Source organism: Ewingella sp. AOP8-B2-18 (genome assembly GCF_052376015.1).
In the GTDB taxonomy this organism is placed as follows: Bacteria; Pseudomonadota; Gammaproteobacteria; order Enterobacterales; family Enterobacteriaceae; genus Ewingella; species Ewingella allii.
In genome coordinates, this window is the sequence record NZ_JBQSVB010000005.1 from 1 (window position 1) to 112,909 (window position 112,909).

At 53.2% G+C, this 112,909-nt stretch carries 108 protein-coding genes (1 of these 108 cut by a window edge); 62 read left to right on the forward strand and 46 right to left on the reverse strand.

Translation table 11 applies throughout. The features are described from left to right. The first annotated feature begins 148 nt into the window (after positions 1 to 148). Positions 149 to 838 carry a FadR/GntR family transcriptional regulator gene (locus ACT3RR_RS11620; RefSeq protein ID WP_496200370.1) on the forward strand — a complete coding sequence of 230 codons (690 nt, stop codon included), beginning with the start codon at positions 149 to 151 and terminating at the stop codon, positions 836 to 838. Here ACT3RR_RS11620 and rbsR read toward each other — a convergent pair. The 7 genes from rbsR to kup all read right to left on the reverse strand — a co-directional run bounded on the left by rbsR (position 824) and on the right by kup (position 8,721). Then, positions 824 to 1,831, reverse strand: a complete 1,008-nt coding sequence (gene rbsR, locus ACT3RR_RS11625) for a ribose operon transcriptional repressor RbsR (protein WP_496200371.1) — start codon at positions 1,829 to 1,831, stop codon at positions 824 to 826. The genes ACT3RR_RS11620 and rbsR overlap by 15 nt on opposite strands. Beyond that, positions 1,832 to 2,761 carry a ribokinase gene (rbsK, locus tag ACT3RR_RS11630; RefSeq protein ID WP_353503789.1) on the reverse strand — a complete coding sequence of 310 codons (930 nt, stop codon included), beginning with the start codon at positions 2,759 to 2,761 and terminating at the stop codon, positions 1,832 to 1,834. Between the two features lie 56 nt (positions 2,762 to 2,817). Then, positions 2,818 to 3,708: a ribose ABC transporter substrate-binding protein RbsB gene (gene rbsB, locus ACT3RR_RS11635; protein WP_034794404.1), complete on the reverse strand. Its 891-nt coding sequence runs from the start codon at positions 3,706 to 3,708 to the stop codon at positions 2,818 to 2,820. Between the two features lie 23 nt (positions 3,709 to 3,731). After that, positions 3,732 to 4,703: a ribose ABC transporter permease gene (gene rbsC / locus ACT3RR_RS11640; protein WP_034794402.1), complete on the reverse strand. Its 972-nt coding sequence runs from the start codon at positions 4,701 to 4,703 to the stop codon at positions 3,732 to 3,734. A gap of 6 nt (positions 4,704 to 4,709) precedes the next feature. Next, positions 4,710 to 6,215, reverse strand: coding sequence for a ribose ABC transporter ATP-binding protein RbsA (gene rbsA / locus ACT3RR_RS11645; protein ID WP_353503788.1), 1,506 nt, complete (start codon positions 6,213 to 6,215; stop codon positions 4,710 to 4,712). Positions 6,216 to 6,222: 7 nt separating this feature from the next. Further along, the gene (rbsD, locus tag ACT3RR_RS11650) at positions 6,223 to 6,642 is read right to left on the reverse strand and encodes a D-ribose pyranase (protein WP_496200372.1); all 420 of its coding nucleotides are present in this window, start codon (positions 6,640 to 6,642) and stop codon (positions 6,223 to 6,225) included. A gap of 210 nt (positions 6,643 to 6,852) precedes the next feature. Next, positions 6,853 to 8,721, reverse strand: a complete 1,869-nt coding sequence (gene kup / locus ACT3RR_RS11655) for a low affinity potassium transporter Kup (RefSeq protein WP_353503786.1) — start codon at positions 8,719 to 8,721, stop codon at positions 6,853 to 6,855. 301 nt (positions 8,722 to 9,022) lie between these two features. Here kup and ravA point away from each other — a divergent pair, with 301 nt between their 5' ends. Both ravA and viaA read left to right on the forward strand, forming a co-directional pair. After that, the gene (gene ravA / locus ACT3RR_RS11660) at positions 9,023 to 10,531 is read left to right on the forward strand and encodes an ATPase RavA (RefSeq protein ID WP_496200373.1); all 1,509 of its coding nucleotides are present in this window, start codon (positions 9,023 to 9,025) and stop codon (positions 10,529 to 10,531) included. A 3-nt stretch (positions 10,532 to 10,534) separates the two neighbouring features. Beyond that, positions 10,535 to 12,004, forward strand: coding sequence for an ATPase RavA stimulator ViaA (gene viaA, locus ACT3RR_RS11665; protein ID WP_485902907.1), 1,470 nt, complete (start codon positions 10,535 to 10,537; stop codon positions 12,002 to 12,004). Positions 12,005 to 12,013: 9 nt separating this feature from the next. On the opposite strand, the gene asnA is transcribed toward viaA, so the two are convergent. After that, on the reverse strand, positions 12,014 to 13,006 hold the full coding sequence (gene asnA / locus ACT3RR_RS11670; protein WP_486031852.1) for an aspartate--ammonia ligase: 993 nt from the start codon (positions 13,004 to 13,006) through the stop codon (positions 12,014 to 12,016). 154 nt (positions 13,007 to 13,160) lie between these two features. Here asnA and asnC point away from each other — a divergent pair, with 154 nt between their 5' ends. The 20 genes from asnC to phoU all read left to right on the forward strand — a co-directional run bounded on the left by asnC (position 13,161) and on the right by phoU (position 33,376). After that, complete coding sequence (asnC, locus tag ACT3RR_RS11675) at positions 13,161 to 13,622, forward strand: transcriptional regulator AsnC (protein ID WP_100936558.1); 462 nt, start codon at positions 13,161 to 13,163, stop codon at positions 13,620 to 13,622. An 89-nt stretch (positions 13,623 to 13,711) separates the two neighbouring features. Then, positions 13,712 to 14,155 (forward strand): FMN-binding protein MioC, encoded by a 444-nt coding sequence (gene mioC / locus ACT3RR_RS11680; RefSeq protein ID WP_353503782.1) that lies wholly within the window; start codon positions 13,712 to 13,714, stop codon positions 14,153 to 14,155. A 379-nt stretch (positions 14,156 to 14,534) separates the two neighbouring features. After that, positions 14,535 to 16,424: a tRNA uridine-5-carboxymethylaminomethyl(34) synthesis enzyme MnmG gene (gene mnmG, locus ACT3RR_RS11685; RefSeq protein ID WP_396131731.1), complete on the forward strand. Its 1,890-nt coding sequence runs from the start codon at positions 14,535 to 14,537 to the stop codon at positions 16,422 to 16,424. A 127-nt stretch (positions 16,425 to 16,551) separates the two neighbouring features. Beyond that, positions 16,552 to 17,172 carry a 16S rRNA (guanine(527)-N(7))-methyltransferase RsmG gene (rsmG, locus tag ACT3RR_RS11690; RefSeq protein ID WP_353503780.1) on the forward strand — a complete coding sequence of 207 codons (621 nt, stop codon included), beginning with the start codon at positions 16,552 to 16,554 and terminating at the stop codon, positions 17,170 to 17,172. Positions 17,173 to 17,822: 650 nt separating this feature from the next. Next, entirely contained in the window at positions 17,823 to 18,221 is a 399-nt protein-coding gene (gene atpI, locus ACT3RR_RS11695; protein ID WP_034794371.1) for a F0F1 ATP synthase subunit I, read from the forward strand. A gap of 22 nt (positions 18,222 to 18,243) precedes the next feature. Further along, positions 18,244 to 19,026, forward strand: a complete 783-nt coding sequence (atpB, locus tag ACT3RR_RS11700) for a F0F1 ATP synthase subunit A (protein WP_396131734.1) — start codon at positions 18,244 to 18,246, stop codon at positions 19,024 to 19,026. A 49-nt stretch (positions 19,027 to 19,075) separates the two neighbouring features. Continuing rightward, on the forward strand, positions 19,076 to 19,315 hold the full coding sequence (gene atpE / locus ACT3RR_RS11705; RefSeq protein WP_034794367.1) for a F0F1 ATP synthase subunit C: 240 nt from the start codon (positions 19,076 to 19,078) through the stop codon (positions 19,313 to 19,315). Positions 19,316 to 19,380: 65 nt separating this feature from the next. Next, positions 19,381 to 19,851 carry a F0F1 ATP synthase subunit B gene (gene atpF / locus ACT3RR_RS11710; protein WP_034794365.1) on the forward strand — a complete coding sequence of 157 codons (471 nt, stop codon included), beginning with the start codon at positions 19,381 to 19,383 and terminating at the stop codon, positions 19,849 to 19,851. Positions 19,852 to 19,865: 14 nt separating this feature from the next. Next, positions 19,866 to 20,399: a F0F1 ATP synthase subunit delta gene (atpH, locus tag ACT3RR_RS11715; RefSeq protein WP_034794363.1), complete on the forward strand. Its 534-nt coding sequence runs from the start codon at positions 19,866 to 19,868 to the stop codon at positions 20,397 to 20,399. A 12-nt stretch (positions 20,400 to 20,411) separates the two neighbouring features. Then, complete coding sequence (gene atpA / locus ACT3RR_RS11720) at positions 20,412 to 21,953, forward strand: F0F1 ATP synthase subunit alpha (protein WP_034794361.1); 1,542 nt, start codon at positions 20,412 to 20,414, stop codon at positions 21,951 to 21,953. A 70-nt stretch (positions 21,954 to 22,023) separates the two neighbouring features. Continuing rightward, the gene (atpG, locus tag ACT3RR_RS11725) at positions 22,024 to 22,887 is read left to right on the forward strand and encodes a F0F1 ATP synthase subunit gamma (protein ID WP_034794358.1); all 864 of its coding nucleotides are present in this window, start codon (positions 22,024 to 22,026) and stop codon (positions 22,885 to 22,887) included. Between the two features lie 32 nt (positions 22,888 to 22,919). Further along, positions 22,920 to 24,302: a F0F1 ATP synthase subunit beta gene (gene atpD, locus ACT3RR_RS11730; protein ID WP_034794356.1), complete on the forward strand. Its 1,383-nt coding sequence runs from the start codon at positions 22,920 to 22,922 to the stop codon at positions 24,300 to 24,302. A 27-nt stretch (positions 24,303 to 24,329) separates the two neighbouring features. Next, a complete protein-coding gene (locus ACT3RR_RS11735; RefSeq protein ID WP_034794353.1) occupies positions 24,330 to 24,752 on the forward strand; it encodes a F0F1 ATP synthase subunit epsilon in 423 nt (140 codons plus the stop codon). Between the two features lie 288 nt (positions 24,753 to 25,040). Further along, positions 25,041 to 26,411 carry a bifunctional UDP-N-acetylglucosamine diphosphorylase/glucosamine-1-phosphate N-acetyltransferase GlmU gene (glmU, locus tag ACT3RR_RS11740; RefSeq protein WP_353503779.1) on the forward strand — a complete coding sequence of 457 codons (1,371 nt, stop codon included), beginning with the start codon at positions 25,041 to 25,043 and terminating at the stop codon, positions 26,409 to 26,411. Between the two features lie 220 nt (positions 26,412 to 26,631). Further along, a complete protein-coding gene (gene glmS, locus ACT3RR_RS11745) occupies positions 26,632 to 28,461 on the forward strand; it encodes a glutamine--fructose-6-phosphate transaminase (isomerizing) (protein ID WP_496200374.1) in 1,830 nt (609 codons plus the stop codon). 273 nt (positions 28,462 to 28,734) lie between these two features. Continuing rightward, positions 28,735 to 29,775, forward strand: a complete 1,041-nt coding sequence (pstS, locus tag ACT3RR_RS11750; protein ID WP_034794345.1) for a phosphate ABC transporter substrate-binding protein PstS — start codon at positions 28,735 to 28,737, stop codon at positions 29,773 to 29,775. Between the two features lie 134 nt (positions 29,776 to 29,909). After that, on the forward strand, positions 29,910 to 30,866 hold the full coding sequence (gene pstC / locus ACT3RR_RS11755; RefSeq protein WP_353503777.1) for a phosphate ABC transporter permease PstC: 957 nt from the start codon (positions 29,910 to 29,912) through the stop codon (positions 30,864 to 30,866). Then, entirely contained in the window at positions 30,867 to 31,754 is an 888-nt protein-coding gene (pstA, locus tag ACT3RR_RS11760; RefSeq protein ID WP_034794340.1) for a phosphate ABC transporter permease PstA, read from the forward strand. A gap of 109 nt (positions 31,755 to 31,863) precedes the next feature. Next, complete coding sequence (gene pstB, locus ACT3RR_RS11765) at positions 31,864 to 32,631, forward strand: phosphate ABC transporter ATP-binding protein PstB (RefSeq protein WP_017490418.1); 768 nt, start codon at positions 31,864 to 31,866, stop codon at positions 32,629 to 32,631. 10 nt (positions 32,632 to 32,641) lie between these two features. Then, positions 32,642 to 33,376: a phosphate signaling complex protein PhoU gene (gene phoU, locus ACT3RR_RS11770; protein ID WP_034794334.1), complete on the forward strand. Its 735-nt coding sequence runs from the start codon at positions 32,642 to 32,644 to the stop codon at positions 33,374 to 33,376. 61 nt (positions 33,377 to 33,437) lie between these two features. Here the strand turns inward: phoU and yieH are convergent, their stop codons facing one another. Further along, positions 33,438 to 34,139, reverse strand: coding sequence for a 6-phosphogluconate phosphatase (gene yieH / locus ACT3RR_RS11775; RefSeq protein ID WP_485902922.1), 702 nt, complete (start codon positions 34,137 to 34,139; stop codon positions 33,438 to 33,440). Between the two features lie 187 nt (positions 34,140 to 34,326). Between yieH and ACT3RR_RS11780 the strand changes: the two genes are divergently transcribed. Further along, positions 34,327 to 35,664 carry an NCS2 family permease gene (locus tag ACT3RR_RS11780; RefSeq protein WP_353503775.1) on the forward strand — a complete coding sequence of 446 codons (1,338 nt, stop codon included), beginning with the start codon at positions 34,327 to 34,329 and terminating at the stop codon, positions 35,662 to 35,664. Positions 35,665 to 35,739: 75 nt separating this feature from the next. Here ACT3RR_RS11780 and ACT3RR_RS11785 read toward each other — a convergent pair whose 3' ends face one another. Further along, positions 35,740 to 36,312, reverse strand: a complete 573-nt coding sequence (locus tag ACT3RR_RS11785) for an NADPH-dependent FMN reductase (protein WP_496200375.1) — start codon at positions 36,310 to 36,312, stop codon at positions 35,740 to 35,742. Between the two features lie 105 nt (positions 36,313 to 36,417). Further along, the gene (locus tag ACT3RR_RS11790; protein WP_353503773.1) at positions 36,418 to 37,143 is read right to left on the reverse strand and encodes a 4'-phosphopantetheinyl transferase family protein; all 726 of its coding nucleotides are present in this window, start codon (positions 37,141 to 37,143) and stop codon (positions 36,418 to 36,420) included. Positions 37,144 to 37,466: 323 nt separating this feature from the next. On the opposite strand from ACT3RR_RS11790, the gene ACT3RR_RS11795 reads away from it, so the two are divergent. Beyond that, positions 37,467 to 39,362: a methyl-accepting chemotaxis protein gene (locus ACT3RR_RS11795; RefSeq protein WP_396131741.1), complete on the forward strand. Its 1,896-nt coding sequence runs from the start codon at positions 37,467 to 37,469 to the stop codon at positions 39,360 to 39,362. Positions 39,363 to 39,543: 181 nt separating this feature from the next. Further along, positions 39,544 to 40,830 (forward strand): c-type cytochrome, encoded by a 1,287-nt coding sequence (locus ACT3RR_RS11800; protein WP_496200376.1) that lies wholly within the window; start codon positions 39,544 to 39,546, stop codon positions 40,828 to 40,830. A gap of 292 nt (positions 40,831 to 41,122) precedes the next feature. Here the strand turns inward: ACT3RR_RS11800 and mnmE are convergent, their stop codons facing one another. The 5 genes from mnmE to rpmH form a co-directional block, all read right to left on the reverse strand. Further along, positions 41,123 to 42,487 (reverse strand): tRNA uridine-5-carboxymethylaminomethyl(34) synthesis GTPase MnmE, encoded by a 1,365-nt coding sequence (mnmE, locus tag ACT3RR_RS11805; RefSeq protein WP_496200377.1) that lies wholly within the window; start codon positions 42,485 to 42,487, stop codon positions 41,123 to 41,125. A 122-nt stretch (positions 42,488 to 42,609) separates the two neighbouring features. Next, on the reverse strand, positions 42,610 to 44,244 hold the full coding sequence (yidC, locus tag ACT3RR_RS11810) for a membrane protein insertase YidC (RefSeq protein WP_496200378.1): 1,635 nt from the start codon (positions 44,242 to 44,244) through the stop codon (positions 42,610 to 42,612). A 2-nt stretch (positions 44,245 to 44,246) separates the two neighbouring features. Then, entirely contained in the window at positions 44,247 to 44,504 is a 258-nt protein-coding gene (yidD, locus tag ACT3RR_RS11815) for a membrane protein insertion efficiency factor YidD (protein WP_072009927.1), read from the reverse strand. Continuing rightward, on the reverse strand, positions 44,468 to 44,827 hold the full coding sequence (gene rnpA, locus ACT3RR_RS11820; RefSeq protein WP_034794314.1) for a ribonuclease P protein component: 360 nt from the start codon (positions 44,825 to 44,827) through the stop codon (positions 44,468 to 44,470). Before rnpA ends, yidD begins: the two co-directional genes overlap by 37 nt. An 18-nt stretch (positions 44,828 to 44,845) precedes the next feature. After that, positions 44,846 to 44,986, reverse strand: a complete 141-nt coding sequence (rpmH, locus tag ACT3RR_RS11825; protein ID WP_009637487.1) for a 50S ribosomal protein L34 — start codon at positions 44,984 to 44,986, stop codon at positions 44,846 to 44,848. 675 nt (positions 44,987 to 45,661) lie between these two features. Between rpmH and dnaA the strand changes: the two genes are divergently transcribed. The 11 genes from dnaA to ACT3RR_RS11880 all read left to right on the forward strand — a co-directional run bounded on the left by dnaA (position 45,662) and on the right by ACT3RR_RS11880 (position 59,082). Then, positions 45,662 to 47,053: a chromosomal replication initiator protein DnaA gene (dnaA, locus tag ACT3RR_RS11830; RefSeq protein WP_353503769.1), complete on the forward strand. Its 1,392-nt coding sequence runs from the start codon at positions 45,662 to 45,664 to the stop codon at positions 47,051 to 47,053. A gap of 4 nt (positions 47,054 to 47,057) precedes the next feature. Further along, the gene (gene dnaN, locus ACT3RR_RS11835; RefSeq protein WP_034794306.1) at positions 47,058 to 48,158 is read left to right on the forward strand and encodes a DNA polymerase III subunit beta; all 1,101 of its coding nucleotides are present in this window, start codon (positions 47,058 to 47,060) and stop codon (positions 48,156 to 48,158) included. A 9-nt stretch (positions 48,159 to 48,167) separates the two neighbouring features. Further along, positions 48,168 to 49,256, forward strand: a complete 1,089-nt coding sequence (recF, locus tag ACT3RR_RS11840; protein WP_441655966.1) for a DNA replication/repair protein RecF — start codon at positions 48,168 to 48,170, stop codon at positions 49,254 to 49,256. A 19-nt stretch (positions 49,257 to 49,275) separates the two neighbouring features. Beyond that, complete coding sequence (gene gyrB / locus ACT3RR_RS11845; protein ID WP_353503767.1) at positions 49,276 to 51,690, forward strand: DNA topoisomerase (ATP-hydrolyzing) subunit B; 2,415 nt, start codon at positions 49,276 to 49,278, stop codon at positions 51,688 to 51,690. A gap of 185 nt (positions 51,691 to 51,875) precedes the next feature. Next, the gene (gene yidA / locus ACT3RR_RS11850; protein ID WP_353503766.1) at positions 51,876 to 52,691 is read left to right on the forward strand and encodes a sugar-phosphatase; all 816 of its coding nucleotides are present in this window, start codon (positions 51,876 to 51,878) and stop codon (positions 52,689 to 52,691) included. A 181-nt stretch (positions 52,692 to 52,872) separates the two neighbouring features. Beyond that, positions 52,873 to 53,586 carry a FadR/GntR family transcriptional regulator gene (locus ACT3RR_RS11855; RefSeq protein ID WP_353503765.1) on the forward strand — a complete coding sequence of 238 codons (714 nt, stop codon included), beginning with the start codon at positions 52,873 to 52,875 and terminating at the stop codon, positions 53,584 to 53,586. Beyond that, positions 53,583 to 54,482, forward strand: a complete 900-nt coding sequence (locus ACT3RR_RS11860) for a 2-dehydro-3-deoxygalactonokinase (protein ID WP_496200379.1) — start codon at positions 53,583 to 53,585, stop codon at positions 54,480 to 54,482. Before ACT3RR_RS11855 ends, ACT3RR_RS11860 begins: the two co-directional genes overlap by 4 nt. Continuing rightward, positions 54,466 to 55,101, forward strand: coding sequence for a 2-dehydro-3-deoxy-6-phosphogalactonate aldolase (locus tag ACT3RR_RS11865; RefSeq protein WP_496200380.1), 636 nt, complete (start codon positions 54,466 to 54,468; stop codon positions 55,099 to 55,101). The genes ACT3RR_RS11860 and ACT3RR_RS11865 overlap by 17 nt, the downstream gene beginning before the upstream one ends. Further along, positions 55,098 to 56,246, forward strand: a complete 1,149-nt coding sequence (gene dgoD, locus ACT3RR_RS11870) for a galactonate dehydratase (RefSeq protein ID WP_496200381.1) — start codon at positions 55,098 to 55,100, stop codon at positions 56,244 to 56,246. Before ACT3RR_RS11865 ends, dgoD begins: the two co-directional genes overlap by 4 nt. 168 nt (positions 56,247 to 56,414) lie before the next feature. After that, on the forward strand, positions 56,415 to 57,731 hold the full coding sequence (locus ACT3RR_RS11875; RefSeq protein ID WP_441655965.1) for an MFS transporter: 1,317 nt from the start codon (positions 56,415 to 56,417) through the stop codon (positions 57,729 to 57,731). A gap of 70 nt (positions 57,732 to 57,801) precedes the next feature. Continuing rightward, positions 57,802 to 59,082, forward strand: a complete 1,281-nt coding sequence (locus ACT3RR_RS11880; protein ID WP_496200382.1) for a DUF3748 domain-containing protein — start codon at positions 57,802 to 57,804, stop codon at positions 59,080 to 59,082. A gap of 89 nt (positions 59,083 to 59,171) precedes the next feature. On the opposite strand, the gene ACT3RR_RS11885 is transcribed toward ACT3RR_RS11880, so the two are convergent. Continuing rightward, the gene (locus ACT3RR_RS11885; RefSeq protein WP_353504049.1) at positions 59,172 to 59,540 is read right to left on the reverse strand and encodes a YceK/YidQ family lipoprotein; all 369 of its coding nucleotides are present in this window, start codon (positions 59,538 to 59,540) and stop codon (positions 59,172 to 59,174) included. Positions 59,541 to 60,021: 481 nt separating this feature from the next. On the opposite strand from ACT3RR_RS11885, the gene ibpA reads away from it, so the two are divergent. Both ibpA and ibpB read left to right on the forward strand, forming a co-directional pair. Then, the gene (ibpA, locus tag ACT3RR_RS11890; protein WP_140475544.1) at positions 60,022 to 60,432 is read left to right on the forward strand and encodes a small heat shock chaperone IbpA; all 411 of its coding nucleotides are present in this window, start codon (positions 60,022 to 60,024) and stop codon (positions 60,430 to 60,432) included. A gap of 121 nt (positions 60,433 to 60,553) precedes the next feature. Continuing rightward, the gene (gene ibpB / locus ACT3RR_RS11895; protein ID WP_496200383.1) at positions 60,554 to 60,991 is read left to right on the forward strand and encodes a small heat shock chaperone IbpB; all 438 of its coding nucleotides are present in this window, start codon (positions 60,554 to 60,556) and stop codon (positions 60,989 to 60,991) included. A gap of 77 nt (positions 60,992 to 61,068) precedes the next feature. Here the strand turns inward: ibpB and ACT3RR_RS11900 are convergent, their stop codons facing one another. The 5 genes from ACT3RR_RS11900 to ACT3RR_RS11920 form a co-directional block, all read right to left on the reverse strand. Continuing rightward, complete coding sequence (locus ACT3RR_RS11900) at positions 61,069 to 62,319, reverse strand: valine--pyruvate transaminase (RefSeq protein WP_396131753.1); 1,251 nt, start codon at positions 62,317 to 62,319, stop codon at positions 61,069 to 61,071. Between the two features lie 157 nt (positions 62,320 to 62,476). Then, on the reverse strand, positions 62,477 to 63,454 hold the full coding sequence (gene ghrB, locus ACT3RR_RS11905) for a glyoxylate/hydroxypyruvate reductase GhrB (RefSeq protein WP_100936533.1): 978 nt from the start codon (positions 63,452 to 63,454) through the stop codon (positions 62,477 to 62,479). A gap of 88 nt (positions 63,455 to 63,542) precedes the next feature. Continuing rightward, positions 63,543 to 64,811, reverse strand: coding sequence for an MFS transporter (locus ACT3RR_RS11910; RefSeq protein WP_396131754.1), 1,269 nt, complete (start codon positions 64,809 to 64,811; stop codon positions 63,543 to 63,545). A gap of 82 nt (positions 64,812 to 64,893) precedes the next feature. Continuing rightward, entirely contained in the window at positions 64,894 to 65,850 is a 957-nt protein-coding gene (locus tag ACT3RR_RS11915; protein WP_353503757.1) for a sugar kinase, read from the reverse strand. 16 nt (positions 65,851 to 65,866) lie between these two features. After that, a complete protein-coding gene (locus ACT3RR_RS11920; RefSeq protein ID WP_485902954.1) occupies positions 65,867 to 66,616 on the reverse strand; it encodes a sugar phosphate isomerase/epimerase family protein in 750 nt (249 codons plus the stop codon). Between the two features lie 263 nt (positions 66,617 to 66,879). On the opposite strand from ACT3RR_RS11920, the gene ACT3RR_RS11925 reads away from it, so the two are divergent. Further along, positions 66,880 to 67,101, forward strand: coding sequence for a type II toxin-antitoxin system RelB/DinJ family antitoxin (locus ACT3RR_RS11925; protein WP_353503755.1), 222 nt, complete (start codon positions 66,880 to 66,882; stop codon positions 67,099 to 67,101). Between the two features lie 34 nt (positions 67,102 to 67,135). On the opposite strand, the gene ACT3RR_RS11930 is transcribed toward ACT3RR_RS11925, so the two are convergent. From ACT3RR_RS11930 to ACT3RR_RS11945, 4 genes are all read right to left on the reverse strand, one after another. Then, on the reverse strand, positions 67,136 to 68,173 hold the full coding sequence (locus ACT3RR_RS11930; RefSeq protein ID WP_496200384.1) for a LacI family DNA-binding transcriptional regulator: 1,038 nt from the start codon (positions 68,171 to 68,173) through the stop codon (positions 67,136 to 67,138). Positions 68,174 to 68,258: 85 nt separating this feature from the next. Continuing rightward, a complete protein-coding gene (locus ACT3RR_RS11935; protein ID WP_353503753.1) occupies positions 68,259 to 68,921 on the reverse strand; it encodes an OmpA family lipoprotein in 663 nt (220 codons plus the stop codon). Between the two features lie 238 nt (positions 68,922 to 69,159). Next, entirely contained in the window at positions 69,160 to 69,603 is a 444-nt protein-coding gene (locus tag ACT3RR_RS11940; protein WP_496200385.1) for an N-acetyltransferase, read from the reverse strand. Next, the gene (locus ACT3RR_RS11945; protein ID WP_496200386.1) at positions 69,600 to 70,166 is read right to left on the reverse strand and encodes a DNA-3-methyladenine glycosylase I; all 567 of its coding nucleotides are present in this window, start codon (positions 70,164 to 70,166) and stop codon (positions 69,600 to 69,602) included. Before ACT3RR_RS11945 ends, ACT3RR_RS11940 begins: the two co-directional genes overlap by 4 nt. Positions 70,167 to 70,369: 203 nt before the next feature. Between ACT3RR_RS11945 and ACT3RR_RS11950 the strand changes: the two genes are divergently transcribed. From ACT3RR_RS11950 to glyS, 5 genes are all read left to right on the forward strand, one after another. Continuing rightward, entirely contained in the window at positions 70,370 to 72,379 is a 2,010-nt protein-coding gene (locus tag ACT3RR_RS11950; protein WP_496200482.1) for an autotransporter outer membrane beta-barrel domain-containing protein, read from the forward strand. A 74-nt stretch (positions 72,380 to 72,453) separates the two neighbouring features. Beyond that, positions 72,454 to 72,702 carry a type II toxin-antitoxin system Phd/YefM family antitoxin gene (locus tag ACT3RR_RS11955; protein WP_353503750.1) on the forward strand — a complete coding sequence of 83 codons (249 nt, stop codon included), beginning with the start codon at positions 72,454 to 72,456 and terminating at the stop codon, positions 72,700 to 72,702. Next, positions 72,692 to 72,976 carry a type II toxin-antitoxin system RelE family toxin gene (locus ACT3RR_RS11960; protein WP_496200387.1) on the forward strand — a complete coding sequence of 95 codons (285 nt, stop codon included), beginning with the start codon at positions 72,692 to 72,694 and terminating at the stop codon, positions 72,974 to 72,976. Before ACT3RR_RS11955 ends, ACT3RR_RS11960 begins: the two co-directional genes overlap by 11 nt. Positions 72,977 to 73,096: 120 nt before the next feature. Beyond that, the gene (glyQ, locus tag ACT3RR_RS11965; protein WP_034794259.1) at positions 73,097 to 74,011 is read left to right on the forward strand and encodes a glycine--tRNA ligase subunit alpha; all 915 of its coding nucleotides are present in this window, start codon (positions 73,097 to 73,099) and stop codon (positions 74,009 to 74,011) included. 9 nt (positions 74,012 to 74,020) lie between these two features. Then, complete coding sequence (gene glyS / locus ACT3RR_RS11970; protein ID WP_496200388.1) at positions 74,021 to 76,090, forward strand: glycine--tRNA ligase subunit beta; 2,070 nt, start codon at positions 74,021 to 74,023, stop codon at positions 76,088 to 76,090. 88 nt (positions 76,091 to 76,178) lie between these two features. Here glyS and ACT3RR_RS11975 read toward each other — a convergent pair whose 3' ends face one another. From ACT3RR_RS11975 to ACT3RR_RS11985, 3 genes are read right to left on the reverse strand one after another with little or no spacing between them, the layout of a single operon-like run. Further along, positions 76,179 to 76,517, reverse strand: a complete 339-nt coding sequence (locus ACT3RR_RS11975; RefSeq protein WP_353503747.1) for a DMT family transporter — start codon at positions 76,515 to 76,517, stop codon at positions 76,179 to 76,181. Continuing rightward, on the reverse strand, positions 76,514 to 77,500 hold the full coding sequence (locus tag ACT3RR_RS11980) for a glycosyltransferase family 2 protein (protein WP_496200389.1): 987 nt from the start codon (positions 77,498 to 77,500) through the stop codon (positions 76,514 to 76,516). Before ACT3RR_RS11980 ends, ACT3RR_RS11975 begins: the two co-directional genes overlap by 4 nt. Then, positions 77,497 to 78,867, reverse strand: coding sequence for a hypothetical protein (locus ACT3RR_RS11985; RefSeq protein WP_496200390.1), 1,371 nt, complete (start codon positions 78,865 to 78,867; stop codon positions 77,497 to 77,499). Before ACT3RR_RS11985 ends, ACT3RR_RS11980 begins: the two co-directional genes overlap by 4 nt. Positions 78,868 to 79,302: 435 nt before the next feature. Between ACT3RR_RS11985 and ACT3RR_RS11990 the strand changes: the two genes are divergently transcribed. The 6 genes from ACT3RR_RS11990 to ACT3RR_RS12015 all read left to right on the forward strand — a co-directional run bounded on the left by ACT3RR_RS11990 (position 79,303) and on the right by ACT3RR_RS12015 (position 85,976). Further along, positions 79,303 to 79,626: a hypothetical protein gene (locus tag ACT3RR_RS11990; protein WP_353503743.1), complete on the forward strand. Its 324-nt coding sequence runs from the start codon at positions 79,303 to 79,305 to the stop codon at positions 79,624 to 79,626. Positions 79,627 to 79,875: 249 nt separating this feature from the next. Then, a complete protein-coding gene (locus ACT3RR_RS11995) occupies positions 79,876 to 80,598 on the forward strand; it encodes a DUF3053 domain-containing protein (RefSeq protein ID WP_496200391.1) in 723 nt (240 codons plus the stop codon). A gap of 199 nt (positions 80,599 to 80,797) precedes the next feature. Further along, on the forward strand, positions 80,798 to 81,589 hold the full coding sequence (locus ACT3RR_RS12000) for a DsbA family protein (protein WP_353503742.1): 792 nt from the start codon (positions 80,798 to 80,800) through the stop codon (positions 81,587 to 81,589). A gap of 549 nt (positions 81,590 to 82,138) precedes the next feature. Next, positions 82,139 to 84,052, forward strand: a complete 1,914-nt coding sequence (locus tag ACT3RR_RS12005; RefSeq protein ID WP_353503741.1) for a PTS mannitol transporter subunit IICBA — start codon at positions 82,139 to 82,141, stop codon at positions 84,050 to 84,052. An 87-nt stretch (positions 84,053 to 84,139) separates the two neighbouring features. Further along, complete coding sequence (locus tag ACT3RR_RS12010) at positions 84,140 to 85,288, forward strand: mannitol-1-phosphate 5-dehydrogenase (RefSeq protein WP_396131767.1); 1,149 nt, start codon at positions 84,140 to 84,142, stop codon at positions 85,286 to 85,288. Positions 85,289 to 85,427: 139 nt separating this feature from the next. Then, the gene (locus ACT3RR_RS12015; RefSeq protein ID WP_034794420.1) at positions 85,428 to 85,976 is read left to right on the forward strand and encodes an MltR family transcriptional regulator; all 549 of its coding nucleotides are present in this window, start codon (positions 85,428 to 85,430) and stop codon (positions 85,974 to 85,976) included. 24 nt (positions 85,977 to 86,000) lie between these two features. Here ACT3RR_RS12015 and ACT3RR_RS12020 read toward each other — a convergent pair whose 3' ends face one another. Continuing rightward, positions 86,001 to 86,609, reverse strand: a complete 609-nt coding sequence (locus tag ACT3RR_RS12020; protein ID WP_353503740.1) for a LysE family translocator — start codon at positions 86,607 to 86,609, stop codon at positions 86,001 to 86,003. A 150-nt stretch (positions 86,610 to 86,759) separates the two neighbouring features. Here ACT3RR_RS12020 and ACT3RR_RS12025 point away from each other — a divergent pair, with 150 nt between their 5' ends. Both ACT3RR_RS12025 and ACT3RR_RS12030 read left to right on the forward strand, forming a co-directional pair. Next, entirely contained in the window at positions 86,760 to 88,271 is a 1,512-nt protein-coding gene (locus ACT3RR_RS12025) for an aminotransferase-like domain-containing protein (RefSeq protein WP_496200483.1), read from the forward strand. 65 nt (positions 88,272 to 88,336) lie between these two features. Beyond that, entirely contained in the window at positions 88,337 to 88,699 is a 363-nt protein-coding gene (locus ACT3RR_RS12030) for a YibL family ribosome-associated protein (protein WP_034794235.1), read from the forward strand. 69 nt (positions 88,700 to 88,768) lie between these two features. Here ACT3RR_RS12030 and ACT3RR_RS12035 read toward each other — a convergent pair whose 3' ends face one another. Continuing rightward, positions 88,769 to 90,607, reverse strand: a complete 1,839-nt coding sequence (locus tag ACT3RR_RS12035) for a fibronectin type III domain-containing protein (protein ID WP_496200392.1) — start codon at positions 90,605 to 90,607, stop codon at positions 88,769 to 88,771. 404 nt (positions 90,608 to 91,011) lie between these two features. On the opposite strand from ACT3RR_RS12035, the gene ACT3RR_RS12040 reads away from it, so the two are divergent. Beyond that, a complete protein-coding gene (locus ACT3RR_RS12040; protein WP_496200393.1) occupies positions 91,012 to 92,655 on the forward strand; it encodes a BBE domain-containing protein in 1,644 nt (547 codons plus the stop codon). A gap of 135 nt (positions 92,656 to 92,790) precedes the next feature. Here ACT3RR_RS12040 and ACT3RR_RS12045 read toward each other — a convergent pair whose 3' ends face one another. Further along, on the reverse strand, positions 92,791 to 93,384 hold the full coding sequence (locus tag ACT3RR_RS12045) for a lytic polysaccharide monooxygenase (RefSeq protein WP_353503737.1): 594 nt from the start codon (positions 93,382 to 93,384) through the stop codon (positions 92,791 to 92,793). Between the two features lie 346 nt (positions 93,385 to 93,730). Between ACT3RR_RS12045 and ACT3RR_RS12050 the strand changes: the two genes are divergently transcribed. Both ACT3RR_RS12050 and ACT3RR_RS12055 read left to right on the forward strand, forming a co-directional pair. Further along, positions 93,731 to 94,048 carry a phage holin, lambda family gene (locus tag ACT3RR_RS12050; RefSeq protein ID WP_353503736.1) on the forward strand — a complete coding sequence of 106 codons (318 nt, stop codon included), beginning with the start codon at positions 93,731 to 93,733 and terminating at the stop codon, positions 94,046 to 94,048. Positions 94,049 to 94,286: 238 nt separating this feature from the next. Further along, positions 94,287 to 95,012 carry a winged helix-turn-helix domain-containing protein gene (locus ACT3RR_RS12055; RefSeq protein WP_353503735.1) on the forward strand — a complete coding sequence of 242 codons (726 nt, stop codon included), beginning with the start codon at positions 94,287 to 94,289 and terminating at the stop codon, positions 95,010 to 95,012. Positions 95,013 to 95,134: 122 nt separating this feature from the next. Here the strand turns inward: ACT3RR_RS12055 and yiiM are convergent, their stop codons facing one another. From yiiM to fdhD, 4 genes are all read right to left on the reverse strand, one after another. Then, positions 95,135 to 95,815: a 6-hydroxyaminopurine reductase gene (gene yiiM, locus ACT3RR_RS12060; RefSeq protein ID WP_441655961.1), complete on the reverse strand. Its 681-nt coding sequence runs from the start codon at positions 95,813 to 95,815 to the stop codon at positions 95,135 to 95,137. A 116-nt stretch (positions 95,816 to 95,931) separates the two neighbouring features. Next, positions 95,932 to 97,872 (reverse strand): methyl-accepting chemotaxis protein, encoded by a 1,941-nt coding sequence (locus tag ACT3RR_RS12065; RefSeq protein WP_353503733.1) that lies wholly within the window; start codon positions 97,870 to 97,872, stop codon positions 95,932 to 95,934. 225 nt (positions 97,873 to 98,097) lie between these two features. After that, complete coding sequence (sodA, locus tag ACT3RR_RS12070; protein ID WP_034794232.1) at positions 98,098 to 98,721, reverse strand: superoxide dismutase [Mn]; 624 nt, start codon at positions 98,719 to 98,721, stop codon at positions 98,098 to 98,100. Positions 98,722 to 98,947: 226 nt separating this feature from the next. Further along, complete coding sequence (gene fdhD, locus ACT3RR_RS12075; protein WP_496200394.1) at positions 98,948 to 99,793, reverse strand: formate dehydrogenase accessory sulfurtransferase FdhD; 846 nt, start codon at positions 99,791 to 99,793, stop codon at positions 98,948 to 98,950. Between the two features lie 225 nt (positions 99,794 to 100,018). Between fdhD and ACT3RR_RS12080 the strand changes: the two genes are divergently transcribed. Together ACT3RR_RS12080 and exaC are read left to right on the forward strand one after the other, a co-directional pair. Next, positions 100,019 to 100,624, forward strand: coding sequence for a glutathione S-transferase (locus tag ACT3RR_RS12080; protein ID WP_496200484.1), 606 nt, complete (start codon positions 100,019 to 100,021; stop codon positions 100,622 to 100,624). Between the two features lie 178 nt (positions 100,625 to 100,802). Next, positions 100,803 to 102,341, forward strand: a complete 1,539-nt coding sequence (gene exaC, locus ACT3RR_RS12085; RefSeq protein WP_353503731.1) for an acetaldehyde dehydrogenase ExaC — start codon at positions 100,803 to 100,805, stop codon at positions 102,339 to 102,341. Between the two features lie 38 nt (positions 102,342 to 102,379). Here exaC and ACT3RR_RS12090 read toward each other — a convergent pair whose 3' ends face one another. Then, a complete protein-coding gene (locus ACT3RR_RS12090; RefSeq protein WP_496200395.1) occupies positions 102,380 to 103,618 on the reverse strand; it encodes an MFS transporter in 1,239 nt (412 codons plus the stop codon). A gap of 245 nt (positions 103,619 to 103,863) precedes the next feature. On the opposite strand from ACT3RR_RS12090, the gene ACT3RR_RS12095 reads away from it, so the two are divergent. Next, positions 103,864 to 104,859: an acyltransferase gene (locus ACT3RR_RS12095; protein ID WP_496200396.1), complete on the forward strand. Its 996-nt coding sequence runs from the start codon at positions 103,864 to 103,866 to the stop codon at positions 104,857 to 104,859. Here ACT3RR_RS12095 and ACT3RR_RS12100 read toward each other — a convergent pair. Together ACT3RR_RS12100 and ACT3RR_RS12105 are read right to left on the reverse strand one after the other, a co-directional pair. Beyond that, positions 104,856 to 105,776, reverse strand: a complete 921-nt coding sequence (locus ACT3RR_RS12100; RefSeq protein WP_353503728.1) for a GlxA family transcriptional regulator — start codon at positions 105,774 to 105,776, stop codon at positions 104,856 to 104,858. The genes ACT3RR_RS12095 and ACT3RR_RS12100 overlap by 4 nt on opposite strands. Before the next feature lie 42 nt (positions 105,777 to 105,818). After that, the gene (locus ACT3RR_RS12105) at positions 105,819 to 106,373 is read right to left on the reverse strand and encodes a cysteine hydrolase family protein (RefSeq protein WP_353503727.1); all 555 of its coding nucleotides are present in this window, start codon (positions 106,371 to 106,373) and stop codon (positions 105,819 to 105,821) included. A gap of 282 nt (positions 106,374 to 106,655) precedes the next feature. Between ACT3RR_RS12105 and ACT3RR_RS12110 the strand changes: the two genes are divergently transcribed. Further along, positions 106,656 to 106,880, forward strand: a complete 225-nt coding sequence (locus tag ACT3RR_RS12110; protein ID WP_185688973.1) for a hypothetical protein — start codon at positions 106,656 to 106,658, stop codon at positions 106,878 to 106,880. 70 nt (positions 106,881 to 106,950) lie between these two features. On the opposite strand, the gene idnD is transcribed toward ACT3RR_RS12110, so the two are convergent. Together idnD and ACT3RR_RS12120 are read right to left on the reverse strand one after the other, a co-directional pair. Continuing rightward, the gene (gene idnD, locus ACT3RR_RS12115) at positions 106,951 to 107,982 is read right to left on the reverse strand and encodes an L-idonate 5-dehydrogenase (RefSeq protein ID WP_486031879.1); all 1,032 of its coding nucleotides are present in this window, start codon (positions 107,980 to 107,982) and stop codon (positions 106,951 to 106,953) included. Positions 107,983 to 108,134: 152 nt separating this feature from the next. Continuing rightward, a complete protein-coding gene (locus ACT3RR_RS12120; protein ID WP_486031777.1) occupies positions 108,135 to 109,319 on the reverse strand; it encodes a benzoate/H(+) symporter BenE family transporter in 1,185 nt (394 codons plus the stop codon). Between the two features lie 71 nt (positions 109,320 to 109,390). Between ACT3RR_RS12120 and ACT3RR_RS12125 the strand changes: the two genes are divergently transcribed. Further along, positions 109,391 to 109,843: a GNAT family N-acetyltransferase gene (locus ACT3RR_RS12125; protein ID WP_496200397.1), complete on the forward strand. Its 453-nt coding sequence runs from the start codon at positions 109,391 to 109,393 to the stop codon at positions 109,841 to 109,843. A 10-nt stretch (positions 109,844 to 109,853) separates the two neighbouring features. Here ACT3RR_RS12125 and ACT3RR_RS12130 read toward each other — a convergent pair whose 3' ends face one another. Both ACT3RR_RS12130 and ACT3RR_RS12135 read right to left on the reverse strand, forming a co-directional pair. Further along, a complete protein-coding gene (locus tag ACT3RR_RS12130) occupies positions 109,854 to 110,327 on the reverse strand; it encodes a GNAT family N-acetyltransferase (RefSeq protein WP_496200398.1) in 474 nt (157 codons plus the stop codon). Between the two features lie 5 nt (positions 110,328 to 110,332). Continuing rightward, complete coding sequence (locus tag ACT3RR_RS12135) at positions 110,333 to 110,890, reverse strand: hypothetical protein (RefSeq protein ID WP_353503722.1); 558 nt, start codon at positions 110,888 to 110,890, stop codon at positions 110,333 to 110,335. Between the two features lie 196 nt (positions 110,891 to 111,086). On the opposite strand from ACT3RR_RS12135, the gene yfcF reads away from it, so the two are divergent. After that, on the forward strand, positions 111,087 to 111,719 hold the full coding sequence (gene yfcF, locus ACT3RR_RS12140; RefSeq protein WP_353503721.1) for a glutathione transferase: 633 nt from the start codon (positions 111,087 to 111,089) through the stop codon (positions 111,717 to 111,719). A 60-nt stretch (positions 111,720 to 111,779) separates the two neighbouring features. Here the strand turns inward: yfcF and ACT3RR_RS12145 are convergent, their stop codons facing one another. The 3 genes in view from ACT3RR_RS12145 to ACT3RR_RS12155 are tightly spaced (at most 14 nt apart) and all read right to left on the reverse strand, a layout consistent with a single transcriptional unit that may run on beyond the window. Continuing rightward, positions 111,780 to 112,226: a GNAT family N-acetyltransferase gene (locus ACT3RR_RS12145; RefSeq protein WP_353503720.1), complete on the reverse strand. Its 447-nt coding sequence runs from the start codon at positions 112,224 to 112,226 to the stop codon at positions 111,780 to 111,782. Between the two features lie 14 nt (positions 112,227 to 112,240). Further along, entirely contained in the window at positions 112,241 to 112,873 is a 633-nt protein-coding gene (locus ACT3RR_RS12150) for a LysE family translocator (protein WP_353503719.1), read from the reverse strand. Positions 112,874 to 112,883: 10 nt separating this feature from the next. After that, positions 112,884 to 112,909: the 3' portion of a GNAT family N-acetyltransferase gene (locus ACT3RR_RS12155; protein ID WP_353503718.1), read on the reverse strand. It continues 427 nt past the right edge of the window; 26 of the gene's 453 nt are visible here — the last part of the coding sequence; the start codon falls outside the window, past its right edge; the stop codon is at positions 112,884 to 112,886.

The following is a 112,909-nucleotide window of genomic DNA, read 5'->3' on the forward strand; positions in this document are numbered from 1 at the left end:
AAATTACTGACCGTTCTTTTTTTCAACAAACATCGCAAAAACGGACAACAATCACCCAGTTTTCTACACAAAATGGCCTTTTCGACCCGTAACACTGGGGTAAACTCTTTTCTATAATAAGACCACTGAATCTCAGGATGCCCTTTTAATGCCCCTTAACGCCCAACAACAAGCCGCCCAGCGCAATCTTTCTTATCTATTGGCGGAGAAAATCGCCCAGCGCATCTTATCTGCTGAATATGCCGAGGGCAGCATCTTGCCCGGTGAAATTGAATTGGGTGATATTTTCGGGGTAAGCCGGACGGCGGTACGCGAAGCAGTGAAAACGCTGGCCGCCAAAGGGATGCTGTTACCCCGCCCACGGATTGGGACGCGGGTGATGCCGCAATCAAACTGGAACTTCCTCGATCAGGAGCTGTTGAACTGGTGGATGACCCGCGAGAACTTCGATCAGGTGATGGCGCACTTTGTGATTTTGCGCCGCGCGCTCGAACCCCAGGCTTGCGCACTGGCCGCCACTACGGCGACGAAGGAACAGAAGGAACTTCTTTCTTTATATATGGCGGAGATGAAGGAGCTGCATTATCGCTTTGACCGCGAGCGCTGGATAAAAGTCGACACCCAATTCCACCAGCTTATCTATGAAGCCGGAAAGAACCCCTTCCTGACCTCATTCTCCAATTTGTTCAGCTCGGTTTATCAAAGCTACTTTAGAGCCATCACCGGGAATGAGGTGATTAAGCTGGAATACCATCAGGCCCTGGTTGATGCCATTCTGGCCAGTGATCCCGAGGGTGCTCTGCTGGCATGCCAAAACCTGCTGTTAGCGGTGGATTGAGCCAACCGAGCCGCGCACCACTAGCTCTGGCGTTAAGACCAGAACCTGAGGCTCAGCTTCAGGTTCTTTCAAACGATGCAAAAGCGCATCGATGGCCAGTTCCCCCAGTGAATCTTTCGGCTGATGAATGGTGGTCAGCGGCGGCGTCATATATTGCGCCAGCTGAATGTCATCATAGCCAATGACCGCGATGTCATCCGGCACGCGCAGCCCTTCTTTATATAGTGCCTGATAAACTCCAACCGCCATCGCGTCGTTGCTGGCGAAAACCGCCTCGGGGCGCTGCGGCAGGGCGAGCAACTGCTCCATGGCGGGCAGGCCGCTGGCAAACTCGAAATCCCCAATCACTTCATAACCCGGTAACACCGGCAGTCCCGCCTGCTGCATGGCCTGACGATAACCATCCAGTCGCTGTACGGCGGTGGTTTTATCCAGCGGGCCGGTGATACAGGCGATGCGCTGGTACCCTTGGCTAATCAGATACTCCGTCGCCATCACGCCGCCGAGCAGAGCGTTATCCTGAATGACATCGTTCGCCGCGCCAAAAGGTGCCCAGTCCATCATCACAATAGGTAATGACGGATAGCGGCTGATGGCGTCCTGCGACGGCCGATGATTCTCGGTACACATTAATAGCAAACCGTCGACGCGCTTTTGCAGCAGGGTTTCCATACTGCGGTTCATGCGCTCAGCGTCGCCGTCGGTGTTGCAGAGGATCAGGCTGTAGCCGCGTTCATAGCAGCTGCGCTCCACGCCGCGCACTACTTCCGCATAGAAGGGGTTGCTGCTGGCGGTGAGCAGCATGCCAATCGTCCGAGTTTGGTTCAGTTTAAGGCTACGGGCGAGGGCGGAAGGCGCATAGTTGAGGCTGTCTATCGCCGCGGTGACTTTTTCGCGGATAGCCTCGCTGACAAAGCGATTGTTGTTGATGACATGAGAGACGGTGGAGGTTGAGACGCCCGCGACGCGGGCGACATCTTTCATGGTGGCCAATCAGGACTCCTGACGCGCAAGGAAGTCGTCGATTTCATTACGCCAAGGCACAGAAGGCTGCGCCCCCGGGCGAGTCACGGCAATGGCGGCGGCGGCGTGAGCAAAACGCACGGCTTTGTCCATGGCTGCGCCTTCGAGCAGGGCGGTGACCAGTGCGCCGTTGAAGGTGTCCCCGGCCGCAATGGTGTCCACGGCTTTGACGCGGAAACCGCTGACCTGCTTGCCTTCGCCGTGCTGGCTTAGCCACACACCTTTGCTGCCCAGCGTGATAATCACGGTTTCGATGCCTTTATCATGCAGCGCTTTCGCGGCGCGTTGGGCATCTTCATTATTATTCACCTGAATGCCGGTCAGGCGCTCGGCCTCGGTTTCGTTCGGCGTGATCATGTCCACCAGCGACAAGAGTTCATCGGGCAGTTCACAGGCCGGAGCAGGATTGAGGATAACCTGAGTATCGTGCTGCTTCGCCAGCTTAGCCGCAGCGATCACGGTTTCTAGCGGAGACTCTAATTGCATCAGCAACGCCGAGGCGTCGACAATATTCTGTTGATAACGATTCAGGTAGTCAGGCGTCACGGCTTTATTCGCACCGGCATCAATACCGATAACATTCTCGCCTTCGGCATTAACGAAGATCAGCGCCACGCCGGTAGTGGTGTCGGCGATTGCCTCAACGGGAGAAGTATCGATGTTGTCACTGGCCAACTGCTGACGAACGCGCTCACCAATATCATCATCACCGACGCAGGCGATAAAGGAAATATCCGCGCCCGCGCGCCCGGCGGCGACCGCCTGGTTAGCTCCCTTACCGCCAAAAGCCACGGTATATTGTTTACCGATCACCGTTTCGCCAGGCTGAGGGAATTGATTGATATTGAGAATATGGTCGGCATTGATACTGCCGAGAACCACCAGTTTACCTGTATCCATTTGCGTTCCCTGAGTCATGTTGCGCCGCCCAACAGGAGCGGCGCAGAGTCTGTCAATTACGGCTGTGCAACCAGTTTCAGATCTACTGGAATAACAGCAGGCACTTTTTCGCCTTTCAGCACTTTATCAGCAGTCTGAACGCCAATCACACCAATCTGGTCTGGACGCTGGGCCACGGTTGCGCCCATCTTGCCACTGTTAACCGCTTTGATGCCATCTTCGGTGCCGTCAAAACCTACCACCAGAACGTCGGTTTTACCCGCGGTCTGCAAGGCACGCAGCGCGCCTAACGCCATTTCGTCATTCTGAGCAAATACCGCCTGCACGTCTGGGTGTGCAGTCAGCAGGTTCTGCATTACGTTCAGACCTTTAGTACGGTCGAAGTCTGCCGGCTGGCTAGCCAGAATAGTGAAGTGGTGCTTTTCAGCCGCCTGAGCGAAGCCTTTGCCGCGTTCGCGGGCAACGGAAGTCCCGGCAATGCCTTCCAGTTCAATAACTTTGGCGTTTTCGCCGACTTTCTTGGCGATGTAATCACCGGCCATTTTGCCGCCGAAGGCGTTATCAGAGGCCACGTGGCTTGCCACTTCGCCTTTGCTTGCCTGACGGTCAAGGGTGATCACTGGGATCTTAGCCTGGTTCGCCATGGCAACGGCGTTACCCACGGCGTCGGAGTCAGTCGGGTTGATCAGCATCAGCTTGGTGCCGCGAACCGTCAGGTCCTGCACGTTTGCCAGCTCTTTCGCCGGGTTGTTCTGGGAATCCAGCACCACCAGGTTGTAGCCCAGCTTGTCAGCTTCTTTCTGCGCGCCGTCTTTCATGGAAACGAAGAACGGGTTGTTCAGCGTAGAAACCACCAGCGCGATGGTGTCTTTAGCCAATACGTTGGCGCTGAAAGAGGCGGTAATTGCTGCTGCGGAAACCCAAACTGCCAGTTTTTTCATATTCATGGTCATAATTCCTGTAGGGGAGGTTATTTGTTGCTTTTGTTATCTACCAGAACAGCCAGCAATATCACGACTGCTTTGACTATCATTTGGTAGTAGGAGGAGACGCCTAATAAATTCAAACCGTTATTTAGGAAACCGAGGATCAGCGCGCCGATCAACGTTCCTACAATACGTCCTTTACCACCCGACAGGCTGGTTCCTCCCAACACCACAGCGGCAATTGCGTCCAGCTCATAACCGGTACCGGCAGTCGGTTGCGCAGAGGACAAACGCGCCACTTCGATAATGCCGGCTAAAGCCGCTAATAAACCACACAGGGAGTAGACGATAATTTTAACTTTATCAACGCTGATACCTGACAGACGCGTCGCGGACTCATTGCCGCCCAGCGCGTAGATATAACGTCCTAAACGGGTGTGATGCAGCATGTACCACGCCAGCGCAAACACCACCACCATCAGCCAGACCGGCGTCGGGATGCCCAGCGGGCGACCGATACCAAACCAGCCAAATGTATCAGCAACATCGGTGAATCCAGTGCTGATTGGACTACCGTTGGTGTACACCATGGTGACACCGCGCAGCAGGAGCATCATCACCAGTGTGGCAATAAACGCCTGAACCTTGCCTTTAGCGACAATCACCCCGGTGACGGCACCTACCGCCGCCCCCAAGGCCAGCGCACCGGCGACGGCCACCAGCGCATTCACTTCTAAACCGACAATCGACGCAGCCACCGCGCCCGTTAAGGCCAGCAGCGAACCGACGGATAAGTCGATCCCCGACGTCAGGATAACCAGCGTCATGCCCACGGCCATAATGGCGTTGACCGAGGTTTGTTGAAGAATGTTAAACAGGTTGTTCAGTGTGAAGAAATTCGGGCTCATGGAAGAGACCACGGCAATCAGCACCAGCAGCGCAATCAGCGATTTCTGCTCTAACAACCATTCTTTTGTGAACCAGCCCTTTTTGGCTGGCATAGTCTGAGAACTCATAGTTGATTACTCCTGCGTCACGCCGTATTGCTTGCCGACAGCGGCTGCCATCAACACTTCTTGCGTAGCCTGTTCTATCGGGAATTCACCGCTTAAATGGCCTTCGTGCATCACCATGATTCGGTCACTCATGCCGATAACTTCTGGCATTTCTGACGAAATCAAAATGATGCTCAAACCTTCGCGCTTGAACTGGTTAATAAGCTGGTAAATCTCTTTCTTGGCGCCGACGTCAACGCCGCGCGTTGGTTCGTCGAGGATCAGAACTTTTGGACGCGTCATCAGCCCGCGAGCAATCGCCACTTTCTGCTGGTTACCCCCGGAGAGCAGGCCGATAGGCTGCATCATGGATGGTGTTTTGATGTTGAACATGCGAATGAAATCGCCGACCGCCTGCTGCTCATCAGCATGTTTCAGGCTGCCACCCGCGCGGCTGAAGTAGCGCAGCGCGGTCAGCGACATGTTCTCTTTGACTGACATGCCGAGCACCAGGCCGTCGCGCTTACGATCCTCAGAGATATAAACGATGCCGTTCGCCAACCCGTCCTGTGGGGAATGGGTGACAACTTCGCGGCCATCAAGGGCGACATAACCCGCTTTACGCGGCAGCGCGCCGTAGAGAATCTTCATCAACTCGGTACGACCGGCGCCCATCAGTCCGGAGACACCGAGAATTTCGCCAGCATATAAGTTGAAGCTGACATCTTTGACGCCCGGCCCGGAGACATTGCGCACTTGCAGGCGCAGCGCGCCGCGCTCTTGCTTGAGGCGCGGGTATTGCTCTTCAAGGCGGCGGCCAACCATCATTTCGATCAGCGTGTCTTCCTGCAATTCGCTTACTGGGCGCTCGGCGATAAACTGGCCATCGCGGAACACGGTGACGTCATCGCAAATTTCAAAGATTTCCTTCATGCGGTGCGAGATGTAGACCACGCCGCAACCCGCCGCTTTCAGCTCGCGGATGACGTTAAATAAAGAGGCGGTTTCGGTATCGGTTAAGGCGTCGGTCGGCTCATCCATGATGATGACCTTGGACTCGAAGCTCAGCACCTTGGCGATTTCCACCATTTGCTGGTCACCAATCGATAACTCGCCCACCAGACGATGGCTGCTGTAACGCAGGTTCAGGCGCGCCAGCAGTTTGTCGGCTTCGGCGTACATCTTCTTCCAATTGATGCGGCCAAACCCATTAACAAACTCGCGGCCAAGAAAGATGTTTTCCGCGATAGTCAGCTGGGGGATCAGGTTCAATTCCTGATGAATAATGCCGATGCCGGCTTCCTGAGAATCTTTAGGCCCGTTAAAAGAGGCCTCTTTTCCCAGAAAACGCAGTGAACCGGCATCCTTTTGATAGATGCCGGTGAGCACTTTCATCATGGTGGACTTACCGGCGCCGTTTTCACCCACCAGCGCCATCACGCGGCCCGGATAGACGCTTAGCGCCGCGCCGGAGAGCGCTTTAACGCCGGGAAACGCTTTATCAATCCCTGAGAGTTGCAGCAAAGGTTGCATAAAGGCCTCAGAAGGTTACGCCAGCACAAAGAATAACGTTCGCGTACGGCGAACATTCCCCGCTACGGACCACGGCCCGGCTGTGTTCGGTTTGCACCTTGAATGACTCATGGCTGATGTACTCAAGGCTGATGGTGTTTCCCTGGTGTTGCTCAAGCTGTTTCAACTGCGCGAGTAACGCTTCATGGAGTTGAGGATTTTTTTCGACGATCTCCTCGGCGAGAATCGCGCGCTCAACCTGCATCTCATGGGTCACTACCTTGAAAACTTGCAAGAAAGTAGGAACACCGGCAGTTAGCGCCAGATCGATGCGTTGGGAAGATACGGGTACCGGTAAACCGGCATCGGCAATAACCAGCTGATCGGTATGACCTAACCTGGCAATGACATAGGAGATTTCGGCATTTAAAAGCGGTGATTTCTTCATTGTGAACTCCGACAGCGAAACGTTTCGCTCACTGCTGAGTTTATGACGATGCTAGAAACTGGCAATCGCCTTGTGATGAAATTGTGATCGCCGTCGAAACGTTTCGCTACGCGTTTTTGAAAGCCGCGCTAAATTTGAGTTAATGACTTTTCACGGCGTTTAGAAAAGCAAAAGGGCACTCGAAAGTGCCCTTTGTTCACCACAGGCGAATTAGATTTCCACCTGCGTCCCTAGCTCGATAACGCGGTTAGGCGGGATCTCGAACTGGTCCGGCGCGCGCAGCGCGTTGCGGCTGAGAGCCATAAACAGCTTGCCGCGGAAGTAGAGATACCAAGGCCGCTTGGTGAGGATTAGCGACTCGTGGGACATAAAGAACGAAGTTTCCATCATGCGGCACGGCAGACCTTCCAGCCCGCAGCGGTGGAACACTTCCTCAACGTTTGGCGTCTCTTTGAAACCGTAGCTCGCCACCACGCGCCAGAAGGTCGGTGAGAGCTGCTCGATAGTTACCCGGCGAACATTGTGCACATAAGGCGCGTCTTCGGTGCGCAGCGTCAGCAGCACCACGCGCTCGTGCAGCACTTTGTTGTGCTTGAGGTTGTGCAGCAGGGCAAACGGAATGACGTTAGTGGCGCGGGACATATAAACCGCAGTGCCCGGCACGCGCACCGGCGGCGATTTCTCCAGCGAGGCGATCATGGCTTCCAGCGAGTTGCCGTGTTCGTGCATCCGGCGCATAAGGCGGAAACGCTCGCTTTTCCACGTGGTCATCACGATAAACATGCACAGGCCGAGGGTCAGAGGCAGCCAGCCGCCGGAGAACAGCTTGGTGGCGTTCGCCGCGAACATCGGCACGTCGATAAACAGCAGAACCACCAGCAGAATGCCGACCAGGAAAGCTTTCCAGTGCCAGTTTTTCAGCGCCACGGTGCAGGAGAGAATCGAGGTCAGCACCATGGTGCCGGTCACGGCAATACCATAGGCGGCGGCCAAATTACTCGAATGCTCGAAGCTGGCGATGACGATAACCACTGCGAAATAGAGCGTCCAGTTAATGGCGGGAATGTAGATCTGCCCGGCTTCCATTTCTGAGGTGTGGATGATGCGCATTGGCGGCAGATAGCCCAAACGAACGGCCTGACGAGTCAGGGAGAACACGCCGGAGATCACCGCCTGCGAGGCGATAATGGTGGCGAGGGTCGCCAGAATCAGCAGCGGGATCAGCGCCCAGTCAGGTGCCAGCAGGAAGAACGGGTTTTTAATCGCCTCGGGGTTTTTGAGCAGCAGTGCGCCTTGCCCGAAGTAGTTCAGCACCAGCGAAGGTAGCACCACGGTGAACCACGCCAGACGAATAGGGAATTTACCGAAGTGGCCCATATCGGCATACAGCGCCTCAACACCCGTGATGGAAAGCACCACCGCGCCGAGCGCAAAGAAGGAGAAGGATTTATGCTCAATAAAGAAGTTCACCGCCCACATCGGGTTCATGGCCCGCAGCACTTCTGGGTTTTGAGCAATACTGTTAATACCTAGCACCGCCAGCGTCAGGAACCACAGCAGCATCACCGGGGCAAACAGCTTGCCGACAATGCCGGTGCCGTGCTTCTGGATGATGAACAGTAACGTCAGGACGGTAATAGAAAGCGGCACGATATAAGGGTCGAGCGACGGGGCGGCAATCTCTAAGCCTTCCATCGCCGACAGCACCGAAATCGCCGGGGTGATCACCACTTCGCCATAGAAGAAGCTGCCGCCGATAAGCCCGAGGATCACTAATACCGCCGTGGTTCGCGCCGAGGTGTTACGGCCCGCGAGGGACATCAGGGTCAAGATCCCGCCTTCACCGGCGTTGTCTGCGCGCATCACGTAAGTGAGGTATTTCAGCGAGACAATAAGTATAAGCATCCAGAAAATCAGGGAAAGGAAACCAAAGACAACGCTGGGTTCAACGTTAAAGCCGTAGTGGCCTGAAAAACACTCTCTCAAGGTGTAGAGAGGGCTGGTGCCAATGTCACCATAAACCACACCAATGGCGGCCAGGGTTACTGCGGGGAGTGACCGTTTATGTTCTGTGCTCATAATTGGTTTCTTTTTGCTGCTCTTTTATGCAAAGAATTCCGTAAGCGAAAGATGCGCTCAGGGCTGAATGCCCACTAAACGGCGCACAGTATGCACGAATAAATCCAATTGCCTACCCCTATATAAACAAGGAATTGGCGATTAACGCAGATAAACCCACAGTATCTATAATAGAAAGATTTGTGTAATCAACAATCTATATCCGTAAGCTATATCAATAAAAATAGGCCATGGTTTATTATCATTCCCAGCCCAGTAATTTCACTGATCTCATTTACTCACGGAAACCGGAAGATTCAGTATGGCGCATTCTCCTTTACTTGCAGAACGGATTGCCCGTCTTGCCAATGCTTTAGAACACGGACTGTACGAGCGTCAGGAAGCCATCCGGTTGTGCCTGCTGGCCGCGCTGTGCGGCGAAAGCGTGTTTCTGCTCGGGCCGCCCGGCATCGCTAAAAGCCTGATTGCCCGCCGCCTTAAGTTTGCCTTCCGCCACGCCCGCGCTTTTGAATACCTGATGACGCGCTTTTCCACTCCAGAAGAGGTTTTTGGCCCGCTGTCAATTCAAGCCCTGAAAGACGAAGGCCGCTATCTACGCCTGACTTCCGGCTATTTGCCCGAGGCGGAGATTGTTTTTCTGGATGAGATTTGGAAAGCCGGCCCGGCCATCCTCAATACCCTGCTGACCGCCATTAACGAGCGACGCTTTCGTAACGGCGAGCGCGAGGATGCTATCCCGATGCGGCTGCTGGTAAGCGCCTCCAATGAACTGCCTGAGGCCGACGGCAGCCTTGAGGCACTCTATGACCGTATGCTAATCCGCCTATGGCTGGACAAGGTGCAGGATAAACAGAATTTCCGCTCTTTGCTGACTTCCCGGCCAAACGAAAGCGCCAATCTGGTGCCGGAAGCCCTGAGCATTAGCGATGAAGAGTATCAGCAGTGGCAGCCTGAAATAGATAAGGTGACTTTGCCGGAATCCTGTTTCGAGCTGATTTTCCAACTGCGCCAGCGTCTGGATGCGCTGGACACCGCGCCTTATGTTTCGGACCGCCGCTGGAAGAAAGCCCTGCGCCTGCTGCAAGCCTGCGCCTTCTTCAGCGGCCGTCAGGCCATCACGCCTATCGACCTGATTTTGCTGAAAGATTGCCTGTGGCACGACCTGAACACTTATCACCTGCTGCAAACCCAAATCGAGCAGATGATCACCGAACAGGCTTACCAACAGCAGACGCTATTAATGAAGCTGCGCCAGCTGAATCAGGAATGGATGCAGTATCAGCAGCAGCAAAGCTCCAGACAGTCGATCAAAGTGCTCAAAAAGGCGGGTATTTTTAGCCGTAAGCCACAATACAGCCTGCCGGATACGCTGGCGGCTAGCAGCCTAACCCTACTGCTGCAAACTCCTCTCCATCTGCACGATATTCAGGTTTCCCATCTGCTGGTGGAAAGAAGCGTGCTCGACGAGTGGCTTAATAAAGGAGGGGTTCTGAAGGTGAAGCTCAACGGCATGGGATTCGCGCAGAACATTGAGGCGGAGGTGGATGACAAGCTGCAGCTGCTGGTGCTGGATATCAGCCGCCAGTCGACGCCCCTGACCTTACCGGGCAAAGAGCAGATTGCCGTTCCCGATGAGATGAAAAGCACGCTGGAAGGGCTGAATGCCAAATTTAACCAGCAGCGCCACGAGTTCAGCCAGCATCAAAACTGCCTGTTTGTCGCCGCCGAGTGGGCCGCGAAGATTGAAGCCAGCCTGCTGGCGGTGTCGGAGCAACTCCGCCACCAGCAAGACTTGTTCAGCGGGCACTGATCCATGCTCAGTCTGGAATCCCTCGATCTCTTATTGTCGATCAGCGAAGGTGAGCTGATCGAGGAGCTGATCATCGGCCTGCTGGCCACGCCGCAGCTGGCGATTTTCTTCGAAAAGTTCCCACGACTGAAGCGCGCGCTGACCAAAGACCTGCCCGAGTGGAAGTTCAGACTGCGCCAGCGCATCCACGATACGCCGGTGCCGCCGGACCTCGCCAAAGAGTTCTACCTTTATCAGCACTGCCAGCAGATTGACGCCGCCACCTTTCAGGCCGAGCTGCCTGAGCTGATTGAGCAGCTTGAGTCGCTAAACTCTCCCTTTATTACCGAGGCGCGCTCGTTGCAGCAAAACGCCGAGGAGACGCGAGGCCCGAAAACCGGCAATAGCTTCCACACTCTGTTTCTCCAGCGCTGGCGGCTGAATCTTACTTTCCAGACGGTGACCGTTCATCATCAGCTGCTCGAGCAGGAACAGGAGCAGTTGCAGGAAGAGCTACAGCAGCGGCTGGAACTCAGCGGCGAGCTCTCTCCTTTATTAGCAGAGAACGATGCCGCCGCCGGACGGCTGTGGGATATGAGCAAGGGCCAGCGGCAGCGTGGCGAAGTGCAGTCGCTGTCGCGCTACGGCGCTTTTTTGCAGCAGCAGCCTGAGTTGCAGAGGCTCGCCGAGCAGCTGGGTCGCAGTCAGAAAGCCAAAACCAGCCCGCACGAAGATGCCAAGATGGAAGAACATCGGCTGATGGTGCGCGAGCCCGCCACGGTGCCCGAAGAGGTGAACGGCATTCATCAGAGCGACGATATTTTGCGCCTGATGCCCACCGAGCTGGGGACGTTGGGGATCCCCGAGCTGGAGTATGAGTTTTACCGACGCCTGCTGGAAAAGCGCCTAATGACCTACCGACTGCAAGGCGACGTGTGGCGCGAAAAAGTGGTCAAACGCCCGGTGGTGCATCAGCAGCAAGAACCCCAGCCGCGCGGGCCTTTTGTCATCTGCGTGGATACTTCGGGTTCAATGGGAGGATTTAATGAGCAGTGCGCCAAAGCGTTCTGCCTGGCGCTGCTGAGAATTGCGCTGGCCGACAACCGCCGCTGCTACATCATGCTGTTCGCCAGTCAGGTGATTCATTACGAGTTGACCTCTTCCAACGGGTTGGATCAGGCTTTGCGCTTTCTCGGCCAGCATTTCAGGGGCGGTACCGACTTGGCTGCCTGCCTGACCGCCACCTTAGATAAGCTGTCATCACCCGAGTGGCAGGACGCCGACGCGGTGATCATCTCGGATTTCATCGCCCAGCGGCTGCCAGAAGAAGTTAAGAAGAGAGTGAAGCATTTACAGCAGGATAAACATCACCGTTTCCATGCTCTGGCGATGTCGCAATACGGCAAGCCCGGCATCATGCGCATCTTCGACCACATTTGGCGCTTTGATACCGGGATGAAAAGCCGCGTCCAGCGTCGCTGGCAGCGGCCTTAATCAGTAGATTTAGAGCACGCCTTCAACGCTGTCGTGCAGCAGTGGCGACCAAACGCCGCACTGTACCTGCGCGATATGCGGCTTTTGCAGCAACAGCATCACCAAACGAGACTGACCAATGCCGCCGCCGATGGTCTGTGGCATTTCACCGCGCAACAGCGCCTGATGCCAGTCGAGCTGCAAACGAGCTTCGTCATCAGTTAGCGCCAACTGGTGCTTCAGGGTTGCCGCATCAACGCGAATGCCCATAGATGAAAGCTCAATGGCATCTTCCAATACTGGGTTCCACACCAAAATATCGCCGTTGAGGCCTGACAGCCCGGCTTCGCCCACGCTGCTCCAATCATCATAGTCCGGCGCGCGAACGTCATGATATTTACCGTGAGACAGTTTGCCGCCAATGCCCATCAGGAACACCGCGCCCAGCTCTTTAGCAATGGCGCGCTCGCGCTGCTTGGCGTCCAGCTCCGGAAAGCGCTGTAGTAGAGTTTCGCTGTGGACAAAGTGGATCTCCTCCGGCAAGAACGGCGTCAGGCCAAACTCACGGCTCACCGCCGCTTCGGTTTCCTTTATACCGGCGTAGATCTTACGCACCGTGGCTTTAAGAAACTCAGGCGTTCGTTCGCCATCGCCCATCACCTGTTCCCAATCCCACTGATCGACACAGACAGAGTGTACCGGCGACAGACGATCTTCATCTGGGCGCAAAGCCTTCATGTGGGTATACAGCCCTTCGCCCGCGCTGAAGTCGTGCTGGCCGAGAGTTTTGCGCTTCCACTTCGCCAGAGAGTGAACCACTTCAAAGGTCGAGTCTGGCAAGGATTTCACATGCACCTGAACCGCCTTCTCGCTGCCGGAGAGGTTGTCCTGCGTGCCGTCGCCCAGCTGGCTTAATAAAGGTGCCTGCACTTCAATCAGGCCTAGCTGCTTTTCCAGCTGCTGGGAGAAGGTGGATTTCACAAAGCTAATTTGACGCTGTTTCTCGATAAATTGGGTTTTCATTGTTGTTTTCTCATTCCCTTGTCTTCAATAGAACTGATTAAGCAACAAAGTAAGAGATAGATTCAATATCCAACAATAAATATTGCCTTAAGGCTTTTAATCCCTCATTTTTAGGCAGCATAAATTGTTGATACGAGAATATGAGAGGAAAAAAATGACCGAAATTTATCAGATCGATAATCTCGATCGCGCCATCCTAAACGCCCTGATGGTTAACGCGCGCACGGCCTATGCCGAACTGGCGAAGGTTTTCGCCGTCAGCCCCGGCACCATCCATGTTCGCGTTGAGAAGATGAAACAGGCAGGAATCATCACCGGTGCCAATATCACCGTCAGCCCAAAGCAGCTAGGTTACGACGTCTGCTGCTTTATCGGCATCATTCTCAAGAGCGCCAAAGACTACCCCTCCGCGCTGGCTAAGCTTGAAAGCATTGAAGAGGTGGTCGAAGCCTATTACACCACCGGCCACTACAGCATCTTCATCAAGATCATGTGCCGCTCGATTGATTCGCTGCAACACGTACTTATCAACAAGATCCAGACCATTGATGAGATTCAGTCCACGGAGACGCTGATCTCCCTGCAGAACCCCATTATGCGCACCATCAAGCCATAAGGCCGAATTTATATACCCCTATTATCCACAGGTAGATCCCAGCTGATTCACAGCGTACAATGTCGTTTCTTTTATCAGGTGAGAGCATTATGTCTACCATTACCCTGATCAGTGGCAGTACGCTTGGCAGTGCCGAATATGTAGCGGAACACGTTGCAGAAAAGCTGGAAGAAGCCGGTTTTAGTACTCAGACATTGCATGGTCCAGAGCTGTATGAAGTCCCGGCCGAAGGTATTTGGCTGGTGGTGTGTTCAACACATGGTGCAGGAGATCTTCCTGACAACCTTCAACCTTTCCTGGAACAGCTGGAAGAGCAGCAGCCGGATCTGTCTAAAGTACAGTTCGGGGCATTGGGTCTTGGCAGCAGCGAATACGATACTTTTTGTGGCGCGATCCGTTCATTGGATCAAAAACTGACAGCGTTGGGCGCAAAAAGAATTGGCGATCGCATGGAAATCGATGTGACCCAACATGAAATTCCTGAAGATCCCGCTGAGATTTGGGTGATCAATTGGATTAATTTGCTCAAATAAGTGTAAATATTCAGCGATCAGATGTGGATAACTAGGCTGTAAAGCAGGGTAAAACCGGTAGTTATCCCTCTAACAACCTTAGGTCGCATTTCATGCTGTGCATAACTCTCTATTCTGATCCCAGCTTATACTGAACAGGATCACCGATCATTCACAGCATTCGATCGTGCTTAGCTTGTTGATCTTCATCGACAATAAAGACTTATGCACAGAGGATCGTGATCCTAATAGAAGTATTAATAAGAGATCTTTAAATAAAAAAGATCTTCTTTTAATTAGTGACGATCCCCCGGGACTTGTGGAACCTCAAAACTTGAGTAGAATCCCTCCTCCCAACACCACACACCCTTTCATCGCATGAACTCCGAGGTGCAGTACCATGTTTTATCCGGAACAATTTGACGTCATCATCATCGGTGGTGGCCATGCAGGCACCGAAGCCGCTATGGCTTCAGCCAGAATGGGACGTCAAACCCTGTTATTGACCCACAATATCGACACGCTAGGACAAATGTCGTGTAACCCAGCGATTGGTGGGATCGGGAAAGGACATCTGGTTAAAGAAGTGGACGCACTGGGCGGTTTGATGGCCACGGCGATCGATCATGCGGGGATTCAGTTTAGGATACTAAACGCCAGTAAAGGTCCAGCCGTTCGGGCCACTCGTGCTCAGGCAGACCGCGTTTTGTATCGCCAAGCCGTTCGCACAGCATTGGAAAACCAGCCAAACCTGATGATCTTCCAGCAGTCTGTTGAAGATTTGATTGTTGAGAATGGCACAGTGGTTGGCGCCGTGACCAAAATGGGCCTTAAATTCCGTGCTAAGTCTGTCGTTCTGACCGTAGGCACCTTCCTGGATGGAAAAATCCACATTGGTCTGGAGAACTACAGCGGCGGTCGTGCGGGGGATCCACCAGCAATCTCATTGTCACAGCGCCTGCGTGAACTGCCACTGCGTGTAAATCGCCTTAAAACCGGTACGCCTCCGCGTATCGATGCACGCTCTATCGACTTCAGCGCATTAGCGCCTCAGCACGGTGACAACCCGGCGCCGGTTTTCTCATTCATGGGTAACGCGGCACAGCATCCGCGTCAGATCCCTTGCTACATGACCTACACCAATGAGAAAACCCATGATGTGATCCGCAATAATTTGGATCGTAGCCCGATGTACGCAGGGATCATCGAAGGGATCGGCCCGCGTTACTGCCCGTCGATCGAAGATAAGGTCATGCGTTTCGCAGATCGTAACTCGCATCAGATCTTCCTTGAGCCTGAAGGGCTGACCAGCAACGAAGTCTATCCAAACGGTATCTCCACCAGCCTGCCGTTTGACGTGCAGATGCAGATCGTTCGTTCCATGCAGGGTCTGGAGAACGCCGTTATCGTGCGTCCGGGCTATGCCATCGAATACGATTTCTTCGATCCGCGTGATTTGAAGCCGACGCTGGAAAGCAAATTCATTCCAGGCCTGTTCTTCGCCGGACAGATCAACGGCACCACCGGTTACGAAGAAGCAGCAGCGCAAGGCTTATTGGCGGGCATGAACGCTGCGCGCTACGCCTTTGAGCAAGAAGGTTGGGCGCCGCGTCGCGATCAGGCTTACCTTGGCGTGTTGGTTGACGACCTGTGCACTCTGGGCACCAAAGAGCCGTACCGCATGTTTACCTCGCGTGCTGAATATCGCCTGATGCTGCGTGAAGACAATGCCGATTTACGCCTGACTGAAAAAGGCCGTGAACTGGGCTTGGTTGATGACGCTCGCTGGGCTCGCTTCAACCAAAAATTAGAGATGATCGAGCTTGAACGCCAGCGCCTGCGCGGCATTTGGGTGAACCCACGCTCTGAGCAAGTTGAATTGGTTAACGCGCATCTGTCCGCGCCGCTGTCGAAAGAAGCCAGTGCCGAAGAGTTGCTGCGTCGTCCTGAGATGACATACGAGCTGCTGACCAGCCTTACGCCGTTTGGCCCTTCAGTGCCGGACGTTCAGGCTGCCGAGCAGGTTGAAATTCAGGTCAAATACGAAGGTTATATCGCTCGTCAGCAGGATGAGATCGAAAAACAGCAGCGCAACGAGAATACCCTGTTGCCGCTGGATCTCGATTATCGTCAGGTGAATGGCTTATCGAACGAAGTGATCGCCAAACTTAACGATCACAAACCGACGTCGATCGGTCAGGCGACCCGTATTTCGGGTATCACACCGGCGGCTATCTCGATTCTGCTTATCTGGTTGAAAAAGCAAGGTCTGCTGCGCCGCAGCGCCTAATTTCCTCTCGTTCTGGCCGCCAGATGATTTCAGTCTGGTGGCCAAATCTCGCTTTTCCCGCTCCATCAGCTGATTTATCATTCTTCACCAATTCGAACGGACATGTTTTTTGTCAGAGGACCTCATTGTGCATAAGAAATTAGACTCGCTGCTGGCTGCGGCTGGATTATCGCTACCCGATCAGCAAAAACAGCAGTTAGTGGCCTATGTCGAGATGCTGCACAAATGGAATAAAGCCTACAACCTGACTTCGGTTCGTGACCCTATGCAGATGCTGGTTCGCCATATCATGGACAGCATCGTGGTGAATAAGCACCTGACCGGCTCGCGCTTTATTGACGTCGGCACGGGGCCTGGCCTGCCGGGCATCCCGCTGGCTATCGTTCGCCCTGACTCCCACTTCACTCTGCTCGATAGCCTTGGCAAGCGCGTGCGTTTCTTACGCCAGGTGCAGCATGAGCTGGGGCTGACGAACGTCGAGCCGGTACAGAGCCGCGTGGAAGAGTTTATCCCCGAGCCGCCATTTGACGGCGTGATTAGCCGCGCCTTCGCCTCGCTGCAAGATATGCTGTCGTGGTGTCACCATTTGCCGGCGAAAGGGCAGGGGCGTTTCTACGCGTTGAAGGGCGTGCGTCCGGATGATGAGCTAGACTCGTTACCAGATGGGGTTACTCTGGAAGAGATCGTAAAATTAAAGGTTCCGGAACTGGAAGGCGAGCGTCATTTAGTTGTCCTTAAGGCAAACTAAATTTGCGATGAGTCAATAAATCGTCAAAATTTCAAATGTGTATGAAAGGTAAAATAAGCAGGCTAATTAAATCAATGCCGTCCGTTTGAGTTTTACCTCATTTTTACACTCTGATAGCAGTTGTATGACCTTTCAGATCTAATCAGGCAGGAAATAGTTACGGTTGAAAATAAAAAGTGGCACTGGCTAAGATAAAACTCATGTAATGAAAATGTTGTTATTTGTTGGGTTATTGTTTCAGGGAAGTGCAGTTATTTTGCATTCCGTTTTAATTAAGGCTACCAAATAACCATCCTATTGATTTTTATTACTTTTAAAAGGCCAGAATAGCTAAGGATTAGCTTTACCGATGATGTATTAGCAGCTGAAAATAGTAATTATGTGATCGGGCGCACGCTTCTTTGTTAAGCAATGGAATACTCGTACAAATGCCGAAAGGCCATTTACGACTATAGTTTGCTTATGAAAATAGCCATAAAGCTTAAAATTTAAATAATTGTTCACCTTTTCGCTACTTATCCATTGAATTCGTTTGAGTGGCCCGTATAATTTGCTCGTTTTTTGCTGCTTGACTCAAAACCGTAAAGGCTATGATATACGGCACTCAGCATACCTCCAGCTAGGTACTTAGTACGGAGAGAACAAACGTCATGTCTGTATCAGGTATTTTGTACAGCAAGAACGGCGCGAAGGTGGCCAGAAAGCTGTTAATACTGCAGTTACTGACCTTTGTTCTGCTCAGTGCTGCATTTGGCTTTAAAAGCCTGACGTGGACCACTTCTGGCTTAATGGGCGGAATGGCCGCATGGCTACCGAATGTATTGTTCACGCTTTTCGCAATGCGTCAGCAGGGGCAAACAGCGGTTTCTGGACGAGTTGCCTGGACTTTTGCCATCGGAGAAGCGCTGAAGGTTCTGATAACGATTATCTTGATGATTATCGCGCTGGGCCTGTTTAAGGCGGTTTTTGCTCCGCTTGGTTTGGCTTATTTATCGGTGTTGATGACTCAGATTTTAGCACCGGCCGTCATTAACAGTTACCGTACTTAACTACTAAAGGGTAAGAGGCATCATGTCTGCATCAGGAGAAATCTCTACTCCACAAGAGTATATCGGTCACCATCTGACACAGCTTCAGGTAGGGACGGGATTCTGGTCGATTAACATCGATTCGATGTTTTTCTCCGTGGTCCTCGGGGTACTCTTTCTGGTTATTTTCCATCGCGTCGCTAAAAAGGCCACCAGTGGTGTCCCAGGAAAAATGCAAACGGCCATCGAGCTGGTTGTAGGTTTCGTCGATAGCAACGTGCGTGACATGTATCACGGCAAAAGCAAAGTCATCGCCCCTTTGGCTCTGACTGTCTTCGTCTGGGTGTTCTTAATGAACATGATGGATTTGCTGCCAATCGACCTGCTGCCATTCATTGGTGAAAAGGTTCTTGGTTTGCCTGCTCTGCGTGTTGTACCAACGGCCGACGTGAACATCACGTTGTCGATGGCGCTTGGCGTATTCATTCTGATTCTTTTCTATAGCATTAAGATGAAAGGCGTTGGCGGTTTCGTTAAGGAACTGACAATGCAGCCATTCAATCATCCGGTTTTCATTCCGATTAACCTGATTCTTGAAGGTGTCAGCCTGCTGTCCAAACCAGTTTCACTGGGTCTGCGACTGTTTGGCAATATGTATGCGGGTGAGTTGATCTTCATCCTTATTGCTGGCCTGCTGCCGTGGTGGTCACAGTGGATTCTGAGTGTGCCTTGGGCCATTTTCCACATCCTGATCATTACGCTGCAAGCTTTTATCTTCATGGTTCTGACGATTGTCTATCTCTCGATGGCATCTGAAAAACACTGATTTTCTTTCAACACTACTGCGTTTTAACTGAAACAAACTGGAGACTGTCATGGAAAACCTGAGTATGGATCTGCTGTACATGGCTGCCGCATTGATGATGGGCCTGGCGGCAATCGGTGCTGCAATCGGTATCGGCATCTTGGGTGGTAAATTCTTGGAAGGTGCTGCACGTCAGCCTGACCTGATCCCTCTGTTGCGTACACAGTTCTTTATCGTTATGGGTCTGGTCGATGCAATCCCAATGATTGCTGTTGGTCTGGGTCTGTACGTGATGTTTGCTGTCGCGTAACACTGAGCTCGCTCACTGTTATTCGAACTACATCAAATAATTCACTTTGAAAGAGGCATTGTGCTGTGAATCTTAACGCAACAATCCTCGGCCAGGCTATCGCGTTTGTCCTGTTTGTCTGGTTCTGCATGAAGTACGTATGGCCGCCAATTATGGCTGCCATCGAAAAACGTCAGAAAGAGATTTCTGAAGGTTTGTCTTCCGCAGAACGTGCAAAAAAAGAGCTGGACTTAGCGCAAGCCGATGCGACCGACCAACTGAAAAAAGCTAAAGCTGAAGCTCAGGTAATCATCGAACAGGCGAACAAGCGTAAATCGCAGATCGTCGACGAAGCGAAAGCCGAAGCCGAGCAGGAACGTAACAAGATCGTGACGCAAGCTAAGGCAGAGATCGACGCCGAACGCCAACGCGCCCGTGAAGAGTTGCGTAAGCAAGTCGGGATTTTGGCCATTGCTGGCGCCGAGAAGATCATCGAACGTTCCGTGGATGAAGCTGCTAACAGCGACATCGTTGATAAACTGGTCGCTGAACTGTAAGGAGGGAGGGGCTGATGTCTGAATTTGTAACTGTAGCTCGCCCCTACGCCAAAGCAGCTTTTGACTTTGCCGTTGAGCACCAAAGCTTAGATCGCTGGCAGTCCATGCTGGCGTTCACGGCTGAAGTCACACGCAATGAACAAATTGAAGAACTGCTTTCCGGGGCTTTAGCACCAGAAACTCTGTCTCAAACGTTTATCGCGGTATGTGGTGAACAACTCGACGACGCAGGCCAAAATCTGATTAAGGTTATGGCTGAAAATGGACGTTTACGCGTTCTTCCGGAAGTGCTGCAACAGTTCATCGAACTGCGTGCCTCTTTAGAGGCCATTGCCGAAGTAGAAGTTACTTCAGCAACTCCACTGTCCGAAGATCAGCAGGCTAAGATTGCTGCTGCGATGGAAAAACGTCTGTCTCGCAAAGTTAAGCTGAATTGCAAAATTGACAAGTCTGTTCTTGCCGGTGTCGTAATCCGTGCAGGTGATATGGTGATTGATGGCAGCGTTCGCAGTCGTCTTGAACGCCTGGCAGACGTCTTGCAGTCTTAAGGGGACTGGAGCATGCAACTGAATTCCACCGAAATCAGCGAACTGATCAAGCAGCGCATTGCTCAGTTCAATGTGGTGAGCGAAGCTCACAATGAAGGTACTATCGTTTCCGTCAGTGACGGGATCATCCGCGTGCACGGCTTAGCCGATGTCATGCAAGGCGAAATGATTGCGTTGCCGGGTAACCGTTACGCTATCGCCCTGAACCTGGAGCGCGACTCCGTAGGTGCCGTTGTAATGGGCCCTTACGCTGACCTCGCCGAAGGTATGAAAGTTAAATGTACTGGCCGTATCCTGGAAGTTCCAGTTGGCCGTGGCCTGCTGGGTCGCGTTGTTAACACCCTGGGTGCGCCAATCGACGGTAAAGGTCCGGTAGAACACGACGGCTTCTCAGCTGTTGAAGCTATCGCACCGGGCGTTATCGAACGTCAATCCGTAGACCAACCTGTGCAGACAGGCTACAAATCCGTTGATGCCATGATCCCAATCGGTCGTGGTCAGCGTGAATTGGTCATCGGTGACCGTCAAACCGGTAAAACTGCTCTGGCAATTGATGCGATCATCAACCAGCGCGATTCCGGCATCAAATGTATCTATGTGGCTATCGGCCAGAAAGCGTCCACCATTTCTAACGTGGTTCGTAAACTGGAAGAGCACGGCGCACTGGAAAATACCATCGTTGTTGTTGCGACTGCATCAGAATCTGCTGCACTGCAATACCTGGCACCGTACTCCGGCTGCGCAATGGGTGAATACTTCCGTGACCGCGGTGAAGACGCACTGATCGTTTATGATGACCTGTCTAAACAGGCTGTTGCTTACCGTCAGATTTCCCTGCTGCTTCGTCGTCCACCAGGTCGTGAAGCTTACCCAGGCGACGTTTTCTATCTCCACTCCCGTCTGCTGGAGCGTGCTGCGCGTGTTAACGCCGAGTACGTTGAAGCATTCACCAAGGGTGAAGTGAAAGGCAAAACCGGTTCCCTGACTGCGCTTCCAATCATCGAAACGCAAGCGGGCGACGTTTCAGCGTTCGTTCCAACCAACGTAATCTCGATTACCGATGGTCAGATCTTCCTGGAATCAAACCTGTTCAACGCCGGTATCCGTCCTGCGGTAAACCCAGGGATTTCCGTATCCCGTGTTGGTGGTGCAGCTCAGACCAAGATCATGAAAAAACTGTCCGGTGGTATTCGTACCGCGTTGGCACAGTATCGTGAACTGGCTGCGTTCTCCCAGTTTGCATCCGATCTGGATGAAGCAACGCGTAAACAGTTGAACCACGGTCAGAAAGTGACTGAATTGCTGAAACAGAAACAGTACGCGCCGATGTCAATCGTAGCGCAGTCACTGATTATCTTCGCAGCAGAACGTGGTTACCTGGAAGACGTTGAATTGTCTAAAGTCGGTAGCTTTGAAGCTGCGCTGTTGGCTTACGCTGACCGCGAGCACGCAGAGCTTCTGCAACAAATCAACCAAACTGGTGCGTACAACGATGAGATCGAGGGGAAATTCAAAAATATCCTCGATACCTTCAAAGCAACCCAGTCCTGGTAACACTAAGCGGTCCTGCTGCCCTGCTTTAGCAGACCAGCAGCAGGCCGTTTGGTAATGAGGAGAAGCAGAGATGGCCGGCGGAAAAGAGATACGTAGTAAGATCAGCAGCGTGCAAAACACGCAAAAGATCACTAAAGCGATGGAGATGGTCGCCGCCTCCAAAATGCGTAAAACGCAGGATCGCATGGCGGCCAGCCGTCCTTATGCAGAAACCATTCGTGAAGTGATCGGTCACCTCGCGTTAGGTAATCTGGAATACAAGCACCCGTACCTGGATGAGCGTGAAATTAAACGCGTTGGGTATCTGGTGGTGTCTACCGACCGTGGTCTTTGTGGCGGCTTGAACATTAACTTGTTCAAAAAACTGCTGGCAGAGATGAAAGGCTGGTCCGAGAAAGGCGTTGAGGTTGACTTAGCCCTGATCGGTTCCAAAGCAGCCTCTTTCTTCGGTTCCGTAGGTGGCAACGTTGTTGCCCAAGTGACTGGCATGGGGGATAACCCTTCTCTGTCAGAACTTATCGGACCGGTAAAAGTGATGTTGCAGGCTTACGATGAAGGTCGTTTAGACAAGTTATGCGTTGTTAGCAACAAATTCGTCAATACCATGTCTCAGGAACCACGCATCGTTCAGCTGTTGCCTCTGCCACCGGCAGAAGATGGCGAACTGGCGAAGAAATCCTGGGATTACCTGTATGAGCCAGATCCTAAAGCACTGCTGGATACCCTCCTGCGTCGCTATGTGGAATCTCAGGTTTATCAGGGCGTCGTAGAAAACCTGGCCAGCGAACAGGCCGCGCGAATGGTAGCGATGAAAGCCGCAACCGATAACGGCGGCAGCCTGATCAAAGAGCTGCAGTTGGTATACAACAAAGCTCGTCAGGCCAGCATCACTCAGGAACTCACCGAGATCGTCGGGGGAGCCTCCGCGGTTTAAGCTAGGTTTACGAATTACGTAGAGGATTCAAGATGGCTACTGGAAAGATTATCCAGGTAATCGGCGCCGTGGTGGACGTCGAGTTCCCTCAGGATGCAGTACCGAACGTGTACAATGCTCTTGAGGTAGAAAACGGTGCCTCCAAACTGGTTCTGGAAGTTCAGCAACAGTTAGGCGGCGGCGTTGTTCGTTGTATCGCAATGGGTACCTCAGACGGCCTTCGTCGCGGTCTGAAAGTGAACAACCTGGAACACCCAATTGAAGTTCCGGTTGGTAAAGCGACTCTGGGTCGTATCATGAACGTATTGGGTGAACCAATCGACATGAAAGGTGAAATCGGCGAAGAAGAACGTCGTGCAATTCACCGTCCAGCACCTTCTTACGAAGAGCTGGCTAACTCCCAAGAATTGCTGGAAACCGGTATCAAAGTTATGGACCTGATGTGTCCGTTCGCTAAGGGCGGTAAAGTCGGTCTGTTCGGTGGTGCGGGTGTTGGTAAAACTGTAAACATGATGGAGCTGATCCGTAACATCGCGATCGAGCACTCCGGTTACTCCGTGTTTGCAGGCGTGGGTGAACGTACTCGTGAGGGTAACGACTTCTACCACGAAATGACTGACTCCAACGTTATCGACAAAGTTTCCCTGGTCTACGGTCAGATGAATGAGCCACCAGGTAACCGTCTGCGCGTTGCACTGACCGGCCTGACCATGGCGGAGAAATTCCGTGATGAAGGTCGTGACGTACTGCTGTTCGTTGACAACATTTACCGTTACACCCTGGCAGGTACCGAAGTGTCCGCACTTCTGGGCCGTATGCCATCGGCGGTAGGTTATCAGCCAACGCTGGCGGAAGAGATGGGTGCTCTGCAAGAGCGTATCACCTCGACCAAAAGTGGTTCTATCACCTCCGTTCAGGCCGTTTACGTCCCTGCGGATGACTTGACTGACCCATCTCCAGCCACCACCTTCGCCCACTTGGATGCGACCGTGGTACTGAGCCGTCAGATCGCGTCACTGGGTATCTACCCAGCGGTTGACCCACTGGATTCTACCAGCCGTCAGCTGGATCCACTGGTTGTTGGTCAGGAACACTATGATGTGGCTCGTGGCGTGCAGTCTATTCTGCAACGTTACCAGGAACTGAAAGACATCATCGCGATTCTGGGTATGGACGAGCTGTCAGAAGACGACAAGCTGGTTGTATCCCGTGCGCGTAAGATTCAGCGCTTCCTGTCCCAGCCGTTCTTCGTGGCCGAAGTCTTCACCGGTTCTCCGGGCAAGTTCGTATCGCTGAAAGATACCATTCGTGGTTTCAAAGGCATTATGGACGGCGACTACGATCACCTGCCGGAACAAGCGTTCTACATGGTTGGCACCATTGAAGAAGCAGTGGAAAAAGCCAAGAAACTGTAACGCTAGCTTGTTGTGAGAGAGGATGACATGGCTGAAAAAGCTTACCATCTGGATGTTGTCAGTGCGGAAAAGAGAATGTTTTCTGGCATGGTACAAAAGATCCAGGTGACGGGTAGCGAAGGCGAACTGGGTATTTTCCCGGGGCATGCTCCGCTGCTCACCGCCATCAAGCCTGGTATGGTGCGCATTGTTAAAGAACACGGTGAAGAAGAGTATATCTATCTTTCCGGCGGCATCCTTGAGGTGCAACCGAGCGCAACGACCGTGTTGGCTGACACTGCAATCCGTGGGCAAGACCTCGACGAAGCGCGAGCGCTTGAAGCTAAGCGTAAAGCGGAAGAACACATCAGTGGTTCTCACGGCGACGTCGACTACGCTCAGGCGTCTGCGGAACTGGCTAAAGCGATCGCGAAACTTCGCGTTATCGAGTTGACCAGAAAAGCGATGTAACGACATCAGTTGAAAAGGCGACCTTCGGGTCGCTTTTTTTTTGGCTATCTTTTTTTTGGGCAATAAATAAGGGGGGTTTTGCATCTTATTCTTATGACAAGGCCCGCCATTAAATGGAATACTACTGCGTAAATCAGGCATTTTATCGCCGATTTCATTTATATTGGCTATGCCCTGCTCAGGCCTTGCGGGCTGCGGCTTGCGGGCATTTTTCAAAGCGAAATATGTAGTAATTCTGTTGCTTAACAGGTTACTTTTGTCCCTCAAATTGGATTTGTCAGGTTACCTATGTCTAACAGCGCATTGAGTGTTGTGATCCTTGCCGCAGGCAAGGGGACTCGCATGTACTCCAACCTTCCTAAAGTTCTTCATCCTCTGGCTGGTAAGCCGATGGTTCAGCACGTAATCGATGCTGCGACCCATCTAGGTGCGAATAACGTTCATCTGGTTTATGGCCACGGTGGCGATTTGCTGAAGCAGTCGCTGGCCGAAGAGGGGCTGAATTGGGTGCTTCAGGCCGAGCAGCTGGGCACCGGGCACGCGATGCAGCAAGCCGCGTCGCACTTTGCCGATGATGAAAACGTGTTGATGCTGTATGGCGATGTCCCGCTGATTTCTGTTGAAACGCTGGATAATCTGCTGAAAGCCAAACCGGACGGTGGCATTGGTTTACTGACAGTGGTGCTGGATGACCCAACGGGCTATGGCCGCATCGTGCGTGAAAATGGCACGGTGACTGGCATCGTTGAGCAGAAAGACTCCAACGCCGAGCAGTTGAAAATCAAAGAAATTAACACCGGTATTCTGGTGGCTGAAGGCGCATCGCTAAAACGCTGGCTGGGGCAACTCAACAACAATAATGCGCAGGGTGAGTATTACATCACCGACATTATTGCCATGGCCCATGCAGAAGGGCACCAGATTGCCACGGTTCACCCAGCCCGTAATAGCGAAGTGGATGGTGTGAACAACCGCCTCCAGCTCTCCCGCCTTGAGCGCGTTTATCAGAGTGAGCAGGCCGAGCGCCTATTATTGGCGGGCGTCATGCTATTAGACCCATCCCGCTTTGATTTGCGCGGCGAGTTGTCGCACGGCATTGATGTGCAGATCGACGCCAACGTGATCATTGAAGGCAACGTTAAGCTTGGCGATCGCGTGAAAATCGGCGCGGGCTGCGTGCTGAAAAACTGCGTGATTGGCGATGACTGCGAAATCAGCCCGTACAGCGTGTTCGAAAACGCCGTGCTGGAAGCTGAATGTACCGTGGGGCCATTCGCCCGCCTACGCCCGGGTGCCGAGCTGGCGCAGGGCGCGCACGTCGGTAACTTTGTCGAAGTGAAAAAAGCGCGACTGGGCAAAGGCTCAAAAGCTGGCCATCTCTCCTATCTTGGCGACGCGGAAATTGGCGATAACGTGAATATCGGCGCGGGCACCATTACCTGCAACTATGACGGCGTAAACAAGTTTAAAACGGTGATTGGCAACGACGTCTTTGTTGGCTCAGACACCCAGCTGGTGGCGCCCGTTACCGTCGGCAACAACGTGACTATCGCCGCAGGCACTACGGTGACTCGCGACGTGCCAGAAAACGGTTTGGTTATCAGCCGCGTACAGCAGGTGCATAAGCCTGACTGGCAACGCCCGGTGAAGAAGAAGTAACGCGTTTAACCGCTATAGTTAATTCAGAAAGGCACGTTTCGGCGTGCTTTTCTGATACCAGAGTTGTGTTTTGGTCTGCGTTTTCACAGGAAATGCAGACCAAAACATAATAATCCCCAACTTCTACAAGGCTCGGGGAACCCGGAAAAAATCCGGATATCAATCAGGTCAGGCGACAAAAATAAGGTCTGTGAACAGGCTTTAAATAGGAATAAAACTGATGTGTGGAATTGTTGGCGCAGTAGCGCAACGTGATATTGCAGAAATTCTGTTAGAAGGTTTACGCCGCCTCGAGTATCGCGGTTATGACTCAGCGGGTCTGGCGGTGGTCGATGCCGATGGCAAGCTGAACCGTCTGCGTCGCGTAGGTAAAGTGCAAATGCTGGCTGATGCTCTGGCACAAACGCCTTTGAGCGGCGGCACCGGCATTGCGCACACCCGCTGGGCGACCCACGGCGAGCCTTCTGAAGCGAATGCCCACCCGCATGTGTCTGATTACATTGCCGTGGTGCATAACGGTATTATCGAAAACCACGAACCTCTGCGTGCTCTGTTGATCGAACGCGGTTATCGCTTTGATTCTGAAACAGATACCGAAGTTATCGCCCATCTGGTTCATTGGGAGCAATTGCAGGGCGGCACGCTGCTGGAAGTGGTTCAGCGCGTTATTCCTCAACTGCGTGGCGCTTATGGCACGGTGGTGATGGACCGTCGCGATCCGTCCGTGCTGGTGGCCGCGCGCTCCGGAAGCCCGCTGGTGATTGGTCTGGGCGTGGGTGAAAACTTCATCGCGTCTGACCAGCTTGCCCTGTTGCCTGTCACTCGCCGCTTCATGTTCCTTGAAGAAGGCGACGTGGCGGAAATTACCCGCCGCACGGTGAACGTCTTTGACAACAAGGGTCACGCGGTACATCGCGCTGAAATCGAATCTAACGTGCAGTATGACGCCGGTGATAAAGGCGTTTACCGTCACTACATGCAAAAAGAGATTTACGAGCAACCTCTGGCGATTAAAAACACGCTGGAAGGTCGCTTCAGCCAGGGTCAGGTGAATCTGAGCGAACTGGGTGAGAAAGCCGACGAGATCTTGTCTCGCGTGCAGCATGTGCAGATTATTGCCTGCGGGACCTCTTACAACTCCGGCATGGTGGCGCGCTACTGGTTTGAATCTCTGGCTGGCATGCCTTGTGATGTCGAAATCGCCTCTGAATTCCGCTACCGCAAATCCGCCGTGCGCCCGAACAGCCTGATCATCACCCTGTCGCAATCCGGCGAGACGGCTGACACGCTGGCAGCGCTGCGCCTGTCCAAAGAGCTGGGTTATCTGGGCTCGCTGGCCGTGTGTAACGTGGCGGGTTCTTCGCTGGTGCGTGAGTCGGATCTGGCACTGATGACCAAGGCGGGCACCGAAATCGGCGTGGCATCCACCAAAGCGTTCACCACCCAGTTAACCGTTCTGCTGATGCTGGTGGCGCGTATGGGCCGCCTGAAAGGGATGGACGCTCAGGTCGAACACGACATCGTGCACGCGCTGCAGGCCTTACCTGCGCGTATCGAACAGATGCTGTCGCTGGATAAAACTATCGAATCTCTGGCTGAAGGCTTCTCTGACAAGCATCACGCCCTGTTCTTGGGCCGTGGCGACCAATATCCGATCGCGATGGAAGGTGCGCTGAAGCTGAAAGAGATTTCTTATATTCACGCTGAAGCCTATGCCGCGGGTGAGTTGAAACACGGCCCGCTGGCGCTGATTGATGCTGATATGCCAGTAATCGTTGTAGCACCTAACAACGAATTGCTGGAAAAGCTGAAGTCGAACATTGAAGAAGTGCGCGCGCGCGGCGGCTTGTTGTACGTCTTCGCCGATCAGGATGCGGGTTTCACCGACTCAGACGGCATGAAGATTATCCAACTGCCACACGTGGAAGAAATCGTTGCCCCTATCTTCTACACCGTGCCGTTACAGCTGCTTTCCTACTATGTTGCCCTGATCAAAGGTACCGACGTCGATCAGCCACGTAACCTAGCGAAGTCTGTCACCGTCGAATAAATACCCGTCATCTTTCGCGCTACAACGCGAATGATTTAGGGTATTACTGGAATGTGACAGCTTAAGCCGACCTCCGGGTCGGCTTTTTACCCTCCAAATCTCAAGAACCTGCCCGCATCGGCTATTTTGTGACCTTTGTCATAAAACTGTCATATAACGTACATTTTACTGTCACCAAACTGTCCTATTTTCCTCCTGTGCCAAACACTTTAAGTAGCCTCGAGCTGGGTCGAACCCAAGATCGAACAAATAAGAAACCACTAGGAGTGGAACATGAAATTGATGCGTAACACCGTCGCCGGTATTGTGGCAGCGACTTTCTCCCTCACAGCAATGTCTGCTTTCGCTGCTAGTAACTTGACTGGCGCTGGCGGCACCTTCCCTGCACCTGTGTATGCCAAATGGGCTGACGCTTATCAAAAAGCTACTGGTAATCAGGTTAACTATCAGGGTATCGGTTCTTCCGGCGGCGTTAAGCAAATCATCGCTAAAACTGTCGACTTCGGTGCTTCTGATGCGCCAATGAAAGAAGAAGACCTGCAAAAGAACGGTCTGTTCCAATTCCCAACCGTGATCGGTGGCGTGGTACTGGCTGTTAACATCCCGGGCATCAAATCAGGTCAGTTGACGCTGGATGGCGCAACGCTGGGTGATATCTACCTGGGCAAAATCAAAAAATGGAATGACGCGGCAATCACTAAGCTGAACCCAGGCGTGAAACTGCCAGACACCAACATCGCGGTTGTGCGCCGTGCTGACGGTTCAGGTACCTCTTTCGTGTTCACCAGCTACCTGACAAAAGTTAGCTCTGAGTGGAAAGACAAGATTGGCGCAGGTTCAACGGTAAACTGGCCTGTCGGTCTGGGCGGCAAGGGTAACGACGGCGTTGCTGCTTTCGTTCAACGTCTGCCGGGCTCAATCGGTTATGTTGAATACGCTTACGCTAAACAAAACAATCTGGCATACACCAAGCTGGTGGATGCAGACGGTAAGTCAATCAGCCCAACTGAAGCCTCTTTCAGCGCGGCAGCTAAAGGCGCTGACTGGAAGAAAACCTTTGCTCAGGACCTGACTAACCAGAAAGGCGACAACGCGTGGCCAATCAGCTCTACCACCTTCATTCTGGTTTACAAAGAGCAGGCTAACGCAGCCAACGGCGCTGAAGTGCTGAAGTTCTTTGACTGGTCTTATAAAAACGGCGGCAAGCTGACTACTGATTTGGATTACGCCACTCTGCCAGAATCTGTTGTTGAACAAGTTCGCGCAGCATGGAAATCCAATATCAAAGACAGCAGCGGTAAAGCTCTTTACTAATCAATCATCTTTAAGTTGTCTCGGCGTTGGTCGCCTTGATGGAACTTAAATGATTTTGAGTTAGAGTACAGGTCTTCTGCCTCATTCCCTCTCCGTCCGGAGAGGGAATTAAATCTGAACAAGAAGAGAGTGGTATGGCTGAATACAAGCCGTCTATCAAAGCACCAAGTAAAAACGGTGACATCATCTTCGGCGCGCTAGTTAAGCTGGCAGCGCTGATTGTGCTATTGCTGCTGGGCGGTATTATCGTCTCGCTGTTTATTGCCTCATTACCAAGCATCGAGAAATTTGGTTTCTCTTTCCTGTGGACGAAAACCTGGGACGCACCGAACGAACAATTCGGCGCACTGGTGCCAATTTACGGCACGGTTGTCACCTCGATTATCGCCTTGCTGATTGCTGTTCCGGTCAGCTTTGGTATCGCACTGTTCCTCACCGAGCTGGCACCTAACTGGTTGCGCCGCCCGCTGGGGATTGCGATTGAACTGCTGGCGGCTATCCCCAGCATTGTTTACGGCATGTGGGGCCTGTTTATCTTCGCGCCGCTGTTTGCTACCTATTTCCAGACTCCCGTTGGCGAAGTCCTTTCCGGTATTCCTATCGTTGGCGCCCTGTTCGCAGGCCCGGGCTTTGGTATCGGTATTCTGGCCGCTGGCGTGATCCTCGCCATCATGATCATCCCTTATATCGCCTCCGTGATGCGTGACGTGTTTGAGCAGACGCCGGTGATGATGAAAGAGTCCGCGTACGGCATCGGCTGTACGACGTGGGAAGTTATCTGGCGCATCGTGCTACCTTTCACCAAAAACGGCGTTATCGGCGGCATCATGCTGGGTCTTGGCCGTGCGCTGGGTGAAACCATGGCGGTGACCTTTATCATCGGTAACACCTACCAGCTCGACAGCGCATCGCTGTATATGCCGGGCAACAGTATTACCTCCGCGTTGGCGAATGAGTTTGCCGAAGCCGAAGCTGGCCTGCACACCTCGGCGCTGATGGAACTCGGTCTGATTCTGTTTGTTATCACCTTCATCGTTCTGGCCTTGTCCAAAGTGATGATTCTGCGTCTTGCTAAGAAAGAGGGCCGCTAAATGACCACGATGGAAATGCAAAGCAACGAAGCTTTATTACAGTCACGCCGTAAACGTCAGGCGTGGCGCCGTCAAAAGAACCGCGTTGCCCTGCTGTTGTCGATGGCAACCATGGCTTTCGGCCTCTTCTGGCTGGTGTGGATCTTATTCACCACCGTAGTGAAAGGTGTCGACGGCATGTCCTTGGCGCTGTTCACCGAAAACACCCCTCCGCCGAACACCGCGGGTGGTGGTTTGGCGAACGCCATTGCCGGTAGCGGCCTGTTGATCCTGTGGGCGACCGTGATTGGTACCCCGCTCGGCGTGATGGCGGGTGTTTATCTGGCTGAATATGGCCGTAAATCGCCGCTGGCCGAAGTGATTCGCTTCATCAATGACATTCTGCTCTCCGCGCCTTCCATCGTGGTTGGCCTGTTCGTTTACACCATCGTGGTGGCGAAAATGGGTCACTTCTCCGGTTGGGCTGGCGTGCTGGCACTGGCATTGCTGCAAATACCTATTGTTATCCGTACCACGGAAAACATGCTCAAACTGGTGCCGGACAGCCTGCGTGAAGCGGCCTACGCGCTGGGTACGCCAAAGTGGAAGATGATTTCTGCTATTACGCTGAAAGCGTCGGTGTCGGGGATCATGACCGGTATCCTGCTGGCGATTGCCCGTATTGCCGGTGAAACCGCACCGCTGCTGTTTACGTCGCTCTCCAACCAGTTCTGGAGCACCGACATGATGCAGCCGATTGCCAACTTGCCAGTGACCATCTTCAAATTCGCGATGAGTCCGTTTAGCGAGTGGCAAGAGCTGGCTTGGGCAGGTGTATTGCTGATCACCGTCTGCGTCCTGCTGCTGAATATTCTGGCGCGTGTGATTTTCGCCAAGAAAAAACAGTAAGTTAGAGCAAAATAACATTTATTGAGGGTGGCTCCGGCCGCCATCACAGTTACCCGGCGTCGCAGCTGCGGCGCGCGAAAGATAAAAGAGAGATGTCTTAATGAGTCGAATGACTGACGCATCCAACAGCAAAATCCAGGTTCGCGACCTGAACTTTTATTACGGCAAATTCCATGCGCTGAAAAATATCTCCCTGGATATCGCCAAGAATGAAGTCACCGCCTTTATCGGCCCATCCGGCTGCGGTAAATCGACGCTGCTGCGCACATTCAACAAAATGTACCAGCTCTACCCAGAACAGCGCGCGGAAGGTGAAATCCTGCTCGACGGCGAAAACATTCTGGTGGATAAGCAGGACATCGCGCTGCTGCGCGCCAAAGTCGGCATGGTATTCCAGAAGCCAACGCCATTCCCGATGTCGATTTATGACAACATCGCCTTCGGCGTTCGCCTGTTTGAGAAGCTGTCTCGCACCGACATGGACGAGCGCGTTCAGTGGGCGTTGACCAAAGCCGCGCTGTGGAACGAATCCAAAGATAAACTGCATCAGAGCGGCTACAGCCTGTCTGGTGGTCAGCAACAGCGTCTGTGTATTGCGCGCGGTATCGCGATCCGCCCAGACGTGCTGCTGCTCGATGAGCCATGCTCGGCGCTGGACCCGATCTCTACCGGCCGCATTGAAGAGCTGATCACCGAGCTGAAATCGGACTACACCGTGGTTATCGTGACGCACAACATGCAGCAGGCTGCGCGTTGTTCCGACCGCACGGCGTTCATGTATTTAGGTGAATTGATTGAATACAGCGACACCGACTCGCTGTTCACGTCACCGGCGCGCAAACAAACTGAAGACTACATCACTGGCCGTTACGGTTGAGGTAAGAAAAATGGATAACCTGAACTTAAATAAACACATTTCCGGCCAGTTCAATGCAGAGCTTGAGCACATCCGTACTCAGGTGCTGGCGATGGGCGGTCTGGTTGAGCAACAACTGACTGACGCCATTACCGCCATGCACAATCAGGATGGCGAGCTGGCTCAGCAGGTCATCAAAGGCGATGACAAAGTTAACATGATGGAAGTGGCTATCGACGAAGCTTGCGTACGCATCATCGCGAAACGCCAGCCGACCGCCAGCGACTTACGCTTGGTGATGGCGATCATCAAAACCATTTCCGAACTGGAACGCATTGGTGACGTGGCGGACAAAATCTGCCGCACGGCGCTGGAGAAGTTCTCCCATCTGCATCAGCCGCTGCTGGTCAGCCTGGAGTCTCTGGGCCGCCACACGGTGCAGATGCTGCATGACGTGCTGGACGCCTTTGCCCGTATGGATCTCGACGAGGCAGTGCGGATTTATCGCGAAGACAAGAAAGTCGATCAGGAATACGAAGGCATTGTGCGTCAGTTAATGACTTATATGATGGAAGATCCGCGCACCATTCCAAGCGTGCTGACCGCGCTGTTCTGCGCCCGTTCTATCGAGCGTATCGGTGACCGTTGCCAGAATATCTGCGAATTCATCTTCTACTTCGTGAAGGGTCAGGATTTCCGTCACGTGGGCGGCGACGCGCTGGACAAGCTGCTGACTGACAGCAAAAAAGAGAAGAAAGAAGACTAACAGCTTCCCTTTCTGCTCGAACGAAAAGGCCTCCTCGCGAGGCCTTTTGCTTTTCTGCTTTCTAGCGCGCTGTAATGGTGTAACCCTTGGCGCGCCACAGTGCGGGCAGTTCGCGCATATCGTGGAAAGTAGTTACTAGCGGGTTGTCGAGAGGCGGGTTGTGCGGGTCGGCGCAGTAGTAAAAGACTGGAATGCCGGCGGCGATCCCCGCCTGCGCGCCTGCCACGGAATCTTCCACCAGAATGCAGCGTTTGATGTCCACCTTCATCACCTCGGCGGCTTTATACAGCACGGCCGGATCGGGCTTCCAGCGCTGCAAGTCGTAGCCGCTGAACAGGTTATCGCCCATAAACGGCAATAGGCCGGTTTTGCCGAGTGAAAGCTGCATTTTGCTCACCGGGCCATTGGAAACTACACACATAGGCACCTGAATCTGCTCTAACAGCTGGTGCACGCCGTCGATGGCCGTCAGTTTGCTATCAAACAGCCGCGCCACGTGCTGGCGGAAAATCACTTCCATCTCTTCTTTCGGCACATCCAGCCCGTGCTGTTTATTGATGATGGCGATGATTTCGTAGAGCTTGACGCCTTTGTAAGTCTTGTACATCTCGTCAAAGGAGACGGTAACGCCAAAGTGCGCGAACATCTCCACGTAGGCTTCGCAGCACAGCAGTTCGCTGTCCACCAACGTGCCGTCACAGTCAAAAAGCACGCAGTCGATCGGCAACGGGTCATTGTTTTCAATATTTTGGCTTACGGACATATTTCCTCCGGCAGAGATTTTTGTCATGGCATCATGAATTTAGGATCTTTGACCTCAACTCTATCCTGTACGCGACAAAATGTGCTGCTTTTCGTGCCAGAAAAAATCCTGCCGAGTGGCATCCAAAAAGCACTTTTTGGGGTAGGATAGCCGTCGACTGTTTTTTCCCTTCTTCGGAACCCACTCAATGAGTAAACCACAAAGCAATGTCTCCAGCGGACAGGGCCTGTTCGAACGTCTGTTTAAACTGACGCAGCACGGCACCACCGTACGTACTGAAACTATCGCCGGGCTGACGACGTTCCTGACCATGGTCTATATCGTGTTCGTGAACCCGCAGATCCTTGGCGTGGCCGGTATGGATAAACAGGCTGTGTTCGTGACCACCTGTCTGATCGCCGCGTTCGGCAGCATCCTGATGGGCGTGGTGGCTAACTTGCCGGTGGCGCTGGCACCAGCGATGGGGCTGAACGCGTTCTTCGCCTTTGTCGTGGTTGGCGCGATGGGCATTTCATGGCAGATCGGCATGGGTGCTATTTTCTGGGGCGCAATCGGTTTCCTTTTGCTGACCATTTTCCGCATTCGCTATTGGATGATTGCCAATATTCCGGTGAGCCTGAGAATTGGCATCACGGCCGGTATCGGGCTGTTTATCGGCATGATGGGGCTGAAAAACGCCGGCATTATTGTGCCGAACCCGGACACCATCGTCACCATCGGCAATCTGACCTCGCACAACGTGCTGCTGGGAGCCTTGGGCTTCTTCATCATTGCCGTACTGGCTTCGCGTAACATCCACGCGGCGGTGCTGGTGTCCATCGTGGTGACGACGGTGATCGGTCTTATTATCGGCGACGTACACTTCACCGGCTTCTTCTCCATGCCGCCGAGTGTCACCTCCGTTGTGGGGCAAGTTGACCTGAAAAACTCGTTAAACATCGGGCTGGCGGGGGTTATTTTCTCCTTCATGCTGGTGAACCTGTTTGACTCCTCAGGCACGCTGATTGGCGTGACGGACAAAGCCGGGCTGACCGACGCCCAAGGCAAATTCCCGCAGATGAAGCAGGCGCTGTATGTCGACAGCATCAGCTCCGTCGCCGGGGCTTTTGTCGGCACCTCTTCCGTGACGGCTTACATCGAAAGCTCCTCAGGCGTTTCCGTAGGGGGCCGCACCGGCCTGACCGCCGTGGTGACAGGCATCCTGTTCTTGCTGGTGATTTTCCTCTCCCCGCTGGCGGGAATGGTGCCAGCCTATGCCGCCGCCGGTGCGCTGATTTACGTGGGCGTGCTGATGACCTCAAGCCTGGCGCGCGTCACGTGGGATGACCTCACCGAGGCTGTTCCGGCTTTCGTCACCGCCGTCATGATGCCGTTCAGCTTCTCCATCACCGAAGGTATCGCCTTAGGCTTTATCTCCTACGTGGTGATGAAAGTCGGCACCGGCCGTTGGAGAGAGATCAGCCCGTGCGTGGTGGTTGTCGCGCTGCTGTTCGTGCTGAAAATTGTGTTTGTCGATAGCCACTAACTCCGGCATCGATACATAAAAAAACGGCCCGTCATGTGAGTGACGGGCCGTTTGGCGTTTGGCTTACCGCTGGCGTTATTTGGCCGTGACGCGGCGCGTGAAGTCGGCGAAGGCATTCAGCTGGCCGGTGAGGAAATCCAGCGTGCCTTGCTCAATCACTTCGCCCGTTTGCTCATCCACTTTGCTCTGGATCACGCCACCCATAAACTCAGGACGGTTCATCACCTGGGCGTCGAGGAACACCAAAATCTGGCGCAGGTGATATTGGCAGCGCGCGCCGCCAATCGGCCCCATTGAGCTGGTCTGGATCAGCACCGGTTTGCCCGCGATTGGCTGGTTTGGCAGGCGCGAGAGCCAGTCGATAGCATTCTTCAACCCGCCCGGCACCGAATAGTTATACTCCGGCGTCACGATGATCAGGCCGTCAGCCTGACGAATTTGCTCGGCAATGGCTTCGATATCCGCCGGGAAACCCTCTTCTTGCTGCACGTCTGCGTCATACAGCGGCAGGGCGCCAATCGACGGCAGAGCTTCAATACTCACGCCGGAAGGTGCAAGTTTAGGGAGGGTTCGCGCGACCATCGCGTTGTACGAGCCTTTGCGCAGGCTGCCTAACAGAGTGACAAACTTCAGGGGTTGCGTTGACATGAATGACTCCTGTTATGGGGAATGTCTTGAATGAGGCTCAGAATAAATCTATACCAGATTGCTGGCGCCGGACAGCGATCCGCACGGCGCTTTCGCAGGCAATCATTACTTTGCCGGAGGCAGACTGGTGAACTTCATAAAATGCGGCGAGTTGGGCTGCTGCTGGATGGAGAGAGCTTGAGTGCGAGTAAAGCCACTTTCGGGTGAATATCGCCAGCACAGTAGACGGGCGATAGCCGGAGAGTGCGCACAGGCCCACGTCAGAGAGCCATCGATGTCACTCATCACCTGAGCTTCAGGAGTGATGGCCGAGCGCAGGCGGCCCGACGCCGGATTCAGGCTCAGGCTCCTCTCGCCGTATTCCGTCAGCCCGGAGAGTTTCAGCATGCTTTGGCGAATACACCACAGTTGCAGCGCCGACTCCACCGGGTCACTTTGTAGCGCGATCCATGTCTGTTCGACGGCAGACAGCTGGGCTTGCTGCTGCGAATTGATTAACGCGCTGCGGGCGTGGATCACTTCCAAATCCAGCCCGACCTTGCCTTCGCTGCTCAACATCACGCCGACCGTGGTTCCGGCGTAAGCCAGACTGAAATCAGGCAGGTTTTGCGATTCAAAGCTCGGGCGGCCGCTGGGCAGGGTAATGATCGCGGGCAGTTCGGTAATGCCGTACAGGTAAAACATCATTTCGGCCAGCAGCACGCGGCCACTTAGAAAGCGTTTACGCTGTTTTTCGGAAAGGCTTTTGGCAGATAAAAGTACGTTCGGGGGAAGGCGGTGAGTATCCGGCTCAGGCTCCGCTGCAACCCATCTAGCAAAATGGCACGCCATTGTTCACTCCATGATTAATGGTTCGGCTTATTTTCTATTAAGAAAGGAAGGATAACATTAAGAGAAATCATTAAAAACTGCTTAAAAACCGCCTTTAATCGCATTTCCACTGCTTAAAAATGCGCTTTCCATCCCAAAAAGGTGAGCTACATCACGATAATCCCCCACAACTAACAAATTTCGCTGCCCGAAGGATGTTCTGGCGTTTTCAGACCGAAACTGACTTACAAGATATATCTGCTAACAGCACATAAAGAAACCTCAGAAAATGCCGTTAGTACTTAAGCAGCGCTCTCGCTGCTTTGCCTGTGAGTACCGCGAAAATGTTAAAAACAACGCAATCACGCTTTATCGCCTTGATCAGCTTATTTTTTATTGTGCTGGTTATCGTTACGCTTATCGTCATCCAGGTGTATATCTCTCCCAAGTTGAAACAGGCCGAAAGCACGCAAGTCGCCAATCAGGTTGACGATATTGCGGTTGCTATCAACGATCGCCTGAATAAAGTTGAGTCGCAGGTTCGAAGCATTACCCAGAGCGTGGCGCAGATGGACAGCGCCTCCATCGACAAACTTCTGCCGCCACTCGTGGATCAGTATGGCGACAGCGCGGTGTTCGGCGGCGGTATCTGGCCTCTGCCCAACAAGCGCGATCCGGCCAAAGTGAAGTTCAGCACCTTCTTTGCCCGCAATGGCAGCAATGAGCTAACTGAAAATACGTTTTGGAACAGCGCGGAGTCGCCAAACTACTTCGAGCAGTCGTGGTACGTCGGGGCTTTAAAAGGTGAAAAGGGCCAGTGCGTCTGGGCTCCGGCCTATTTCGATGATGCCAGCACCCAGCCGCGCACCAACTGTGCGATGGCGATTTACAAAGGATCTGAACCTTGGGGCGTGGCCACCATTGATGTCACGCTGGGCTTCTTCAATCAGCTGGTGGCTGATATGGAGAAAAAGGTTCACGGCACGATTTATATCGTTCAGCAGGATGGCACCATTGTCGGTACCAGCCACAGCAGCGATGAAAAACTGCCGAAACTGGCCTCACTGGGCGATCAGTCTGCACTGGCCGGGCAAATTAGAAAAAGTCTCGATGGGATAAAAGACAGCAGCACTCTGGTGGCGGATTATGACAATGACGGCACCAGCCACACCCTGTTCATGAGCCGTATTCAAGGGCCGTGGTACATCGCCACTGATATGCCAACCAGCCAGCTGTTACAGCGCACGCACAGCATTTTGGCGAGCCTAGGCCTGGTGCAAGTCCCGATGGTTCTGCTGCTGTTGATTGTGCTGATTGCCGGCATCAAGCTGTTTATGCGCCAGCTCGCCGCGCTGAATCGCAACATCAGCCAGCTTTCGGCCGGTGGCGCGGACTTGACCCAGCGCCTGCCGCAAAGCAGCAGCCCTGAGTTCAACGCGGTGAATAGCAGCTTCAACAACTTCCTCGACTTCCTCCAGTCGCTGCTCAAGCAGGTGGGCGACAGCTCGCTGGCGATAGCCTCGGCGTCGCGGCAGATTGCCAGTGGTAATCTGGATCTCTCGGCGCGAACCGAGGAGCAGGCCAGCTCGATTGAAGAGACGGCGGCCTCGATGGAAGAGCTGACCAGCACGGTGAAACAGAACGCAGGCAACGCCGAAAGTGCCAACCAGCTGGCGCGCGATGCCTCCAACGTTGCCGAGAAAGGCACGCGGGTGGTGCGTCAGGTGGTGGATACCATGGGCTCGATCACTAACTCGTCGAAGAAAATCGTCGATATCATTAGCGTGATTGACGGCATTGCCTTCCAAACCAATATCTTGGCGCTGAATGCCGCGGTAGAAGCCGCGCGCGCGGGCGAACAGGGGCGCGGATTCGCCGTGGTGGCCTCGGAAGTACGCAGTCTGGCCCAGCGTTCCGCCACTTCAGCCCGTGAAATCAAAAAGCTGATTGAGGATTCGGTGGCGGATATTACCTCCGGCAGCCAGCTGGTCGCCACGGCAGGCAGCACCATGGATGAGCTGATGACCGGGGTGAACAATGTTGCCACGCTGATGAATGAAATCATGTCCTCCAGCCAAGAGCAGAGTCTGGGGATTGAGCAGGTGAACGTGGCGATCACCCAGCTGGATAACACCACCCAGCAGAACGCCGCGCTGGTGGAACAGGTGTCTGCCGCCGCGCAGGCGATGCAGGATCAAACCCTGCAGCTGGAAACCGTGGTATCGGGCTTCAAACTCTAATTTTCTTCTGACGGCATTAATCCAAGCCCGGCCAGCGCGCCGGGCTTTTTTTATGTCCCAAATCAGCCATAAACCAATGGTTACGATCTGGCCTTATTTCGTGGCGTGAATTGAGTGATTTTTAGCCCCGCTCGGCGGCATAATGGCAGACCTTCACTGTGACCCAAAAGTAACTCACCGGATGACGCGAAAAATAACCATAAAGTCTTACGGGCTGTGGCTCGCCATGGCGCTGAGCGGGCTGGCGCAGGCGGCCCATGACGACAGCGACCTGGCCGCGCAGATTAAACATGGCGAGTATCTCGCGCGCGCCGGGGATTGTGCTGCCTGCCACACTGCGCCGGGCGGCAGGCCTTTTGCCGGTGGCCTGAAAATGATGACGCCGGTGGGGGCTATCTATGCCAGTAACATCACGCCGGACAGGCTGACAGGCATTGGGACTCACAGCGAGCAGGATTTCAGCCGGGCGCTGCGCCAAGGCATTGCCCAAGACGGCCACCACTTGTATCCGGCGATGCCTTACCCCTCATTCAACAAAATCACCGACAGCGACACCCGCGACTTATACCTCTACTTCACCCAGCGGGTCGCGCCCGTCGCCCAAACCAATCGGCCGAGCGACATTCCTTTCCCACTCAATATGCGCTGGCCGCTAGCAGTGTGGAATCAGGCGTTTTTGCAACAGAAGCCTTACTACTCGGACCCTCAACAGACCGCCGACTGGAACCGCGGTGCCTATCTGGTTCAAGGGCTGGGGCACTGTGGCAGCTGCCATACCCCGCGCGGCGTCGGCTTCCAAGAGAAGGCTTTGGATAACGGCGATCGCGCCTATCTTTCTGGCGGCACCTTGGACGGTTGGCATGCGCCCAACCTGCGCGGCGACGCCACCACGGGGCTGGGGCAATGGACCGAGGGCGATATCACCCAGTTCTTGCAGCAGGGCCACACGGCGCGAAGCACCGCCTTTGGCTCGATGGTGGACGTGGTGCAGGACAGCACCCAATACCTGACCGACGCCGACCGGCAGGCGATTGCCGTGTATCTCAAATCGCTGCCGGCCGATGGTCAATTTAGGGTTCAGGTCTATAACAGCGCCACCGCACAGGCCTTAGAGAAAGGCGACGTCGCCGCTACCGGCGCGCAGCTTTATATAGATAACTGCGCCGACTGCCACTTAGCCAGCGGGCAGGGTGAAAAGAACAAATATCCGCAACTGGCGCAAAACCCGGTGGTGGTCAGCGCCGACCCTTCGTCGATGATAAATATCGTGCTGCGCGGCGCGCACTCGCCGGTCACCGCCACGTCCGGCAAAGAAGCGAAAATGCCCGCCTTCGCCGACCGACTGGAAGATCAAGAAGTCGCCGACGTCGTAAACTTCATCCGCAACGGCTGGGGAAATCAGGCCGAAAAGGTCAGCGCCGCACAGGTTAAAGCCATGCGTGAGTTGATGGGGCCGGATAAGGGCTAAATTGTAGGGGGTCTGCCGCCAGTGTTGGCATGCGGCATTAATGCTGGTGGTAGCACTGAAGCATGGTTTTGATTGCCTCTTACGGCATAAAAGAGTGAGGGTAAACCTGCTCCACAATGGATTTTTCTTTCGATAAATCAACTCAGAGCAGCTTTTCGATCTGCTTCTCGCTCATCCCGATACTCAGCTCAAGCAGCTTAAAATCCATACCGAGATACTCGTCGAAAAAAAACCGCATTAACAGAGAGTTAACGCGGTTAGTGTTTACTTACAAACTTATTGAGTTTCTGGCTTATTTACCGATGCAGAAGCTAGAGAAAATACGGCCTAGCAGGTCATCCGAGGTGAATTCCCCGGTGATTTCACTTAGCGCTTGCTGGGACATGCGCAGCTCTTCCGCCAGTAATTCCCCGGCGCGTGCGCCTAAAAGCTGCTCTTTGCCGCGGATCAGGTGTTCTGCCGCCAGTTCCAGCGCCTGTAGGTGGCGGCGGCGGGCGAGGAAGCCCCCTTCCATATTGTGATTGAAGCCCATAACCTGCTTTAGATGCTCACGCAGCAGGTCTACGCCGTCGCCGGTGCGTGCCGAAAGGCGAATAAGTGAGTGACCAATCACTTCGGTCATACCCAGCGTTTCACCTGTGATGTCTGCCTTGTTGCGCACCACGACAATCGGCAATGTCTCTGGCAGACGGGCCATAAACTCCGGCCAAATTTGCGCAGGCTCGGTGGCGTCGGTGGTGGTGCCATCAACCATAAACAGCACTAAGTCGGCCTGTTCGATCTCATTCCACGCACGTTCGATACCAATTCGCTCAACTTCGTCACTGGCTTCGCGCAGTCCGGCGGTGTCGATGATGTGCAACGGCATGCCGTCGAGGTGAATGTGCTCGCGCAGCACGTCACGGGTGGTACCGGCGATGTCGGTGACAATGGCCGCCTCGCGCCCCGCTAACGCATTGAGCAAGCTTGATTTTCCGGCGTTTGGACGACCGGCGATCACCACTTTCATTCCTTCGCGCAGCAGGCTGCCCTGACGCGCCTCGGCACGCACGGCATCAAGGTCGCCGATCACCGTATTGAGTTGAGCCTCAATTTTGCCGTCAGACAGGAAGTCGATTTCCTCATCGGGGAAGTCGATCGCCGCTTCCACAAAGATTCGCAGGTGAGTAAGTGCTTCCACCAAATGGTGAACACGATTGGAAAATGCGCCCTGTAGGGAGTTTACCGCCGAACGCGCGGCCTGCTCGGAGCTGGCGTCAATCAGGTCAGCGATGGCTTCGGCCTGGGCTAAGTCCAGTTTGTCATTGAGGAAGGCGCGTTCAGAGAACTCGCCCGGGCGCGCGATACGCACGCCGTCCAGCGAGATAATACGCTTAAGCAGCAAATCGAGGATAACCGGGCCGCCGTGGCCTTGCAGCTCCAGCACGTCTTCGCCGGTGAAGGAGTTCGGGCCGGGAAACCACAGGGCAATACCCTGGTCGAGCGTCGAGCCGTCCGCATCGCGGAAGGGCAGATAGTCGGCGTAGCGCGGCTTGGGCAGCTTACCTAAGATCTCCTGCGCAATCTGGCTCGCCGCGCGGCCGGAAACGCGCAGAATGCCGACTCCGCCGCGGCCGGGAGGCGTGGCTTGGGCAACAATGGTATCTGAGGTGCTCATAGCGAATTATCTCTATTTTGAATGTACAAAAGGCGATCAAATGATCGCCTTTTCTGTTAATTACACAAGTTCAGAATTTCACAAGTTTAGAGCTTCAGGGGCGGGAAGCCCCTGAGACTGACTTATGATTTTTTCTTGTCGCGGCTGTGCAGACCACGTTTTTCCAGCCCGCGATAAATCAGCTGCTGCTGGAGGATGGTTACCAGGTTACTGACGATGTAGTACAGCACCAGACCGGATGGGAACCACAGGAAGAACACGGTGAAGATGACCGGCATGAAGGTCATGATCTTCTGCTGCATTGGGTCTGTGACGGTAGTCGGCGACATCTTCTGAATGAAGAACATCGTGATACCCATCAAGATCGGCAGAATGTAGTACGGGTCTTGCGCTGACAGGTCATGGATCCACAAGGCGAACGGCGCGTGGCGCAATTCAATGGAGCCAGACAGCATGTAATACAATGCCAGGAAGATTGGCATCTGGATAACCAGCGGCAGACAGCCACCCAACGGGTTCACTTTCTCTGCTTTATACAGCGCCATCATCTCCTGACTCATGCGCTGTTTGTCATCACCAATGCGTTCACGCATCGCGGCCAGTTTCGGCTGCAGCATACGCATTTTCGCCATCGACGTGTACTGAGCGCGGGTCAGTGGGTACATGATACCGCGAACAATAAAGGTGATGATGATGATGGAGAAGCCCCAGTTACCGATGAAACCGTGAATGAATTTCAACAGTTTAAACAGTGGCTGAGAAATGAACCACAACCAGCCGTAGTCAACAGTCAGGTCAAGGTGCGGCGCGATGGCGGCCATTTGATCCTGAATCTCTGGGCCTACCCACAGGGTAGAAGCCACTTGTTGCTGCGCGCCAGGTTGAACAACAAAAGGTGCACCTTTGAAGCCAACAGTGGAAATGCCGTTATTGGTCGTGGTGTAGAAGTTGTTGGTGTCTTTCGCTGAAGGGATCCACGCGGTTGCAAAGTACTGCTGCAACATGGCAACCCAGCCGCCTTGAGTGGTGACGTTTAGCGCTTCGCTCTTATCGAACGCGTACTTCTGATATTTATCATCGCTAGACGAGTAAGCAGCGCCACGGAAGGTATGCAGGGCAAAGTTATTGCTCCCGGTATCTTTGTGCTTCGGCAGCTCGGTGGTTTGGCGCAATTGGCCAAACAGCGTCATTTCAAGTGGGGTCGCAGTGGTGTTGTTGATGTTGTACTCAACATTCACGGCGTAAGAACCACGCTTGATAACGAAAGTTTTGGTGATCACTGCGCCGTTCTGAGCGGTATAAGTCAGAGGGATACGCAGTTCAGCCTGACCTTCGCCTAAGGTGAAGTTGTCCTGACTAGCCTGATACAGAGGACGTTCGCCGTTAGCCGGGTTGTCTGGGCCGTTTTTGCCCGTCAGACCGCTTTGAGCCTGATAGACGAAATTAGGAGTGGTTTCCAGAAGCTGGAAAGGTTCGCTTGAACCCAGAGACGTTGGGTAAGCAGTCAGTAAAGCCTGATCAATATCACCGCCACGGGTGTTGATGCTCAATGACAGCACGTCAGTGTTGACGGTGATCATTTTGCCCTGTCCGCTGCCAGGAACAGCCTGGTTAGCAGCATCGCCGTTAGCAGTATTCGCAGTCTGTTGCGTGGTCTGATTGGCTGGTTGCGGAGCGTGGTCCGTCTGCCAGGCCTGCCAGATCATGAAAGACACGAACAGCAGAGCGATGAGAAAGAGATTGCGTTGCGAATCCATCGTTAGAGTTCTCTGTTATTGTCGGTTTTCGGCGGCACGGGGTCATCACCACCTGGGTTCAAAGGATGGCATTTTAATACGCGTTTCAATGTCAACCAACTGCCTTTTAACATGCCAAAACGACCAATGGCCTCAATACCGTATTGAGAGCAGGTTGGTCGAAAACGACAATGTGGCCCAAGCAAGGGACTGATAAAAAGCTGATAACCACGTATCAACCCGATCAGGATGCGGGAGCCTGCCGGCAATGTCGACGCCATAATTTCTCCAACGCTTCCGTCAACGCACGATTGTCTAAATCGGCGACACCCTTTTTAGCCACTACCACAAAATCCATCGAAGGCAGCTTGTGCTGAAGTAGCCGGAAACTTTCGCGGGTTAGGCGTTTTATCCGGTTACGCTCATGAGCGCGTTTGACGTGTTTTTTTGCGACGGTGAGACCCATGCGGGGATGCCCCAGCTCGTTCAGGCGGCCGAGTATAGTGATTTGCGGCGTGCCAGCCCGTTGTGGCTGCTGGAAGACGAAAGTGAAATGACGGGGAGTTAACAAACGTAACTCCCTGGGAAAAGCGAGCTTAACCACTAAATAGGTTAGCTTTTATTACTTAGAAGCAGACAGACGGGTACGGCCTTTCGCACGGCGGCGAGCCAGAACCTGACGACCATTCTTGGTGGCCATACGAGCACGGAAACCGTGGCTACGGTTGCGCTTCAATACGGACGGTTGGAAAGTGCGTTTCATAGCGATTTCTACCTAAACTTAAATTATTACTGATCAGTAAACGCGTTGGCTGTCGGTGAAAAAACAACCGATGCCTTTATCGCAACATATAAAGAAGCGGGATTGTAATAACTGTACAGTCCTGAGTCAATTTACATTACCAGATGTTTACCATATATGGCCCGTGGTCACCGCTTAATCCCATCAGGCTATGACCATCAGGAACACAGGCATCACACGTAGGGCTGAGGATTATACGGACTCCGCCCTAAAGCGCAAGGATCGACCGCAGATCCTTCCACTTTAGTTATGTGATCTGACGATCAGGCTGATTAAAAACATAGCGAATAAATCTTATTTTTTGCAGTGAGTGATGATTACGACACCTAATTTTTTTAGGATCGGCTAAGCTTACCCACTTGCTGATCGTAGCCTGTGGATAAAAAGGATCTAATCTGTCAGGAAGGGGAGGATCTCTGTGTCGGATTGCGTTATGATCCGCCATTCCGACAGCGATCCCAGCACGCTCGTTGTCGACAAAACCGTAAAAAGCGGTTCGCACGGTAATTCATATCACTGACAGGGTGATTGAAGACTCATCCCCCGCAACGCCGGGCGGTACGTGTGTCAAAAATCATGATTTAAAAAATATCCTGATCCTTTTCTTTTTTTGATCTTGTTCGAGTGGAGTCCGCCGTGTCACTTTCGCTTTGGCAGCAATGTCTTGCCCGTTTGCAGGATGAGTTACCTGCCACAGAATTCAGTATGTGGATACGCCCCTTGCAGGCGGAACTCAGTGACAATACGTTGGCGCTTTACGCACCTAATCGTTTTGTCCTTGATTGGGTGAGAGACAAGTATTTAAACAATATCAATGGTTTGCTTAACGATTTTTGCGGCACTGATGCGCCATTATTGCGTTTTGAGGTCGGCAGCAAGCCGCTGATTCAACGCGTTAACCAGCCGGTTACCGCCAGCGTGAGTTCGCCTGCCACTCAACCTGCACCACGGCTTGCGCCTTCGCGCCCAAGCTGGGACAGCTCGGCGGCACAGCCCGAGTTGTCATATCGCTCGAATGTGAATCCCAAGCACACTTTTGACAACTTCGTCGAAGGTAAATCGAACCAGCTGGCTCGCGCGGCTGCACGTCAGGTTGCGGACAATCCTGGCGGTGCCTATAACCCTCTTTTCCTTTATGGCGGTACCGGTCTCGGTAAAACCCACTTATTGCACGCGGTCGGCAATGGCATCATGGCGCGCAAAGCCAATGCCAAAGTGGTGTACATGCACTCCGAACGTTTTGTTCAGGACATGGTTAAAGCCCTGCAAAACAACGCCATTGAAGAGTTTAAACGTTACTACCGTTCGGTCGATGCACTGCTGATCGATGACATTCAATTCTTTGCTAATAAAGAGCGTTCTCAGGAAGAGTTCTTCCATACCTTTAATGCCCTACTTGAAGGTAACCAGCAAATTATCCTGACGTCTGACCGTTATCCGAAAGAGATTAACGGCGTTGAAGACCGGCTTAAGTCCCGCTTCGGCTGGGGTTTGACCGTGGCGATTGAGCCACCTGAGCTTGAAACGCGCGTCGCCATCTTGATGAAAAAGGCTGATGAAAATGATATTCGCCTGCCGGGTGAAGTCGCCTTCTTTATTGCTAAACGTCTGCGTTCTAACGTCCGTGAGCTGGAAGGGGCGCTGAACCGCGTGATTGCCAACGCCAACTTTACTGGCCGGGCGATCACTATCGACTTCGTTCGTGAAGCGCTGCGCGATCTATTAGCGCTGCAAGAGAAGTTGGTCACCATTGATAATATTCAGAAAACGGTGGCCGAGTATTATAAGATTAAGGTTGCAGACCTGCTCTCCAAACGACGCTCTCGTTCGGTAGCCCGCCCGCGCCAGATGGCGATGGCATTGGCGAAAGAGCTCACCAACCACAGCCTGCCAGAAATCGGCGATGCGTTCGGTGGTCGCGACCATACAACGGTGTTGCACGCGTGCCGTAAAATCGAGCAGCTGCGTGAAGAAAGTCACGACATCAAAGAAGATTTCTCCAACTTAATCAGAACATTATCCTCCTAGCGCTATGAAATTTATTGTTGAACGTGAGCATTTGCTAAAACCGCTGCAACAGGTCAGTAGCCCGCTGGGTGGGCGACCAACTTTACCTATTCTCGGCAACCTGCTTTTACAGGTGACTGAGGGTTCGCTGTTGCTGACAGGTACCGATTTAGAGATGGAGATGGTGGCGAAGGTGGCCCTGTCTCAACCCCATGAAGTGGGCGCGACCACCGTTCCGGCGCGTAAATTCTTTGATATTTGCCGTGGTCTGCCAGACGGCGCGGAAATCTCCGTCGCGCTGGACGGTGACCGCATGTTAGTTCGCTCGGGCCGCAGCCGTTTCTCGCTGTCGACCCTGCCTGCGACTGACTTCCCCAATCTGGACGACTGGCAGAGCGAAGTCGAATTCACTTTGCCACAGGCGACCTTAAAACGCCTGATTGAAGCCACTCAGTTCTCCATGGCGCATCAGGACGTTCGCTACTACTTAAACGGCATGCTGTTTGAGACGGAAGGCGAAGAGCTGCGCACTGTGGCTACCGACGGCCACCGTCTGGCGGTCTGCTCCATGCCTATCGGGCAGGCGTTGCCGTCACATTCGGTGATCGTGCCGCGTAAAGGCGTGATGGAATTGGTTCGCCTGCTGGATGGCGGCGACGCTCTATTGCAGCTGCAAATTGGCAGCAATAACATCCGTGCGCACGTCGGCGACTTCATCTTCACCTCGAAACTGGTTGATGGCCGTTTCCCTGATTATCGCCGCGTATTGCCGAAAAATCCGGACAAAACGCTGCAAGCGGGATGTGACTTGCTCAAGCAAGCCTTTGCTCGCGCCGCCATTCTTTCCAACGAGAAATTCCGCGGTGTTCGCCTGTATGTCAGCCATAACCAGCTGAAAATTACGGCCAACAACCCAGAGCAGGAAGAAGCCGAAGAGATTCTCGACGTCGGCTATGACGGCACTGAAATGGAAATCGGCTTTAATGTCAGTTACGTGCTCGACGTGCTGAATGCGCTGAAGTGCGAAGACGTGAATCTGCTGCTGACTGACTCAGTATCCAGCGTGCAGATTGAAGATGCCGCCAGCCAGTCAGCCGCCTACGTTGTTATGCCAATGAGGCTGTGATCTGAATTAATGGCCCTCACCCGATTACTGATAAAAGATTTCCGCAACATCGAGGCGGCGGATTTAGACCCGTCGCCCGGCTTCAATTTTCTGGTCGGCCCCAATGGCAGTGGTAAAACCAGCGTGTTAGAAGCGGTTTATACGCTAGGGCACGGGCGCGCTTTTCGCAGTTTGCAGGCGGGAAGAGTAATTCGTCACGATCAGGCGGAATTCATTCTGCATGGCCGTATCGATGAAGGCGGCGAGCGTGATATTTCCGTTGGGCTAAGTAAAAGCCGCCAGGGTGACAGCAAAGTGCGCATTGATGGCAGCGACGGCCACAAGGTGTCTGAACTGGCGCAACTGCTGCCGATGCAGCTGATCACTCCCGAGGGCTTTACCCTGCTGAACGGCGGGCCAAAGTACCGACGAGCATTCCTCGACTGGGGCTGTTTCCATCATGACCCCGGTTTTTTTATCGCCTGGAGCAACCTACGTCGGTTACTCAAGCAGCGCAACGCCGCGCTGCGTCAGGTGAGTCGCTATGCGCAGATTCGTGCCTGGGATCAGGAGTTGATCCCGCTAGCCGAGCGCATTAGCGAATGGCGGGCAGCCTACAGTGACGCAATCGCCGCTGATATCAGCGCGACCTGCGCCCAGTTCCTGCCTGAGTTTGCCCTGAGTTTCTCTTTCCAGCGAGGATGGGATAAAGAGACTGAGTATGGTGAATTGCTGGAGCGTAACTTTGAGCGCGACAGAGCCTTAACCTATACCGCATCAGGCCCGCATAAAGCCGATTTCCGCATCCGTGCCGATGGCACGCCGGTGGAGGATTTACTGTCTCGCGGGCAGCTGAAATTACTGATGTGTGCGCTGCGATTAGCGCAGGGTGAGTTTCTCACCCGACAGAGCGGGCGGCGTTGCCTGTATCTTCTTGACGATTTTGCCTCCGAGCTGGATGCCGACCGACGTCGGTTACTGGCCGATCGCCTGAAAGCCACCCAGGCTCAGGTATTTGTCAGCGCCATTGCTGCTGAGCAAGTAACCGACATGATGGGTGAAAAGGGCAAGATGTTCCGCGTGGAACAAGGTAAAATAGCCGTTCTATCACAGGACTAAAAATGAGCGAGAAACGTTGATGTCGAATTCTTATGACTCCTCAAGTATCAAGGTATTAAAAGGGCTGGACGCGGTGCGTAAGCGCCCCGGCATGTATATCGGCGATACCGATGACGGCACTGGTCTGCACCACATGGTATTCGAGGTTGTGGACAACGCTATCGACGAAGCCCTCGCTGGCCACTGTAAAGAGATTCAAGTCACTATCCACGCTGACAACTCTGTCTCCGTTCAGGATGATGGCCGTGGTATTCCGACCGGTATTCATGAAGAAGAGGGCGTTTCTGCTGCTCAGGTCATCATGACCGTTCTGCATGCCGGCGGTAAATTCGATGATAACTCGTACAAAGTCTCTGGCGGCTTGCACGGCGTGGGTGTTTCCGTCGTTAACGCCCTGTCAGAAAAACTCGAGTTGGTTATCCGCCGCGAAGGCAAAGTGCATGAGCAAACTTACGTGCACGGCGAGCCACAAACCCCGCTGAAAGTGGTCGGTGAAACGGAAACTACCGGTACTACCGTGCGTTTCTGGCCGAGCTTCCAGACCTTTACTAACCAAACCGAATTCCAGTACGACATTCTGGCGAAACGCCTGCGTGAACTGTCGTTCCTGAACTCCGGTGTGGCAATTCGTCTGCTGGACAAGCGCGACGATAAGAGCGATCACTTCCACTACGAAGGCGGTATCAAGGCTTTCGTGGAATATCTGAATAAGAACAAAACGCCAATCCACCCAACGGTATTCTATTTCTCTACCGTGAAAGACGATATCGGCGTTGAAGTCTCATTGCAGTGGAACGATGGCTTCCAAGAGAACATTTACTGCTTTACCAACAACATTCCTCAGCGCGATGGCGGTACTCACCTTGCCGGTTTCCGCTCTGCGATGACCCGTACGCTGAATGCGTATATGGATAAAGAAGGCTACAGCAAAAAATCGAAAATCAGCGCCACCGGCGACGACGCCCGTGAAGGCCTGATTGCCGTGGTTTCCGTTAAAGTGCCCGATCCTAAGTTCTCATCTCAGACCAAAGACAAACTGGTTTCTTCCGAAGTGAAGACTGCCGTTGAGTCGCTGATGAACGAGAAACTGGTTGATTACCTGATGGAAAACCCAGCCGACGCCAAAATCGTCGTAGGCAAAATCATTGATGCCGCCCGTGCGCGTGAAGCTGCACGTAAAGCGCGTGAAATGACCCGTCGTAAAGGCGCGCTCGACTTGGCCGGCTTGCCGGGCAAACTGGCCGACTGCCAGGAACGCGACCCAGCCCACTCTGAACTCTACTTAGTGGAAGGGGACTCAGCGGGCGGCTCAGCCAAACAGGGCCGTAACCGTAAGAATCAGGCCATTTTGCCGCTGAAAGGTAAAATCCTGAACGTTGAGAAAGCGCGTTTCGACAAAATGCTTTCTTCTCAGGAAGTTGCGACGCTTATCACCGCGTTGGGTTGCGGCATTGGCCGTGACGAATACAACCCTGACAAGCTGCGTTACCACAGCATCATCATCATGACCGATGCCGACGTCGATGGTTCTCACATCCGTACCTTGCTGCTGACCTTCTTCTTCCGTCAGATGCCTGAAATTATCGAACGTGGTCACGTGTATATCGCTCAGCCGCCGTTGTATAAAGTCAAAAAAGGCAAGCAAGAACAGTACATTAAAGATGATGAAGCGATGGACCAGTATCAAATCACCATCGCAATGGACGGCGCAACCCTGCACACCAATGCCCACGCTCCGGCGCTGGCAGGTGAAGCACTGGAAAAACTGGTTGCCGAACATTACAGCGTACAGAAAATGATTGGCCGCATGGAGCGCCGCTACCCGCGTGCTCTGTTGAACCGTCTGGTTTACCAGCCAACGCTGCACGAAGCCGATCTCACCGATCAGGCTAAAGTTCAGGATTGGATGGAGTCGCTGGTTGCTCTGCTCAATGAAAAAGAGCAGCACGGCAGCAGCTACAGCGCCATTGTGCGTGAAAACCGCGAACGCCAGATTTACGAGCCGGTTCTGCGTATCCGTACTCACGGCGTGGATACCGATTACGATCTTGATTTCGAGTTCGTTCACGGTGGCGAATACCGCAAACTCTGCACTCTCGGTGAGAAGCTGCGCGGCCTGATCGAAGAAGATGCCTTCATCGAACGTGGCGAACGCCGTCAGCCAATCTCCAGCTTCGAGCAGGCGCTGGAATGGCTGGTGAAAGAGTCCCGTCGCGGCCTTTCAGTACAGCGTTATAAAGGTCTGGGTGAAATGAACCCAGAACAGCTGTGGGAAACCACCATGGACCCAGAGCAACGCCGCATGCTGCGCGTAACTATCAAAGATGCTATCGCCGCCGACCAGCTGTTCACCACCCTGATGGGTGATGCCGTTGAGCCGCGTCGTGCCTTCATCGAAGATAATGCCTTGAAAGCCGCGAATATCGACATCTAAAAATACCCGGCATCCTTCGCGCTGTCTCGGCGTTGGCTGCCTTGATACAGCACGAATGATTTTGGGTAGTAGAGTGTTATGAAACTAAGTCCGGAGTGAGAAATCACTTCGGATTTTTTTTATCCGTGATCAACTCGGCATATCGCGCTAGCATTGGGCTAGATACCGACAATTCAGAGGATGCTATGGCTATTGAATTAATCGCAATTGATATGGACGGCACGTTGCTCAATCCGCAGCATGAAGTGACACCCGCGGTGAAAAAGGCACTGTCCGCCGCTCGCGACAAAGGCGTGCAGATTGTTCTGGCGACCGGCCGTCCGTTCGTTGGCGTGCAGCGTTACCTGATGGAGCTGGATTTGCAGCAAGAGGGTTGTTATTGCATTACCAATAACGGCGCTTTGGTGCATAACGCGCAGGATGGCAGCGTGATTGCCGAAATAGCTATGGATATCCATGATTATCACTACTTTGAGAGGTTGTCTCGCGAGCTGGGCGTTCACTTCCACGCGCTGACCCGCACCGAGCTGTTTACCGCCAACAGCGATATCAGCCAGTACACTGTTCATGAGTCGGCGGTCACCGGCATTCCCCTGCACTTCTGCCCGGCAGAAGAGATGGACGCGGCGATGACCTTCCCGAAAGTGATGATGATCGATCATCCCGAGCTGCTCGACCGCGCTATCGCGCAAATCCCTGCTGAAGCTCGGGAAAACTACACCATCATGAAAAGTTCGCCGTACTATCTCGAGATCCTCGATAAGCGCGTGAACAAAGGCGAAGGCGTCAAAGCCTTGGCGGAAAAACTGGGCATTCCGCGTGAAAACGTCATGACCCTTGGCGATCAGGAAAACGACATCGCCATGTTGGAATATGCCGGTATCGGCGTGGCAATGGGTAACGCGCTGGACAGCGTGAAGGCCGTCAGCCAGTTCGTGACCAAAACCAACCTTGAAGACGGCGTGGCCTATGCCGTTGAAAAATTTGTATTAAATGTCTGATATAGACTGATGAACAGGGCGGCCACTGGCCGCTTTTTTTATGCCCGCCATTCGTCGCCACTTCACACAATTGTTAATTCAATGTTGCTGATTGTCTAAAATGTGATCTGAATTGTAGTACAACCCAAATATTGGGTACTACAATCGCTCACAAGTTGAATGACTTTTAGCCGGAGATGGCATGGACGTTGTGGTGAATGAAGACAGCCTGTTGAGCAAAACCGATCGTATTATTTTGGCATTAGGCGAGCAGATTGTGGCGGGCAAATACCCTCCGGGCGCCGCGCTGGCGCCTGAATCTGAGCTGTGCGAAGAGTTTCAAACCTCGCGAAACGTTATCCGTGAAGTAATGCGCTCGCTAACCGGCAAACGACTGATAGATATCAAACGCTATCGCGGCGCGTTCGTCACCCCGCGCGACCAATGGAATTTCCTCGATACCGACGTCTTGCAGTGGTCGCTGGCGCAGGGTGATAAACCCGAGCTTATCGCAGCCATGAGTGAAATCCGCAACTTAGTGGAACCGGCAATCGCTCGCTGGGCCGCTGCGCGCGCCACGGCCGCCGATCTGATGCGAATTGAAGCCGCGCTCAACGACATGGTGGCATTTGCTCAGGAGCGTCAGGCGTTTAACGAGGCCGATGTCCGTTTCCACGAAGCCGTGCTGGCGGCGGTGCATAACCCGATTATGCAGCAGCTCAGCGTGGTCATCAGTTCTCTGCAACGCGCCGTTTTCGAAAGAACTTACATGCCCGACGCCAACAACATGCCGCGCACCCTGCGCGAGCATCAGTCTCTGTACGACGCCATTCGCTTACAACATCCAGATGAGGCGGAGCAGGCGGCGTTAGCCATGATTGCCAGCACCACCCGCCGTTTGCAGGAGATGCCATGAACCACAGCTATATCGCCGTTGACTGGGGCTCCACCAACCTGCGCGCTTGGCTTTACCGCGACGGCAAATGCGTCGATAGCCAGCAGTCGACCGCCGGGGTTACGCGCCTCGAAGGGCGAACGCCGGTGCAGGTTTTCCAGCAACTTATCGCCCCGTGGCAACAGCAAGGTCTGCCGGTCTTGATGGCGGGAATGGTCGGCAGCGACGCGGGCTGGGTGCCAGCGCCCTATCTGCGTTGCCCGATCAGCCTTTCTGAAATCCCTCATCGGCTGACGCCTGTCGAGCAGGCTACGTCGGCCAATGTGCGCATTATTCCGGGTATTTGTATCGAAAGTGAAGACAACCTCAACGTGATGCGCGGCGAGGAAACCCAGCTGGTGGGAGCTTATGCCACGCGGCCCGCCGAGTTTTACCTGCTGCCCGGCACCCACAGTAAATGGGTGCGCCTTGAGGGCGACAGCGTAGTGGATTTCTCTACCGTGATGACCGGCGAGTTGCACCACTTGCTGCTGACCCATTCGCTGATTGGTAGCGGCCTACCGGAGCAAACCGCCGACAGCGCGGCTTTCGCCAAAGGCATGGAGCAGGGCTTCTACGACAGCAGCCTGATGCGCCGACTGTTTGAAGTCAGGGCCGCGCGAGTGCTGGGAAAACTGGCGAAAACCTCGGTCAGCGACTGGCTCTCCGGCCTATTAATCGGCCACGAAGTGGCACAAATGCAACAACACTACTCGCTCAGCCGAGAGCACGGCCCGCTGGTGCTGGTGGGCAGCCCGGCGTTGACTCAACGTTATCTCCCCGCGCTGAAAATGGCGGGGATTCAGGCCCAGGTTATTGAGGGCGATGCGGCTTTTCAGGCGGGAATAAGGAGCATAGTCAATGAGTTGGAAAACTGAGGTATTCGACGGTGAACTGCTGCCACTGATCGCCATCCTGCGCGGCATCACGCCTGCCGAGGTGGAGCAGCACGTGGAAGTGCTGATTGAGGCGGGCTTCAACGCCATTGAAATCCCGCTGAATTCACCCGACTGGCAAACCAGCATCAAAGCCGTGAGTGCCAAATATGGCGCGCGTGCGCTGATTGGCGGCGGTACCGTGCTGACGCCGCAAAATGTCGACCAGCTGGCCGAATTGGGCGGCAAGCTGGTGGTGACGCCAAACACCTCCGCGCCGGTGATCCGCCGCGCCGTCGAGCTGGGCATGGTGGTCTGCGCCGGTTGTGCCACGGCCAGCGAAGCCTTTACCGCGCTGGAAGCTGGAGCACAGGGGCTGAAAATTTTCCCCTCTTCGGCCTTCGGCCCTGAATACATCAAAGCCCTGAAAGCGGTGTTACCGCCGGCGATCCCGGTGTTCGCCGTCGGTGGCGTCACGCCGGAAAACCTGCATCTGTTTATGGCGGCAGGCTGCGTCGGCGCTGGCCTGGGCAGCGATTTATACCGCGCCGGGCAGCCGGTTTCGCGCACGCAACAACAGGCCCGCGCCTTTATCGACGCCTATCGGGGAGCACTGCAATGAAAATTACCAAACTGACCACTTACCGTCTGGCGCCGCGCTGGATGTTTTTGAAAGTCGACACCGACGAAGGCATCAGCGGCTGGGGCGAGCCGGTGATTGAGGGCCGCGCCCGCAGCGTGGAAGCAGCGGTGCATGAGTTGGGTGAATACCTGATTGGGCAAGACCCGGCGCGCATCAACGATATCTGGCAAACCCTGTATCGTGGCGGTTTTTATCGCGGTGGCCCTATTCTGATGAGTGCCATTTCCGGCATCGATCAGGCGTTGTGGGACATCAAAGGCAAGGCGCTCGGCGTGCCGGTCTATCAACTGCTTGGTGGTTTAGTGCGAGATAAAATCAAAGCCTACAGTTGGGTGGGCGGCGACCGTCCGGCGGAAGTGATTGAAGGCATTCGCAAATTACAGGGCATTGGCTTCGATACGTTCAAGCTAAATGGCTGCGAAGAGATGGGACTTATCGACAGTTCGCGCAAAATCGATGCCACCGTCGAAGTGGTGGCGCAAATCCGCGAAGCCTTCGGCAACAGCATTGAGTTTGGTCTGGATTTCCATGGCCGGGTGAATGCGCCAATGGCAAAAGTGCTGATCAAAGAGCTGGAGCCGTATCGCCCGCTGTTTATTGAAGAGCCGGTGCTGGCCGAGCAGGCGGAATATTACCCACGGCTGGCCGCGCAGACCCATATCCCGATTGCCGCCGGTGAGCGCATGTATTCACGCTTCGAGTTTAAACGCGTGCTGGAGCAGGGCGGATTGGCAATTCTTCAGCCCGATCTCTCCCACGCCGGGGGCATCACCGAGTGCTACAAAATCGCCGCGATGGCCGAGGCCTATGACGTCACCCTCGCGCCACACTGCCCGCTGGGGCCTATCGCGCTGGCGGCCTGCCTGCACGTCGACTTTGTTTCCCGCAACGCTGTGTTTCAGGAGCAAAGCATGGGGATCCACTACAATCAGGGCGCGGAATTGCTCGATTACGTGCTGAATAAAGAGGATTTCTCCATGGAAGGGGCGTTCTTCCTGCCGCCGACCAAGCCGGGTCTGGGCGTGGTGATCAATGAAGAGTTGGTGATTGAGCGCAGCAAGCAGGCTCCGGACTGGCGCAATCCGGTGTGGCGGTATGAGGATGGCTCGGTCGCCGAGTGGTAATGCCCGGCATACTTCGAGCCGTAGGGGCGTTGGCTGCCTTCCTACAGCTCGAATTATTTAGGGCATAAGCAGGTTATTTTTATTTAAAACAATAATACCTACGGGTTTTTATTCCGCTTAACGGGATAGGGGCTCCCCTTCACGTAATTCAACACCAAGGTGCGTACGATGAATAATGAATTGTACTCCTCGACCATTAAAAAAATGAATATCAGGATCATTCCTTTTATTATGTTGCTGTATCTCATTGCTTATATCGACCGTTCTAATATTTCGGTAGCGGCGTTGCAGATGAATGCGGATTTAGCGCTTACCGCCGAAATGTACGGTATAGCCGCCGGGATATTTTATATCTCCTATATTATTTTCGAAGTGCCGAGCAATGTGATTTTAACCCGCGTTGGCGCGAAATTATGGATAGCCCGCATCATGATCACCTGGGGCCTGCTGGCCGCCGGGATGAGCCTGGTACAGACGCCGGTACAGCTCTACGTCATGCGTTTCCTGCTGGGTGCCGCGGAGGCGGGCTTCACGCCGGGGATCATTTATTATCTCTCCTGTTGGTATCCGCGCAGTGACAGAGCGCGGGCCATGTCGCTGTTTTATATTGGTGCTGCGCTGGCGTCAGTGGTCGGTTTACCTATTTCGGGCACGATTCTTAATATGCACGGCTTCTTAGGTGTTGAGGGCTGGCGCTGGTTATTCCTGCTGGAAGGTATTCCCGCCTTTCTTTTAGGTATAGTGACCTGGTTTTATTTAGATGATTCACCGTTGAAAGCCAAATGGCTCAGCGAGGCGCAGCGTAATGCGTTAACGCAGCAATTAAATCGCGAAGCGGGTGAGTCAGTGATAAATAAAGACCATCGCTGGTCGGCGGCGTTAAAAAGCAAAAAGGTCTGGGCATTAAGTCTACTGTGGTTATTACAAGCTTTTGGGACAATTGGTATCACGCTATTTTTGCCGCTGATCGTCAAAGGCGTGGTGTCAGAGCAGAGTAATTTGATTGTCAGCCTGCTGTCGGCGGTACCTTTCCTTTTCGCCTGTATTTTCATGTATTTGAATGGTCGCCACTCGGACCGCACCAAAGAGCGCGCCCTGCACCTTGGGCTGCCACTGATTGTGTCGGGCTTCTTACTGCTCGGGGCGATTTTCACCCATAACTTGGTTCTGGCTTACATCATGCTGGTGCTGACCGTTGGGCTGAACTGGGCCATCACCCCCATCTTCTGGGCGGTGACCACTGAGACGGTGGCGGGCGTGGCGGGTGCCGCCTCGATTGCGCTGATTAACGCGGTGGCGAACATTGCCGGGTTAACCTTCCCGCCGATTATGGGACGCATCAAAGACGTGACTCACAGCTACGACGCGGCGCTGATTGCCGTGGCCGCCGCGCTGATCCTGGGCGGGCTGCTGGGGCTGGTTCTGGGCCGCAAACGCTCCATGCTGGTGAATGCGGGCAAAGGGGCCATGCCCGCCGCCAAATAGTGTTCCCATAAACAAAAACGTTTACTCTTAAACAAGGCCGCACAGGGGCAGAGAATAAGAGGAAGCAAACGTGGTGGGTGAAAAGCAGTTAACCGACGATGCTCGCGGGCATCAGCTGACCAACATTAACGTCTGGACGCCGGACGGCCAGTGGCTGGTCTATGATGTCCGGCCGCACGGCGGTTCATTTACCGGCTCAACCATTGAGCGGGTGAATGTCGAAACCGGCGAAGTGCAGGTGATTTATCAGGCCAGGCAGGCGGCGCACGTCGGCGTGGTCACGACCAGCGCGCAGCTGCCGGTGCGTTATGCCTTCATCCACGGGCCAGAAAACCCAGATGCACAGTGGCAATATGATTTTCATCATCGCCGTGGGGTGATTGTCACTGAGCCAGAAGCTGAAGCAGTTACTCTCGATGCCCTTGATATTACGGCACCTTTCACCCCCGGCGCCCTGCGCGGCGGCACCCACGTTCACGTCTTCAGCCCCGACGGCAGCCGCCTGAGCTTTACCTATAACGACCACGTTTTGCACGAGCTGGATGTGCAGCTCGATCAGCGTAATGTCGGCATCGCGCTCTCTTCCTTGGGCGTCGTTTCCCCTAAACATCACCCGCGTGAATATGACGGCAGCCACTTCAGCGTGCTGGTGAGCCACACCACGCCGGACCCTCAGCCGGGCAGCGATGATATTACCCGCGCCTATGAAGAGGGCTGGATTGGCACCGAGGGCTATCTCAAGCCGGACGGCAGCCGCCAACGCTGGGCGCTGGCGTTTATCGGCGACACGCTATCGGCCAGCGGCGAGAAGCTGCCGGAAGTCTTTGTGGTTGATTTACCTGAAGATGACGCCAGCTATCGGCAGGCCGGAGAGTTGCCGTTACAGGGCACTCCGGCTTCGCTTCCCGCGCCGCCCAAGGGAGTGCGCCAACGCCGCATAACCTTCACCGCGCAGCAGGCTTTCCCCGGCGTCGCCTTGCAGCCGCGCCACTGGCTGCGTGCTTCCCCGGACGGCTCAAAAATCGCCTTTTTGATGAAGGATAACAACGGCGTAGTTCAGCTGTGGACGGTTTCGCCGAACGGCGGGCAGGCGCAGCAAATCAGCCGAACCACCACCGGAATTCAGTCGGCATTTAGCTGGCACCCGAATGGACAGTCATTGGCACTGGTTTGCGATAACAGCGTGATGGTGCTGGACGTGGCGAGTGGCAAGATGCGCCGCCTGACCGAGCGAAGCGAAATCGCGCCCTGCGGCGACGCGGTGGTGTTTTCACCCGACGGGGCGAAAGTCGCCTATATGCGCCAGTGCGGCCAGTTTGCCCAGCTTTTTGTGGCGCAGAATGTAGGCTAAATAAAGAAGCTTGGCCGCATAAAAAGCAAAAAACCGGCCTGATGAATGGGCCGGTCTGTTTTTAATAAAAGAGGCAGAGGTGGGGAATATTAATGTGATGCCCGCTTTTTCTGCTTCGTCGACTCAGTCATTGGCGGCACGTGGTCAATATCAATGCCGTGGCTGATCGCTAAATTCTGCTCCTCGCTGGCTTTTATGCGATCCCGCGTGTTGAGTTTATCCTGGCGGTAATAGTCATAAGGCAGCAGCAGGGTATCAAGTAATGCACTAAAAGGCAGATCGACAATCAGCAGTGGCGTCATGGCCCAGCTGGTGTCGTCGCTTGAAATCATCGATACGTCGGCGCGTGTGCCCGGATAATAACCCTGATGGCCGCCGGTATGACTCATTACGCTAGAGCAACCGCTAACCGATAAAAACGCGCATCCCGTCACGAGCGGTAATAAAACTGATTTCATCATGTAGAACTCATCTCATGCTGTCGGGCTGAGGATATTTCGTCAACGTTGATTTATATCATTCAGCTAAAAGATTTAACAAAGCAAAGCGCGGCTCTGTGCTAGCCATCCCAATTTATCTTTTTCATCCTTGAATCGTGTTTATAAATGTCGCAGCGATCTGTCCTAATTATTTCGCTGGGTTATCTGTTTTGGCTTTGTCACAAAATTACAGCGTTAGTTATAGTGTAAGAGATAACTGAGATCCTGCCGCCCAATGTCAATTTTTATAGGGTTTAAGCTTTGTTTAGACATCTATAGCTCCCTGCTGACATGCACTGATAAAAAACTTTTCTTTCCCTGACTTGAAAATCTTTTTTCCGTCGCCATTTTTATCATACGACGCAGGAAAAGCATACGCCGACAGGGTATGAAGCGTCGCAGACCTGTCCATGAGGAAGGTCGTTTAACCGACTCGCTGCATAATCAGGAGAAGTAATAAATGCGTAATTTTGATTTATCCCCTCTATACCGTTCCGCTATTGGTTTTGATCGCCTGTTTAATTTGATTGAATCTGGTCAAAATCAGGGTGGCGGCTATCCTCCTTATAATGTTGAACTGGTAGATGAAAATCACTATCGCATCGCGATAGCGGTCGCCGGTTTTGCTGAGTCTGAGCTGGATATTACTGCTCAAGATAATATGTTGCTGGTCAAGGGCGCGCATAAAGATGCAGCCGCAGAGCGTACCTATTTATATCAGGGTATCGCTGAGCGTAATTTCGAGCGCAAATTCCAGTTAGCAGAACATATTCAAATTAAATCCGCCAATTTGGCGAATGGTCTGCTGTATATCGATCTCGAACGCGTGGTCCCCGAGTCCTCAAAACCGCGTCGGATAGACATTCGCTAATTTCTAACGAATTTTAAATTTTCCACCTTGCTCGCCGTCAGGGAGCAGCAGCGTCACGCCGATGAATAACGTGGCGCTTGATGAATAAACATTATCTCGCTTCACAGAAGGAGTTTTAAATATGCGTAACTACGATCTTTCCCCATTACTGCGTCAGTGGATTGGCTTCGACAAACTCGCCAGCTCCATGCAGGGCGCTGAACAAGGCTTCCCGCCATATAACATTGAGAAATCAGACGATAACCATTATCGCATCTCACTGGCGCTGGCCGGTTTCCAGCAGAGCGAACTGAATATTGAAGTCGAAGGCCCGCGCTTGACCGTCAGCGGCACCCCGGCTGAGGCGGATAAAAAAGTGGAATATCTGCATCAGGGGCTGGTGATTAAGCCTTTCAACCTGAGCTTTACGCTGGCTGAGCACATGCACGTTTCGGCGGCTGAGTTCGTCAACGGCCTGCTGCATATCAGTCTGGTGCGCGATGTTCCGCAGGCGCTGCAACCGCAGAAAATCGCCATCGGCACTGAGAAGCCTGCGTTAGAGAATCAATCGGCTGAATAACAGCCAAAAGCAGCAGAAATGAAAAAGGAGGACATCACGTCCTCCTTTTTTATGCGCGTTTTAAGCCGATTAGCGAATCAGCCCTCGGCGTGTGCTCGCTCGACTTCTTCCGCCAGAATCTTCACCCCGCGTTCGATCTGCTCGGCGTCCGGCACGTAGTTCATGCGCATACACTGGTGAGTGTGCGGCCACGGGTGCTCAAGGCCGGGGAAGAAGAAATGCCCCGGCACCATCAGCACGCCGCGCTGTTTTAGGCGCTGATAGAGCGTTTCGGTGCTGATCGGCAAATCTTTGAACCACAGCCAGAGGAAAATCGCCCCTTCGGGTTTATGAATTAAGCAGCGATCTTCTGGTAAATAGCGGCGTAAAGTAGCAATGGTTTCCTGCACGCGCTGATAGTAAAACGGCTTAATGACCTCTTCGGAGAGGCGCAGCAGATCGCCGCGAGCAATCATTTCATTGGCGATGGCTGGCCCTACGCTGCCCGGCGCGAGGCTGATAATGCCGTTCATGTTGCTGATTGCCGTAATGATTTTCTCATCCGCGATGACAATACCGCAGCGCGAACCCGGCAGGCCGAGCTTGGACAGACTCATGCACAGAATGATGTTCGGATTCCACAGCGGCGTGGCTTCGCTAAAGATAATGCTCGGGAAAGGCACCCCGTAGGCGTTGTCGATCAGCAATGGCACGTCGTGCTGCTGGGCGAGAGCGTCGAGGCGCTGTAATTCCTGATCGGTTATCACATTGCCGGTCGGATTGGTCGGGCGTGAAACGCAGATCAAGCCAACTTCTTCATTGATGTTCAGATGGTCGAAATCAACGTGATACTTAAACTGCCCTTCGGGCAGCAGCTCAATGTTTGGTTTGGCGGAGATAAACAGGCTCTCGTCCAATCCGGCGTCGGCATAGCCCAGATACTCTGGGGCCAGCGGGAACAGCACTTTGGACATTGAACCGTCTGCGCGACGACCGGCGAACAGATTGAATAAATAGAAGAACGCGCTCTGGCTGCCATTGGTTAACGCAATGTTTTTTGCATCTAACTCCCAGCCCAGCTCTTTCTTCAATAGCGCCGCCAGCGAGTGGCGCAGCACGTCTTTACCCTGCGGGCCGTCATAGTTGCACAAGGCCTCTGTCAGCTTGCCTTCGCTTAACATCTCGGTAAACAGCGTCTGGAAATAGTCCTGCATTTCAGGTATTTGCGCAGGATTCCCCCCGCCGAGCATCACAGCGCCCGGCGTGCGCAGACCTTCGTTCATATCACCCATCAGGCGGCTAATGCCTGTGGAACGGGTAAATTTATCGCCGAAAACAGAAAACGTCATAGTCAAACTTTGTGTTATCAGAATGTGATGACCACCTTAACGCTTGCTTTAAAACAGTGCAATCAGGTGCAGGTTTTTGCATGAATTCCTCTCCCCGCGCAAGGCGAAGGGAGAGGTGAAGTGGCGCGGTTTTTACAGCAGAAAAGGCGGAAGAAAATTACTTATTTAGAACCTGCGGGTTGACGCAATTCTCTTTCACATCGCCGGTCAGGGCGGCAATCAGGTTGTCCACCGCGCAGGCGGCCATGCCGTAGCGGGTTTCATGAGTGGCAGAGCCAATGTGTGGCAGCGCGACAACGTTCGGCAGGCTAAGCAGTGGAGAATCTTTCGGTAGCGGCTCAGTTTCGAACACGTCCATACCTGCGGCGTGAATGGTGCCGTCCTTGAGCGCGGCGATCAGCGCCTTTTCATCAATGACCGGGCCGCGACCGGCGCTGATCAGAATCGCGCTGGATTTCATCTTCGCCAGCTGCTCTTTGCCGATGGTGTGGAAGGTCTGGTCAGTCAGCGGCAGCAGCACGCAGACGAAATCAGATTTAGCCAGCAGTTCGTCCAGCTCGCACTTTTTCGCGCCAAAACGCTCTTCCGCCGCTTTATGCTGGCTGCGGGCGTTGTACAGCACCGGCATGTCGAAGCCGAAGTGGGCGCGCTGGGCCAGCGCCATGCCGATGCGGCCCATGCCGATAATGCCGATAGTTTTGTGGTGCACGTCAACGCCAAACCAGTCTGCGCCGATGTTGCTGGTCCATTCGCCCGCTTTGACGCGCTCGGCAACGTTGACCACGCGGCGCGCGGTGGAGAGCACCAGCGCCATCACGGTGTCGGCCACGGTGTCGGTCAGCACGGTCGGGGTGTGCATCAGCGGGATTTCGCGGCGAGTCAGCTCGTCCACGTCGAAATTGTCGTAACCCACGGAAATGGTGGATACGCCGCGCAAGCGCGGAGCGTGGTCCAGCAGCTCCTTGTTTACCGCGCCGCCCGAGCCAATCAGCCCTTCAGCCTGTTGCAGGGCATCGAACACCTTGGCGCGGTTTCCTTCATTAATTCCGTCGAATTCGACAATTGAAAAATGCTCTTCCAGACGTTGATGCAGGTCGGCAGGTAGTTTTTTGTATAAAACGATAGACGGCTTCATTACGGACTCCAGAAACGAATGAATGTACCCAACCTATTGAAATGGCTGGGATAGCGATTTAAAGGTAATGTCTAAACATAGCACAGGCTTAGGCCGACTGCGGCTTGGCGGCATCGCGTTCCGGCTTCACCATCAGGGTCAGTATCACGGACACCAGCAGGGAGACGGCCATGAAAATGAAAGAGGCCGCCGGACTGCCGGTGTTGCCGTTGAGGTAGCCGACGAACCAGGAGCCGAAGAAAGAGCCGAGCGCGCCGAGGCTGTTAATTAAGGCCATCGCGCCACCCGCAACGTTTTTCGGCAGCATCTCAGGGATGATGGCGAAGAACGGGCCATAAGGCGCATACATCGCGGCGGCGGCGACCACCAGCAGCGAGTAGGAGATCCAGAAATTATTCGGCCCAATCGCCCACGACGCGAAGAACGCCAGCGCGCCAATCAGCAACAGCGGCCAGACGAAAATTTTGCGGTTTTGCATTTTATCCGACGCCCATGACACCAGGATCATGGCGATGGTCGCCGCCAGGTAAGGCACCGAGGAGAGCCAGCCGGCTTCCACCATGCCCATCTGCATGCCACTGCGCAAAATCGACGGCAGCCACAGCACAAAGCCGTAAACCCCGATACTCCACGCAAAATATTGCATGCAGAGTAAAATCACATTGCGCGACTTAAAGGCTTCCGCGTAGTTATGCACGGCCTTGATGCCCTCCTGCTCCTTGGCCAACTGCGCGGCCAGCGCCTGTTTTTCGTCCTGCGACAGCCAGCTCACTTGCTCCGGTTTGTCCTTCACCAGGAACCACCAGCAGAAGGCCCAGATCACCGCCGGAATGCCCTCGAAGATGAACATTTCGCGCCAGCCGAAGGCGTGGATCAGATAGCCGGAGAGCACTGACATCCACAGCACGGTGACCGGATTACCCAAAATCAGGAAGGTGTTGGCCCGCGAACGTTCGGATTTGGTGAACCAGTTACTGATATACACCAGCATGGCGGGCATCACGGCGGCTTCTACCACGCCGAGGGCGAAACGGATCACCGCCAGCATCGGGATGTTGTTGACCACGCCGGTCAGCGAGGCAAAACCGCCCCACAGCAGCAGGCACCAGAAGATCAGTTTTTTGACGCTACGCCGTTCGGCGTAAATCGTGCCGGGGATTTGGAAGAAGAAATAACCGAGGAAAAACAGTGCGCCGAGCAGGGAAGACATGCCTTTGGTGATGCCAAGGTCGTCATTGATGCCCGCGGCCGAGGCAAAGCTGAAGTTCGAGCGATCTACATAGGCCAGACTGTAGGTAATAAAAACGATGGGCATGATATACCACCATCGTCTGATGGCAATTTTGGCTTCGTTCATGACTTTTATCCTCAGTTTCGCGACTGATTAGTATTATTTGATGTTATATAGGGTGCTAACTAAGTGTAGCAAACAGGGTATTTTAGGCTTGGCCCAGTTGCTCGCGGGTCGGCAATCCTTCGCTATCGCCCACCGCCTGCACCGCCAGGCTGCCAATCTTATTGCCGCGCTTCACGGCTTGCTCAAGGCTTAATCCTTCCAGCAGGGCGCTAATCAGCCCAACCGCGAAACCGTCGCCAGCGCCGACGGTATCCACCACGTTTTCCACTTTGCAGGCCGCAACGTCTGCCTGCTCGCCGCCGGCGCTTTTAAACCACGCGCCGTCCGCGCCGGTTTTGATGATCACGGCTTTCACGCCTTGCTCGAGGTAGAAGTCGGCGATGCCCTCTGGCGTTTGTTGACCAGTCAGCAGCTGGCCTTCACCAAGGCCGGGCAGAACCCAGTCTGCGGCAAAGGCTAAGGCATTAATTTCTTTGCGCATTGTCTCCTCGCTGCTCCACAGTATTGGGCGCAGATTGGGGTCAAACGAGATAGTTTTGCCTGCTTTACGCATCTCGCTGGCGGCGAATTTCGACAGTGCCAGAGAGGTATCCGACAGCGCAGCGGCGACGCCGGACAGGTGCAAATGTCGCGCAGCTCCGAAGTAGTCCGGATTGAAGTCTGCGACCGACAGATGGCTGGCCGCCGAGCCTTTGCGGAAATACTCGACGCGCGGATCTTTACCGCCCAGCTCTTTGGATTTGAGCTGGAAGCCGGTCGGAAAACGCTTATCCACCGTCACCTGCCCGGCGTTAATCTGCTCTTTTTCCAGCTGTTTAAGCACAAAGCGGCCAAATACGTCATCACCCACGCGGCTGGCCCAGCCGACCTTCAGCCCGAGGCGCGACAGGCCGATCGCCACGTTCAACTCCGCCCCCGCCACCTGACGAGTAAACTGGCTGACGTCCTCTAAAGGACCGGTTTCACAAGCGACAAACATCGCCATAGCTTCGCCGACGGTGACCACATCCAGCGCGTCGGGTTGCGACAGTTTCGACATCTTATTGCTCCTTGGCTTAGTCGCGGAGTAAATCCACATAGTGGCGCGTCACGGCGGTCAGATCTTCGCCCACCAGTGGGAATTCGATGCCGCGCGGCGCGTCCTGCGGTAGCTTCGCCAGCAGAGGTTTCCAGCTGCCATCGCTGTCGTCGAGGGCCACGGCGTGCCACTTGTCACCGCGTTTTTCGGCGGCTTTGACGTGGACATAGCCCACATGGCTTGCCAGACGATCGGCGGCGGCCATCGGGTCTTGCCCGACCCACAGCCAGTTAGCCATGTCGAACGTCATCGCCAGAGGTAAATGGCGGGACTCGGCGGCGAACATAAACGAGTTCATCAGCGACAAAATGCCGCAATCCGACGTCTGGTCATTTTCCACCACCAGTTTCACCGGGCTGGCGTCCAGCGTGACTTTCAGCGGCGTCAGGTCTGCGCCCACGTTGAAATGGCCCAGTGCCAATTTCAAGCTGCGCGCGCCTAGCGTTTCGGCTTCTTTTAAAAATGTCGGCAACGACGGGTTCACTTTTCCACCCTCGACAAACAGGGATTCCGGTACCGAATAAACCGTAAATAAATTTTTCTGGCGGATCTTTTCGGCCAATTCGGACAGTGAATTAAAGTCGGCGTCATCAAACAGTTCGCGACGAATTTCTACGCCATCGGCACCGGCGTCGGCAACCACCGATAGCAGCTCCGCCTGGCCGCCCAGCGCCTTCACGTTGTCGTTCCCATAGGCCGCCATCACTACCACAATGTCTCTTTTCATCTTGATGATCCTTGTTAGAAATGGCCCAGTCACGTGGGTCAACGTTCAATTTTAGACGGTTAAACGCAGTGCCGATTTTTGTTAAGCACTTGCTGCACCTTTTTAACGCCTTTTCCACAGTAATTGGGACCGGTACCATTCGAAAGCCGTAAGGCTGAAAAGTATGATCCCGCTCACGAAGTAAAAACTGGATTTCACGGCAATAGAGTATATGCTCAACACTATGTGTGGACTCATTGTGCCCACAAATAACCGGAGGCGTTATGGAAACCAGTATCAAAGCCCGCGTGTCAGAGGAGCTTAAGCGCGAAGCGGCCGAGGTTCTGCATGATTGTGGGCTGAACGTGAGCACGGCAATCAGGCTGTTTCTCGAACAAGTGGTTAAGTCAGGAGGGCTGCCATTTGAAGTCAGGAGATATCCGTCTGAGAGTATGAAGACGGCATTGAAAGAAACGGCGGAAATCGAGAGTCATAAAGAGAAATAGCCTACCGCGCGGGGTGGGTAAGCTATTCGGCTAATCAATTCATTCCTAATGTCGAACCACGCACAATCAGTTCTCCGGCGAAGGCTTGCTCGCGGATGGGGTCTTGGCTGCCCTGAATGCGGGTGACCAACTGCTCTAGCGCCGCGACGCCCATGTCATAGGTGGGTTGCTTCAGGGTGGTGATGCCCACGCCAGCCAGCTCGGCCCATTCCAGTTCGTCGAAGCCCAACAGGCCAATGTCCTGACCCCACACCAGCTCCATCCGGCGCATGGCGCGGGCGACCAGCAGCGTCATGGCGCCGTTGGCGGCCAGCACGGCTTTGCATTTGTGCGGGTGGCGGGAGACGAAATCGTGCAGCAAAGCTTCCAGACCGGCGGTGTCGCTAAGCTCCACTTCGCCCTGTTCGGCAATGCGGTCCGGCTCGCGCTGCATGCGTTTGAGAAAGGTGTGTAGACGGTCAAGACGAGTGTTGACCGTCATCGGCTCGCTGAGGAACAAAATAGCCTCGAAGCCTTGCTCTAGCAGATGTTCGGTGACTTCGCTGGTGGCCTGAGCATTGTTTAGGCCTATGACGTCGCAGGAGAAGTTCTCCACTTTGCGGTCAATCAGTACCATCGGCAGTTGGGCCTGTTGCAGCGTCGAAATCGCCGCTTCGCGCATACCCACCGCGTTAACCACCATGCCATCGACCCGATAGCTGCTGAGCAGCTGAAGATAGTGCTTTTCTTGATCGAGCTGATTGTTGGTATTACACACCAGCAACGTCAGGCCCTGCTGGCGGCAGGCGGCTTCGACGCCGCGCATCACTTCGACAGAATAGGGGTTGGTGATATCCGCCAGAATCAGGCCGATTAAGCGCGTTTGCCCACTCTTCAGGCTGCGCGCCATCTGGCTTGGCTGGTAATCCAATAAGGTAATGGCCCGCTCAATCCTTTCTTTCAGATCGTCGGAAAGCAGATTCTTTTCGCCATTCAGATAGCGTGAAACGCTGGTTTTACCGGTTTTAGCCGCACTGGCAACATCACGTATCGTGGCGCGGACGGCGTTGCCCGGCTCCTTTTTTCTGCTCACAACCTTATCCTCAAAATGCATAACCACAGGAGACTAGCATAAAAAACGGGGCCATTAGGCCCCGTAATTACCAAATCGACGCGACTTACTGCAACGGACTGAGGGTGATTTCTACGCGACGGTTCTGCGCTTTGCCCTGTTCGGTGCTGTTGCTGGCGATTGGGTTATCCGGGCCTGCGCCCTGAGTGCGCACGCGGCTACCAGCCACGCCTTGGGTGATCAACGCGCTGCCCACGCCGTCAGCACGCTGCTGGGACAGTTTCATGTTCAGCGCGCGAGTGCCGGTGCTGTCGGTGTAGCCGACGACGTTAACGGCAGTTTTCGGATATTCTTTAAGTACCATCGCCACGCCGGTCAGGGTGTTGGCACCGGCCGGTTTCAGGGTGCTGCTGTTGGAGTCAAAAGTGACGTTATTTGGCATGTTCAGCACGATGTTGTCGCCCTGACGGGTCACGCTAACGCCCGTACCGCGCATTTTGTCACGCAGTTTGGATTCCTGCACATCCATGTAATAACCCGCGCCGCCGCCCAGTGCTGCGCCTGCCGCCGCACCGATCAGGGCGCCTTTGCCGCGGTCATGTTTAGATGATGAAAGCATCCCTACGCCCGCGCCCAGTGCGGCCCCAAGACCCGCGCCGATGCCTGATTTTCCTGCTTCAGATTCGCCGGTGTACGGGTTGGTGGTACAGGCTGACAGGCCCATAGTGACGCAAAGTGCGCCCGCGACCACAAGAAGTCTTCTGTTCATCTTAATTTCCTTTAGGGATGTTTTATTTCAAGCCGAATCGTTTTGATTATGACGCCGCAATTCGTCATAAGTTGCACATAAAAAGGTGTCAAAACATAAAGAAATGAAACCGGCTGTCATAGGGATTTCGGCGTTCTGGCGCTCTTTATGCGGAATTTTGCTGCGTTAAGCAGTAGGAGAATTCCGGTTCTCTTTTTTTGTCACTTCTGCGGATTTTTACGGAACTTTTTACAACTTACTACGGCGCTAAAGGCTTTTGCCAGCGCAGTACCCAAGTGGGGAGAGAAGTACCGGGATGAGTTGTTTCATTGACCACCAAAAAACCCTCTTTGCGATAAAACGCCACCGCGCGGTGATTTTGTTGGTAAACCTCTAACAGCAGCAGTGGGAAATTAGCCTTGGCTTGCTGCATCAACTGTTGAGCAACACCTTGACCATAAAGGCTTTCCTTGATGAACAGCGCGCCAATAAACTGCTTGTTAAGCACGCTGATAAAGCCCTCAATCTCTCCCGCCGCGTCGCAAGAAACCCAGGTTATTGCTTTAGGTAAGAACTCTTCGCGCACCATCGCGGCACTCTCGAACCAGTACGACTCCTCGATAAAGGGGTGGGCGGCGAGGGTGCTTTTCAGCCATAGCAGCATAATGGCTTGCGTGTCGTCGGGCGCGGCGAGGCGGATCATGCCGGGCGGTTTTTAGGGTGGCAGAAGCAGTAAGATTGATGATCGTTCACCAGCCCGGCAGCTTGCATAAAGGCATAGCAAACTGTTGAGCCGATAAACTTAAAGCCCTTCTTCTTCAAAGCCTTGGACATGCTGTCGGACACCGCGGTTTTGGCCGGAATGCCTTCTGGGCCGAGGGGGTTATTGATGACCGGTTGGTTATCGACAAACTGCCAGATGAACGCGGAGAACTCTTCGCCGCCGGCTTGCATTGCTAAATACGCCTGCGCATTGGAGATGATGGCTTTGATTTTACCGCGATGGCGAATGATGCCCGCGTCTAGGACCAGCGTTTCCACATCTTCATCAGTCATTTTTGCGATGCGAACCGGGTCGAATTGGTGAAAACAGCGGCGATAATTATCACGTTTACGCAACACGGTTATCCAGGAAAGACCGGCCTGCTGGCCCTCAAGACACAGCATTTCGAACAGTTCGCGGCCATCTTTCACCGGAACGCCCCATTCTTTGTCGTGATACTCCAGATAAATGGGCTCTTTTGATACCCAACTACAACGTGTCATTACGTTAATCCTTATCGTCATGGCGGTGGCCCATAGTCCTACTAATGGGGCGAGTCTGCAACTTCATGAGACTACTCTGCAACTTCCCGCTTTTGCGTTCTCTTCCTTGACTCCCCGGCATTCTGAACCATAGTCAAAACCACAAATTACGCAATCCTTACATATTGATTGAATTCGACCTCTCGTTAATGATGGAAAATATGATGAGCAAACCTCTGATGGATAAGAAGAAAAAACCTCTTTCGCGCCTGAGCCTATGCGCGCTGGCTACCGCCATTTTGTTAGGTACTAGCGCCTCTGCCCATGCTTATGACCAGCTCTACGTCTTCGGCGACAGCCTGAGTGACACCGGCAACATCGGCCGCTGGACCTTCGACAGCAACACCCATCAGCTGTATGACGAAATTTTGGCTGGCAATATCGGCACCACCTTAAGCCCTTCTTCCAAAGGCGGGTTGAACTATGCCGAAGGCGGCGGCGTGGCCGTGCCGGGGCTGGATTCGGACTACACCACGCAGGATCAGGTAAAAAGCTATTTGGCATCGACCGGCGGGAAAGCTGACCCGAATGGCCTGTATATCCACTGGATTGGCGGTAATGACCTGGCAGCTGCGGCGCTAAACCCCCTCAAAGCCTTGGATATTGCAACCAACAGCGCAACTCAGGCCGCGTCGCAGGTCAATGATTTGCTGAAAGCCGGAGCAGGAACCGTGGTGGTGCCGACGGTGCCAAACATCGGCCTGACGCCGGTATTAATGGAAGGCATTATTCAGGTCGGTATGCTGCCAGTGCAGCAAAAAGCGCTGGAGGCGGCCTATAAGTACCTCAATGCGCAAAATACGCCGAGCACCGATGCTCGTACTCAGGCGATTCACGACGCCTTAAAAGCCTCGACCACCGCAGGATTAGACTTAGAGATCGTGCAGGACTTGGTGTCGAAGGGGATGATTGCCGCCTACGACGCGCTGCGAGGCGTGGCGGAGGGACTGACTGAAACCTACAACACCACCGAAGATATCGCGCTGGCCCAGACCGGCGGCAACATCGCGCGCGTGGACATCAACGGCCTGTTCAACGAAGTGATCGCCAACCCGGCGATGTACGGCTTCGCTAACACAGCGGGCACCGCCTGTCCGGTCGGCACCTCGGCGTCAGAATGTACCTCGAACCTGCCGGGCTTCGACAGCAGCAAAAACTTCCTGTTTGCCGACCACTTCCACCCAACGCCGCAGGCCCACGCGCTGATCGCGCAGTATATGCAGTCGGTGATCAACGGCCCGCTGGAAGTCACTGCCCTGAACCAAGGTTCACTGGCCTTAGCGCGTAATACCCAAGGGCTGCTCGACAGCCGCTACCAGCAGCTGCGCACGCAGGATAACAAAGCCGGTACCTTCGGCATGTTCGGCGGTTATTCCGGGCAGCACTTTGATAATAAAGCGAATTCGTCCCTGAGTAATGGCGATACCACTACCAACTCCGGCAACATCGGGTTGGATTATCAGCTGACCGACAACTGGATGATGGGCCTGATGATCTCCGGCTCCAGTGACAAGCAGCACCCGACCGATAACTACAGCTATCGCACGCGTGGCTGGATGGCGACGGCCTTCACCGGAGTGAAAATCGCCGAAAACGGCTGGATCAACGGCGATATCCACTATGGCTCGCTGAACTATGACGACATCAAGCGCAGCATCACCCTCGGCCCAGCGACCCGCACCGAGCAGGGCGATACCGACGGTAAAAACATCGGCGGGCGCGTGACCGCCGGTTGGGATATCCCCGTGCTGCCGGTGCTGACTACCGGCCCGGTGGCGCAATACAGCTGGGATTACAGCAGCGTTAACGGCTACGCCGAGAAGGACAACACCAGCACCTCGATGCGCTTTGGCGACCAGACCTCCCACTCGCAGATTGGTGCGCTGGGCTGGCGTCTGAACGCACAGCTGGGCATCGTCAACCCGTATGCGCAGGTCACCTATGACCGTCAGTTCGGTGATAACAACTACACCGCCACCGGCGCGATTAAATCGACCCGCACGCGCTTTAGCCGCACCACGGAAGATCAGGATAAAGACTGGGTGGATATGACCCTCGGCGCCAACGTCCAGATAACCGACAGCGTCGCGGCCTTCGCCGCCGTTTCCCAGACCACTGGACTGGATTCAGGCGAACAGACCTCTTACAACGCGGGTATCAGTGCAAGGTTCTAAAAGAATCTTTAAAGGTGCTTTTAAAAGCACCTTTAAAGGCTATAATTACGGCATAGTCTGACAGGAGAAAAACTATGCCGTTTGAAATACTCACCTCATCAGCTGCCAGCATTACTGAATTAAAACGTGACCCGATGGGGACGTTTAGCGCAGGAGAAGGCGAAGCCGTGGCGATTCTCAATCGCAACGAGCCGGCTTTTTACTGTGTCCCGCCTGACGTCTATGCCTACCTCATGAGTTTGGCGGAAGACGTTGAACTGAACCGCATTATGGATAAGCGGCAGGGTGAAGAAAGGATAAGGCTGACTCTGGATGACCTATAAACTCGATTTTTTAAAGTCGGCGCTCAAGGAATGGAAGGCGCTGGCTCCCCCAATTAAAGATCAATTCAAGAAAAAACTGGCCGAGCGGCTGGAAAACCCCCATGTCCCTTCAGCTCGCTTATCCGGGCCAAAAGCCAATCGCTATAAAATAAAACTCAAAAGTCTGGGTTATCGATTGGTTTATCAGGTTGAAGACCAGCAAATCGTGGTCGTGGTGGTGGCGATAGGTAAGCGGGAAGGTGATGCCGCCTACCGATTAGCCGCCAGTCGATGAGCGCAGAGAGGCCGAAACCGACTGCAACCGATCTGTTGTGTCATTCTGGCTGATTATCTTCCGCTCAGCGGGTATACTGTCCGACTCTTTTAAACTCACTGTCTCGCGTGCGAAACCAACATGCAAAAGTTTGATACCAAGACCTTTCAGGGCCTGATCCTGACACTTCAGGACTATTGGGCGCAGCAGGGCTGCACCATTGTTCAACCACTGGATATGGAAGTCGGCGCGGGTACCTCGCACCCGATGACCAGCCTGCGCGCACTCGGCCCTGAGCCTTTTGCGGCAGCCTATGTCCAGCCGTCACGCCGCCCGACTGACGGTCGCTACGGTGAGAACCCAAACCGCCTGCAACACTATTACCAGTTCCAGGTGATGATCAAACCTTCCCCGGACAACATACAGGAGCTGTACCTCGGCTCGCTGAAAGAGCTGGGTATTGACCCGCTGATCCACGACATCCGCTTCGTTGAAGACAACTGGGAAAACCCAACGCTTGGCGCATGGGGTCTGGGTTGGGAAGTGTGGCTGAACGGCATGGAAGTGACGCAGTTCACTTACTTCCAGCAGGTTGGCGGTCTGGAATGTAAGCCTGTTACCGGCGAAATCACCTACGGTCTGGAGCGTCTGGCGATGTACATTCAGGGCGTAGACAGCGTTTACGACCTGGTCTGGAGCGACGGCCCGCTGGGTAAAACCACCTACGGCGACGTGTTCCACCAGAACGAAGTTGAGCAATCGACTTATAACTTCGAATATGCCGACGTTGATTTCCTGTTCACCTGTTTCGAGCAGCATGAGAAAGAAGCGCAAACCCTGTTGGCTCTTGAGAAGCCGCTGGCACTGCCTGCTTACGAACGCATTCTGAAAGCGGCGCATTGCTTTAACCTGCTGGACGCGCGTAAAGCCATCTCCGTGACTGAACGCCAGCGCTACATTCTGCGCATCCGTACCCTGACTAAAGCGGTTGCTGAGGCGTATTACGCTTCCCGCGAAGTGCTGGGCTTCCCGATGTGCAAAAAGAACGAGAAGTGAGAAACAGTGATGACTGAAAAAACTTTTCTGGTGGAAATCGGTACTGAAGAACTGCCACCGAAGGCTCTGCGTAGCCTTGCTGAATCTTTTGCGGCTAACCTGACTGCGGAGCTGGATGCGGCAAATCTGCCACACGGCGACGTAAAATGGTTCGCAGCACCGCGCCGTCTGGCGCTGAAAGTCTCCAACCTGAGCGCCACTCAGGCCGATCGCGAAGTCGAAAAACGCGGCCCGGCCGTGTCTCAGGCTTTCGATGCCGAAGGCAAACCGAGCAAAGCGGCCGAAGGCTGGGCGCGCGGTTGCGGCATTACTGTCGATCAGGCCGAGCGTCTGGTGACTGACAAAGGTGAATGGCTGGTTTACCGTGCGCACGTCAAAGGCGAAAGCGCGCAACACCTGCTGGCACCGATGGTCGCTAACTCGCTGGCCAAGTTGCCAATCCCTAAACTGATGCACTGGGGCGACTCCGACGTGCAGTTTGTACGTCCGGTTCATACCGTGACCCTGCTGCTGGGCGATGAGCTGATCCCAGGCACCATTCTGGGCATCGAGTCTGCGCGCACTATTCGCGGCCACCGCTTTATGGGCGAGTCAGAATTCACCATCGACAATGCCGATCAGTATCCGCAAATCTTGCTGGAACGCGGCAAAGTGGTTGCCGATTATGAGCAGCGTAAAGCCCTCATCAAGCAAGATGCCGAGAAAGCTGCCAAAGAGATTGGCGGTATTGCTGACCTGAGCGAAAGCCTGCTGGAAGAAGTGGCCTCGCTGGTGGAGTGGCCGGTCGTGCTGACCGCCAAGTTCGAAGAGAAATTCCTCAAGGTGCCTGCCGAAGCGCTGGTTTACACCATGAAGGGCGACCAGAAGTATTTCCCGGTGTACGACGCTGCGGGCAAACTGCTGCCGAACTTTATCTTCGTGACCAACATTGAGTCGAAAGACCCGCAGCAAATCATTTCCGGTAACGAGAAAGTGGTTCGTCCGCGTCTGGCCGATGCCGAGTTCTTCTTCAATACTGACCTGAAAAAGCGTTTGGAAGATAACTTGCCGCGTCTGGAAACCGTTCTGTTCCAGAAACAGCTCGGCACTTTGCGTGACAAGACCAACCGTATCGAAGAGCTGTCAGGTTGGATCGCCGATAAAATCGGTGCCAACGTTGAGAACGCCAAGCGCGCTGGCCTGCTGTCTAAGTGCGACCTGATGACCAACATGGTGTTTGAGTTCACCGACACTCAGGGCGTGATGGGCATGCACTATGCGCGTCATGACGGCGAAGCGGAAGAAGTGGCCGTGGCGCTGAACGAGCAGTATCAGCCGCGCTTTGCTGGCGACCAACTGCCAGAATCGCTGGTGGCCTGTGCGCTGGCGATCGCCGACAAAATGGACACGCTGGCCGGTATCTTCGGGATTGGCCAACATCCAAAAGGCGATAAAGACCCATTCGCTCTGCGCCGTGCTGCGCTGGGCGTGCTGCGCATTATCGTTGAGAAAAACCTGCCTCTCGACCTGCAAACCCTGACCGAAGAAGCCGTTCGCCTGTACGGCGACAAGCTGACTAACGCCAAGGCTGTGGATGAAGTGGTTGATTTCATGCTCGGCCGTTTCCGCGCGTGGTATCAGGAAGAAGGTCACGCGGTCGACACTATTCAGGCCGTATTGGCGCGTCGTCCGACCAAACCTGCTGATTTCGACGCCCGTGTGAAAGCCGTGAGTCACTTCCGTACGCTGGATGAAGCCGCGACGCTGGCCGCTGCCAACAAACGCGTTTCCAACATCCTTGCTAAGTCTACCGACACCCTGCTAGACCACGTTCACGCTTCAGTCTTGAAAGAAGCGGCAGAGCTGAAGCTGGCGACCCATCTGGTGGTGTTGCGTGACAAACTGGAACCGCTGTTCGCAGCAGGCCAGTATCAGGAAGCGCTGGTGGAGTTAGCCGCGCTGCGTGAAACCGTGGACAGCTTCTTCGATACCGTGATGGTTATGGATGAGAATGAAGCTATTCGTGTGAACCGCCTGACGCTGCTGTCCAAACTGCGTGAGCTGTTCCTGCAAGTCGCGGATATTTCTCTGCTGCAGTAAAAAGCTATTTATCACCATGCTGCATGGGTTTCAGCCCCTAGCACCAGAGGGGGCAACAATCGTTGCCCCCTCTTTTTGGGCGAAAAACTTAGCGGGAGAAAACGGTTATTACGCCCAGAATAATTAAGATCACGCCAATGGCGTATTGCGCAGTAAAACGCTCCTGAAAAATAAAATAGCTCGCCAGAGGGACTAAAATAAACGCCAGTGCCATCAAAGGATATGCATGCCCTAGGGCTATTTTTTGTAAAACCCATACCCAGGCCAGCGTTGTTACCCCATAGAGAGCTAAAGCTGCCGTCAGGATAAGCAGTCCGCGAACAGAGGTATATGAGCCAGCATGATGGAAGCTCATCGCGCTGAGTTTGAACAGTATTTGCCCAGCCGAAATACCCAAAACGCACAGCAATGCCACGAAGTACGTCACGATTTATCCTCTATTGAGTGGGAGGGGAGGCTATCCCGCTGATGTAAAACCCGCGTCGGGATGGAGGTGGTATCGTGGCCGATAAAGGCCAAAATAAACTGAATACCTATAATGATGGGCATCGCTGCCAACATCACCGTACCGGCGGGCGTGGGTAGGCCAGTGTCCTCAGCGCTTATCCATTTAATCGAACCAAAAATCACACCAAATAATAGAAAGATTATCCCAATAGGTAGCTCGACAGAGGCAAGCGACATGTCTCGAAGATAATAATTATAAAAAATACGCTTTATAAAATTGCGGCAGTGCTTAGCCAAAAAACCACCAATGATAGCGGGAATTTTTAGATTACTTATTTCATTCCCATATTTCGAGTGCATGGGGACATCCATCACTACTGCTCGTAATATATTGAGGTGAAACAGCATATCTGTTTCGAAGAAGTAGCGGTTGCTGATTTTGTCTAAAGGGAGCTGAATGGCCACATCGCGATGCAGCGCGGTATAACCATTTGTAGGGTCAAAAATATTCCAATATCCAGACGAGAGTTTGGTCATAAAGGAAAGTACGGCATTACCGGCAAGCCTAATTCGCGGCATAGTGAGGAGATTTTTCAGATTATGAAATCGATTACCTTTGGTATAATCTGCCTCGCCGCGCAGAATGGGTTTAACAAAGTCCATTAACAGTGCAGGATCCATTTGCCCGTCACCGTCTATCTTTACCAATATCTCCATTTTCTGCTCAATCGCCAGACGATAGCCGGTCATCACGGCTCCGCCGACCCCTTTATTTTCCGGGTGTCGGACAATGTGAATACGCGGATCGCGGGTATTTTCCCGAACGTAATCCCCGCTCTGCTCTGGACAACAGTCATCCACAACAAAAATAAGCTTCACCTCAGGCCCAATAGCAGCAATTACCTGAAGAATGTGCTCCCTGACTTTGTAGCAGGGAATAATGACGGCTATGTTCGGTATCACTCTTGGCTCCCCTTTTTCTTATATTGCTGTCTATCATTTAGCAGAATTAAGGTTGCTATTAAGGCTGAGCAAAGACTCCAGACCATGTAGCGGAAATCTGCAGCAGTAGCGATAAAAAAGAGCGAAGCTGTATTAACTAAGCCACTTAAACTGACCGCAATAACTAACCCACACCGGCCTTTATTATCATCATGGTTGAGAACTCGCCGCACTGATATTAACAGCACAATAATAGCCAGCAGAGTATAGAGCCACGCTCGGTAAATAATCGACGAAGTAAAAGTATCAAAAATAGTTAATAACTTTCCCACATCCTCCATGGAGAGATGCGTGAAACTGATACCCATATATTCAGCGCGATTACCTGGTTGATAGGGATTATAAACCGGCTCGCTATCAGCACCTAAAAGTCGAGTAAATACAAAGAGCCGGTGTTGTAAATAGTCGCCGGGATGTGCCAATACCAGTATTATCCAATCATGAAAGAGGGCCGATTGCTCCTTTTTCTCCAGATAGGGTGAAACTACCTCAAAGGTGGTGGTATTGACATTGGGTGAATACCTTTCCTGCAGATAACTGAACATATCGCGTTGAGGATCTATTCTTGGTAGATAATCCGGCAGCAAGTTTTTATTTTCGGCAATAGAAATGGCGGCCATGTCCCAAATTAACAGGGTGCCGGTCGAATATATGCGTACAGTTTTATGTTTTATCAATGAGCTGACAGCGGTCATTGCTATCAGCACGATGAAACAATAGGTCAGAGTTAAGGCCCAGAGGCGGTAGAGTGATTGCGTTAATTTCTTGCTGAACTGGAAACTCAAAAATAGCAGTAATATCACACCGGGAATGAACCCATTGATGCGTACTGAAATGGCATAGAATAGTGCAATTAGCGCGACGGTGATCCATCCCCAGTGAGCGTTGTTACCATAGCCAAGCAGTGCGGCGACACATAATACCAAGGCACTCATCATGCCGACGTCTTTCCAGACATGCAGAGACGTTATAATCAATGGCGGCCAAAGACCTATCACTAATAGTAATATCAAACGCGCAGCAAGACTCCGCGTGAGCTGCGTGACCAGCAGTAGCAGCGAAAGCCAATAAATAAACTGATGAAACACCAGCATGCTGCCGGTGAAGCCCGTGATGTTAAGTAAGCCTCGCCAAAGGTAAACCATGATGACGGGATGGGCGTCGTTGATAGATTGCAAACCGGCAGCTTGACGATATTGCGACAGGCTATCCACCGACATAAATCCTGGATTGAAATACCAGGAAAAGAAAATGCAGCAGCCAAGAGCAAGCAAAGAAACAATGAAAAGGTTGGCGCGCCGGCTGATGGTCTTATTATCTGATTCCATTGGATGAACTCCTTGTCGCGCACGACGAAAACAGGGCTTTGCCAGTGGCTATCTACATATCTTGCGAAGTAAAGCTTTAACAAGCGTAGTTGTCGCCTCGCATATGCTCAACCTTACTAATGAAAAGAGGCACTCACTAAATTTTGGAAGAAAACCTTTCAAGATATGGAGTCACTAAATTTTATTTTACCTTTGTATATATATGATTCTGGTTAAAGATAGAGCTAAAAATAATCCCCTGATTTAATAGTAAGTTGCGGCCTAATTTAATTTAATAAGTTAGTCTGTTAATGATTCATATTCGCTATCTACCACTCCACCTTTTACGTTAACTCGAAGTGATAGGTATAATCTATATATTAAGATGGAAGGATTCAAAAGGCTGGGCTACTTTTAATTTGGGTTAAGTCAAGTAAACAAAGAGAGAGAACTATTATGAATAAAACAATTATATTATCAGTTTTTATCGGGTTAACTTCCTTTGCCGGTATTGCGGCGGCGGCGGAGCAATGCCCAAAACCTGAAACGGTCGTAGCCACAAAGCAAGAAGAAGATAGTGATAAAGTCATGAGTATGGTTTATTGCTCTCCATCTGCAGATGATTGTAAGTGGAAAGGGTATGACCCTATGGCTGAAAAAGGGAGTGAGGTTGAAACTCTCTTAAACCCTAATGGGGAGCCGACGAAAAATAATGGGTTAACCTATTGTGACTATAAATTAAAAACAGGTGACCAAATTAGGATGACCCTGTCTAAATAATTTTGTTGATAGTTTTTATATAACCTCTGGGCTTATTTCTTTAATAAGATTTAAGCCTTTTTAATTTTTTGTGCAGGCCTATTTTTTCGACAATAACGCCTCTTAAGGCTGTATCACATTTTTTTAACCGCCAAGTTGTTGTTTGTATCGCATTCCCCCCAGATGTTCTATTCTATTACTCGCATGGAAAGCCCAGATCGGCACGGAACTGGCCGGTAAAAAGAACATTGAAATCAGGAGTCAGGACTCATGGCTGTAGGGATCAGAAGCAGGGCATTCGGGCGTTGGTTAGCGCCGTTTGTGGCATTGCTGGTCGTGTTTCAACTCACGGCATGCGGCGATAAAGAGCCGGAGCAACGCAAAGCTTTTATCGATTATTTGCAAAATACCGTGATGCGCAGCGGGCAGAATCTGCCGTCGCTGAGCGAAGATCAAAAACAGAAGTTCGGCAATTACGCTAACGATTACGGCATCATTCTGTCGTTCTCGCGTCAGCTGAAGTCATCGGTTGAAGGCGGTCTGGTGCCGGCGGTTAGCGCCATTGGTCAGATTCGTGCTCCGCAGGACTACATGACGCAACGCTCTGCGCTGCAACAGGCGGCGGGTTCGTTAAATCTTCTGAGTGCGCAAATTCGTGACTCGAAGAATAAAGCGGATACCGCGATAGCCGCGCTGAAGCAGCCGGATGATTTGAAAGCGGTTTATGGTCAGGTTTATTCCAATGTCGTGACCGAACCGGCTAACGTGCTGACACCGCTGGTGCCTGCGCTCAGCAGCTTCACTCAGGACATCATTGCCGTGGGCGATTACCTGCAACAGCAGGGCAATCAGGTGGCTTTCGCCAATGGCGGCGTGCAATTCCCGACTCAGCAGCAGGCAACGCAGTACAACACCATGATGTCGAATCTGGTGGGCAAACAGCAGACGCTGCTCAGCGCGCAGAAAGTCGCGCAAGGCGATTACAGCCATTAATTTCTGGTAACTTGCTGAATTATTGTTAAATAATCAGGCCACGTGGGAAACCTCGTGGCTTTTTTGTCTCTTGCTCCAGCGTCAGGATCTGTAAATTTATAAAAAATAACAATTTCTCACCTGCAACTGGCTGCGATTTACTCTACTTTTCAGCAATACATTTTCCTCTTTCCCGACTTTATCGATTAAGGATCTATGAATGAAACGTCAGACGATGACTTTGCTGGCCGCACTGGTAATGACCCCGACGCTAGCGATGGCGGCTGATGCCACCACCGCCGATTTCACCCCGGCTCAGCAAGAAGCGATTGGCAAGATTGCGGCCGATTACATGGTCGCGCACCCAGAAATTTTGGTGCAGGTGAGCCAGAAGTTGCAGGCCCAGCAGGCTGACCAGCAGCAGCAACAGGCTCAGGATGCCGTGCTGGCTAACGCCAAAGCGCTGGTGAATGACCCGGCGACGCCAAGCTATGGCCCGAAAGATGCCAAAGTCGCGTTTGTGGAGTTCTTCGATTACCAATGCCTGTATTGCAGCCGTATGGCCCCGCTGGTAGAGCAAACGGTGAAGGCCAACCCAACGGTGCGTTTCGTGTTTAAAGAGTGGCCAATCTTCGGCGATCGTTGGAAAGAGTCGATCACGGCCGCTGAAACCGGCATGGCAGTGTGGAAAGAGAAGGGCTCTCAGGCTTACTTCGACTATCACAACAGCCTTTATCGCACTGGCCATGACGAGGGTAAGTTGACTAACGCGGATATCGCCGCCGCGGTTAAAGCAGCGAAAGCCAGCACGCCAAGCGCAGAACAGCTGAAAGCGACCCATGAAGCTCTGGCATCCAATGACGAATTGGCGCGTACTTTAGGCTTCGGCGGCACGCCCGGCTTCGTCGTGATGCCAACCTCTGGCGCCACCGCTGCAAACACCACCGTATTGCCAGGTGCCGTGTCTGCCGAGGAGTTACAGGCCGCCATCGTCAAAGCTCAGGGTAAATAACCCGCTAGCCACACCTTCAGGCTCCTCGATTGGGGGGCCTGATATTTTTTCGCATCTCGTGAGTTGCCCGACCTCTTTTCTTCACCTCTCCCCAACCGTAATTTTCTTTCAACCTTCCCCTCGTAAACCGGTTCATTGACGGCGCTCATACAGCTGGCCGCTTTTTATACAGATTTTTTGTCGTCATCGAAAAATAAATTGTGATGAATGTCACATTTTAATAACAAAGCGACAAAGTAAAAATGTGATTTTAATCACATTTTAAGGGCGATAACGCGCAAAAATTATTCGTTGTACCTAAGTTTCAGGGGTGTTTTGTGATGAAAGTCACTAAAAAGTGGGGTATGACGGGGTGGGCTGCGTGATCTTGCTCACGTAATGCGCAGCGTCTACGCGGTGCCATAATCACGTGGTAGAGTCCGCCTCGCAGACAGCAATTCGACGGACGGATTTTTAAAGCAGTGGCACGAAAACCGTATTAACCGTCACCGATAATTAACAGATATCACGCGCTCTTATTGTTAGCGCGTATCAATAGGGGTGCGTTTTATGTTTTCACCAGACGTTAAGGTCGGAGTTCAAAACTTTGGCCGCTTCCTGAGTAACATGGTGATGCCTAACATCGGGGCATTTATTGCCTGGGGTATCATCACGGCGCTGTTCATCCCAACGGGTTGGTTGCCTAACGAAACGTTAGCGAAGCTGGTTGGCCCGATGATCACTTACCTGCTGCCATTGTTGATCGGTTTCACCGGTGGACGTCTGGTTGGCGGCGACCGTGGCGGCGTGGTGGGTGCTATCACCACCATGGGCGTTATCGTCGGTGCAGACATGCCGATGTTCCTCGGTGCGATGATTGCAGGTCCGCTGGGCGGCTGGTGTATCAAGCGCTTTGACCGTCTGGTTGACGGCAAAATCAAAAGCGGCTTCGAGATGCTGGTTAACAACTTCTCAGCCGGTATCATCGGTATGCTGCTGGCGATCCTCGCCTTCTTAGCTATCGGCCCGCTGGTGGAAGCGCTGTCCAAAGTGTTGGCGGCTGGCGTGCATATCATGGTTATCCATAACCTGCTGCCACTGGCTTCTATCTTTGTTGAACCAGCGAAAATCCTGTTCCTCAACAACGCCATCAACCACGGTATCTTCTCTCCACTGGGTATCCAGCAGGCGACTGAAACCGGTAAATCAATCTTCTTCCTGATCGAAGCTAACCCAGGTCCGGGTATGGGCGTACTGATGGCCTATATGTTCTTCGGTCGTGGCAGCGCTAAACAGTCAGCTGGCGGCGCGGCAATCATCCACTTCTTCGGTGGTATCCACGAAATTTACTTCCCATACGTGCTGATGAACCCGCGCCTGCTGTTGGCGGTAATTCTGGGCGGTATGACTGGCGTGTTCACCCTGACCGTATTGAACGGCGGTCTGGTTTCTCCAGCGTCTCCGGGCTCTATCCTCGCGGTTCTGGCGATGACGCCAAAAGGCACTTACTTCGCTAACATCGCGGCAATCGTGGCGGCCTTCGCGGTCTCCTTCATCGTGTCTGCTTTCCTGCTGAAAACCAGCAAAGTGAAAGAGGGCGACGATCTGGACGAAGCCACTCGCCGCGTTCAAGACATGAAAGCACAATCTAAAGGCGGCAAAGCTTCTACCGCTGGCGTGGCTGGCGACCTGTCTACCGTGCGTAAAATCATCGTGGCTTGTGACGCAGGTATGGGTTCAAGTGCCATGGGTGCAGGCGTGCTGCGTAAGAAAGTGCAGGATGCTGGCCTGACTAACATCAGCGTCACCAACAGCGCGATTAACAGCCTGCCGGACGACGTGGACTTGGTTATCACCCACCGTGACCTGACCGAACGTGCAATGCGCCAAGTGCCACACGCACAGCACATTTCACTGACTAACTTCCTCGACAGCGGCCTGTACACTGATCTGACTGCCCGTCTGGTTGAAGTGAACAAAACCAGCCAGTACAAAGAGAAAGTGAACACTACGCTGAGCGACAGCCTGGTGAGTGAGCAAGAGAACGAACACCTGTTCCGCCTGAGCGAAAGCAACATCTTCCTCGGCCTGCAGGCGAGCAATAAAGAAGACGCGATCCGCTTCGCCGGTGAGCAGCTGGTGAAAGGCGGTTACGTTCAGCAGGAGTACGTTGAAGCGATGCTGGCTCGTGAGCAGCTGACCTCGACTTACCTCGGCGAATCTATCGCAGTACCGCACGGGACTATCGAAGCGAAAGACCGCGTGCTGAAAACCGGTATCGTGTTCTGCCAGTATCCAGCGGGCATTCGCTGGGGCGATGACGAAGATGACTCAGCCCGTCTGGTTATTGGTATTGCGGCGCGTAATAATGAGCACATCAACGTGATCACCAAGCTGACCACGGCGCTGGACGAAGATGGCGTGATTGACCGTCTGGCCAACACCACCAGCGTTGAAGAGGTTCTGACCATCCTTCGCGGCTAATCAGCCAACAAGGGAAACGGTCGAGAGTATTACTAAGCGGGTCTTTCGAGACCCGCTTGTTGATTCGGACTCGAAGGAAATATTGTTATGAAAGCACTACATTTTGGCGCGGGCAATATTGGCCGTGGATTTATCGGTAAACTGTTGGCCGATGCGCAAGTTGAATTAACCTTCGCTGACGTCAGCCCTGTGCTGCTGGAAGCCTTAAACAGCCGTCATGGTTACGACGTGCACGTGGTTGGCGAGAAGGCCAGTGTCGAGCCAGTGAAAAACGTTAACGCGGTCAACAGCGCAGGTCAGGAAGCTATCGACCTGATCGCTAAAGTCGACCTAGTGACCACCGCCGTTGGCCCAACCGTGTTGGAAAAAATCGCGCCGAACGTGGCGAAAGGCCTGGTTCTACGTCACCAGCAGGGCAATGAGTCTCCGCTGAATATCATCGCTTGTGAAAACATGGTGCGCGGCACCAGCCAGTTCAAACAGCACGTGTTCAACGCGCTGCCGGAAGATGAGAAAGCCTGGGTCGAAGCGCACGTCGGCTTCGTCGACTCAGCCGTTGACCGTATCGTGCCTCCGGCTGCGGCGGGCACCACGGATCCGCTGGAAGTGACGGTTGAAACCTTCAGCGAGTGGATTGTCGATCAGACCCAGTTCAAAGGCCCGTTGCCGACTATCGCCGGTATGGAGCCAACGGATAACCTGATGGCGTTCGTCGAGCGCAAGCTGTTTACCCTGAACACCGGTCACGCGATCACCGCGTATCTCGGCCAGCAGGCAGGCCACGCGACGATCCGTGATGCGATTCTGGACGAGAAAATCCGTCTGGTCGTGCGCGGTGCGATGGAAGAGAGTGGTCAGGTGCTGATCAACCGCTACGGTTTTGACCCGGAAAAGCACTTCGCTTACATCGAAAAAATCATTACCCGCTTCGAAAATCCATATCTGCATGACGACGTTGAGCGCGTTGGCCGCCAGCCATTGCGTAAACTGAGCGCGGGCGATCGTTTAATCAAGCCACTGCTGGGTACACTGGAATATAATCTGCCACACAACAATTTGGTGATCGGTATCGCCGCCGCAATGCACTACCGCAGCGATGAAGATCAGCAAGCCAAAGAGTGGGCAGAGTTGCTGGAAAAAGTCGGTCCAAAAGCGGCGCTGGCCCAGGTTTCAGGCCTGCCAGAAGACGGCGAAGTTGTCGCGCAAGCCGTGAGCATCTACGAGAAAAAGCACTAATTTTCAAAAATTAATGCCCAAGTGATGGAGCTACAGCGGTTCGCGCCGTTGTAGCTTTAAGCACCACTGGGACTCACGGATGACTATGGACACATCAGAAGCCGTAATTCATGACGCGATTCTTAACGTAAGTAACTCGATGGAAAAAGCACAGGCGTTTGAAAACCGGGTACTGGAAAAACTGAACGCAGGCAAATCTGTGCGCAGCTTCTTGATGACTGCCGTAGAATTACTGGCTGAAGCGCTGGATATTCTGGTGATTCAGGTATTCCGCAAAGACGATTACGCGGTGAAATATGCCGTCGAGCCTTTATTGACCGGCAACGGCCCGCTGGGCGATCTGTCCGTCAGGCTCAAATTGATTTATGCGCTGGGCGTGATCAGCCGCCATGAATATGAAGACGCCGAGCTGCTAATGGCGCTGCGCGAAGAGTTAAATTATGACGGTGAAGACTATCGTTTTACCGACGATGAAATCCTTGGCCCCTTTGGCGAACTGCACTGCGTAGCCGCACTTCCCCCTGCGCCAACCTTCCTCAAACCCGGTGAAGCCGACGAATCCCTGATCGCCATGCAGCAGCAGCGCTATCAGCAAATTGTCCGTTCCACCATGGTGCTTTCCATTACCGGGCTGATTGCTCATATCAGCAATCAGCAGCCGTCGCGGCTCTCTCCCGTTCAGCGTTAATCCCTTTGTTACTTAGAAAACGCGCTAGTTAAAAGCATGGCGTAACTCGTCAAACATCAGCCAGACGGCGGTGATCGCCATCAGCCCGGCCATGATGCTGTTGAACAGTTTCAGCTTCCACGTCACCCGCAGGGCCTGGCGCAGACGGTCGCCCATCACCACCCAAACCAGAATGCACGGCAGGTTGATCAGCGCGAAACCGATACAAATCATCAAGGTATGGCTTAACAATGCCCCTTCGCGCGGAGTGAAGAGGATCGCCACGTTGGTCGCCATCAGCCAGGCTTTGGGGTTCACCGCCTGAAACAGCGCGCCGTGGATCATCTTCATCGGTGCTTGCTCCGCACCTTCTCCGGGCGTGCCGGAGCGATAAATTTTCCACGACAGCCAGAACAGATAGGCGCAGCCCAACACCGCCATCGGCAGGCGGATCACCTGCATCCAGCTGAGTAAAATCGCCAAAAGAGAGGTGGTGAGTGCGCACTGGATCACGCAGCCAAGGGTGATGCCGAGCATCATCGGCACGGTGCGGCGCAGGCCGAAATTCACGCCAGAGGCGGCGAGTAAAATGTTATTCGGGCCGGGCGTTATCGACATGACGGTGACGTAACTGACAAAAGCGGTGTCCAGCATAGGGCGTTCCTCGGAAAAAAATCTGTACCGCCAGAGTAAACAGTCAGTCAGTTAGGTAACAGAACCAAAAATAAGCTATTGTCATGGTTACAGTTGTACTAAAAATAAACTGTACTCATTCAATTTTGCGGAACTGACACCATGGCCGAGATGCTAACCCCTTTGATCGATGCAAACAGCGCGGGCGACACGCGCTACAACCTGTTGGCCGATAATCTGGCTGAGGCGATTCGGCGCGGCACCTTGCCCGCTGGCAGCCGTTTGCCTTCGGTGCGGCGCTCGGCCCAGACCTATTCGGTCAGCATTAATACCGTGGTGGCGGCCTATCGCCGGTTGGAAGATCGCGGGCTGATTGAAGCGCGGCCGCAGTCGGGATTCTACGTGCGCACGGCGCTCCCGGCCCTGGAGGTGCGGCACTTGCCCCACGGGCCAGCGTCGGAGCCAGCCGACAACGTGCTGGACCTGATCGATACCGTGTTTGCCGCGCAAATCAACCCGGCCTACACCAATCTCTCGCTGGCTTGCCCGCAGGCCAACGACTTCTACCCCGGCGCCAAGCTGGGGCGCATCATGTCCTCGCTGCTGCGCCGCCAGCCACACTTGATTGGCCAGTACGCGCTGCCGCCGGGGAATCTGCCGCTGCGCCAGCAAATCGCCCGGCGCTCGCTGGCTCTGGGCATGATGCTGGAAGCCGCCGACATCACTCTGACCCACGGCTGTATGGAAGCGCTGCAACTGGCGCTGCGCGTCATCACCCAGCCGGGCGACAGCGTCGGGCTGGAGACGCCGACCTACTTCTATTTGCTGCCGCTGCTGGCGAGCCTTGGGCTGAAAGCGGTGGAAATCCCTACCGATCCGCAGACCGGCCTGTCTCTCGACGCCCTTGAATTGATGCTCAATGAGAAGCGGCTAAACGCGGTGATCGCCATGCCAACCGCGCAAAACCCTATGGGCTTCACTATGCCGCTGGCGGCGAAAAAACGGCTGGCGCGCCTGATGAACGATCATCGCGTGCCGCTGATAGAAGACGGACTGTATGCCGAAATTCAGTTTAGCGACGCGCTCTCTCCGGCGGTGAAATCCTTCGACAAGTACGGCTGGGTGCTGTTTTGCACCAGCTTCACCAAGACGCTGGCCCCCGATTTTCGCATTGGCTGGATTGCGGGCGGGCGCTTCGCCGACAAACTTCGCAAGCTGAAGGCGGTGTCGTCGATGACCGAGTCCTCTTTGCTGTCGCAAACGCTGGCGGTGTTCCTCGAGTCAGGGGGTTACGACCACCATCTGCGCAGTTTACGCCGCCGCTATGAGGCGCAGGTCGACGAAGCGCGAGCGCTGATTGCGCAATATTTCCCGCAGGGAACTCGCTCCACTCGGCCGATGGGCGGTTTTGTGTTTTGGGTAGATTTCCCGGCGGGCGTGGATACCGTGGCACTCTTTAAGCAGCTGATTGAAGAGAAAATCTGCCTGACGCCGGGCACGCTGTACTCGCCGAGCGGGCGCTACAGCAATGGCCTGCGGCTCTCCTGCTGTTATCCTTTTGACGTGCGTTACACCGCCGCGCTGGCGCGCCTGGGGCAGCGAGCCTGTGAGATGAGCGGCTTGCCGCCGGGGCTGGCGGAAACTACCGATGATGCGCGGGCTGATGAAACCCGCACTTCCTGATACACTAGCGGCTATTGTCTTTAGCAACATCGTGCCCGCTGCGGCACCTACGGGTCGAAAATACTATGAAAGAAGTCGAAAAAGCCGAAATCAAACGCCTCAGTGACATGCTGGACGCGTTGAACCACAAAGATGCGACCGTTATCCAACAGGGTAACGCTGAGCTGATTGCCAAGCATGAAGAAGAGAAAGAGAAGCTGGCGGCCGAAATCGCTCGCCTGAAAGACGTGCGCGTTAAGAAGCTGAGCAAAGAAGCGCAAAAGCTGGAAACGCTGCCATTTAGCCGCGAAATCACTAAGAAAGAGCAGGCCGACATGGGCACGCTGAAGAAAACCGTGCGTGGCATCGTGGTGGTTCACCCGATGACCGCGCTGGGCCGCGAAATGGGCCTGAAAGTGGTGACCGGTTACGCCAAAAAAGCCTTTTGATCAACGTTGCACCCCGAATCTTGTGAGATCCGGGGTGCGGTTGCACACCTAAACTTTAGGTTTATTACCTTATTTCAAAGCATCCAGGAAGGTTGTGGTGTACTCGTAATCCTTAGTTTGCTGAGGATTTTGAGTACAGGTTGCCAGATCGCCCATCCCTGGGAAGTCACGTACCAGCGACCAGATAGATACCAGATTTAGCCCTTTCTGTTTGGAGTATTGCGCGGTCTGCGTTGCGTCCTGGAAGCTGAACATCTCGCCTGCTGCATCGTTCTGACCAATCATTGGGATCACCCCAATCATCTTGTACAGATCGGCTTCTGATTTTGCCGGATAAATCTGTGCCAGATTGGCCTTGGTTCCTTCAATCGCACTCACTGCCGCATCGCCCATATCCAGATTCGCTGGACCGTAGTCCATCGCCATAATCTGTATGCTCAACGTTAAGCCAATTTCTTTGGCGTAGTTGATCATCGCTAGACCTTCGCTTGTCAGGCCAGTGGTCGCAACCGGTAGTGTCAGGCTAAACCACAGTGATGGCTCTTGTTTCTGGGCATCAAGTGCGGCAGGGAAAGCCACCTTGTAGTTATATTGACTAGGGGTTTCAAAATCGAAATCAATATGTTTAACATTGAAATCTTTTTTAAGATCTAGATAGATTTTGGTCAGCTCTGCCTGAGTTTTACAAACTGAAGGGTCAACGCCGCTTGCGCCACCAAAGGCCACGATAGCTTCACCGCCAGCTCGATTAATGATGTCACTGATTGGCTTAATCGCGTTGTAAGGGAAGTAAGAGTTACCCCACATTAGTTGCTTAGTCCCGTTATCAACGACCAAGAAGGCTAAATGGAATTTCTTCACGCCGAGGGCCAATGCTTCGGTGACATATTTGGTGTTGATCGCGGGAGGGGTGGTGGTCCAGTTAGCATTGATGGTGACATCAACATAAGGTGCGAAGCTGATTGAGGTCGCCACAGGATGCAATGTTTTCGCTGAGATCGCCTCGCTATAGGCCGAGATGTTCTTGCTAGCATCAAAGGCAGCTACGCAGAAACTGTATTGCGTATCGGCAGATAAATCGTTCAGGTTGCAAGCTATTGTTGTTACGTCGATAGTCTGGCTAACGCCGCCTTCGGGGGTGTATTTCACTTTATAGCCGGTGACTGCAACGTCGTCCGTAGAGGCATTCCAGCTCAGGGATACTGAAGAATCAGTCACATTATTGACGCTCAGGGCCGTCGGTACACTTGGTGCTGTGGTGTCGATAATAACTTGTTCGGTGGTGACCTGAATGGCAGCAGAAGGTGTGGAGGTATTACCTGCTGCATCTACCGCAACAACTGAAACAGTGTAAGTCGTTGCTGAGGCAAGATTGCGCAGTACAGCGGTTGTACCTGTTGCCACATGAGTTTTTGCCGTTGAACCTGCGGCCTGATAAGACACGACGTAGTGATCAACGCCGATATTATCGGTAGAAGCATTCCAGCTCAAAGAGGCGCTATTGCTGGTTACGCTGAGCGATTTAAGGCCATCAGGAGCCGTTGGCGCAGTGGTATCTGGGTTGGCATTACCGTTAATGGCATCTTTCCCATTAACCCAATAAGCCACTGGCAATACGTTCATATTGCCGCCGTTGGGGAAACTTGCATTTATGGAGAAGGATAAGGTTTCACCATTGGCGATATTTTGCAGATGCGACACCAGATGGCCGATAAGCATATCGCCAGTCTGGATGAAATCGAAACCGGTATTCGCTGATGCAGTAAAGTGTTGGCCAAGTTGAATTTTTATTTCAGGATTAACTATCGTTGCACCTGTATTATTAGTCATATCAAATTCAAGAGTACCGGACCATGCACTTGCACCATTCCAGCGAGATTTAAAGGTTACGTTAATTTGTTCAGACATTTCGAATCTCCATTTATGTGGTTGTCTCTTATTAAGACGTAATCAACGTAATCCGTAATTCTGTGATAAGGTAATCAGGGTTTCTTAGTAATTGTCACTGGGGTATAAACATAATAATTAAATATGAAGAATCATCAGATCTCATAATCATTTTGATTGCATGAGATTGATTTTATTATGTGTGATCTTTGTGTTTTAGATCATTAGCGCTATCATTCTTTAAATTTATACGGTTAGCCCGCAACAGGTTTTCTCTTGTTCTATTAGACCTTATCAGCCTTTATCTTCACGTGTTGTCACTATTAGGCTAACTGTTAGTCTTTAATCTCCGCTGCTTATTGCCCTTGTAAATTGGCAGAGGAATTAAACTCATAACCTATATAGTCATATCAAAGGGAGATATTATGTCTGATTTTATTTTGGTAGATAAACAAGATACGCGTTATAGCACTTTGCAGAAGGGGTTTAATTTACGATGGCCAACCAGTGGTAATGGAGCTGATTATATTTATGTTTGCCACTCGACACAGGATGTTATAGATGCCGCCAACGATGCACTGTTAAAAGGAAACCGAATCACCGTGCGCAGTGGGGGACATTGTTACGAAGGTTTTGTAGCGAATAAATTATCCGGAGAGGGAGAACAGCCTTTAGCCATTATTGATATTAGCCTGATGACCGGTATGATTTATCGTGAGGAAGGTGATGTCGTTTCTCCTTATGATCAATCTGCAACCTACAAATTCTCATTGTCGAGTGGAAATCAGAACTGGGACGGCTATGTCAATTTGTATAAAGGCGCAAATCGCACCATTCCTGGTGGGTCTTGTTATTCTGTCGGGGCAGGTGGTCATATAACCGGAGGCGGTTATGGTCTGCTTTCCCGTATGCATGGCCTGACTGTCGATTGGCTTTCCGGGGTTGATATTCTTATCCCTAATACCTGCGGGAACGGTATGGTGGCAAAACATGTCAACTTGTCTAGCGAGGGTAACGATCGTGATTTATTTATCGCCTGTCGTGGGGGGGGCGGTGGTAATTTTGGCATTGTGCTGAATTACTATTTTGCAGATTTGCCGGAGGCCCCTCAGAAGGCCTATTTGCTGACACTTTCCTATCCCTGGTCTGACTTCATTAGTCAGGATCAGTTCGATAATTTCATGCGCGCTTACTGGCAGTGGTTCGCTGATAATGATGCCGACTGGAATAGCGCGGATCTGGCGAAAGCTAATGGAGGGTTGTTTGCGTTACTGAAAGTTCAGCATCGTTCAACCGGTGATATTAATTTGATGGTGCAGTATACAGGAATCAATGGCACCGTCGGTGGAATTCAAGATCAGCCCTTTGTTGATTTTGTGAATACAATGAACGCCGCTGCGGGTTTTACTCCACAGGTTCGCCATGAAATACGTTTACACGGTGCTTTGCGCGGTGACGCAGAAATGAGCGCTTCAAAAGGCCATCCTGTTAAAGATGCGCGTCTGATGGACTGGCTATATCTTACACAAACTATTAATGGCTCAGGTGATAACCAACGCGGGAAGTATAAGTCCTGTTATCAGAAGGCTCAGTTTGGCCAGAGGGAATTGGATACGCTGTGGAATTATCTGAACATTACAGGCCGTCCCGAAATGAATCAAATGCTGGTGCAGTTTGATTCTTATGGTGGCTGTGTCAATGTTAATGATGAAATCAACAACCCAACTTCTGTTTTCCAGCGTAGCTCATTACTAAAAGCACAGTTCCAGATATATTGGAAAGATTATAATGATGATGAGATGTTTATCGGCTGGATGCAGGGTTTTTATGCCGCTTACTTCGCAGAATTTGGCGGTAAGCCAATGCTTGGAGATAACTATGAGGGGTGCTATATCAACTATCCTGATATTGACATGAAATATACAGATGAGTCTCACTATACAGTAGATAAAAATTGGTTAAGACTCTACTACGGAGATAAATCTACTCAGCTTATCGCCACAAAGAATAATGTTGATCCTCACAATATTTTCCGTAATGAACTTTCTATTCCATTAATTAAACCGTAATAAAATAAAATAAAATAAAGTAAAGCCCTGGCTTCCTTAAGGGAGTCAGGGCTTTTTTATTACCCATGTAAAACCACGCCCCGAGACGTGGTTTGTTTTTAAAATTAACTAAATAATTTTCCCTGAGAGGGAATATTATTTCAGGTTTACGTCTTCAACCTGATAAAAAGCATTGCTGGTATCAGAAATACTCCAGACACCCAGAATAACGTTATAGCCTTTCCGGTCAGCGGGAATAGTACATTTTTGCACAACAGGCGTAGTGGGGACTTGGCCTTTACCATCATAGTGGCAGAAAGGTGTTAAATCGAAATCTGCGCGAGTGAGTGGTTTATTTTGATTCCAGTCTGGTTTAGTAAGATAGTAATCCCAGCTTTCAGTTGCATGTTCCTTGGTAAGGGTCCAGACAAAGTTCATGTCTCCCGTTTTTTGATCTACTTGTTTCCAGCGTGTGGGTGTTTGAGCATCTAACTCATGGTATTGATCTTTACCAGCGCTGGCAATGTGTCCATCAGCCGGCCCTCCTTGCGGGAAACCTTTTGGCCCTTCAAGGCTCTGGGGTTCATACTGGATTGAACCGCAGTCTACGTTGCCTCCCTGACTACATAAAAATGATCGGCTTGCTGGGGAACTAATATAACCGTGAGCACTGGCAGCACCTGCTGACAATAAAAGTGCGGCGCCGATAGCCACAGACAGAATGTTTTTTTCGTTGAATGTAGTTTTCATTGGTATTTCCTTTTTTATACGAGGGGTATTCCTCGTTGAAAATATCTTATCCTTATTTCTCTGTGTGAAAAGTGGGTGTGAGAATAGCTAATTGATAAATGATGTTGCATGAATAGTAACGACGATTTTTAATGTAAATTCATTTTTTAAAATTAAAAATGATAAAAAAGCATTCTATATAAATAATTATTAATTGTTCCCATGTTTTATTTAACTGCGTGAGGTTTGTTGGCTTGAATGTTATTTTATACAATATTTATTTTTTTAATAAAATAAGAGGTGCATGCTTATATTGAAGGGGTAATATGTCCCCATAGAGTCCGAGTTATAATTGACGGAGTCAGTGATGCATAAGTATATAGGTCTAGTTCGCGGCTTGTTTACAGGTTTTTCTTCAGAAAGTCGGCAATCAATGATTGATGCCCTGTTATCTGTTTCGATGGCAGTTCTGCACGATATTTATCGTAATATGAGATTGCGTAGATGTTTTTTAGATGCTGCGATGTGCGGGCTTTTCGCATGGGGAGCCAGAGACATTATTATGATAATGGGATGGGGTTTGGAGTGGGCCGATATCGTAAGTGTAATAATTGGTTTTTTGGGAGTTGATTATATCGGTCATATTTTAAGAATTATTATTGGTCGATTGATTAATGTGAAATAAAAACGAAATACAGTAACATACCTCACAACCATGTAGCACTAAGCGTGATCTTTTAACATTAACTGACATTATGAAAACTTATTTTTTTTACATATAGAAACATAATATAATTATTATGGAATATAACTCACTCATTAATCTACTTTCTTACATCTTCATATGAATAATCATAAAAAGCTAGTGACATGCTAGTTGTTGTCACTAAAATGCAGGTGGATAAATAACATGGAACTATATAATGAATAGCAAGTTTATTATAAATAATATCATCTGTTTTGATGCGGATGATTTTACAGTTACCAGTATTACCAACAATACTTGTCGATGCCTTGCTGGGGTGAAAGGGCGTTGTCTTCTCGTATTGTTAGAATCAAAGGATAATGAGGTTACGACTAAAAAACAACTTCATTTTGACGTATGGGAAAAGTTTGGTTTTTATTCCAACGATAATTGTCTTCTACAAACTATATATTCTTTACGTAAGGAGTTAAAACAGTTAGGGCTGGAGGATATAATACTTACCTCCCCACGGTTAGGTTATAAGATAAATCCCAACTATGAGATAAGTATTTTATCAGAGAAGCTCCTTTCTGCCGGAGAGGCGATTGAGATGCATAATAATTGCCTTGTACAACAATATACAGAACCTCCCGTTACAGGGCTTGAGAGTAAAAATGCAATAACAATGATTTCTAGCCGGGTACCACCACCAGTATTAAAAAGCACAATGCTCGCAGTAATTCTTTTTTCCCTGTCGATCATATTATATATTGGTCTTCAGGAGCATGATGTATATCTGATTGGGAGTAAAGAGAGAATATCGCGACTCGAGTCAATGCATAAAGATCACAAGATCAATACTAAGAAATATTTACAGACCTGTAAGCCAAGCGATATTGAATCTACAACAGATGCAGACGTTTTTATTTGTAATAGCGATTTTGAAAACCAGAAAATTTTATAGCAGTAATTATTATATTCACCTGATTCGACACGTCCTCTGGTGGGGAAGTTAAGTTGCCCCACCAGATACCACGATATTGATATGGGTTAACATTATGTCTTTTTCAGCTATTTAACATGACGTTATTTACCCGCCGAACCAAACAACCTTCTGCCAAAATCCTCAATCTTGCGATTAATCAGCCGCATCTGCATGGTTTTATTCCAGCTGGCGGACAGCCCCGCTGCGTTCATTAATCGGCGATACTGCTCTTCGTCGAAAGGCATGTTGAAAGCGATGGAAATCGCCTCAGCCACCGACACGTCGCTGTTGCGGGTCATCAATTCAAAGGGTTTATCTCCGCTCACGCTGCCAGTGGCGATCACGCGGTAGAGCCAGCCGCATTTGCCGGTGTCTTGTAGCACCTGCGACATCTGCGGGCAGTGCAAAAAGGTATTGAGCTTGTAGCAGGGGGATCGCGGCTGAGTGACCTGAATCAGCGCGTCGCCCCAACGGAAAATATCGCCGATAAAGACGTTAGCTTCGGTCAGGCCGAGGGTGGATAAATTTTCCCCAAAGGCGGGCGGATGGAAACGCTCTTCCTGCTCGGGAAAGTGCTGGCGCAGCCACGCATAGTGCTCGCGGGGGAAGTGGCATAAGGCGCGATCTGGCCCGCCGTGGTAGCTGCTTTCGGCCTGCTCGTCACCTTCTAATCCTAGCGCTTTGAGCTGTAAAATACCGTCTACCTGCCGTTTGCCGATGGCGCTCGGTCGGTCATTGTCATAGGGTTTGACCGCGCCGATATACACGTCCGGGTAATGCATAAAAACCTCCTGTCATGTCGTTGCCCCTGGTGCTTCAGCATACCCCGCAATTGCTCGGCTAAACAGGCGAAAAAAATGCGCCCGATGGGGCGCATTTCACGGGGAGGGCGACAGGCTTAGAAAGTTTCCCAATTATCCTGACTGACACCCGCCGGGCGCGGCAGCAGCGGAGACTGCAACTGCGGCGCGCGCGGAGTGACTGACGCACTCTTGCTGTCACTGTCCGACAGGCGGAACACCGACACGGCTTCGGTCAGCAGGCGCGACTGCTCTTCGAGAGAGTCGGCGGCGGCGGCAGACTGCTCAACCAGCGCGGCGTTCTGCTGGGTGGTGCTGTCCATCTCGACAATGGCCTGGGAAATCTGCGTGATGCCCCGGCTCTGCTCGTCAGACGCGGAGGCAATCTCGCCCATAATGTCGCGCACGTTGGTCACCGACTGCACGATATCCTGCATGGTGCGCCCGGTGCTTTCGACCAGCTTGGCCCCGGTATTCACTCGCTCGACCGACTCGGCAATCAGCCCTTCAATCTCTTTGGCGGCCTGCGCGCTGCGCTGGGCCAGCGTGCGAACTTCAGAAGCCACCACCGAGAAGCCGCGTCCTTGCTCACCGGCGCGGGCAGCTTCCACCGCCGCGTTCAGCGCCAGAATGTTGGTCTGGAAGGCGATACCGTTGATAACGGAGGTTATCTCGGCGATGCGCTTGGAGCTGCTGGAGATCTGCTGCATGGTGAGCACCACGTCGCCGACCTGCTTGCCGCCGAGGGTGGCGGTTTGCGAGGCGTCAGAGGCCAGTTTGCTGGCATGGTGGGCGTTCTCGGCGTTTTGTTTCACTGTTGAACTGAGCTGCTCCATGCTGGCGGCGGTCTCTTCCACTGCCGCCGCCTGCTGCTCGGTGCGCGAGGATAAATCAGTATTCCCCGCGGCAATTTCCGCCGCCGCGTGGGACACCTGACCGACCCCCGTGCGAATTTCATAAATCATATTGCGCAGGTTCTGGCTCATTCCGGCCACGGCGTTCATTAACATGCCCAGCTCGTCGCGGCGGGCGGTAGGCTGCGCCGCCGTGAGATCCCCCTTGGCAATCAGCTCGGCGGTGGCCAGCGTGGCGCGCAGCGGATGGGTTAACTGGCGGGTGATGTGCCACGAGAACAGGGTGCCGATAACCAGCACCGCCAGCGTAATAATACCCATCAGCATCAGCGCTTTGTTGATGTCGGCGTGGGTGCTCTCCAGCTCGTTTTTGAAGATATCCGCCACTAATGCGTTCATATCATTGGCTTTTACCGCCAAGATTTGCGAGGCCGCCTTCTCGCGCTCGACGGCAGGCAGGTAAGCCACGACGTGTGATTTATAGCTCGCCAGCGCGTTCATCAGCGGGGCCAGCGTCTCTTGCTGGTTTGGCAACAGCAGGGCGTTGAGCTTGGTGGCATTGGCCTTGGTATCGTCAATCGCCTGCAATAATGGCACTTCTGACGCCTGAGTTGGGCTGAGCAGCAGGCCGCGAACGTAATAGCGGATGCTGATCAGCTTCTGAATCACTTCAGAAAGCGACATGCGAATCGATGGATCTACATCTTCTACCCGCAGCTGTTCTTGCAAGCGTTTGAGGATGTCCTCAGTGTCCGACAAGTTCCAGCTCTTGCGCACCGCGTCTTTTTCATCCACCGCGTGTTTGAAAGCCGCCTGCGCCTGTTTGTATTCACTAATTTTTACTGGCACCTGATCTAAATTGGCTTGATTCTTCGGCTCCCAGCTCATCTTGCCTTTGGACTCTTGTAGTAACTGCTCAACTTGGCCGATAAGTTGCTGGTTTTTCTCCAGATAAACGGGGTCGTAATTGAATTGGTATAAGGTGCGATTAAGACGTGCGTCGTGCAATAAGGTATTAATTTGATTGCTGAAATCAACCTTATCGGCCCGCTGGTCGATGCTTTTGAACTTCATCATCCCCACGGCGGATATCACCACGGCAATCAGCAAAATAAACCCCAGGCCCAGCCCGAGTTTGGTGCCGACTTTTAGATTATCGATGCGCTGTACTAAACCCATTCCCATCAGTATTTTCCCCCAACGTCCATGCTTAAAAAGAGATGCCTTTGTGAAGGGTCTATCGGAATGACTTAAGCCAAACTTTAGGGGGGTGAGGCAGGATATTTAAGAAGTGCGAGCAAGGTCTGAAAATTGAGAGAAAAGGCTGCAACAAGGGGGCGAAAAATGGGCGTAAAAAAGGCGGGGAAGCCCCCGCCTAATGTGCGTTGCTGAACCCCTAGGGGCGCGAAATTACTTCGCTTCAGCCAGACGTTTTGCCGCTTCGTCCCAGTTCACAACGTCCCAGAATGCTTTGATGTAGTCAGGGCGTTTGTTCTGGTATTTCAGGTAGTAAGCGTGTTCCCAAACGTCCAGGCCCAGCAGAGGGTAGCCAGATGCGCCAGAGATTGCTTCACCCATCAGCGGGCTGTCTTGGTTAGCAGTAGAAACTACCGCCAGTTTGCCGTCGGTTTTCAGCACCAGCCACGCCCAGCCTGAGCCGAAACGAGTAGTTGCTGCTTTCTCGAAGGTTTCTTTGAAAGCGTCAACGCTGCCGAAGTCACGTTCGATTGCCGCTTTCAGGTCGCCCTGCAGGGTGGTACCGGTTTTCAGGCCTTTCCAGAACAGGCTGTGGTTAGCGTGGCCACCTGCGTTGTTGCGCAGAGCAACTTTCTTGTCAGCTGGCACTTTGTCCAGGTTGGCAATCAGTTCTTCAACAGACAGTTTTGCCAGTTCTGGCAAGCTTTCCAGCGCAGCGTTAGCGTTGTTAACGTAGGTCTGGTGGTGTTTAGTGTGATGGATTTCCATCGTCTGTTTGTCGAAATGCGGTTCGAGTGCGTCGTATGCGTAAGGCAGTGATGGCAGTGAATAACTCATGTTCATCGTCTCCATAGTGTAGGGCGGCACCGTCATTGTGAGCACCGCGTAATCAGTAGGATCATTATAGTTAATTAAATGATATTGAAAATGATTATCTATGCTCCGCACTTTGTGCGGGTATTGTCTCAGGCCCGTCAGGCGGGGCTTTCGGCCGCCCTTAGAGCAAGTACAAATAAGCTGGTAATAAACAATCTAACGCTGAATTGAGAGCAATCCGACGCGCTTAGCCTCTCAACCTCTGTGGATGAGTATAGACCGTCGCCCGCCCCGGCTTGCTGAAGCCGACCAGCGTCAGGTTACAGCGTTCGGCGACATCCACCGCCAGTTGCGTGGCGGCGGAGACGGCAAACAGAATTTCGACGCCGCACATTGCGGCTTTCTGCACCATTTCATAGCTGGCGCGGCTCGATACCAGCGCCGCGCCCTGCTGCCAGTCGGCTTTCTTGGCCCGCACGCCGAGGATTTTATCCAGCGCGACGTGGCGGCCGACGTCTTCACAGCCGCCGAGCAGTTCGCCCTGTGGGCTAATCCATGCTCCGGCGTGAGTGCAGCCGGTGAGCTGGCCGATGGTTTGCACCGATTTCAACTGGCTCAGCGCCTGATCTAACAGCGCTAAATCAAAGGTTTGAGTAAAGGGCAGCGGCTTGAGCGGGCGGAACAGATCGCCAAGCTGCTCAATGCCACACACGCCGCAGCCGGTGCGTCCGGCCATCGCGCGGCGGCGCTCTTTTAAACCGCTAAAACGTCGGGTTGATAACTCGATGTTAACTTCGATGCCATTGCAGTTGGATGACACATCCATACCGTAAATGTCAGAGACGGATTCGATAATGCCTTCTGATAAAGAAAATCCGAGCGCGAAGGCGTCGAGATCTTTTGGCGACGCCATCATCACCACGTGAGAGATGCCGTTGTAGACCAGTGCTACCGGCACTTCTTCGGCGATCCAGTCATCCTCTGGCGCATCCAGATGCCCGCGCTGCATCACCGGCTTGCGGGTTGCCCCGACAATCGATGTCAGGGTCTGATCCTCTTTTTCGTCAGAAGGGTTCTGGCGCAGAACATCCATCGAAATAACCTTTTAAACACTACGAAATTTAAACAATATTTTAACGCTTCGCTTCTCAGAGGGGAAAGCCTGATTGCGCAAACCCGAGGCTAACGCGGCAGAAAGGCATTTTTGGTGTAGGACGCGTGAAGGGCAATTCTTAAAAATGGCGCTTTGCGCGGCGTAGTTTGGTAAAGCGGGGCTTGGCTGCTAGCTTTAAAATAGGTCTTAACGCGGGAGAATATGATGAAGCTAGTCGGCAGCTACACCAGTCCATACGTGCGTAAAATCTCAGTCATGCTGCTGGAGAAGGGCATTCCTTTTGAGTTTGTGAATGACCCGCCGAGCGAGCCGGGCAGCAAAATCACCGACTATAACCCGCTGGGCAAAGTGCCCGCGCTGGTCACTGACGAAGGCGAGGTGTTTTACGATTCGCCGATCATCGTGCAGTTTATCGAATTGCAGAATGCTTCCCCTACGCTGCTGCCCTGGCAGCCGCTGGAGGCATTGCGGGTTAAACAGATTGAGGCGCTGGCCGATGGCGTGACCGACGCCGCCGTGGCGCTGGTGTTAGAGAGCAAGCGCGATGCCGATAAGCGCAATGAAGAGTGGGTGGTAAGACAGCGCGCCAAGGTGCTGCGTGGCCTCGATACCTTAGAGCAGCATGCCGCAAATCGCACTTTGTTGAATGGCGAAAGCCTGAACGTGGCGGATATCGCCGTCGCCTGCGCACTGGGATATATCAACTATCGCCGCGTGGCTCCCGGCTGGTGCGTCGAGCGCCCGAAGCTGGTTTCGCTGGTAGAGCGCCTGTTCCAGCGCGAAAGCTTTTCCCGCACCGCGCCGCCTTAATCTAGCTCTTTCTTGCCGATCTATCCCCCTTTGAGCATCTCGTGCGCCTCCGGCTGAAAAGTTGTGAGGCTGCTCGAAGAGTTCCCTTTACATCCCGCCACTAATTTCCTCACTGCCTACGCTTTATACAGCATTCTGCGTTTTACTCTCGTTCAAGGCAGCATAAAGGAGATTCACCATGGCTTATGACAAGACCCCGCACGCCGTAAAACCCGAAGAGTATGGTTTCCCGCTGAAACTGAAAAAACGTTATGACAACTTTATCGGCGGCGAGTGGGTCGCGCCGGTGAAGGGCGAATACTATTCCAACCTGACGCCAATTACCGGCGAGGCGCTGTGCGAAGTGGCCAGCTCCAGCAAAGATGATATTGAACTGGCGCTGGACGCCGCCCACGCCGCCAAAGCCGCATGGGGCAAGACCTCAGTGCAGGAGCGTGCCAATCTGCTGCTCAAAGTCGCTGACCGTATGGAGCAAAATCTCGAGCTGCTGGCGAATGCCGAAACCTGGGATAACGGTAAGCCGATCCGCGAAACCTCGGGTGCCGACGTGCCGCTGGCTATCGACCATTTCCGCTATTTCGCCTCTTGCGTCCGCGCGCAGGAAGGCGGCATCAGTGAAATCGACAGCGAAACCGTGGCTTACCATTTCCACGAGCCGCTGGGCGTGGTGGCACAGATCATTCCGTGGAACTTCCCCCTGCTGATGGCCTGCTGGAAGATGGCACCGGCGCTGGCGGCGGGTAACTGCATTGTGATGAAACCTGCCAAGCTGACCCCGCTTTCCGTGCTGCTGCTGATGGATCTGCTGAAAGACATTCTGCCCGCTGGAGTCATCAACGTGGTTAACGGCGCGGGGGGCGAGATTGGCGAATATCTGGCGACGTCTAAACGCATCGCCAAAGTGGCCTTTACCGGCTCCACCGAAGTGGGCCAGCAGATTGCCGGATACGCCGCGCAAAACCTGATCCCCGCCACGCTGGAGCTGGGCGGCAAGTCGCCGAACATCTTTTTTGCGGACGTAATGGACAAAGAAGACAGCTTCTTCGACAAGGCGCTGGAGGGCTTCACCTTGTTTGCCTTCAACCAGGGCGAGGTCTGTACCTGCCCGAGCCGCGCCTTGGTGCAAGAGTCAATTTACGAACGCTTTATGGAAAGGGCGATCAAGCGCGTGGAGGCTATTCGCACCGGCAACCCGCTGGACGCGGATACCCAGATGGGCGCGCAGGTGTCGGCGGGCCAGATGAAAACCATTCTGGACTATATCGAAATCGGCAAGAAAGAGGGCGCTCAGGTGCTGACCGGCGGTGCACGCAAGAAACTGGAAGGCTCGCTCAATGAGGGTTATTACCTGCAACCGACCATCTTGCTGGGTAAAAACAACATGCGCGTGTTCCAGGAGGAGATCTTTGGGCCAGTGCTGGCCGTCACAACCTTTAAAGACATGGACGAGGCCCTGGAGATTGCCAACGATACGGCTTACGGGCTGGGAGCTGGGGTGTGGAGCCGCGACGGCAGCGTGGCCTACCACATGGGGCGGAACTTGCAGGCGGGGCGCGTTTGGACTAATTGTTACCATGCCTATCCGGCCCACGCGGCCTTCGGCGGCTATAAACAGTCGGGCATCGGACGCGAAACCCACAAGATGATGTTGGACCACTATCAGCAGACCAAGTGCCTGCTGGTCAGCTATTCCGATAAGCCGATGGGTCTGTTTTAAGCATAAAAAGAAGGTCCGCTATTGCGGACCTTTTTCTGCTACACCACGCTATTCGGTGCGACAAACACCTGACGGCGGCGGATAAACACGGCTACTAGGGCTAACCAGCACAGGCCGCTTATCAGGTTGAAAAGGTTGAATAAGCCACTTCCCCCCTCGACGTAAGCCACTTTCGCCAGCTCAATACCCAGCGTAAACACTGCCATGCTGATCATCCCCATCGCGGCGGATACCGTGCCTTTACTCATGGTGCTGGAAAACAGCGTTAGGCGATATAAGCCGGCGTTAGCCACCCCAATGCCGAAAGCGTAGAGGCTCAGCCCTGCTGTCATCCAGAAGTAGGCGTGGCCCGACAGCAGGGTGGCCGCCGCGGCAATAATCAGTCCGACTACCATGGGTCCGGCACCCAGCTTGATTAACTGCTCGACGCTGCGTTTGCCGGTCAGCTTCGCCAGCATGATATTGCCGATGATGAGCGCGCCGAAAATCGGCACCTGCAACAGGCCGTATTCGAACGGTGGCAGGCCTTCGCCGCTGATCAGAATCACCGGAGATTGGGCAATCCACGCCAGCAGCGGCAGGCTGGCAAAGCCAATGGCGAGCGCGCCGCACAGGAACTGACGGTTTTTCAGCACCTCTTTATAGTCTTTCCACAGGCTCTTCATGGAGAAGCTTTCGCCCAGGCGCGATGCGGTTTCCGGCATTGATTTCCACAGGCCCCAGAAGGCAATGGCGGCCAGCAGGGCGAACAGCACGAACATGGTTTCCCAAGGCGCGAACTGCACCAGCGCGGCTCCGGCCAGCGGCCCGAGTAGCGGCGCTATCAGCGCGACGTTAGCCATCATGGCGGTGATTTTGATGCACACCGACTCTTCGAAAGATTCCTGAATCGCTGCATACCCCACTGCGCCGATAAAGCACAGGCTAATCCCCTGCAAAAAGCGCATCACCATAAATTGCTCGATGCTTTGGGCGAACAAAATCGCCAGACAGGTTACGATGAAGAAACCGACCCCGGCCAGCATCACCGGCCGACGCCCACGGCGATCCGACAGCGGCCCGAGCAGCCATTGCAGGAACATGCCGCCAGCTAAATAGGCGGTCATCGAGGTTGGAACCCACTCTTCGCCAGCGTTAAAATTCGCCACCACGGCCAGCATGCCGGGTTGGATCATATCGTTGCCGATATAAGTGGCGAATTCAAAAAGCACCAGACAAAGCGGGAACAGAAGCGCCCGCCGATCCAAAAGGGACGCGGTATTTGGAGAGTTATGCATGTTGTTATTTCACGACGTAAGGCTAGATCATGGGAAACTAGCAAGAAAATAGGGACTGTCCGGGCGGGTAACGCAGGCGGGGCAGTAATGGCGGCTATTTTGCCGATTTTTTGAACTAAGCGCAATCCTCTTTTTGTGTTTAGCACTTTCTGAGAATGTCACTTTTAGCTTGTTAGCCCAGTTAAAGCTCATTAACCTGCTAATAAAGGTAGAAAGTGAAGGTCTTTGTAGGAATAAAGAGTTTAATGAATCAGAAAATCAGCTGGATAGACAATTTGCGAGCGGTGGCCTGCATGATGGTGGTGATGATCCACGCCAGCACGGCGCAGGTAGTGAATTTCGCCGCCATCCATACTCTTGATTGGACCCTCGCTAATCTGCTCAATTCCACCTCGCGCGTCTGCGTGCCGCTGTTTTTCATGATTTCGGGCTATCTGTTTTTCGGCGAAAAAAGTGCGGAGAAACGCCATTTCCTGCGTATCGGTTTATGCCTGTTGTTCTATAGCGCGGTGTCGCTGATTTACATCTTAAGTTTTACAAATGTTGGTTTTTGGCCTTCTTTACGTCTTATTCTGCAAAAGCCGGTGTTTTACCACCTCTGGTTCTTCTACGCCATTGTGGTGATTTACCTGCTCTCCCCACTGATTAACGTCAAACAGGTGTCGGGTAAATATTTGCTGGTGGCCGGGCTGCTGCTTGGCGTGCTGGCTAACCCACAGCTTCCGGCGCTGCGCATTGACCGAGTGGCGATTTTGCCACTCAACCTGTATATCGGCGGCAACACCTTCTATTACGTGCTCTATGCGCTGATGGGGCGGGCGATGGGCATGATGAATACGCAGAAAACCGGCGTCACGCCCGTGGCCTGCGGGCTGTTTATCCTCAGCACTTTGGGCGTAGCTTGGGGGACTTACTACCAGTCGCTGATCAACCAAAACTTCGCCGACACTTACTATGTTTACACCGGCCCGCTGGTGTTTATCTCGGCGATTTCGCTTTTCGTTATCGGCAAGAACGCGCTGGATTCGCGAGTGCTGCCCGGGCTAGGAATCATCTCGCGCCATTCACTGGCGATCTACGGCTTTCACGCGCTGATCATCATCGGCCTGCGCGGTGCGCACATTGGCTTTCCGCAGTGGCCGTTGGTCAATATCGCCTTCCTGTTCCTGTGCGGCCTGCTGGGAAGCCTTGGGTTGGCAGTGCTGCTGGCGAAAATCGACCGCCGAAAATGGGTCAGTTAGTGCCCACTCGGCCATCTCTCCTGTGCCCGCCGTAACTGCCTGCCGGAGGTAAATCCGGCGGCGAGGGCGGCTTTTTCAACCCCAAAACCCTGTTGCAGCCGCTGTTGGGCGACGGCGATACGCAACTGCTCATGGTAGTCGCGCACGCTGATCCCCAGGTGCTGGCGGAACAGGCGCGTCAGATGCCGCCCGCTGACATGGGCCTTCGCGGCAATCTCCTCCAGCTGCCACGGCGCTTCTGGCGTGGCTGACATCAGGTTTTGCGCGCGATGCACGGCGGGGTGAATGTGATTGCGATATCTCAGCCACGGCGAAAGCTGCGGGTCATCCCCGGCGCGGCGAAAATAGACCACCATCTCGCGGGCCACGTCCAGCGCGGCCTGCGCGCCTAGCCGGCTGGAAATGATGTGCAGCGTCAGATCTATCCCCGCCGTGATGCCCGCGCTGGTCAGCACAAAACGGTCTTCGACAAAAATGCGATTGTCTTTCACCTGCGCGCTGGGCACTTGTTGCTTTAGACGCGCGATCACGTCGTGGTGAGTGGTGCACTGGTAGCCGTCGAGCAATCCCGCTTGACCCGCCAACAGGCTGCCGGAGCAGATACACACCAGCGTCACCTCTCCCTGTTCAATCGCCGCTTTTTGCTGTTTGAGCCAGTCGCGCACTTGCACTGCGGCGGGCGTGGCGAAGTTTTCCGCCGAATGCTCAACGCCCGGAATAACAATGATACTTCCACTGGCGAAGGAGGTCGGTAAGGGCTGCAGGCTGCCCACTTTCAGCCCGGTGGAGGTTTCTGCTTCGGTGAGCGGGCTGATGTAATGCAGACGAAACTGCCCGGTCAGGCGCAAAGCCTCGCCGGGGCCGACTAAATCCAGCGCCATCACGCCCGGGAGCGTGACAAAGTAAACGTCTTGCATGGTGAAACCTCTTGGCTAACTCACGGCTGCGAAATCCCATCTTCACACAGCTTGGTCAAGCTCCGCCAGCGCGCCGTCGACGTCGGTGATGGTGGCAAATCGGTCCGCCAGAACCAGCTCGGTGCGACGTTTAATGGCATCCGTGGAGAAGGTTTCCCCGCTGGCGTGGGTCATCGGGAAGGTCAGCGTCGCCTCAGTGACATAAGTCACGGCATAACCGATGTCAGACGCCACGCGGGTGGTGGTTTCGCAGCACTGCTCGGTGCGCGCTCCGGCAATAATCAGGTGAGTAATACCCTGTTCTTGCAGCCATTCGTGTAGACCGGACTCCAGCAACGCGTTGTGCACGTGCTTGTGGAAGACTTTGGTTGGCGTATGTCGCAGGAAGGGCATCGGCGTAACCAGCCCGGACTCCAGCGAGAACACGCCTTCAGGATTGACGTGGAAGACATCAATAACCGGCACGCCGCGCGTTTGGCAGCCGTCGATCAGTCGGTTCAACGCCTGTTGGAATGCGGGTAAATCCTCTTCTTGCCAGAAAGGGCGGTGCTCGAAGGAGCGTTGAACGTCGATATTTAATAAAGCGCTGCGGGTCATTTTAGGACTCCATCTCATGGGTGTGAAACCAGTGTGCGCCTGAAAAGATGGGAAGGACATGCCAAAAACGGACATCATGCTGGCGGAAAGGGACGAACTGCGATGAGGATAATTCGGCGGGTTTTAGTTAAGGACAATTCTAATTATGTCTCGCGATTAATCCTGTAATGCATTGTTTAAATAGAGTTTATTGGTTTTCCCCCTGACTTGAGTATTAAAGTGATTCGGCAGAACAAGGTTGTTCTGCGATTTACCAATATCAATCTAAATGGAGATGTAAAAATGCGTACATTAGAAAAGCATGAGTTGAACGAAGTGTCTGGCGCCGGTCTGTTAAGTGATGTGGGCGCTCTGCTGGATAACGGTTTAGATCAAATCGGCTCTCTGATTAACGGCACCACCAAGCCAACGGGTTCTAATACTTTCGGCGTTGAAGTGGGTAATATTGTTGAATCAACATTCAAATCTGTAGCTGACATGTTCTGCGGCTTCTTCAAGCGTAAATAATAGACAGAGGGGGAGAGTTTTGGCTCTCCCCTTTTTTGACGATTAAAAGCCTAACTCGCCGGAACATCCATTAGAACACCAGCTGCACCTTAGAGGCTTTGGATTTATCCATCGCGAATTCCAGCGCTTCCACCAGATCTCCTTGTGGGAACTCCGCAGACAGCAGCGGCATCGGGTCAACCGTTTTATTTGCCAGCCACTCGACCGCCGTATTGAACTCCTCAGTAAAGCGGAAGCTGCCGACCCAGTTAATTTCCTTAGCAATCAGCATCATCAATGGGAAGTCGCTCACCGCGCCACCCATACCCACCTGCACCAGCGTGCCTCGCGCGCGGGTTAATTCCAGACAGCGGCGGATAGACGACGGATGGCCTGAGGCATCGAAAGAGACGTCAAAATAGCCTTTTTCCGCCTGATAGGGCGCGAAGTCGCCTTTTGCGGCATCAAGTGCAATATTGGCACCCATTTCTTGTGCCAGGCTCAGGCAGCGTTCACTCAGATCGGCGCAAACAATCTCCTTCGCGCCTTTGGCTTTGGCGGCAGCGACAATCAGGCTGCCAATTGGCCCAACGCCTGAGACAAACACTGTTTTACCCTTGATATCACCAGCCTGATTAACGGCGTGGATAGCCACGGCCAGCGGCTCGGCGAACACCATCAGGCGATCGCTAACCTGATTATCGAAGGCGATACACTGCTCGCTGTCGACAATTTTAAATTGGGTGAAAGCCCCGTTGATGTGCGGGAAATACATCGCGCTGCCGAAGAATTTCATGGTAGTACACTGGTTTTCATCACCAGAAAGGCAGTATTTACAGGCTTTACAGGGCTTGCTGGGGTTCAACGCCACTTTTTGGCCGGGTTTAAGACGATCGGTGTCTGATTTTTCCACCACGCCAACCACTTCATGGCCCAAAACCATGGCTTCGCGCACTTTGAAATCACCAACCTGACCATGCTCGTAGTAATGCAGGTCAGAACCACAGATGCCGCCGCGAGTGACTTTTACCAGCGTGCCCTGGCCCTGATAATCGATCTGCTGCTCGACCACAGAGACATCTTTTTTGCCGGTGACCACGCAGGATTGGGTGTCAATCTTCATCATAGTTTTGCTCTTTATTAGGTGCTTTGCCGCTGCGTTTTACAGCAGGAATGCTGCCAGTAAAGAGGGTTTGCTCAGTTGGAAATGTGATCGCCATCACCTTAAGGCGTGTTACTAAATCCTGTTACCCAGAACTTGAAGGCCCTCAACATTTACAGCGCCTTTTGCTTGCCAAAAGTCAGCGCCCAGTGGGCTATCACCCCGCCAACCAGCCCCCAGAATGCCGAACCGACGCCCAGCAGCGTGACGCCAGAGGCGGTGATCAGGAAAGTAATGACTGCCGCGTCGCGGTGCGACTCTTCCGCCAGTGCGCGCTGCAAACTGCCCGCAATGGTCCCCAATAGCGCCAATCCGGCGATGGTGTGGATGAGCGGCGTGGGCAGCGCGGTGAACAGCAGGCCGATAGAGCCGCCAAACAGCCCGGCCAGCAGGTAAAACACCCCGGCAGCCACGGCGGCCATATAGCGTTTTTTGGCATCAGGGTGGATATCTTCTCCCATGCAAATCGCGGCGGTGATGGCGGCAATGCAGACGGTGAAGCCGCCAAAAGGCGCGAGCAGCAGGGCGGTCAGCGCCGTCCATGAAATCAGCGGAGAAACCGGCACCTGATAGCCGTGAGCCTTAAGCGTGGCGATGCCCGGCGCGTTTTGCGACGCCATAGTGACCACAAAAAACGGAATGCCGATACCCAGCAGCGCCGAAAGCGAGAAGTGCGGGGTGACGAATTCCGGCACGGCGAAGCTCAGGCTTTGCCCGTGCAGACTAATGTCTCCCTGCAATCCCGCCACAATCAGTCCGGCGGCCAGTGTCAGCACGATGGCGTAGCGCGGGAGAGCACGGCGAGCCAGCAGATAGACCAGACACATCGTCCCTGCCAACGCAAAATTGCTCTGCAGCGACGTGAAAGCGTTCAGGCCGAAACGCAGCAATATTCCGGCCAGCATCGCGGCGGACAGCGCCTGCGGAATGTAGTGCATCAGTCTGGCAAATAGGCCTGTCACGCCGCATAACAGCATCAGGCCGCTGGCAAAAATAAACACCCCAATGGCATCATTCATCGAGGTGCCCGGCAGGCTGGTGACCAGCAGCGCCGCGCCCGGCGTCGACCACGCGGTGACGATTGGCGTGCGATACCACAAAGAGAGGCCGATGGAGGTCAGCCCCATGCCGAGACCCAGCATGGTCAGCCAGCCACCAATCTGCAAGGGGCTGGCACCCGCCGCTTCCGCCGCCTGAAAGATAATGGCCGCCGAACTGGTGTAGCCGACGAGTACCGCCACAAAACCAGCGAGAATGGCGGAAAAGGTCACATCTTTGAGGCTAAGGCGCGGCAACATGGCTGGAAATCCTTGCGATAGACGATTAATTTAAGCGAAAGCACCCACTTATGTTTAACAGAGAGAACGCAATGAGCCAATCTAATGAGGTGAAAATTCGTCCACTAACCCCTGCCGATCGCGCGGAGTGGGAAACACTGTGGCGCGACTATCTCGACTTCTACCAGTCAGAGCTTGATCCGGCGCAGTTTGATTACACCTTCCAGCGTCTGTCGCAGAGCGATTATCCCGACATGTTTGGCTATGTGGCGGAGTATCAGGGCAAGTTGGTGGGCTTGGTCAATTGCATCAACCACGATCACGGCTGGCACATGCAGCAGGTGGTCTATTTGCAGGATTTGTTCGTGGATGACAGCGCGCGCAAGCTCGGCATTGGTCAGAAACTGATTGAAGCGGTTTATGACTATGCCGATCAGAACGACAAAGCCAACGTCTACTGGACTACCAAAACCTCCAACCATACCGCGCGCAAACTGTATGACCGGATTGGCACGCAGACTGAATTCATCAAATATCAGCGCTGAGGGGAGGTTATTAATCCGCTAGGTTTTTTACCATGGTCAGATTGGTTGGCGCATAGCCCAGACCGGCATACAACGCCTGTGCGCCGCCGTTGTGATAGAACACGTTCAGGCCGATGGACTTCAAACCCAGCTCGCGCACTTTCTCTTCTAACTGAAGAAAAGCGGCGCGAGCATGGCCCTGACGGCGAAACGCCGGGTAAACAGATACTTCATAAATAAACGCGCTGCGATCGCCCTGGCGCTCGACGTCGGCTAACCAAATACAGCCAGCCGTTTCACCTTGATCAGTTTTGATTACAAACAGATAGTTATCTGGCGTGGCGACGCCCTGCGGCAGCAATTCCTCCATGACTCCCTGAGCACGCGCCAGCGCATTGTGCTCCAGCCAGCGCCCCGATTTGACGTTCTCTCTGGCGTAATCTTCCGCCAGCTGCTGATGAAATTGTGAGAAATAGTCTGCACTCATTGCACATAACTGGGTCATTAGGTTTATTCCTTTTCCGCTTTTTTCACCGGCGTGACAAAGCATTCGCTGACGTTAGTACCATTTTTCTCAACGGTAGTAATGACATAACCCTGCTCGTTTATCACGATGGCGCCGTAAGGCAGATCATCCTGCTTCACGCTGATCATCTTCTGAAACTCTTGAATAAGGTTGCTTTTCGCCGCAGCCTGCTCGGGCTTGTCCATTCCGTTTACGTCAATATAGGCCTGCTTAAACTCGGTGCTCATGCCTTTTGGCTTTAGGCGGCTTTCCACCACGGCCTTGACCGTCGCGGTCACGTCGTTACCCAGTAGAAACATGCTAACTATTTCATAAGTCAGCACATCTTTCTGTTTGGCGATCACATAGCCGCTTTCGAATGACTTCATTTTCTGGTTGTTGGGATAAGTAAACTCATCCAAACAAATGGTCTTGTCGCCAATCTGAAACTGATTAAACCGCGCTTTGATCGCCTGCGGAGACGAGCCGGGTGAAGGGGCTGCCTGAGCGGCGCTCACCAACAGGGGAAGCAGTATTGCCAGCACAAATGTCCGTTTTTTCATGGGTTTTCCTGAAAGAGTCACGTCTTACCTCACGGCCTATTTTGCAGTATAGGGAGATGAATCGAGGATGAGAAAGATTAAATATGCGTATGACATAAACTTGTAACATTCAGACGCTGAAAGAACCTGCGACACCCCCGACGTTTTGCGCTATGTTTTTAATTATTAATATTTTTCCGCATTCTCAGGAGAGTCGATGAGCCAGTCCGCGCTGAAGTTATATTCTGATGCACAGTTTTTCAGCCCCTACGTGATGTCCGCTTTTGTCGCCTTGACCGAAAAAGGCATCCCTTTTGAGATAGAAACCATCGATTTGGCAGTGGATGAAAATCTGCATGATTACTATTCGGCGGTTTCGCTGACGCGCCGCGTCCCGACGCTGACCAATGGTACTTTCGTGCTGTCGGAGTCCTCGGCGATTGATGAGTATGTGGAAGAGCTGTTCCCCGCGCCGACCTTCCCGGCAATCTATCCCGCAGACCCGGAAAATCGTGCCAAAGCGCGCGAAGTTCAGGCTTGGCTGCGCAGTGATTTAATGCCGATTCGCCAAGAGCGTTCCACCGAAGTGGTGTTCGCCGGTAAGAAATTCCCCCCTTTGAGCGAAAGTGGCCAAATGGCGGCGGAAAAGCTGTTTAGCGCGGCGGAGCGTTTGCTCGGTGAGCGTGAGAATATGTTTGGCGAGTGGTGTATTGCTGACGTGGATTTGGCTTTGATGATCAATCGGTTACATCTGAATGGCGATGCCGTTCCCGAGAAGCTGGCGGCCTATGCCGATGCCCAGTGGCAGCGTCCGGCGGTCAAAGAGTGGCTGGCGCTGTCGGCCAAGTAAAATGCGACAATGGGAAAAGATAGGTGGCGCGACAGGGAAGAACCCCGCCGCGCGCAGCCATCAGCCCAGACGTTTGGTTAAATAAAAACGGGTGTGGGTTGAAGGAGCTTCATCAGGCGCACGGATATCCTTGATGTAATCTTCCAACGCCATTTGCATATGGAAGCCGTGGCGCTCGTAGAACGGGCGCGCCTGAAAACTAAAGGTATCGACCATGGCGTAGCGGCAGCCGCGCTGTAGCGCTTCTTGCTGGACATCCTGCAACAGTTTGGTGCCGATGTCCTGACCACGCAGAGACTCATCAACCCATAAGTAAATGATTTTAAGCCAGTTACCCACTGTTTCCGCAATAATGCCAGCCTGCTTCTTGCCCTGATCATCTTCGATAAAAATCGCTAAATCCCGGAATGATTGCTCGGGGATAAAGCCTTTATTGTAGCCGCGCAGGCCATCGATAATGTCAGTGATGTCAGCCTCAGTAGGCGTGTCGGTCATGCGCGTTTTCATAACTCTTTCCTTTGTTAACGTTTTGTCGTCGCGAGACGAACTGCAAAAGCGATAAATACTGTGCCGGTCAGGCGATCTAAGGTTTTCACCACGCTCGGGCGTTGCAGCCAGCGAGAGAGTGGTCGGGTGGCGGCGATCATGGTCAATGACCACAGGGTGCCAATCACCGCGTGCATGGCCGCCAGGCCGAAAATGTATGGCGGAACCGAATAACCGGTAGCAACAAATTGCGGCAGAAACGACACGTAAAACACCCCGACCTTGGGATTAAGCACGTTGCCGAACAAACCTTTGATAAACCAACTGCCGAAAAGTGGATTTTTCTTGGCTTTGTCCTGTGCGCTAAACGACATGCTTTCACGCGGTTTTAGCAGCATTTGCACCCCAAGCCAGCACAGATAGGCTGCGCCAATCCATTTCAGCAGATTGAATGCCAACTCTGACGCCGCCAGCAGCGCCCCTAAACCCAGCGCAACTGCCGCACCCCAAACCAGACAACCCGTGCTAATGCCCAGCGCGGCCAGCACGGCTTTCTTGCTGCCCTCGCTGGCGGCGGTGCGTAACACTAAAGCAGTATCCAGACCCGGCGTTAGGGTCAGAATACCGGCGGCAAAGGCGTAAGAAACCAAAGATTCGGTCAGGGTCACGGCGTTGTCTCTATGCTGTGGTGAGCTTTTTGCTCA

Bases quoted from the DNA above. Each gene is read 5' to 3' on its own strand.
- ACT3RR_RS11620 (WP_496200370.1), top strand. From the start codon at position 149: ATGCCCCTTAACGCCCAACAACAAGCCGCCCAGCGCAATCTTTCTTAT.
- rbsK (WP_353503789.1), bottom strand. From the start codon at position 2,761: ATGGATACAGGTAAACTGGTGGTTCTCGGCAGTATCAATGCCGACCAT.
- rbsB (WP_034794404.1), bottom strand. From the start codon at position 3,708: ATGAATATGAAAAAACTGGCAGTTTGGGTTTCCGCAGCAGCAATTACC.
- rbsC (WP_034794402.1), bottom strand. From the start codon at position 4,703: ATGAGTTCTCAGACTATGCCAGCCAAAAAGGGCTGGTTCACAAAAGAA.
- rbsA (WP_353503788.1), bottom strand. From the start codon at position 6,215: ATGCAACCTTTGCTGCAACTCTCAGGGATTGATAAAGCGTTTCCCGGC.
- rbsD (WP_496200372.1), bottom strand. From the start codon at position 6,642: ATGAAGAAATCACCGCTTTTAAATGCCGAAATCTCCTATGTCATTGCC.
- kup (WP_353503786.1), bottom strand. From the start codon at position 8,721: ATGAGCACAGAACATAAACGGTCACTCCCCGCAGTAACCCTGGCCGCC.
- ravA (WP_496200373.1), top strand. From the start codon at position 9,023: ATGGCGCATTCTCCTTTACTTGCAGAACGGATTGCCCGTCTTGCCAAT.
- viaA (WP_485902907.1), top strand. From the start codon at position 10,535: ATGCTCAGTCTGGAATCCCTCGATCTCTTATTGTCGATCAGCGAAGGT.
- asnA (WP_486031852.1), bottom strand. From the start codon at position 13,006: ATGAAAACCCAATTTATCGAGAAACAGCGTCAAATTAGCTTTGTGAAA.
- asnC (WP_100936558.1), top strand. From the start codon at position 13,161: ATGACCGAAATTTATCAGATCGATAATCTCGATCGCGCCATCCTAAAC.
- mioC (WP_353503782.1), top strand. From the start codon at position 13,712: ATGTCTACCATTACCCTGATCAGTGGCAGTACGCTTGGCAGTGCCGAA.
- mnmG (WP_396131731.1), top strand. From the start codon at position 14,535: ATGTTTTATCCGGAACAATTTGACGTCATCATCATCGGTGGTGGCCAT.
- atpI (WP_034794371.1), top strand. From the start codon at position 17,823: ATGTCTGTATCAGGTATTTTGTACAGCAAGAACGGCGCGAAGGTGGCC.
- atpB (WP_396131734.1), top strand. From the start codon at position 18,244: ATGTCTGCATCAGGAGAAATCTCTACTCCACAAGAGTATATCGGTCAC.
- atpE (WP_034794367.1), top strand. From the start codon at position 19,076: ATGGAAAACCTGAGTATGGATCTGCTGTACATGGCTGCCGCATTGATG.
- atpH (WP_034794363.1), top strand. From the start codon at position 19,866: ATGTCTGAATTTGTAACTGTAGCTCGCCCCTACGCCAAAGCAGCTTTT.
- atpA (WP_034794361.1), top strand. From the start codon at position 20,412: ATGCAACTGAATTCCACCGAAATCAGCGAACTGATCAAGCAGCGCATT.
- atpG (WP_034794358.1), top strand. From the start codon at position 22,024: ATGGCCGGCGGAAAAGAGATACGTAGTAAGATCAGCAGCGTGCAAAAC.
- atpD (WP_034794356.1), top strand. From the start codon at position 22,920: ATGGCTACTGGAAAGATTATCCAGGTAATCGGCGCCGTGGTGGACGTC.
- ACT3RR_RS11735 (WP_034794353.1), top strand. From the start codon at position 24,330: ATGGCTGAAAAAGCTTACCATCTGGATGTTGTCAGTGCGGAAAAGAGA.
- glmU (WP_353503779.1), top strand. From the start codon at position 25,041: ATGTCTAACAGCGCATTGAGTGTTGTGATCCTTGCCGCAGGCAAGGGG.
- glmS (WP_496200374.1), top strand. From the start codon at position 26,632: ATGTGTGGAATTGTTGGCGCAGTAGCGCAACGTGATATTGCAGAAATT.
- pstS (WP_034794345.1), top strand. From the start codon at position 28,735: ATGAAATTGATGCGTAACACCGTCGCCGGTATTGTGGCAGCGACTTTC.
- pstC (WP_353503777.1), top strand. From the start codon at position 29,910: ATGGCTGAATACAAGCCGTCTATCAAAGCACCAAGTAAAAACGGTGAC.
- pstA (WP_034794340.1), top strand. From the start codon at position 30,867: ATGACCACGATGGAAATGCAAAGCAACGAAGCTTTATTACAGTCACGC.
- pstB (WP_017490418.1), top strand. From the start codon at position 31,864: ATGACTGACGCATCCAACAGCAAAATCCAGGTTCGCGACCTGAACTTT.
- phoU (WP_034794334.1), top strand. From the start codon at position 32,642: ATGGATAACCTGAACTTAAATAAACACATTTCCGGCCAGTTCAATGCA.
- yieH (WP_485902922.1), bottom strand. From the start codon at position 34,139: ATGTCCGTAAGCCAAAATATTGAAAACAATGACCCGTTGCCGATCGAC.
- ACT3RR_RS11780 (WP_353503775.1), top strand. From the start codon at position 34,327: ATGAGTAAACCACAAAGCAATGTCTCCAGCGGACAGGGCCTGTTCGAA.
- ACT3RR_RS11785 (WP_496200375.1), bottom strand. From the start codon at position 36,312: ATGTCAACGCAACCCCTGAAGTTTGTCACTCTGTTAGGCAGCCTGCGC.
- ACT3RR_RS11790 (WP_353503773.1), bottom strand. From the start codon at position 37,143: ATGGCGTGCCATTTTGCTAGATGGGTTGCAGCGGAGCCTGAGCCGGAT.
- ACT3RR_RS11795 (WP_396131741.1), top strand. From the start codon at position 37,467: ATGTTAAAAACAACGCAATCACGCTTTATCGCCTTGATCAGCTTATTT.
- ACT3RR_RS11800 (WP_496200376.1), top strand. From the start codon at position 39,544: ATGACGCGAAAAATAACCATAAAGTCTTACGGGCTGTGGCTCGCCATG.
- mnmE (WP_496200377.1), bottom strand. From the start codon at position 42,487: ATGAGCACCTCAGATACCATTGTTGCCCAAGCCACGCCTCCCGGCCGC.
- yidC (WP_496200378.1), bottom strand. From the start codon at position 44,244: ATGGATTCGCAACGCAATCTCTTTCTCATCGCTCTGCTGTTCGTGTCT.
- yidD (WP_072009927.1), bottom strand. From the start codon at position 44,504: ATGGCGTCGACATTGCCGGCAGGCTCCCGCATCCTGATCGGGTTGATA.
- rpmH (WP_009637487.1), bottom strand. From the start codon at position 44,986: ATGAAACGCACTTTCCAACCGTCCGTATTGAAGCGCAACCGTAGCCAC.
- dnaN (WP_034794306.1), top strand. From the start codon at position 47,058: ATGAAATTTATTGTTGAACGTGAGCATTTGCTAAAACCGCTGCAACAG.
- recF (WP_441655966.1), top strand. From the start codon at position 48,168: ATGGCCCTCACCCGATTACTGATAAAAGATTTCCGCAACATCGAGGCG.
- gyrB (WP_353503767.1), top strand. From the start codon at position 49,276: ATGTCGAATTCTTATGACTCCTCAAGTATCAAGGTATTAAAAGGGCTG.
- yidA (WP_353503766.1), top strand. From the start codon at position 51,876: ATGGCTATTGAATTAATCGCAATTGATATGGACGGCACGTTGCTCAAT.
- ACT3RR_RS11855 (WP_353503765.1), top strand. From the start codon at position 52,873: ATGGACGTTGTGGTGAATGAAGACAGCCTGTTGAGCAAAACCGATCGT.
- ACT3RR_RS11860 (WP_496200379.1), top strand. From the start codon at position 53,583: ATGAACCACAGCTATATCGCCGTTGACTGGGGCTCCACCAACCTGCGC.
- ACT3RR_RS11865 (WP_496200380.1), top strand. From the start codon at position 54,466: ATGAGTTGGAAAACTGAGGTATTCGACGGTGAACTGCTGCCACTGATC.
- dgoD (WP_496200381.1), top strand. From the start codon at position 55,098: ATGAAAATTACCAAACTGACCACTTACCGTCTGGCGCCGCGCTGGATG.
- ACT3RR_RS11875 (WP_441655965.1), top strand. From the start codon at position 56,415: ATGAATAATGAATTGTACTCCTCGACCATTAAAAAAATGAATATCAGG.
- ACT3RR_RS11885 (WP_353504049.1), bottom strand. From the start codon at position 59,540: ATGAAATCAGTTTTATTACCGCTCGTGACGGGATGCGCGTTTTTATCG.
- ibpA (WP_140475544.1), top strand. From the start codon at position 60,022: ATGCGTAATTTTGATTTATCCCCTCTATACCGTTCCGCTATTGGTTTT.
- ibpB (WP_496200383.1), top strand. From the start codon at position 60,554: ATGCGTAACTACGATCTTTCCCCATTACTGCGTCAGTGGATTGGCTTC.
- ACT3RR_RS11900 (WP_396131753.1), bottom strand. From the start codon at position 62,319: ATGACGTTTTCTGTTTTCGGCGATAAATTTACCCGTTCCACAGGCATT.
- ghrB (WP_100936533.1), bottom strand. From the start codon at position 63,454: ATGAAGCCGTCTATCGTTTTATACAAAAAACTACCTGCCGACCTGCAT.
- ACT3RR_RS11910 (WP_396131754.1), bottom strand. From the start codon at position 64,811: ATGAACGAAGCCAAAATTGCCATCAGACGATGGTGGTATATCATGCCC.
- ACT3RR_RS11915 (WP_353503757.1), bottom strand. From the start codon at position 65,850: ATGTCGAAACTGTCGCAACCCGACGCGCTGGATGTGGTCACCGTCGGC.
- ACT3RR_RS11920 (WP_485902954.1), bottom strand. From the start codon at position 66,616: ATGAAAAGAGACATTGTGGTAGTGATGGCGGCCTATGGGAACGACAAC.
- ACT3RR_RS11925 (WP_353503755.1), top strand. From the start codon at position 66,880: ATGGAAACCAGTATCAAAGCCCGCGTGTCAGAGGAGCTTAAGCGCGAA.
- ACT3RR_RS11935 (WP_353503753.1), bottom strand. From the start codon at position 68,921: ATGAACAGAAGACTTCTTGTGGTCGCGGGCGCACTTTGCGTCACTATG.
- ACT3RR_RS11940 (WP_496200385.1), bottom strand. From the start codon at position 69,603: ATGATCCGCCTCGCCGCGCCCGACGACACGCAAGCCATTATGCTGCTA.
- ACT3RR_RS11945 (WP_496200386.1), bottom strand. From the start codon at position 70,166: ATGACACGTTGTAGTTGGGTATCAAAAGAGCCCATTTATCTGGAGTAT.
- ACT3RR_RS11950 (WP_496200482.1), top strand. From the start codon at position 70,370: ATGAGCAAACCTCTGATGGATAAGAAGAAAAAACCTCTTTCGCGCCTG.
- ACT3RR_RS11955 (WP_353503750.1), top strand. From the start codon at position 72,454: ATGCCGTTTGAAATACTCACCTCATCAGCTGCCAGCATTACTGAATTA.
- ACT3RR_RS11960 (WP_496200387.1), top strand. From the start codon at position 72,692: ATGACCTATAAACTCGATTTTTTAAAGTCGGCGCTCAAGGAATGGAAG.
- glyQ (WP_034794259.1), top strand. From the start codon at position 73,097: ATGCAAAAGTTTGATACCAAGACCTTTCAGGGCCTGATCCTGACACTT.
- glyS (WP_496200388.1), top strand. From the start codon at position 74,021: ATGACTGAAAAAACTTTTCTGGTGGAAATCGGTACTGAAGAACTGCCA.
- ACT3RR_RS11985 (WP_496200390.1), bottom strand. From the start codon at position 78,867: ATGGAATCAGATAATAAGACCATCAGCCGGCGCGCCAACCTTTTCATT.
- ACT3RR_RS11990 (WP_353503743.1), top strand. From the start codon at position 79,303: ATGAATAAAACAATTATATTATCAGTTTTTATCGGGTTAACTTCCTTT.
- ACT3RR_RS11995 (WP_496200391.1), top strand. From the start codon at position 79,876: ATGGCTGTAGGGATCAGAAGCAGGGCATTCGGGCGTTGGTTAGCGCCG.
- ACT3RR_RS12000 (WP_353503742.1), top strand. From the start codon at position 80,798: ATGAAACGTCAGACGATGACTTTGCTGGCCGCACTGGTAATGACCCCG.
- ACT3RR_RS12005 (WP_353503741.1), top strand. From the start codon at position 82,139: ATGTTTTCACCAGACGTTAAGGTCGGAGTTCAAAACTTTGGCCGCTTC.
- ACT3RR_RS12010 (WP_396131767.1), top strand. From the start codon at position 84,140: ATGAAAGCACTACATTTTGGCGCGGGCAATATTGGCCGTGGATTTATC.
- ACT3RR_RS12015 (WP_034794420.1), top strand. From the start codon at position 85,428: ATGGAAAAAGCACAGGCGTTTGAAAACCGGGTACTGGAAAAACTGAAC.
- ACT3RR_RS12020 (WP_353503740.1), bottom strand. From the start codon at position 86,609: ATGCTGGACACCGCTTTTGTCAGTTACGTCACCGTCATGTCGATAACG.
- ACT3RR_RS12025 (WP_496200483.1), top strand. From the start codon at position 86,760: ATGCTAACCCCTTTGATCGATGCAAACAGCGCGGGCGACACGCGCTAC.
- ACT3RR_RS12030 (WP_034794235.1), top strand. From the start codon at position 88,337: ATGAAAGAAGTCGAAAAAGCCGAAATCAAACGCCTCAGTGACATGCTG.
- ACT3RR_RS12035 (WP_496200392.1), bottom strand. From the start codon at position 90,607: ATGTCTGAACAAATTAACGTAACCTTTAAATCTCGCTGGAATGGTGCA.
- ACT3RR_RS12040 (WP_496200393.1), top strand. From the start codon at position 91,012: ATGTCTGATTTTATTTTGGTAGATAAACAAGATACGCGTTATAGCACT.
- ACT3RR_RS12045 (WP_353503737.1), bottom strand. From the start codon at position 93,384: ATGAAAACTACATTCAACGAAAAAAACATTCTGTCTGTGGCTATCGGC.
- ACT3RR_RS12050 (WP_353503736.1), top strand. From the start codon at position 93,731: ATGCATAAGTATATAGGTCTAGTTCGCGGCTTGTTTACAGGTTTTTCT.
- ACT3RR_RS12055 (WP_353503735.1), top strand. From the start codon at position 94,287: ATGAATAGCAAGTTTATTATAAATAATATCATCTGTTTTGATGCGGAT.
- yiiM (WP_441655961.1), bottom strand. From the start codon at position 95,815: ATGCATTACCCGGACGTGTATATCGGCGCGGTCAAACCCTATGACAAT.
- ACT3RR_RS12065 (WP_353503733.1), bottom strand. From the start codon at position 97,872: ATGGGAATGGGTTTAGTACAGCGCATCGATAATCTAAAAGTCGGCACC.
- sodA (WP_034794232.1), bottom strand. From the start codon at position 98,721: ATGAGTTATTCACTGCCATCACTGCCTTACGCATACGACGCACTCGAA.
- fdhD (WP_496200394.1), bottom strand. From the start codon at position 99,793: ATGGATGTTCTGCGCCAGAACCCTTCTGACGAAAAAGAGGATCAGACC.
- ACT3RR_RS12080 (WP_496200484.1), top strand. From the start codon at position 100,019: ATGAAGCTAGTCGGCAGCTACACCAGTCCATACGTGCGTAAAATCTCA.
- exaC (WP_353503731.1), top strand. From the start codon at position 100,803: ATGGCTTATGACAAGACCCCGCACGCCGTAAAACCCGAAGAGTATGGT.
- ACT3RR_RS12090 (WP_496200395.1), bottom strand. From the start codon at position 103,618: ATGCATAACTCTCCAAATACCGCGTCCCTTTTGGATCGGCGGGCGCTT.
- ACT3RR_RS12095 (WP_496200396.1), top strand. From the start codon at position 103,864: ATGAATCAGAAAATCAGCTGGATAGACAATTTGCGAGCGGTGGCCTGC.
- ACT3RR_RS12100 (WP_353503728.1), bottom strand. From the start codon at position 105,776: ATGCAAGACGTTTACTTTGTCACGCTCCCGGGCGTGATGGCGCTGGAT.
- ACT3RR_RS12105 (WP_353503727.1), bottom strand. From the start codon at position 106,373: ATGACCCGCAGCGCTTTATTAAATATCGACGTTCAACGCTCCTTCGAG.
- ACT3RR_RS12110 (WP_185688973.1), top strand. From the start codon at position 106,656: ATGCGTACATTAGAAAAGCATGAGTTGAACGAAGTGTCTGGCGCCGGT.
- idnD (WP_486031879.1), bottom strand. From the start codon at position 107,982: ATGAAGATTGACACCCAATCCTGCGTGGTCACCGGCAAAAAAGATGTC.
- ACT3RR_RS12120 (WP_486031777.1), bottom strand. From the start codon at position 109,319: ATGTTGCCGCGCCTTAGCCTCAAAGATGTGACCTTTTCCGCCATTCTC.
- ACT3RR_RS12125 (WP_496200397.1), top strand. From the start codon at position 109,391: ATGAGCCAATCTAATGAGGTGAAAATTCGTCCACTAACCCCTGCCGAT.
- ACT3RR_RS12130 (WP_496200398.1), bottom strand. From the start codon at position 110,327: ATGACCCAGTTATGTGCAATGAGTGCAGACTATTTCTCACAATTTCAT.
- ACT3RR_RS12135 (WP_353503722.1), bottom strand. From the start codon at position 110,890: ATGAAAAAACGGACATTTGTGCTGGCAATACTGCTTCCCCTGTTGGTG.
- yfcF (WP_353503721.1), top strand. From the start codon at position 111,087: ATGAGCCAGTCCGCGCTGAAGTTATATTCTGATGCACAGTTTTTCAGC.
- ACT3RR_RS12145 (WP_353503720.1), bottom strand. From the start codon at position 112,226: ATGAAAACGCGCATGACCGACACGCCTACTGAGGCTGACATCACTGAC.